Genomic DNA, 115343 nt, shown 5'->3' with positions numbered 1-115343 from the left:
ATGTTTTTCCTATTTACGCCCCTTTTTACTACAAAACGAATAAGAGCAAATTTTAGTTATTAATGGTTGATTCTAAACGAGTTTGATCAATGGCTTTTCGATTTAATAATAACCATGTTTGTATTAAATCAGGACCATGTAATTCTCCTGTTAAACCTACTCGAAGCGATCGCATTACTAAACCTTTTTTGACTTTTAAATCTTTAGTAATTTGTTTGATAATATCATTTGCTTCCGAGGAAGCCAAATCAGATTTAGTGGCAGTAATTACTGCTTTTAAAACTTCTTTTACTCCTTCTTGAGTTAAAAATTCTTCGGCTTCTTGAGTTAAACTAACGCCATCAGCAAAAAATAATTGTGCTTCTTTCACTCCATCTGTAAGACGAGTCAAACTAGGTGCAATTAAACCAGTAAGTTGTAATAACCAATCGTGATCATTTTCGAGGTTGAATTGATAACCAGCTTCTTGCCAATAAGGAATTAATAAGGGTAATAATTCTTCTGATGATAACTTGTGTAAATATTGACTATTTAACCAATCTAACTTATCCCAATCGAATTTTGCTCCTGCTTTATTAACTCTTTCTAAACTAAATTTAGTGGCAGCTTCAGATAGGCTAAATATTTCTTCTGTATCTGGAGAAGTCCACCCTAAAAGTGTCATATAATTAACCAAAGCTGGGGCAATAAATCCCATTTTTCGGAAATCGTCAATGGAAGTTACACCATCACGTTTTGATAATTTTTTGCCTTCAGAGTTTAAAATTAAGGGCGTATGAGCAAATTCAGGCACTTTTGCACCTAATGCTTGATATAATAAAATTTGTTTGGCTGTATTAGCAATATGATCTTCTCCTCGAATCACATGACTAATATTCATGTCAATATCATCCACTACTACCGCTAGATTATATAAGGGTTGTCCAAAGCGATCACCATCTTTTTCAGGAGTACGAGCAATTACCATATCACCACCTAAATCACTACCCTGCCATGACACTTTGCCTCTAATTAAATCATGCCAAATAATTTGTTCATGATCTTCGATTTTAAATCTAATTACGGGTTTACGTCCTTGTGCTTCAAATTTTGCAATATCTTCTGATGATAAATTTCTGTGACGATTATCATAGCGAGGTGCTTGATTATTAGCTTTTTGGATTTCTCGCATGGTTTCTAATTCCTCAGAAGTGCAATAACAAGGATAAGCGAAACCTTTATCAAGTAAAGTTTGAATGGCTTGACGATAAAAATCTAATCTCTCAGTTTGAAAAAATGGTCCTTCATCCCAATATAGTCCTAACCAACTTAAACCAGATTTAATGTTATCAGTGTATTCGGGTTTTGATCTTTCTAAATCAGTATCTTCAACTCTTAATATAAATGTACCTTCATGATGTCTTGCAAATAACCAGTTAAATACGGCTGTACGTGCTGTACCTATATGTAAATTACCTGTAGGTGATGGTGCAATTCTGACTCTAACGGACATGATTAATTTTGATAATAATTTTTTTGCAGTCTTACATTTTACCTTAACCAGAGTTTTACTATGAAGTTTTGAAAACTAAACTTTAAAGTTTATATTTATTGATAAGATCGGGAACTATATTATGATTGAAAAAATCTTTAAAAAAGTAAATATTAGGCTGTAAATTTAGATATGAGTATTAATGTTAATTCTTTGAATCCTATCGTTGTCAATATCAATAGTAATGATACAACGGTTAATTTATTTCAAAATTTTGATGATCCTTTTACGACAGGTAAGGTAGCTAATTTTGATTTACGGGAAAATTCTATCGGCGCAGGAGAAATTAATATTGTACTTTTTGATCAACCCGGACAAGGTGCACCTATTACCGTTAATAATTTCATTAAATACGCTAATGATGGTGATTATATAAATACGATTATTCATAGATCTATTGCTAATTTTATCATTCAAGGCGGTGGTTTTACCGTTAATAACTTGAGGGTTGGTAATGTTCCTGCCGATGCACCTATTGTCAATGAATTTAGCCCTAATCGCTCTAATACTAGAGGTACTATTGCCATGGCAAAGTTAGGGAATAATCCTAATAGTGCTACAAATCAATGGTTTTTTAATTTGGGTAATAATGCTAGTAATCTTGATAATCAAAATGGTGGTTTTACGGTTTTTGGTCAAGTTTTACCCGGTAATAATTTAACTACCATTGATGCTATTGCTAGTTTACCTGTAGTAAATGGTAGTAATATTAATGCTGCTTTTACTGATTTACCTGTCAATATTTTTAATGTTGATGTCAATAATATCCAAATTAATGAAGATGATGATTTTGTTAGATTTGAAGATATTTTTATTAATAATCTACCTGAATTAACTTTCACCGTCGAGAATAATACTAATCCTAATCTTGTCAGTGCAAGGATTGATGAAAATGGTCGTCTTAAGTTAAATTATTTTAACAATATTCAAGGTGTCGCTGATATTACTGTTAAAGCCACAAACTTACTCGGAGAATCTACCACTGATACTTTAAGAGTTTCTGTTGTTAATAATCCGTCTCTTCCTAGTGGTAATCTAAATACTTCTTTTAATCGTTTTCAGAATAAAAATCTTCCCGGCACATATTTATTTGCTAGTGAAATAGAAAGCAGAAATATTCGTGCAAGTTTTCCTAATTTTGTGGAAGAAGGGGTTGCTTTTCAAGTAAGCGAAACACCCGATGATGGTTTAATCGTTTTCAATCGCTTTCAAAATAAAAATCTTCCCGGTACATATTTATATGCTGGAGAAAAAGAAAGTCAAGGTATTCGCCAGAATTTTCCTAATTTTGTAGAAGAAGGAATCGCTTTTTATGCTTATGGTGGAGATGCGAATAAGGGAGTTGACTTTTATCGTTTTCAAAATACTCAACAACCAGGTACATATATATTTGTAGGAGAACAAGAAAGACAAAATATTCTCGCTAATTTCCCTAATTTTGTAGAAGAAGGGGTTGCTTTCGAGGTGAGAGTTTAACTTAGTTAGAGCTTGTAACCATACCATCAAAATCTTGAAAATACACAAAAACATAGGGTGGGCATTGCCCACTCTACACCATTAAAATCTAGGAAATACATCCTATTTGAGAAACTATTTATTGCCCATTGCCTAACTACACAACCAAATTGAGTAGAATCTACTTAAAATTTACGTTATAATTATGCCCATAGGGGGGATATTATAGTAAGTAAATAAAACAAAATTATTGTTGTCTTGCTGATTGATAAAATTTAAAATATCTAACTCAAAACTATTCTCTTGTCTCAACATTGAGATTTACCCTTAAAATATTTTAATATTAAGTAAAGATAAGTAAAGAAATTTTAAGCAATTTTGTTAAATAATACCCTATTATCACAATTAACTACTTTTTTTCCTACTTTCAGAGATAATTTTCTTGATTTTCTCTTCAGTTGGTGGTGGCAAAAAGAAAAACGTCAAAATCTCATTGTTTTCTCGGCTTCAGCTTTTTTAGTATCTATTCCTGTGTTTTTTCAAGCACCTTTGGTGAGAATTTTCCCTTGGCTTAGTCTTATTTTAACCCTTGTTTGGTTTCAACTTAGTTCTTATTGGAAACGTCAACCACAAACTTATCTTTGGGGTGATATTCTCTGGGGTTTTAGTTGGAGTTGGCTCTGTGGTTCAATTTATTGGGGATGGTTACGTTATAATCCAGCTATTCATATTCCCATTGAGGCTATCGGTTTACCTTTTGCTTTATGGTGTATCTGGAAAGGTTGGGGTTTAATTGGTAATTATTTTTATCTTGGCTCATTGATCGGTACTGCCATTACTGATTTATATTTTTATATAGCTGGTTTAATCCCCTATTGGCAAGAAATTATGATCAGTGATCCTACTTTAGTTAAACCTATTTTACAAGGTGCGATCGCTCAAGTTCAAACAGCATGGGGAATTAGTTGGGCAGTGTTATTAGCTAATCTACTTTTAGGCATTAGTTTATATGCCTTGGTAAAAAAAGAAACTCACTATATTGCCTTTGCTGGCGCAGTTTTAGCTACTATTTTTACTGATGCTCTATTCTTAGTTGCTGCGTATATTGGTATTGGTTAAGTGCAAAAGTCTTAAGCAAAACTATTTTTTATGGAGAAAAACTTATTTTTTTAAATAATAATTTTAGTTCTTTGTTCATACTTCATAGTTCAGAATTCTACTATAGCAATCCTCAATCATTTGTGAATAATTAAAGATTAAAAAATAAATTTGTAAACTTGACTATAATTTTATCGCTTATAAAAATCTCACAAATCAGAATAATAGGATTGCTATATATTGTATAATTTGTAAAAAACCTTAAATAAATATTAAATCTTAAATAAATATTAAATCTTAAATTTTCTCCACAAATTATACTGAATAAATACAGAAAAATCTTTACATAACTTAATAAGAAAATCAGTAATATCAACAATCTGATATGTTGTTAAAACAGTTAAATTTGTGATCACAATTATTAAATTATTGAATCATTATGAAATTTTGTTTTAAATGTAAAGGTACAGGAAAAATTCTCGAAAAGAGATTATCAGATTATGTAAACTCTTTTGATTACTATCCTGTTCCATGTCCTAATTGTCAAGAAGAAAGTCAGACAAAATCTGAAACTACTTTTAAGATTAGTAAGTAATTTAAAAACCATTTTTTCTGCTATGGGATTTGAATTATAGTTTATTAATATCTTTATTTGAACCGATGACAACCATTGATAATCCTTTCGTTAAAACATAATTTGGCGGGGGATTAATAATAAATTTATCATCATTTCCCACAGCTAATACATTTAAGCCATAATGACTGCGTAGTTTTACTTCCGCTAGAGTTTTGCTGTCAAATTCTGGAGGAATAGATACCTCAACAATACTATTATCCGGATCTAATTCAAAACGATCAAGTATTCCTGGTTTAGTTAGAGTATAAGCTAATTCACAACCAGCTTGATGTTCAGGATAAACCACTAAATCAGCACCGACTTTTTTCAATAATTTACCGTGAGTTGTAGAAGATGCTTTGGCAACAATATATTTTACTCCTGCTTCTTTGACGTTAAGAGTGGTAATAATACTTTCTTCTAAATAATTGCCGATGGCGACAATAACAGTATCTAATTCTAAAATACCGGCTTCTTTTAAGGCACTAACTTCGGTACAATCAAGACGAATGGCACTACTAGCAATTTTATCAGTCAAAGCTTGGGCGACTAATTTTTCATCGACATCTACACCCAAAACGTCATAGCCCATATTGTAAAGGGTTTCACATACAGCCCTCCCAAATCTACCTAAACCGATTACCCCAAATTGACGACTTTCTTTGCGGAGATTATTTAAAAATTTCAGAGAACTAAGATCTAAACTAAAGATATTTTTAAATCTTTGATTGCTATTATTCGAGGGTTGTTGATTATTGATTGCCATAGAATTTTAACCTACTAACAGATTTTCTTCGGGATATTGGATTCGACTAGGTCGGGGATCACCTATAATGGCTGCCATAAATAATAATACTCCTACTCGTCCTAAATACATTGTTAAGACTAATGCCAATTTTGCAAAAGTAGATAAACTAGCGGTAATACCTGTAGATAAACCAACAGTCGCAAAGGCAGATACCACTTCAAACAAAATATCAATAAATTGAAAGTCAGGGTGAATTAAAGAAATGGTAAATGTCATTATCACTACAGTTATCGCAGAACCAAAAACTACGGCTGTCGCTTTTAAGATGAGAGATACTGGTACTTCTCGTTCGTACATTACCACATTTTCCTGTCCTCGCAATACAGATCTAGTACTATTGATCAAAATACTTAAAGTCGTAGTTTTTATGCCGCCACCGGTGCCACTAGGACTTGCTCCCACAAACATTAAGCCGATAGAAATAAATAAACCTGCCGTCGTCATTTTGCCAATATCAATTGTATTAAAACCCGCTGTTCTTGTCGTGACAGACTGAAACCATGCGGTAATCATTTTTTCTTGTACTGGAAAAGTGGCAAAAGTATTGTCATTATGATATTCGGTGATATAAAATGCGATCGTACCAAATAATAATAATAAAATAGTGGTGGTTGTTACAACTTTAAAGTTAAGGGAAAATTCGTATTTATGATGTTTTTTGAGGTTAAATTTATCAATAATCCAAAAATAAAATTCAATGATTACTTGATAACCAATACCACCAAAAATAATTAAGCTAGTAATAACTAAGTTAACAGGAATAGAGCTGTGATAACCCATAAGATTATCAAAAAATATACTAAATCCTGCATTATTCCATGCACTAACTGTATGAAAAATGGCGAACCACAACCCCTGTCTTATGCCATAATCATTAGCAAAGACAGGAAACAAGCAAATAATAGCGACTAATTCTAAAATAAATGTAGTAGCAAAGACTGATATGATTAAATTACGACTTCCTTGTAAAAAAGGTCGATCAAATGAGTCATTTATAGCTATTTTTTGCCTAAAATCAAATTTTTTGCCGATTAATAGGATTAAGAAGGTAGTAGTAATCATATAACCTAACCCTCCTATCTGAATCAAAATAATAATAAATAATTGACCCCAAAAGGAAAAATAAGTACCTGTGTCAACAACAATTAAGCCTGTGACACACACAGCAGATGTGGAAGTAAATAATGCTGTGATAAAACTACCCCATTCCCCTGTGGTTGTCGAAAAAGGCATCATTAACAAGCAACTGCCACTAAGTATTACAAAAATAAACCCTAAACAAATTGTTCTGGCGATAGTCATTTATTTAATTAATAATTAATAATTAACAATTAAAGAAGGCAAAGGGTAAAAGGTAAAGATAAATTAAATCTTTTTTCCTTCTTTCCTCTTCTTCTCTTCTTTTTTATTCTTAATTGTTTAAGGCTTTAATGACTAAATCATGAATTAAGCCATTACTTACTACGACTCCTCTATTATCATTCATTTTATTGGCAGTGGCAAATTCTAAGGGTTTACCTGTCATATCTGTAACTTTTCCACCTGCTTCTTCCACTACAATCGAACCAGCGGCATGATCCCATATATTTTCTCTATAATCAGGATATTTAGGGGAAGGTAATCTAAGATATAAAGCCGCTTCTCCAGCTGCGACAATACCATATTTAGCCTGAGAATCTACTCTGATAGAATCGGAGGTGATACCCACAGCTTTGGCAATAGCATTTTGTTTTTCTTGATTGCCATGATTGGCTTCAACTCCTTCTACAAAACGTAAACGACTAATGTCATCATTAGAAACTACCTGTAATTTAGTTGCATTCTTTCCTGTTAAAGTCATTTTATAACTACCTTCTCCTTTCACCGCAACGAAAATTAATCCTTTTTCACCATCATTTAAACTTAAAGCAGGACATCCTAAAATTCCTAATTTTACCTCTCCATCTTCAATTAAGGCTAAAGCGATCGCATATTGATCTTGACGTAAAAACCCTTTTGTGCCATCAATAGGATCTAAAGTCCAAAAACGATTAGTAATAGTCCCATTTCCATAATCTATCCAATCTAAAATGTCATTAGAAGTAGCATTAGGAATAATATTTTGTACATAGTGAGTAATTTTTGCTACAGTATCTTGGTTAATATCTTGTCTCAATTCTTGGGCATCTTCCTCACCAACAATGGAAGTATCAGGAAAAACTTCTTTTAATGCTTTACAAATTATAGCCTGAGAACCGAAATCTGCCACCGTAACTGGACTTTTATCTTGTTTTGCCAACGCTGGGGGAATCTCTTGACAAACTTGTTGACATAATTTAGCCGCTTGAATTACAGCAAAAATAGCAGTTTCTTTTTCTGTTTTATAGCCCATACATTTTTATAATTAACCATTATTTCATTGTTTATTATCATTCATTATCTTTATTTTGACCATAGAGCCAGAAATTTTATCTTGAATTATAATAGATTTAAAACACAGAACAGTTGTAAATTTAACAATCAATTCTTGATTAATCTCTGTGTAAACCATTACCATGAAAAAGGACTGTTCAATTGTGTCAGGCTAATATCAAAAAAAATTGATATTTAGCTCATAACAGATATAAGAATTCCATCAATTTTAAAATATATCTACTCATTATTTCCTTAAAATGGGCAATTTTTTATTTTTCTTAATTATTATACTTGTAATTATTTTAATCAATTATTTATCTATTTATTATATAAATAAATTGAAAAAAATGAATGTATCACTTATTCTCGAAAAAGACACTTATAAACATTATTTATTAGAACTACAACAAAAAGAAGCTCAAAGAATTATTAAACAAAAATATTACTATATACTATTAAAGATTAAAGATCTTATTTTAAACTATCATAATTTATCAGATATTTATGAGCAAACCATGAATATTATCAATGATAACTTAAATATACAATTTAGTTATTTATTAGAATTTTCTTCTGTAGAGAATAAGTTTATTTTAAGACATGGAAAAGGATGGAATAATGAGGATATAAATAATTATCAAATTACTGATTTAAAAAATGAATTAGTTAATATTTATCCTCCAGATGAAAAATTAATCGTTGAACAAAAAGAAGATTTAAAAAATAAACAAAGTGATATATTTATTGATAAAAAAGATTTTTTAAATTCAGGAATTATTTTTAATATTACTAACCCTATTACTAATAAAATACAGGCAATTATTGGTTTATATAGTCAAGAAAATAATAATTTTAATGAACCAGAAAGATATTTTATAACGGAAATTAAAACAACTATAGAAAAAGCACTAGAACATATTTTCAAACTAGAAACCTTATATTATAAAAATACTCTTAAAGAAAATAATCTTGAACAAGAATTAATTATAAAAACGAAAGAATTGGAATCTATTAAAAATCAATTATATTTAATTAATCAACTCAATAATATTAGTTATGAAAATGTAGATGATCGTCTAAACTTTTATTTGAAAAAAGTTAGTAAAACTTTAGATATAGATATAATAATTGTTTCAGAATGTTTTATCAATAGATATAGTATTATTGGTGCATTTAATTCCCTCCTAGAAAACAATATTTTCGATAAAGAAAATTCTTTTATTAATACTTTATCTCATGAAGTTTTAAAAGAAGGAAAAACTATTTATTACGAGCAAGTTTCTGATAATAGTTTATTGTTAAAACAGTTAATATCTAAAGAATTAAATATTAATTTTTATTTAGGTACACCGATTTTTATTAATCAAAATAATTATGGGGTTCTTCATTTATTTAACTTAAAGAATAGCCAATATAAATTAAGTTACCAAGATACTTTAATTGAATCTATTTGTCAAGAAATAGTTAGAATAATATTAGAGCAAGAAAAAGAATTAGAAAAACAACAAATAAATATTGCTTTAGAAGAAAGTCAGGAAAGACTTAAAAATATGCTTTTTTCTTTAGAAGACGTCATTTGGTCAATTCATCCTCAAACTTTACAATTAATCTATATAAATCAGGCCGCTGAAGTTTTATTTAAGTCTCCATTATCATATTTTTTTCAAAAAAGAGCTTATTGGTTAGAATTAATTCATCCTCAACAAAAACAACAAATAAAAGAAATTTATTCCAATTTATTTAATATTTCATTATTAGGAGATAATCTTCAATCTCATGATATAGAATATAGAATTTTATTACCTAATAAAGAAGAAAAATATGTTAGAGATCGAGCTTATGTTGTTTATGATGAAAATAATAATGTTATTAGTATTGATGGAATTATCACTGATATTACTAATAGAACAAAAATTCAAAAAGCATTAGAAAAAAGTGAAGAAGAATTTAGATTAATATTTGAACTTGCACCGATTGGGATGATGATTAGTGATTTACAAGGAAAAATAATTCAAGTCAACCAATCTTTTTCTGAGCTTTTAAAATATCCTCTTTCAGATATTATTAATCAAGAAGAAATCAATTTATGTCATCCTGATGATCGAGAAAAATGTGCATTATTTAAACAGAAAATTATTGCAGAATATTTAGATCAAGACAGTCAAGAAAGAAGATTTTTAGCCTATAATGGTTTAGTAGTTTATACTATTGTTAATGTCACTGCGTTAAGAAATAATCAAGGAGAAATTATCCAATTTATTCAACAAATTATAGATATTTCTGAGTTAAAAATTATGGAAGAGCAAATATTTTATGATGCATTTCATGACAAATTAACAGGATTACCTAACCGCTTTCTTTTAATGGATAGATTAAAACAATTTCTTAATAGATCTAAAAGTTCTCATAGTTTATGTGCAATTTTATTAATTGATGTAGATGATTTTAAAAAAATTAATGATAGTTTAGGTCATAAAATAGGAGATGAATTATTAACTTTAATCACAGATCAAATCGTAAATTGTGTTGAAGAAAATGATACTGTTGCCCGTATTAGTGGTGATGAATTTGTAGTATTTTTACCTGATATAAAATCAGAACAAGAAAGCTATAATATTGCAACAAACATTCTGAATAGCTGTAAGATTAGTACTGTATTACATGGACAAAATGTTTTTTCTTCTGTAAGTATTGGCATCACATTAAGTTCTTTTGGTTATCATAAAGCAGAGGAAATGATTAGAGATGCCGATTTAGCGATGTATCAAGCAAAAGAAAATGGGCGTAATTGTTATATCGTTTTCACTCCTACCATGCACACAGATTTAGTAAAAAGATTAACTTTAGAATCAGCATTAAGAAAAGCATTAGAAAATCAAGAATTAGAACTTTATTATCAACCAATTATTAACTTAAAAACAGGAATTATTGCGGGATTTGAAGCCCTAATTCGTTGGATAAGCCCTATTCATGGATTTATTTCCCCTGTAGAATTTATACCCATTGCTGAAGAAACAGGATTAATTATTGCTCTGGGAAAATGGATTTTATACACGGGGGCAACACAAATTAAAGAATGGCAAAATAAATATCCTCAATTAAATTTATTTACGGCGGTAAATGTCTCTAGTAAACAATTACTTTACTCTGATTTTTTGAAAGAAATTGATGAAATTTTGGCGACAACGAAAGTAAATCCTCATCTTTTAAAAATAGAAATTACGGAAACAATTTTAATGAATAATTATGATCATGCTAAACAAATTTTAGATCAAATTCAATCTCGTAATTTAAAAATTTCTCTTGATGATTTTGGTACAGGATATTCTTCCCTGAGTTATCTTCATCGTTTGCCTTTTAATACCCTAAAAATTGATCGAGCATTTATTCAACCCTTAATTCATCTTAATCAAAAACATCCTATTGTCGAAGCCATTGTCACTTTAGCTCATAACTTATCTTTAGATGTGGTTGCTGAAGGTATAGAGACTAAAGTTCAAGAGGAAATATTACAAAAAGTAAACTGTAACTACGGACAGGGATATTTATACTCTAAACCCATGAATGCCCAAGATGCCACAAGATTTATTGATGAACAGTTACAAAAATATAGTTGACAATTGATAATTCCTGATTATTAATCAACGGTTTCATAATCACCTGTGATGGTCTCATCTTTATCATAGTCAAAATCAAAATCATTAGGATCTTCAGAAATTTGACTTAAACCGCTCAAAATTTCATCTTCAATGCTCTTAAATTCATCATCACCATCATCATTATCTAAAGACTCATAAAGAGTATTTCCTTCTCCTTCAAAACTACTAATAATAGTCGGATTTTGAACTGATTGATAAGCTTGAGCGCCTATATTAACTACTAAGTTACGAAAATCACTCATTAATTCTTCTACCTGTCTAACAGGAATTAATGGAGATTCAATGGCTTCATCAACCTTGCGTTTACCAATTTCGATTTGATTTTTTAAGTCCGCACTGATTAGATGAGGGTTTTTGTCTAAAGTTAACTCATAACTATACATCAAGCTATCTAATTGTTTCTTGATTTCCACCAAATCTACTCTACGGCGATCTTCTACCGCAAATCTTTCGGCTTCATTTTTCATCGTATCAATTTCCGAAGAACTTAAAGCCCCAGTATTAGTAATCAAAATACTTTGTTCTTGCCCTGTACCTTTATCCTTAGCTGATACTTTTAAAATACCATCCACATCAATATCAAAAGATACCTCAATTTGTGGAACTCCCCTAGGGGCAGGAGGAATACCTGTCAATAAAAATTTCCCTAAACTTTTATTATCCTTAACCATCGACCTCTCACCCTGTAATACGTGTACTTCTACTGAACTTTGTCCATCAATAGCAGTAGAAAATACCTGAGAACGACTCGTGGGAATGGTGGTATTTCTTTCTATAACTTTTGTGAAAACTTCCCCAAGGGTTTCTAATCCCAAAGATAAAGGAGTTACATCTAACAATAATAAGTTTCTCACTTCTCCCCCCAATACGCCTCCTTGAACAGCCGCTCCTAAAGCTACAGCTTCGTCAGGATTAATAGATCTATCAATAGGGATATTTTTTCCAAAATACTTTTCAATTTGCTCAGAAATGGCAGGGGTACGAGTTGAGCCACCCACTAACACGATACGAGCAATTTGATCTCGACTTAAACCAGAATCTTTTAATGCTTGTTCCATCGGATGAGTTATATCTGCGACCAACTCCGCTATCAATTCTTCTAACTGAGGACGAGATAACTCTAACTCTAAATGTTTTGGACCACTTTCATCAGCCGTAATAAAAGGTAAGTTGATGGAAGTTTCTGCCATATTAGATAGCTCTATTTTTGCTTTTTCTGCGGCTTCTCGCAGACGTTGCAAAGCCATTTTATCTGAACGTAAATCAATACCTTCTTGTTGTTTAAATTTAATAATTAACCAATCTACAATCACTGCATCAAAGTCATCTCCTCCCAGTTGATTATTCCCAGAAGTAGAGACAACTTCAAAAATACCATTACCTAACTGTAAAATGGAAACGTCAAAAGTTCCACCACCTAAATCAAAAACTAAAACGTGTTGATCTTCGTCTTGTTTATCTAAACCATAAGCTAAAGCGGCTGCTGTGGGTTCATTAATAATACGCATCACTTCTAAACCAGCTATCACCCCAGCGTCCTTTGTAGCTTGTCTTTGGGCATCAGTAAAGTAAGCAGGAACAGTAATCACCGCCTGAGTCACTGCTTCTCCTAAGAAAGTTTCGGCATCGGTTTTCAACTTTTGCAAAATCATCGCGGAAATTTCTTGCGTGGTATAACTTTTGCCTTGAATATCCACACAAACAGTATGATCTTTTCCCATAACGCAATTATAGGTAACTCTTTTACGATCATCTTCTGTTTCTTCCCATCGTTGACCAATAAAACGCTTAATACTGTACACTGTATTTTCAGCATTAGTTACAGCTTGTCTTTTTGCCAGTTGACCAACCAATCGTTGATTTCCCTTTCCAAAACCGACAATACTCGGTGTGGTTCGAGACCCTTCTTGATTGGTTATGACAATGGGTTTGCCCCCTTCTAAAACGGCTACACAACTATTGGTTGTTCCTAAATCTATTCCGATGACCTTTCCCATAGCTAACAGTGATGGCGGTTTACTTTGTGATTGAACTATTGTTATATCATTATAGTCAGATCCTAAAATTTAAGACCAATTTTCTTAGTTACTTTCTGACACATCATTGGTTGTTTCTGCTTCTTCAGAATTATTTTCTGGAGGTGCAGCTACTTTTACCATGGCATGACGTAGTACTAAATCATTTAACATATAGCCTCTGACTAATTGTTCCATGACAATCCCTTCTTCATGTTCGTCAGTCGGTTCTCTTAACATGGCTTCATGATAATTAGGATCAAACGACTCTCCTTCAGGACGCATTGCAGATACACCAATTTTTTTCAAGCTATCTACAAAAGTTTTATAAACTCCTTGATAGCTTTTATGAATATTCATTTCCCCGTCATTAGCTGGTTTAATTTGAGTTCTAGCTCGTTCAAAATTATCCACTACGGGTAATAATTCATTGATCGTTTTTTTCTTGATGATTAACTCTAGTTCTTCTTTTTCCTTAGTTGTGCGGCGGCGGAAATTATCAAAATCTGCGGTTAAGCGCATAAATTGACCTTGAATATTCTTATTTTGTTCAGTTTGGACTTCTAATTGTGCTTTTAACGAGGCAATTTCTGCTTCTAAAGAAGTAATATGAGTTTGTGTGGCTTCATCTATTGGAGATTCATTCACCACAGAATCCTCTGAATCCGTTTGTGATTCAATGTTTGTATCTTCTGAAGTGTTTGCTTCTTGGGTAGAATTATCATTTGCCTCTTCATTCACTGACTCATTATCGGCTCGATCTGATTCAAAATCAGTTTCGGATACTGTGGAGGCATTTTCTGATTCAGACACCAACTCTTGGTTATTTGTAATATCCATTTCTTTTTCTAAATCAGGGTAGTTGTCCGTTTCACTCATCATAACTGCAATTTTTCTACTTATAAAAAGTAAACTATTTTCTTTATGTCCATATAACATTGTACTAGAATAAGTAAGAATTTTTACATCAGTTTCTTTTTGTTTCGTTTATGAGTAATTATTTAATCACGGTTGAGAAAACCTAAATTTTATTTTCTATGGTTGCAATGTACTTTCTTAACGATTCCCAAACCTTTTTGTATTTTAAAATAAAACATTAAAAAAATACAAAAATCGAGTATTATAGAATAATATCAGTTACCAAAAATTTTTCAACCCATTTAAGTTTTTATAGTTTCATTTCTAAAAATATAACCTTATCATTTCTTGAGGATCATGCTTAAGTTATAGTCTGTGCTGAAAATCACATTAATTTTATACTACAGTTATTTTTCATTATCGTTGATCGAATCCTTAGCTTAATTGAATATCATGACTCAAACTCCTATTTCCTCACAAACCCAAAAACAAGAAAAACTCAAAACTGCTTTAGTTAGTCCAGATTATTTTAATCCCTTTGGCAATAAGTTAATTCAATCAGGTTATATCGATAAAGATCAATTGAAACAAGCTCTAGTAGAAGTTAGAAATCAGAAAAAACCTCTTGTTAAAATATTGGAAGAAATGACTCAGAGAGCCTTATCTCCTGAGTTAGTGAGGCAATATAAAAAACATCATCTCTTTGAGTTAAAAATACTCTACGGAGTTGATTGTGTAGATCCTGAATCGGAAGAAATTGCTTCCGAACAAATGACGGATTTAATTGAATCAGTAGTAGGGATTCAAATTTGTCGTCGTCATAAATTATTACCTTTAAAACGCATTGAAGAAGATCCTCCTGTATTACTCATTGCCATGGTTAATCCTGATAATTTACAGGCTTTGGACGATATGAAAAAATTATTGCGTTCGAAAAACTTAGGTTTACAGCGTATCGTAATTACGGAGGAAGATTACGATAAATTATTAACTAAGTATTTTGAACAGCAACAAGAAAGACAAAAATTAAAAGAAGCGAAGGAGAAAATACAAGAGTTAGAAAGATTAGGAGATGTTAGTGGACTTGTCGATGATTTAGGTAGTAATAGTTTAGATGAAGCAGAAGGAGAAGGCGGAGATGATTTAGCCTCCGATAGTGAAGCAAACCAAGCACCCATAATTGAATTAGTTAATAAAATTTTAATTAAAGCCATACAAGAAGGTGCATCAGATATTCATGTTGAACCTCAAGAAGAAAACTTCCGAGTACGTTTACGTAAAGATGGGGTTTTGCGACAGTATTTTACTTTGCCCAAACATATCATTCCCGCAGTAACTGCTCGTTTCAAAATTATGGGGGAATTGGATATTTCTGAACGTCGTTTACCCCAAGATGGTAAAATTCGTCGCAAATTTCAGGGACGCACTGTCGATTTTCGGATGAATACTTTACCTAGTCGTTATGGTGAAAAAGTATGTTTACGTATTCTAGACAACTCTGCTACTCAATTAGGTTTAAACTTCCTCATCAGTGACGAAGAAACTTTAGCAAAAGTAAGAGATATTGCTAGTCGTCCTTTTGGTTTAATTTTAGTTACAGGACCGACAGGCTCAGGTAAGTCCACCAGTTTATATTCAGTTTTAGCGGAAAGAAATGAACCTGGAGTTAATATTAGCACGGCGGAAGATCCTATTGAGTATGCTTTACCCGGTATTACTCAAGTACAAGTAATTCGAGAAAAAGGCATGAACTTTGCTTCGATTCTACGGGCATTTATGCGTCAAGATCCTGATATTATTCTTGTGGGTGAAACTAGAGACGCAGAAACCGCCAAAACAGCTATTGAAGCAGCTTTAACTGGTCACTTAGTCTTAACAACTTTACATACTAACGATGCCGCAGGTGCGATCGCTCGTTTAGATGAAATGGGAGTTGAACCCTTTATGATTTCAGGAGCTTTACTGGGGGTTTTGGCTCAACGTTTAATGCGTCGAGTGTGTAGTGAGTGTAAGGAAGCCTATAATCCTACAAGGGAAGAATTAGCCCGTTATGGACTATTAGCATCTAATGAGGAATCAGTGACTTTTTATCGTGCCAAAAGTTTAAAAGGAGAAGAGCTACAAACAGCAAGTGCTAATGGCACAGTTTGTATGAAGTGCGGTGGCACTGGTTATAAAGGAAGGGTTGGGGTATATGAATTTATGGTTATGAGTGAAAGATTAGAAAAGCTGATCAATCAAGGGGCAACCACTGATATGATTAAAGAAGCTGCGGTAGAAGAGGGCATGACAACGATTTTGGCTTATAGTCTTAACTTAGTACGTCAAGGACATACAACTTTAGAAGAAGTGGAAAGGGTTACATTTACAGACTCGGGTTTAGAAGCTGAATTAAAAGCAAAACGTAAAACATCTTTAGTCTGCAGTAATTGTGATGCCGAACTAGAACAACAATGGTTGGATTGCCCTTACTGTATGACTCCTCGTTTTGGTGAAGCAAAGTAAAGGTAGTTTGCTGAATAAATGAGAAGTATTTTTAAGCTCAAATATTTTGTATCAATGGAGAATAGGGGAATCGAACCCCTCACCTCTGCGGTGCGATCGCAGCACTCTACCAACTGAGCTAATTCCCCAGAACAGTAAATTATTATAGCAACAAACGGGATAGTTAGAATAAATTGTTGTAAAAGAGAATAAACGCACTTACAATGTAAGAATATCTTGTTTAACTGGATTATTGGGTACATAACTGAAGGCTAATACTTTATAACTACTACAATACTGTTTTTATACAATAAGCATTAAGTTTTGACTAGAATTTCATCAATCCAATTCAAATCTAATTGCATAAGATGATCAACACACCAGTTAGCTTGTCTTTGCAACAGATGAAAAGGATAAGTGTTAGCTACCCCTACCACGGAAATTCCCGCATTTTTTGCGGATTCAATGCCAATAGGAGTATCTTCAATAACTAAACATTCCGAAGTTTTAATAGATAAATCTGGATTTTGTTGATTTAATTGTTTGACTGCCCGTAAGTAATAACTGGGAGAAGGTTTACCTAATTTGATGTCTTCTCCAGCGATAATCACGTTAAAATATTCTCTGATATTCATTCTCTTAAGAATATACTCTACTTCTCGATATAATAATCCTGTTACAATTGCAAGAGATAAATGACGGGGTTGAAGGCTAAGAATAAACTCGACAACTTTATCATAAATTGGTAATTCTGACATTTCATTAACTATTTTATGATATGCCTCAGCTTTTTTATTCATTAATATACTCAGATAGTCATCGTCAATAATTCTGCCTCTTTTTGCAAGTATATCTCTGACACAAGATTGATCATTTTTTCCTAAACAAATTTTTTGATATTCTTTGCCTGAAGGAAGTAAATTTTCTCCCAATAATAAATCATCAATTAATTGTTGATGAATTGGTTCATCATTAATAATTACGCCATTAAGATCAAATATAATTGCTTTTAAACTCATTGTAAATTTATTTTGTAAAGACTAATTTTTTGTTTATTATTGATGATTCATTATCAATTATTAATTAATGAACCTCCACAGCTAGAACCATTGCCAGCAGTACAACCATAACAATGATTAGCTGTTTGAATCTGGTTAATTAAATCAAGATTATTTTCTTCAATTATTTGTTGTAAAGTTACCTTTTTATGTTGATTATCTAAAGAACAAATATTTTCCATCTGGTTAAAATCACAATCATAGATATTCCCTAAATAATCCACTGATAATTGATTTTTACACATTAAATTACTTAATATTTTACTATTGAAATTGACTTCTAAAAATTTTAAATAATTATCTTTTAATTGATATTTCTCAAGATGAAAATTAGTTCTACCTATCGGTAAATTAGTAATGGTTAAAAGTTGATTAAATTTAATATTAAAATTATCTAATAAATATTCTTTATAATCTTTTTCCAAGTTGGTTTGATTAGGGGTTAATTGAAAATTAGTATCTTTTGGTAAAGGTGGATTATAAACTAAATCAATGACTAAATCAGGATTAATTCCATAGCCTAATTGATTAAGTTTTTGTAAAGCAAGAATGGATTTATTATAAACTCCGTTACCTCTTTGTTTATCAACATTATCTTCCAAGTAACAAGGTAAAGAAGCTACAACTCGGATTTGATTTTTAGCAAAATATTCAGGTAAATATTCATAGCTAAACTCAAAAAAAATAGTTAAATTAGATCTAACTATCACCTCTTTATTATTATTTCTTGCCGTTTTGACTAATTCTTTAAAACCATAGTGCATTTCTGGCGCACCCCCTGTTAAATCAACGGTTTGTATTTGCGGAAAATTATTAATAATTGTGACTAATTGTTGACGAGTTTCAGGAGTTAATTCTTCTTTTCTTTTTGGTGATGATTCTACATGACAATGATGACAAGAAAGGTTACATTTTTTCCCTAAATTTACCTGCAAAACTGTTATTTTGTCTTTAGGTAAATGATAATTAATTTTATCTGTAAAGTTAGTTATTTTTTCTCTAATTAGCATTATTTATTAATAGCAATATCAATGTAAAGTTTTTGATAATAATAGTTTTAATAGATTAATCTTGATAATTTTTGTGGTTATTCCCTACTTTATTTTTAGCAACAAGATGTTGAAGGACAACAAGAGTTATTATTAATTTGCTCAGATTTTTCTTTATAGGCTTTGATAGTTAATGAGCGAAATTCAATACCATTTACTACCTGCCAAGGTTCGTTTTGTTTTGCTAAAATTTCTATCTGTTTAAAACCCGCCTTTTCAAACATTTTGATAAATTTATCTTCACGCAAAGCACCTGAGATACAACCACTCCATAATTCAGGATCTTTTACCATTTCTAATGGTACATCTTCATTGCATATTATATCAGAAATTACTGCTTTTCCATTAGTTTTTAAGACTCGATAAATTTCATCAAATAATTGCTTTTTATCGTTAGGTTTAACTAAGTTTAAAACACAATTTGACACGACAATATCAATAGAATTATCTTTGATTAAGGTTTCTTCTTGACGAAGATAATCACATTCTGTTTCAAAAATGCGTAATTGTTCTAAATTATTAATAGGATTATTTTTTAACCATGATTCAACTTTATCTAAAGGCAATTTTAAATCTTGAATTTTACCCTTAACAAAATGAGTATTTTTATAGCCTAATTTATCACTAATTTTTGATTGATATTTTTGAGCTAATTTGAGCATTTCATCGTTAAAATCAACGCCAATAACTTGTCCATTTTTACCAACTTTTTGTGCAATGATATAACAATTTTTTCCGGCTCCTGAGCCTAAATCTAAAACAATTTCACCCTGATTTACATATTTAGTGGGATCGCCACAACCATAATCTTTTGCTATAATTTCGTCAGGAATAATCCTCAAAAATTGACTATCATATTCTGTAGGGCAACATAAACTGGGTTGATAATTTTTTGCCCCTTCTTCATATCTTTCTAAAACTGATTTTTCTATATCGTAACTCATAGTTAGTTTATCTCGAAATAATGGTGAATTATTCTTTTCAATCTATTGGTTTATATTCCATTAAAGCTAGTTTACCTGAAATTCAGCTGAAGATAAACTGAAAGTAATGATTATTGAGCCACAAAAAGTTAGAATGATTTAAGGTCAAATAAAGAAATGTAACATCTATGGATGAAATCCCAGTTGCTTTAAGGGAAACCAATAAAACTGTCAAATCAAGTTATATCCCCACAAATAAGGTTAATATTGCAATTATAGGGGGTACTATTGTGTTTGTAGCACTGGTTTCCTTCTTTTTTAACCGAAATTCTCAGCCAAAGTCTTTAAATATTAACCAAACTCAACCAGTAAAAACTGCCGAAAATACTAATCCTACGGTGACACAAAACCAGCCGTCACCAGAATTGAATCAAGAGGAGAAGATTCCTGATAATATTTTAGGACATTTAAAGTATCAACAAGCATCCGAAAACGAGTTAAAAGCTATCACCAGTGACGGTGGAATCAAGTTAAGACAAAAAGCGGCAGACAAATTTTTACAAATGCAACAAGATGCAAGAATACAAGGTATTGTCTTAACACCGATTTCAGGATTTCGCTCTATTAAAGATCAAGAATATCTATTTTTTCAGGTAAAAGAACAACGAAAACAAGATGCTTCAAAAAGAGCCGAAGTAAGTGCACCGCCGGGGTATAGTGAACATCATACTGGCTATGCTGTGGATATTGGTGACGGTAATGCTCCTGCAACTAATTTGAATACTAATTTTGAGCAAACTTCCGCTTATAACTGGTTAAAAAATAATGCGGCTAAGTATAGTTTTGAGTTGTCTTTTACCCCTGATAACTTACAAGGTGTTAATTATGAGCCTTGGCATTGGCGTTTTGTGGGGGATACCCATAGTTTAGAGACTTTTTATAAAGCACGTCAACTTACTACTAAATTGAAATAATAAATATAGCAATCCTAAACGAGTTGTGTAAAAAAGTCATACTCAAAAAAAATCTTATAATTCAAAATTTCCTCATGTATAAACAACTTAAATAAATATTTAACATCCACAAATGATTGACAGTATTCATAACATTTTGATGAAGTTGTTCTAATGTTTCTTTTGTTAACCAATATCGGTTGATAACACCATCGTTAAAAATTGCCAATTTATCCCTGATTATTGAAAGGATTCAACAAGGGGTTTAAATCTCTTACTTATTATTCATGGCTTATATCCATAGATATTGTCTCACCAAATAGTTTTTCTTCTTTCTTAATAGTTAATTTAGAATTTGACAAAAGAAAGTTATTAATTAAAAATTAAATCAACTTAATTTTAATGATGTACAAAGCATTTGTGGAGAATAGCAGTCAAAAAGAAAAGTACAATTAAACAGTAAAATCACTAAAATTAATAGTCAAACGACAAAAATATTATCTTATAACTTCTGCATAGCTAATGATTTTAAGGTGGGCATTGCCCACCCTAGACTATCGAATAGATAGCATTTATCTTACTTAGGTAAGATCTACTCTATATTAATCGTGCAATTTAAGATCTCTTAAAGCGTTAATATCCACTTCAATGGAAGGACCCATAGAAGAAGAAACATATACACTACGCCAATAACGACCTTTAGCACCAGAAGGACGTTGACGATCAACAGTTTCTTGTATTGCTTTTAAGTTAGATAACAAATCTTCAGAGGGGAAAGAAGACTTACCAAAAAGTACGTGAACAATACCAGTACGATCGGCACGAAATTCTAATTTACCCGCTTTAAATTCATTAATTGCACCAGCTAAATCAGTAGTAACAGTACCACCTTTAGGAGAAGGCATTAAACCCTTAGGACCTAAAGCACGTCCTAATTTAGCTATTTTAGGCATCATATCAGGGGTAGCGATTAAAACGTCAAAATCCATCATTCCTTTTTGAATTTCGTCGATTAAATCTTCTTCACCCACAACATCAGCACCAGCTAACTTAGCTTCTTTAACTTGTTCACCCCTAGTAATTACTGCTACTCTGACGGTTTGACCTGTACCTTTAGGTAAACTAACAGTAGTTCTTAATTGTTGATCGGTGTATTTTGGATCAATCCCTAAGCGGATATGAACTTCCGCCGTTTCATCAAATTTAGCAGTAGCAGTCTCTTTTAATAACTCTAATGCTTCCAAAGGTGCATAGGCTTTGGCTTCCACCTTAGCTAATGCCTCTTTATATCTCCGACTGAATTTTTTACTCATTTACGTTATGTATCTCCTTGGGTAAATTAACGAAGTAAATACCTCTCCCCAGAATAAAATTACTTTTATATTTAACTAACTCTAGTTTAGTTTGGTTCGTGGGTACAGATTTGTTGATTTTTTAGTCAACTACGGTAACACCCATATTACGGGCAGTTCCTGCAATAATTTTCATTCCAGCTTCAATGTCATTCGCATTCAAATCAGGCATTTTTGTTTGAGCAATTTCTCGTAATTGAGCTTTAGTGATTTTAGCTACTTTATTACGGTTAGGCTCTTTTGAGCCACTTTTAATGCCTACAGCGATTTTAATTAATTCGGAAGCAGGAGGAGTTTTGAGAATAAAAGTAAAACTACGATCCTCAAAAACTGAAATTTCAACGGGAATAATCATCCCAGTTTGACTGGCGGTTTTGGCGTTATATTCTTTACAGAATGCCATGATATTCACACCATGTTGACCTAAAGCAGGACCTACAGGTGGTGCTGGGTTTGCCTTACCTGCTGGTAAAGCTAATTTGATTAATGCAACGACTTTTTTTGCCATTGTTAAAGTATCCTTTTATCCTTGTTTTTCTACTTGATTAAATTCCAATTCCACAGGAGTGTCACGCCCGAAAATTGATAATAGTGCTTTGAGTTTACTTCTTTCAGTACTAACCTCAATTACCTCACCCGCAAAGTCTTTAAATGGACCAGATAACACAACAATCTTATCTCCCACCTGCATATCAATTTTAACTACAGGTTCGGCATCTTCCATTTGTTTGAAAATGCGATCGACTTCTGAGTGTGATAATGGCATCGGTTTTACATGACCTCTACCTCTACCTACAGCTCTTCTCTGCTCCGCTCCCACGAAGTTGATTACGTTAGAAGTGTTTTTAACCATCTGCCAAGCATCATCATCTAAGATCATTTGCACTAGCACATAACCGGGTAAAACTTTTTCTTCTCCTTGATAGCGACTGCCATCTTTACGTACTCTTACAGTGGGACTTTGAGGGATTCGTATATCTAAGACACGATCATTAAGATTAAAACTATTAACTCGTTGTTCGATGTCAGTTTTAACTTTTTTTTCGCAACCTGCGGCTACTTGCACTACATACCAACGGGGTTTGCCTACTGCTACTTTTGGTTGAGTTGATTCCGATTCATTTTCAGGAGTAAAACTCATTAAAACACCTTCCCTGCACCCCAGCCGAATATTTTATCTACAAGATAAATTAAACTTGCTACTAGAGCAACCATTAAAATTACAGCCACAGATTCACTTAGTAGTTGTTGACGGGAAGGCCATACCACTTTTGCCAACTCTTGTTTGGTTTCCTCAACAAAATTAGCATTGGTGATGCTGTTATCTTGAGGCTCTGGTGGCGTAACATCTTTTTGCTGGACAGTTTCTTTATTTGTCACAATAATTTTCCTCATTAATAGACGTTTCTTCTGTGGCTATGCTAAGCAAATACCACTATCCAATCTCTATTATAGAGTCAGTTAACTATATATTTCTTTAATGATTAGACCAACACGCCCTAGAGGACTTGAACCCCTGACATTCGGTTTTGGAGACCGACGTTCTACCAACTGAACTAAGGACGTATATCTAAATACTATAACTTTTTTTGTTAAATTTTGTCAAGTATTAGGATTTTTTAACCAAATTTACAGTTAGTTGGAGCTAAACTTCCAGAAAGTAGTTAAGTGGTTGACACTCTCTCGCTAACCTATAGAGGTATAACGGAATTCTTCAGGTGAAGACAATAGAGAAACTATTTTGCTTTTGCAGTATTCCCTTCTACGGGACGATCAAAACGTTGTTTAATGCGGGTTGCTTTACCTACTCTATCTCTGAGATAGTAAAGTTTCGCTCTTTTGACTTTACCACGACGGATAATCTGAATGTTAGCGACAACGGGAGAATGAATCATAAAGACTCTTTCTACGCCAACACCCTGAAAAACTCGTCTCACGGTAATGGTTTCATTAATACCGCCATTACGCATAGCGATAATTGTACCCTCAAAGGGTTGTACTCTTTCTTTTCCGCCTTCTTGAATGCGCACACCGATTTTCACCGTGTCACCTACATTAAGAGAAGGTAATGTACCTTTGTCTTTCAGATAATTAGCCTCAATAGACTGAATTATCGCAGTTGCATTTATAGACATGGAGATTTATTACTTGAAAACTCACAATTCATCATCATAGCTTTTTTGATAAGATCTTGTCAATAGCGATTTTTCGTTGATTTTTTTGACAAGATAACTTGCTGATTCTGTCTAATATCATTATTGTTGAACTTTTGACACTCAATCGGGCTAAAGCCACGAGGATTCTTTAGAGGAGATAACCGAAAATGTCAGTTATTGCTCGTAACAACCACATTGCCGTACCGTACCGTAGTACTAACACAACAGCAGTCCACAAGGCAGAGTCAATCGCCACTACACTGTTAGCTTTTGCTTTCAGTTTACTTTCAGGGTTGTGCTTTTCACTCGCTTAACGTCTTTGCTTGTAGGGGCTGAGTCTGTAGTGCATTGCACCGAGTACCATTTCGGTAACTCATCTTTTCAACAGGTGTCCCACCACTAGGAGTTTCACCTACCGTTTTAAGGTCTTTGTGGCACAATATTTATTTATATTATCAAATTAATGCCCTAAAGGGCAGGGTTTCAGACCCACGATTTTTTGACGATATTGCATAAATCTCAACCAACTTTAACGACATGGCTAACAAACAAAAATTTCCTCATTTATTAGGCTCAAAATGGACTGCTCAACAAAAAACATGGGGTTGGAGACATTTTCAAGTGATTAACCGTAAAAATGAAGATAAATGGGTATTTGCAGAAATGATTGCTTCTTGTGATGATAGTGTCCGTTTTTGGATTAATGCAAAACAATTGAAAGACAGGGATTTATGGACTCCCGGATGGATTACTCTTGAACTTTTAAGTAAATCTTGATTGTTAGTAATTTTAAAATAATAGATAATGTAGGGGCGAATATCATTCGCCCAAGTAATAAGTAAGTTCAATTTTGTAGAAGAGTTGAAAACTTGACTTTTAAACCATCTTTAGGGTGTGGTGTCGGAATTATTGCCATAGTTAAATCTTGATTGGGTAACAATTCCCATTGATAATTATGACTTAATAAGGAAGCGAAAACTCGCATTTCTAATCGTGCAAATTCTTTTCCTAAACACTCTCTTAAACCACCGCCAAAAGGCACAAAACTGAATTTTTTTTGTTTCTCTAAGGAATTTTCAGGAGAAAAGCGATCGGGGTCAAATTTATCTTTATCATGATAGATAGTCTCGTCTTGGTGAGTTTGCAAAATTTGATATTGCACTGTCCAACCTTTGGGGATATGATAACCTTGAAAACTAAAATCTTCAATAGCTTTGCGAAAACCACCGCCTACAGGTGGAATTAACCGCAACACCTCTTTTAAAACTTGTTCTAAATAAGTCATTTCCTTTAACTGTTCTATATTAAAGGGTACTTGATAATTTAATTTTTGTTGTTCTTGTCGAATTTTGGCTAAAACTTGAGGATGTTGTGCCGTTAATAAACAAAAAGATGCTATCGCTGATGTCAAGGTTTCATGACCTGCGAATAATAATAATAATACTTGATCTTTTAATTCTTCTAAAGTTAATCGATCACCATTTTCATCCTCGGCTTTCAATAATAAACTTAGAGCATCAGAATGAGTATTATCCCCTGCTTGTCTTTGTTTAACAATAGCCTCAATTTCTTGCAACATATTTTCACGACATTTTAAGGCTTTCCCGAATTTTGTCCAAGGTAGATTAACAGGAATGCTGAATAAACCCTGACACCATTCCTCAAATAAATTACATAATCGAGTTTGTGAGCCATTATCAACCCCTACAAATAATTTAGCGGCAATATCAAAGGTATAATTTCTTAATTCGGGATACCAAGTTAATTCTCCCAATTTTGCCCATTTTTGCAGATAATTTGCGGTAATGGCTTCAATAGTAGGCAAATAACTAGCTAATACACGTGGTTGGAAGGCTTGAGCTAATATTTTCCGCCTAGAGGTATGAAAATCACCATTTTTTACGGCTAAAGATGTTTGTCCTAATAAAACTTTAGTGGTTTTAGGCCAAGTTGAAACCACATATTCATTTTCGTGACGGAATAAAAATTCGTTGGCTTGTGCACCTATCATGATAACGGTAGGATTGCCAAAAATACTGGTTTTATAAATATTACCGTGTTGAGCAATTTTTTTTGAACTAAAATTACGATCAAATAAAAAATTAATAGTTTCTCCTATTAAAGGTAGTCCAAAACTTCCCGGAGGTAAAGGTGATTTTTGTAAATTTGAGTTTATAGTCATATAGTAAAATAACAATTAATAATGGATGATTAGTCATTCTAAATTCTATATTCTACATTCTAATAATTATGTCTAGTTTATCGACTTATAAAAATTGGGAAGAATCTTTTAATGAAGTTACCCAAAAATTATTTAATCAATTGACAAAGGAAGAATATTTAATTATTCAATTAAAAGCAGAAAATAGTCATTTTATTCGCTTCAATAACGCAAAAGTTAGGCAAACAGGAATAGTTATAGATGCCGATGTTTCTTTAAAATTAATTGCGAATCAACGAAATATTTTTGCTAATTTTCCTCTGACAGGAGATGCGGAAATTGATATAAAAATAGCCTTAGAAAATCTAAGTTATTTAAGAACTGAAATTAATATTTTACCAGAAGATCCTTTTGTTGTTTTACCAGAAAATAAAGGCTCATCTCATGAAGTTTATTTGGGAAGTTTATTATCTCCTGATTTTGCCACTGAAGCAATTTTACCTCCCGTACAGGGTTTAGATTTTACAGGTTATTATACTGGAGGTTCAATTATTAGAGCAAATTATAATTCTTTAGGACAAAAACACTGGTTTGCAACGGATTCTTTTTTTATTGATTATTCTTTAATTAATGGTAATAATAAGGCTATTAAAGGAACTTTTTCCGCTCGTGATTGGGATTTGGAAAAGTATGAACATCAAATTAATTACCATAAACAAGAGTTAAAACAGTTAGATTTACCTATTCATGAGGTTAAACCCGGTAGTTATCGCACTTATTTAGCACCTGCGGCGATGGCAGATTTATTGGGGATGTTTTCTTGGGGAGGTATCAGTGAGTCTTCTTTACGGCAAGGGGGAAGTGCTTTGTCGAAGATGCGTCTGGGAGAAAATCTGTCACCGTTATTTAATCTTAAAGAGAATTTCCATAGTGGTAATGTTCCTCGTTTCAATGATTTTGGGGAAATGTCTCCCGATGAGTTACCATTGATTGTTGAGGGTCAATTGATTAATACTTTAATCAGTGGTCGTACGGCAGTTGAATATGAACTTAAATCTAATGGTGCTAGTAGTTTTGAGAGTTTGCGATCGCCAGAAGTAGCTTCAGGTAATTTATCAGAAAATAATATTTTGAAAGCCATCGACACGGGATTATATTTATCTAATTTACACTATCTTAATTGGAGCGATCGCATTTTAGGAAAAATTACTGGAATGACTCGCTATGGTTGTTTTTGGGTAGAAAACGGGCAAATTGTCGCAACTATTAAAGATTTACGCTTTGATGATTCTTTATATTCTTTCTTCGGCAAAAATTTATTAGCTTTAACAGATTTTCGAGAATTTATTCCTGAAATTAGTACATACGATTCAAGATCTTTGGGAGGTATTCTATTACCGGGAGCATTAGTAGATAATTTTACCTTTACTCTTTGAATAGTTTTAATTAAATTATTTGATGTATTTCACTAACAACTTGATTTTTTTTCAATACGTTAATTAATCTTACTCCTTGATGATGATATACCTTTACAGGTAAGGTTTGAGGGAGGTTTTCCATAGTTTCCCTCGCCAATTTTAATGAACAGCCTATAATTCTTGCGATCGCATTTGTCCCTTCAAAAATCCCTATATCCGACTTCACTGACAGAATTTCTATCTCCCACTGTTTGGGTTTAATTTTTCCCTGTTCAATACTTTTTAAACTTTCAACGGTGGCTAAAACAATTAAGCGATCGCCAACAGCTAAAAGTATATCATCAGAAGGCATTAAAATGTGATTATAACTGCCACTACTACAATAGAAAATGGGAATAACTCCATATCCATAGGCGATGTCAGACAATAATAAATTATGTAACGTATCATCGGAAGTAATTTCATATTCTGTCACTAAAATAGTTTGTTGCTCAAAACGATATAATTCTAGTATATTTTCCCCAAAAGCCGCCCCAGTAAAAGCCTCTGCGGCTACTTCATAAGCACTAATAATAGAAGCATGGGGTAATAATTTAGTTAAGTTATCGCTAAAATTATCACTATTTGTACGGATAATAAGATTAAGATAAGGGTTAAAATTTTGTGCCATTAAAGCAACTTCAAGATTGAGAATATCATCATCGGTAACAATCACAATACTTTTGGCTTGATCTAAATTTGCTAAAATCAGACTATCTTGTAATTTACCTACAATTAAAGGAAAATTTAACCAATTAGAAACCTCAATATTAGAATTAAAACTGATAGCTAAAACAGATTGTTTTAAAGTTTGAAGTTGTTCTATAATTTCTCTCCCTATTCTACCAAAACCAACAACAACGATATGATTTTCTGTAGGAATAGGAGGGCTTTTCTTTGCAAATTGAAATTGTGAAGATAATAAAGCTTGTGTTAATAAAGCATATAAAACTCCAACAAAGGCTGTTCCTGTTAGAATTAAAATAAGACTAAAAAATTGTAACCATTGAGGAATATTTTCTATAGGTTCAAAAGTATCAAATAAATCAGAATATCCTCCTAATAGTAAAATAGCAGTTACATAAAAAGATGATAAAAAACTAGCATCTTTATAAAAATACTTAAATAATAAAGTACCTGTGATTAATAAAATTAATGTTATTAAAGAAGAAAAAATTACTACTCCTCTAATTTGTTGTTTACGATTTAATAACCAGAAATCTCGAAAATATTTAATACCTTTAATCTTAATTTTTTTTATACGATTAAGAAAGTTTATAGGAAAAGATTGATTAACAACTCTATTGTTAATATTTTGATGAAAAAGACGAAAATGATCTTCTGTTTCCACACAAATAATTGTATCTTGAGGCAATATTTTGGCGTAGGGATTCCATTGATTAAAAGTAGATGAAAGATTTTGTAAAGGTTGATAATGGCTAAGAATACGACGACTACGACTATTTAATTCATAAAGTGAATTATAATTACACCAACTATGAAATTGATTAATTTTAATTTTTGTAATTCTTATTTTCTGTTCATTTAAAGTAAAAAAACCCAATATTTCTTCTCCTAATGCTGATAAGGCATAAGCATTCGCAGGTAATTGTGTTGGTTCGTAAGCAATAAAATTACCTAATTGTTTACTTAACAAATTATTCAAGTTTTTTTGAGCTGATCTCATAACCAGTCGTGTTTTCTGATTTAATTCTCTAATGGTGATAGCTGTCGCAACATTAACTTTTTCAGAAGTTGTCACAATTAAAGCGGCTCGACATTCTTCTATTTTACTTTCTAATAATATATTGCGATCGCTACAGTCCCCGATGATGAATAAATCAATCAAGGGTAATAAATCTTTAATAGTGTCATTAGGAGGAGGATTTTTTTCGATAACTACAACTTTTACCCCAAATTTTTTCAAGGCGATAACACAATTTTCTCCTAGACTTCCTAATCCGCAAACTAAAAAAGTGTCTGACACAATTGATTAATAATTAAAAACTCATAATTGATAATTACCATACCAATTAAAAATTAAGATTGGATTAACAATTTAGAACAAAACTCGCTTCATTTAATAAATAATTTAAACTTAGTTTTGTCAAACTCCGAATTAATTATTACTAATTGTATTTTAATAAAATCTATATATACTTAATAATACATTTTAATTTTGTATTAGTCTATTTATTTTATTTTTTCTGCTATTCCATGTCAAAAAATGACAAGAGAGGGTTATTATCCTCTTTTCTTCAAAATACCTTCAGATCATGATAAGATTAAACTCATAGCTAGGGGTGTTTAGATTACTAGACTGAGAAAAAACCCTTAGAACCTGAGACTGGATAATACCAGCGTAGGAAAGCTGTTTATTGAGGAAAAAATATGCGCGCAGAATGGATAGCGAAACGTAGTGGACAAGCTAATGTATCTCAAATGCACTATGCTCGTCAAGGTGTTATTACTGAAGAAATGCAGTATGTCGCTAAAAGAGAGAATTTACCCGTTGATTTAATTCGGGATGAAGTGGCAAGAGGAAGAATGATTATTCCCGCTAATATTAATCATCCTAATCTTGAACCTATGGCGATCGGAATTGCTTCAAAATGTAAAGTAAATGCTAATATTGGTGCTTCTCCTAACTCTTCTAACATTGATGAAGAAGTCGCTAAACTACATTTAGCAGTAAAATATGGTGCTGATACCTTAATGGATTTATCCACTGGTGGCGGTAACTTGGATGAAATTCGCACTGCAATTATCAAGGCTTCTCCTATTCCCATTGGTACTGTACCTATTTATCAAGCCTTAGAAAGTGTTCATGGCAACATTGAAAAACTCACTGCTGATGACTTTTTACACATCATCGAAAAACACGCTCAACAGGGTGTTGATTACATGACCATTCACGCAGGAATTTTAATTGAACATTTACCCTTAGTGCGTAGTCGTATTACTGGTATTGTCTCTCGTGGCGGTGGAATTATTGCTCGTTGGATGTTACATCATCATAAACAAAATCCTCTTTACACCCATTTCGACGATATTATTGAAATCTTCAAAAAATATGATGTTTCTTTCAGTTTAGGAGATTCTTTACGTCCGGGTTGTACCCATGATGCTTCTGATAATGCACAATTAGCAGAGTTAAAAACCTTAGGGCAATTGACTCGTAGAGCATGGGAACATGATGTACAAGTAATGGTAGAAGGTCCTGGTCATGTACCAATGGATCAGATTGAGTTTAACGTAAGAAAACAAATGGAAGAGTGTTCTGAAGCACCTTTCTACGTTTTAGGACCTCTAGTTACTGATATTGCCCCCGGTTATGATCATATTACCAGTGCCATCGGTGCGGCTATGGCTGGTTGGTACGGTACAGCGATGTTATGCTATGTTACTCCTAAAGAACACTTAGGCTTACCCAATGCTGAAGATGTCCGTAACGGCTTAATTGCTTATAAAATTGCAGCTCATGCGGCAGATATTGCCCGTCATCGCCCCGGTGCAAGAGACAGGGATGATGAATTATCTCACGCTCGTTATAACTTCGATTGGAATCGTCAATTTGAGTTATCTTTAGATCCTGAAAGAGCAAGAGAATACCATGATGAGACATTACCTGCGGATATTTATAAAGAAGCTGAATTTTGCTCTATGTGTGGACCTAAATTCTGTCCAATGCAAACTAAAGTTGATGCGGATGCGTTAACGGAATTAGAAAAATTCTTAGCACAAGAAGCCCAAGAAAAACAACCAGTAGCTTAATTAACTAACAAGTTAGATAATAGGTAATAAGTAATAATTCTTTAATATTTGGCAATATACATCGTCAAACCAATAAATAAAAATCAACTACGAATAATTAAACTTATTCCTATACTAAATTAAGTTTTTTTAGATCATTTTCTATATCATTTAGAATAATAGACATATCATTTTCTTCTTGTTTTTTATTGTTCAATCTTGATTTAAAGGATTATTGAGTAATAATATTACTATTAGTTTTTATTAAAAAATATGAAATCAATAACACCATTTAATAAAAATGAATACATTATTACGATTATGAAAATTAGCATTAAGAAAAAGGTCATTAATTAAAATAGTAAATGACCCATTGCACAACATATAATAAATAATCTATTCTCGTCATAAAATCCTAATTGATTTTTTAGCAAATGCAATTAACCAAACTCAAGTATTTGTAGGAGTTCTTTTTACTTTTCTAATAGGTAAATTAGCACTTAAAGAAGTGGTACGATCATTACTTTGAATCGAAAATTCCATCTCATCCACATCAATGTCAAGATAACGACTCACTACCTCTATAATTTCTTGACGCATTTTATCGATCATTTCTGGATTTACTCCAGCACGATCATGAGCAATCACTAACTGCAAACGATTTTTGGCAGGATAACGACTTTTTTTTGGAGCAGTCCAAGAATTTAATGTACTAATTATATCTTTGAACATATTTTATTCCCTTGTGATATTTTTATTTTTAATTAATAATAAATGGTTTATTTTTCTTTGTTGCCAAAACCGAAAAAACGACGTATTCTTGTGAAAAGAGTATCTTGAGAAGCCATTAAATCTAAATAGGGAACGTCCATACCGTCTATTCGTCTTGCAATATTTTTAATAGCCATACCCGGGAGAGAATCTTCTTCACTTAAAACTAAAGGTTCACCACGATTAGAAGAAGTAATAATTCTCTTATCATCAGGTACAATGCCAATTAAAGGCACAACTAATAAATCAAGAATATCCTCAACACTAAGCATTTCATCCATTTGCACCATTTCTGGACGTAAACGATTGACAATTAACCTAATACTTTGCATATTTTCACTCTCTAACAATCCCACTACTCGATCAGCATCTCTCACGGCGGCTACTTCAGGAGTGGTAACAATTAATGCTTCTTGAGCGGCAACAATGGCATTACGAAAACCCATTTCAATTCCAGCAGGGCAATCCACGAAGATAAAGTCAAAACTGGGGCTTAATTGCTCAATAACTTCTTTCATTTGATCAGGAGTCATAGCATCTTTAGTACGGTTTTGAGCAGCTGGTAATAAATGTAATCCGGGAGTTCTTTTATCTTTAACAATCGCTTTTTCTAAAGTACATTCTCCTGATAAAGCATCAATAATGGTATAAACAACCCGTTGTTCTAATCCTAACAATAAATCTAAATTTCTTAAGCCAAAATCTGCATCTATTAAACAAACTTTTTTGCCTAATTGTGCCACTGCTGTACCTAAATTGGCCGTCATGGTGGTTTTACCCACTCCCCCTTTTCCGGATGTAATAACAATAACTCTAGCCATAAAAATTAATACTAATAAGGTAAATATAATTAAATAAACTAAGCAAAACTCATTGTACTGTACATTACTTAACAATGAACGGTTAACAACCAACAATGCAGAAATTTCTTCCAGTCTCTCAGTCTTTTAGTCTCCTAGTCTTTTAATTCCCCATTATTTAACTCTTTCCCAGTAATTTTTGGAATTAATAAAGCTATGGAGACGATGAAAATTAACGGCTGAGTGAATTTTAATACCTTCTTCCCCAACATAAGCAACTTCTGCTGTACTTTGAACTGGGGGATTATCTGGAATTCTAGCTACTAAATTTGCAATTCTTAACTGAGTAGCTTCTAATCTTAACGCCATAATCAACCCTTGACGATTACCTAAATAACCCGCGTGAGCAATACCTCTTAATGTACCCCAAATAAACACATCACCACTGGCTAAAATTGTCGCTCCCGGATTCACATCTCCTAATACGATAACAGAACTAGGATGACAAATTTCTACACCTGATCTAATAGTATTTTTAAGGTATAAAGGTTCAGCTAAATCTTGAATAGTTGACAAATTATCAATATCTATCAATGTGTCCGTTAATGTTTCTTGTTGCACAGAATAACCAGCACTAGAAGCCGCTACTGCCGTTTGTCTTCTTCTTGTTATAATTAAGTCGAGAGTTAAACCAATTTGTTCTAAAATAGTTTTTAATTCACTGATTTGTCTAGTATCTAGTAGTCTGTCTTGACTTTGTAAATGAGCTTTTGTACCTAATTGCCAAGATTTATCGATTTTTTGTAATCTAATTTTAAAATCATCAACAATTCTTTGCCATTGATTAGCTTCAGTTTTATTTACTGAAGGTAAACTCATCACCACGATTTTTCCTTTTTTCGTTAAGTTAATTTGTTCTTTACTACTCAAAGGTTTTGCTTTTACCACAGAAGTTAATTCTGAAGTCACATCAGCAATTTTTTCTTCCCCCATGACAGTTTGATTATTATGGACGTTATCAGTATTCATAAACAATTAAAAATAAAAAAATTCACAAACTCTTATCTATTATTATTGCTCATTGCCCATCTGCACCTTTAGTTTAGCTAAGTTCAATCTGAGAATAAGTAATGACTTACTCTTGTTGACAGCCTAACAAGGAAATTATATTTTTTGTTAATTAATCAAATTATTGTAAAAATGCACAAACATTGGCAATTTTTCTACCTGTACAGTTGTTCGTCTGTCTCGTTTTCATCTTTTTTCTGTCGATCTAAATTTTTCCTGTAAACTTTTAGATGCGTTTGAATTTATCACTTATACAAAATTGGCTGTGCTAAATAAACTTAATTTCTCCACTTCCTTCAATTACTTTACCGATAATATTGGTTTCAATACCATAATTATTAAAATGTTTTATTACTGATTCATTATCATGTTCAGAAACTATCACCACAAAACCGACACCCAAATTAAATGTATTTAACATTGCTTCTTGATTCACATTACCGGTTTTCGCTAACCATTGAAAAATGGGTGGAATAGTCCAACTGTTCAATTTTACTTCAATGGCTTTATCTTTAGGTAAACAACGAGGTAAATTTTCAGGAATACCTCCTCCAGTGATGTGTGCCATAGCTTTTATGTCTATACCTGATTTTAAAGCCTCTAAAACAGATTTAACATAAAGACGAGTAGGGGTTAAGCAACTTTCTCCTAATGTTTTTCCTTCCAACTCTACTGGCTGATAATCCCAACTTAATCTTGCCGTGTCAATGATTTTTCTTACCAGTGAGAAACCGTTACTATGAATACCACTACTACTTAAAGCGATCGCAATATTACCTGACTGAATTTTATTCCCATCTAAAATTTTACTTTTTTCAACAATGCCTACACAAAAACCAGCAATATCATATTCTCCCTGTTGATAAAATCCTGGCATCTCTGCTGTTTCTCCCCCCAGTAAAGCACAACCACTTTCTTGACAACCTACAACAATACCATTAATAACTTCTGCTAATTGATTACTATCTAATTTGCCTGTGGCTAGATAATCTAAAAAGAATAAAGGTTCAGCACCACAAGTAAGAATATCATTAACGCACATTGCCACTAAATCAATACCTACAGTATCATGACGATTTAATTCATGGGCAATTTTTAACTTTGTACCTACTCCATCCGTGCCAGAAACCAAGACAGGCTGTTGATAGCCAGAAGGTAACTCAAAACAACCACCAAATCCACCTAAACCACCTAAAACTCCTGAACGGTATGTACTAGAAACATTATCACTAATTTTTTTAACAAATGCTCTACCAGCTTCGACGTCAACTCCTGCTTCTTTATAATCCATATTTTATGATGATTTTAGATAATTTTTTTAAATATAAATAATTTTACTCTTTAAACTGATCAAATTTTCTTATAGTATTAAACTACTAATAATTAATCGTTTTGTTAGGAAAATCATATCACTATTGTTTAATTTATTAGAGTCAAATATGATGAAGTTAAAGTGCTATTTTCAGAACTTAAAAATTGTTAGATAATTAAAATTTAACCTATCAAAAAGGGAATTAGCTCTGAATCTATTTAAAAATGATAGGCTTACAACTTTTCAAGTATTAAGATTGTGCTTTTTTTTCTTCACAGTAGATAATCAGCTATCAACTTAAAAACTTTTATAAATTATATCAATTTTATTTGATTTATTTTGCTCTTATTCATTAGTTTTTCAAAAGAGAAATGACTTTATTAAAAAACAATAAACTTATAATTATGTCAGTAAATTATGATTTTGTCAATAATAATAATCAATGATAATACTACACTATGGTATTAATAAGAAATGATGAACCCTTAAACAGGATCAGTATGTTAATTTAGTTTAAGTTCACAAGCAAAAATACTTAAATTTACGAGGAGTAAAATACCGAAACACTTATACTATAAGGTTTTCCGTTTAAAATTACTAGAAAAATTATGCGTAAAAACACTTGGAAAAAAGCTGTAATCTCTGCTTTAACAACTATTGTAGGATTAACCTTCACCGGATTTTTATTTAGTCCTACCGTAAAAGCTGATAATTACCCAACACAAGGTGACAAAGCATTATCATCAGTAAATAATGTCATTGCAAAAAGCTATACCTCTCCCATACAAGAATTTCTTACTGTTAAACTTTATCCACATCAATTTAAAAATCGTAACGCCGTCACCCTTCATTTTCAAAATATACCTCTATTAACATTTTTAGATACACCTGAACATAGTGCCTTAGAAAGTGCTACACAACTTGCTTTTCGTTTAGATAAATTATCTCAACAATCCATTGATGCTAACCAAATAAATATCGGTTGGAATGCAAAAACTAAAGACTATTCTCTGAAATTTCAACAAGAAGAGTTAGTTAGAATCAACAAAAATATTATTTTACCCGACAGTACTAGAAATATAACGAATGACGCTTTACAGGCAACTAATCGTCTTCGCAGACTAATGGGTAATGCTGCACCTTTAACTACCGTCGAAGGTAAACAAGTTGTTAAAACCGACAGTAAAATAACTGCTATGATAGGGGTTAAAAATCTCCGAAAAGCTGCTCAAGGAATAGCATCTTGGTATGGACCTGGGTTTCATGGTCGTAGAACAGCCAGTGGAGAAAGATTCAATCAACATGACTTTACTGCCGCCCATCGTAGTCTTCCATTTGGAACTAGAGTAATGGTAACAAATATGCGTAATGGACGCTCTGTAGTGGTTAGAATCAATGATAGAGGTCCTCATATTCGTGGACGTATTCTTGATTTATCGGCTGGTGCAGCAAGAGCTATTGGCGTAAAAAGTAGTGGTATTGCACCTATTAGCTTCCAAATTTTAGGAAATTAAATTTTTTCCCGTCGGGGTGAATACTATTCACCCAATTTATTCGTTCATTTATATGTTCATAAAACTTTGAGTGACCCTTCCACAACTCCAAAATTGTTGATAATAGTTACGACTAACTTGATCTGTGTCATCCCGAAGTTGATTAATTGCAATACCATTGTTACCAATTTCTGTTCCTGAACTGTGAATATAATAGTTATCTCCTAAAGATAAAGCCACATGAGTTACCCGATTAGTGCCAAAAAAGATTAAATCTCCTGCTATCAATTCTTGACGACTAATTCTGTGAGTAAAAGCTTCTTGTTGATAAGAATCTCTGGGAAGCCAAACCCCAACACTAGCAAAAGCTGATTGTATTAAACCAGAACAATCATAATTAGGTGCAACAGTACCACCCCAAAGATAATAATTAGGAGTATTCATAGCTTGATGAGTAAATTCAATTACTTGAGGTATTAAGTTATGGATTTTCTCTTGAGTAATAACTTTAAAAGAATAAGGTTTAGGAGCAGATTGTAAATATTTTAAATCCTTAACAGATAACCAACATTTATAATTATCTTCACACAAACAGACTTCGAGCCTATCATTAACGGGTTGTGAAGAAATAATTTTTAACTGTCTGCCTTGTTTTGCTTGGGTAGCCAATTCTGAAGAATCCAATTTTGCATATAAATTTAAGTTTGTTAAGCAAAAATATTCTCCTGAATCAGACTTAGGTAATAAATCAGAGATCGTCATTAATGTTGGATATAATAGGAAGTTGACGGTTATTTTTTGATTCTAAATCATTAATTTCAAATAGAGTCATTGTCAAACTATCAATGGTCAATTTTTAACATTATGACTTTTTTTTCCTCGAATGAAACTTTAACTAATCAAGCTCAGAATATTCTCAACGCTACATGGCAAGAATTTCCAAAATTAGCAAAAAATCAAATAGCTTTAACATGGATTGTTTATGATCAACCCGTTATCGTTAATACTGGTGGGGCTTTATCTCCTGAAGAATTTTGGCAATATCCAATACAAGGTTTTAGTTATCGTGGAGAAGAAAAAATTTATCCTGCCAGTATCGTTAAACTTTTTTATCTTGTAGCAATTCATGAATGGTTAAATAGTTCAATGATTACTGAATCTAGTGAATTAAATCGAGCAATTCGAGATATGATTGTTGACTCTAGTAATGACGCTACCAGTTTGATTGTCGATGTCTTAAGTGGTACAACTTCAGGGGCGGAATTAGGAATAGGTCCTTTTGAGACATGGAAATATCAACGAAACATAGTTAATCGTTATTATCAATCTTTGGGCTGGGAAGAATTAAATACTATCAATGTTAATCAAAAAACATGGTGTGATGGTCCTTATGGTAGAGAAAGAATGTTTGTAGGCGAAATTTATGATAATCGTAATATGTTAACCACCAATGCCGTGGCGAGATTATTTCATAGCATTATTGGCGGCGTGGCAGTCTCTTCTTCAGCTTCTCAAAAAATGATGGATTTGCTCAAAAGAGATGTGAGTCAAAAAACCTTGGCTGAAAATGAGGAAGAAAATCAAATCAATGGCTTTTTAGGGCAAAGTTTACCAAATAACGCTAATTTATGGTCAAAAGCAGGTTGGACATCAAAAGTACGTCATGATTGTGCGTATATCGAAATTCCTGAACATAAACCTTATTTATTAATAGTATTTACCGAAGGTCAAGAAAATATAAAGAATCGTCATCTCATACCTTTTATTTCTGAAAAATTCGCAAATTTATAGTAGAGCAACAACGGATATGGTTAAAAGATTGAAAAATTCAACAAACTTTTACATCTTAATGTTTTTCTCTTCTGCTTTCTTCTTCCTGCTCGGATGCTATAATCATCAACTTTTTTAGCAAACTAAAATGGTGAATTGTGAAAAGATAGGTTATGATGGAGAGTGTTGTGTTTATATGTAACTTAATATTTAAGTATAGTTTAAATGGCTAAAAAATCAATGATTGCACGGGAAACAAAACGTGCCAAGTTAGTAGCTAAATACGCAAAAAAAAGAGCAGAATTAAAAGAACAGATTCACCAAGCTAGTGATCCTTTAGAAAAATTTGAATTACAACGCAAATTTCAGAGATTACCTTTAAATAGTTCCCCCTATCGTCAGCGTAATCGTTGTTGGGTAACGGGAAGACCTAGAGGTTTTTATCGTGACTTTGGATTATCTCGCAATGTTCTCAGAGAATGGGCACATGAAGGTTTATTGCCCGGTGTTGTTAAATCAAGTTGGTAATTTGAAAGTTACTTTGTCTGTTTTCAAGGGGTTTAAGCCCCCTTTTTCGTTAACTTACTTTCTTTTTTTGTTCTCTAATTGTTTACTTGTCAGCTTTCTTTTTTCTTCATCATCAACCAAATTATAATCAGATTTTCCCCCAGTTTTACTAACTAATTGAATATCAGTAATGGTTAAAGATTTATCAATAGCCTTTGTCATATCATATAAGGTTAAAGCCGCAACAGATACTGCCATTAAAGCCTCCATTTCCACCCCTGTTTCTGCATTAGTTTTTACCATCGCTTCGATGTCATAACCGGGTAAATTTTCATTGGCAGTGATCATCACGTCTATTTTTTGTAAAGGCAAAGGATGACATAAGGGAATTAACTGTGCTGTTTGTTTTGCCGCCATGATACCAGCTATTTTTGAAGTGTTAATAATATCTCCTTTAGGTGTATTACCTGCCTTAATTTCTGTTAATGTATCTAAAGACATGATTACTTTCCCTGATGCGATCGCTTTACGAGAAGAAATAGATTTTAAGGATACATCCACCATTTGAACATCACCTTCATCATTAATATGGGATAATTTTTTAGACATCACTATTGCATTTTTATGGTTCATTTGTTATTATGGATAAGTGTTCAAAAAAAGGGTGTGTAGCTTAGTGGATTAGAGCGGCTGACTACGGATCAGCAGGTCGGGGGTTCGAGTCCCTCCACGCCCGTATAATAAAAGAAAAATTTCAGAGTGAGTGTAACCCACTTGTGTACAGTGACAAATTATTTGTCATCAGTAACAGATTAGTGTCGTCTTAACAAATTAAATGACGTGATAACAAATTAGTGTCATCTAATTGGGCGTGGAGAGACTCGCTTTCAATTCTCCAAGAGAATTCTTCCTTGATCGGAAGTGATTTACTAACCGCTATAGCAGTACATCTGCACCCTTATTGCTGGGAGTGCACCTAGTTTCTCTATCCGCAGATAGACAGCATCAGGGCAAGTAGTTAGCAGGAGCAGAAAGCAAACTTTTAGTAAAAAGTAAACTACTCCTCATTTTTCATGGAACAGAGGTTACAAAAACTTGATCTACGGCACTGTTAATATTATAAACCCGACAGAAGGTATTTTCTTATTTCAACATTTAATTCCAAAATCATCTAAGAGAAGATCTCCTACTTTCAATCCCTATAGAAGGTATTTTCTTATTTCAACGCTAACTTAGCGGCTACTGCACTTTTAAATGATTTATTTCTTTCAATCCCTATAGAAGGTATTTTCTTATTTCAACATCTTACTATTACTACACCGTCATCTACTATTTTTCTTTCAATCCCTATAGAAGGTATTTTCTTATTTCAACTCCCGTATATCTCCGCTGTAGCGTGAGTAAAAAACTTTCAATCCCTATAGAAGGTATTTTCTTATTTCAACAATGAGTGAGGATGATTTGATTGCACACTTAGAATTTTATCTTTCAATCCCTATAGAAGGTATTTTCTTATTTCAACAAAATGGCACTTGTTAGTTTCCAGCTTCGAGATACTTTCAATCCCTATAGAAGGTATTTTCTTATTTCAACTTTTTATCTGGTCACATCTGGTCAGTTTTTTTTTTTATCTTTCAATCCCTATAGAAGGTATTTTCTTATTTCAACTTTCCTTTTTTCCAGTTATATGGTGTACTACCGCCTTTCAATCCCTATAGAAGGTATTTTCTTATTTCAACTGTCCCTAGCCAGACCCCTTATAGAATAAAGCTTATAAAAGCAGTTTGCGTAAGCCTCCCTTAAAAATACGAAAATTCTGATTTTTGATCGAATTTTGCATTTTCTTTAAACGCTATCTCTGTTAATATATAAGAGTTTTAGCGATTGCGTAAGGCTAAGACTTGAGTTTGTGTAACTCGTACATTTTAACTAACGCTTAAACTGGGATTCCTCCTTGCTCAGAGGTAATTTGATAGCCACTACATTAGTACACCTAAACTCTTATTGCTGGGAGTGCCCCTTGTTTCCGCACTTTTCAGTACGCAGCATCAGAGAGAGCAGTTATCAGGGACAGAAAGCAAACCGATTTCTCGGCAAACTACCCCTTACTTTTCACAGAACAGTGGTTGATTCAACTTGATCTGCGGCACGATTACTTTTAGTCTATCTCAAGAAATTAATTTTGTGTTATTTTTTCTTGAGATTTTTTTCTGTGTTACTCAAAACAAGTTGTAAGGCTTTTTCGGTAAATGTGCCTTGTTTTGGTTGTTTAGCTTCTACCACTACAATGCCGACTTTTAAGGCGATCGCCCTCACATGCTCAATCAATCTGCCATAACTCCATTGGTGAACTTGCACTCGATAATCTTGAGCATATTTCTTTTGCCCTTCCTTATATTCAGGGATTCTCTTTTCTGCCCTAAGTTGAATTTTTGCTTCAGTAATTGATCGCATATCCTTTAATCGAGGAATAATAATCTTTGAAACTTGATATTCTTGAGCTACGGTGAGGATGGCTTTAGCAATAAGTAGATCAATGTATTCTCCCAGATTAGACTCCCCTTTTTGCTGAAAGTTAAATCTTTTTCTGGCTTTATGGCTTTGATGACTCAACTTCTGTTTTTCTGTCCTCTGTCTTCTCAGTAGCCGATAATCTACTCCTAGCAGTTGTTTCGGATTTTGATAAGTGATTACTTTATCTGTCTCTATATCAACAATAGCAATCGTAACAGGTTGTTCTAATCCCATCGCTATTCCTAAATAAATATTGGATTTGCCCTGATAAAGAGGTTTACTAGGTCGAAGAAAGGTATTATTGAGTTTGCCTAGGGTGGAATTTTTACGGCGAATAAAACCCTTTTGTGTATCGGTTAATTCTTCTTTTGCCTTCATTATATTAATGATCTTGGTAACTTCTTCCTGCTTTTCTTGAGCGATCGCACTCGTACCTTCTGCCGTCAAACAATAAGTCTCAAAAGTACAGTGTAAATACAACTTATGTTTATCCCACAACTCCCCTTTTCCATCATCTTCTTTCCAAATGATCATAGCTGAACGGAGGGTAAATAAAGCACTAGACAGTTGATCTTTACTAGCTCTTTTTAATTCCTGATCCTCATAAAACCTTTGAAAATAAGGTAGTTGACGACTATCACAGTATATCTGAAAATAATGCTCTCCTAAGCCACTAAAACGAATCGCAAGACGATTTTTCTCATTCAGACTCCATTTTAAATCTTCATTGGTTTCATAAAGAATCGGATAGGGAATTGATGTATGATTTTGCTTGAGAATTGAAAACCAAGTATTTGCTTCAGTTTAATCAATGGGTACAGTAGTGGAAGCAGTAATGAGACTATCAAGCCATTTTTTGCCTTTTAAATCCCTTCCCAAAGGTATTCTACTTTCAATTTGTCTTTATAGTCGTGTAATTTTAATCTCAACTTTACGCTTCAAATCTTGATACTTTTCTGTTGTTTCTGGTTTCTTGGGTATAGCACAAGCATTCTTGAGTAGATATATGATCGCACTTCTAATGTCAGGCTTTTTTGTCTTGTCATGCTTCTCAAAAAGAATAGTCGAGATTTGATCTTTATTCACTGTTGAATCTATAGAGTCAAGAATCAGGGTTGCTTGTTGTTGTAAAGATTCGAGAGAATTATCAAAATGCTTAATTAATTCAGTGTCAGGCAATAGCATTTCTAGCCAACGAACATTACCTTGTAACTTCCAATCCAATGTTTTTTGAACTTCAAACCATGACTTGTAAATGTAGCTGATAATTTTGTTAACGGAGGCGTAAAAACGGGATGGTTGTCCTTCAAAGGGGTAATTATTCTTGAGTTCTGCTATTTGTCGGGCTAAAAAATATTTAGGTAATTTTTTCTTTATCCTCCAGTCAGGGAAGTCAGGATGTTGCTTTATCCTTAACAAAATTTCGTTGATAAGGGGGGTATTCTTTTCAGTCATCAACTGCCAGAGAAATTGACGGGTATCACCAGAAGCGATCAAACGACATTGAATAGTAACGTGAGCCATAACTAACAAAAATGTTTTATTAAACGTATTTGTATGATAGCAAATCATTTTATAATTGTGTTTATGAAAGAAAGGTTTTTTAGTAGTAAAGAAGCATCATTAATTACAGGTTGTTCCCTTCGACAATTGCAGTATTGGAGGGATAAGGAGATTATTGTTCCGTTTATTCATGGTTCGGGTACGGGCAAAACTATCTATTATTCCCCTGCTGAGTTGGTGGAAGTATCGATCATGGTGTATTTGCTCTCGATGGGGTTGAGCTTTGAAATAGGACAAATTATCTTACATGACTTGAGAGAAAAAGAGCCAGATTTTCGCAATCCTGACTATAAACGTCGTTTTATGATTATTCCTAGAGACGGAAAAATGCACCTCTTACCCTATGAAAGGGAAAAGGCGATCGCACTTCTGGAGGAGGGGAAGGTAATCATGCCTTTATGGTTAGATAAAATTCATAGAAAATTAGGAGAGAAGGTGGGTTGAAGTGGGAAAAAATGAAGCTCAAACTTGTTATGAATATGTAGAACCAAAATTAAGAGAAGCCTCATGGGAATCTGAGCCTTATTGTTTCTACAAAGAATATTACTTTACGGATGGTAGAATTAGACCGAAAAATAATAGGAATCAACGGGGAAAACGGAAATTTGTCGATTATCTTTTACTCTACAGAAAAGATTTTCCCATCGCTGTTGTGGAAGCAAAGCGGAAAAATAAAAGTGCTGATGAAGGATTAGAACAGGCGATCGAATATGCTGAGTTACTGGGAGTTAAATTTGCTTATTCGACTAATGGCAAGGGGATTGTAGAATTTGATTTTTTGACGGGGAAGCAATCAAGTTTAGACAGTTTTCCCACTCCGCAGGAATTATGGCAAAGGTTGCAAGGGGAAGGAGAAGGACAAATTCTCCCTAACATTGCCGACAAACTCTTAGTACCATTTTTTCAATTTCCTGATAAACAACCTCGTTATTATCAACGTAATGCTATTTATGGGGCGGTTTCTGCTATTTTGAAGGGACAAAGACGGTTACTGCTAACAATGGCAACAGGCACGGGTAAAACTACTGTAGCTTTTCAAATCTGTTGGAAATTAACTTCTATTCAGTGGAGTAGTAAAGGGGAAGTGCGATCACCCCGTATTCTCTTTTTAGCCGATCGCAATGTGTTGGTAGATGATCCGATGAATAAAGATTTTGCGGTGTTTGGAGAGAATAAAATTCACAAGATACAAGGGGAGGCAAAGAAAGGTAGAGATATTTATTTTGCTATTTATCAAGCGATCGCCTCTGATAGTAATAAAGATGGTTTATATCAAGAATATGATCCTGATTATTTTGACTTGATTATAGTAGATGAGTGTCACCGAGGCAGTGCGAGGGATGATAGTAACTGGCGACAAATTCTCGAATATTTTGAACCTGCTTACCAATTGGGATTAACCGCAACTCCCCTTAGAAATGATAATCAGGCGACTTATCAATATTTTGGCAACCCTCTTTATATTTATTCCCTTAAACAAGGTATCGACGATGGATTTTTAGCACCCTATAGAGTATATCGGATAAGAACTAGAAGCGATCAAGAAGGTTGGCAGCCGACATGGGGAGAATTAGATCGCTATGGGCGCACTATTCCCGATGAAGTATTTTTAACACCAGATTTTGAAAAGAATTTAGTTAGGCAAGTAAGAACAAGAGCGATCGCCCAACACATTACCGATTTTCTCAAAGCTACGGATAGATATGCTAAAACTATCATTTTCTGTGTGGATGAAGAACACGTTAAAAGCATGATTAAAGAATTGAGAAACCTTAACAGCGATATTCTGCAACAAAATCCCTACTATATCTCTCGTATTACTTCCGATGCAGGGGCAATAGGTAAAGGACATTTATATCAATTTAAGGATATAGAAAATCAAGATCATGTCATTGCTATAACATCAAAATTGTTAACCACAGGAGTCGATATACCCACCTGTAAAAATGTCATCCTAGCCCGTGTTATTCGCTCTATGACAGACTTTAAACAGATTATTGGACGGGGGACTCGTGTGAAGGAAGAATACGGCAAAATCTCGTTTAATATTGTGGATTATACTAATAGCACCGTATTGTTTAATGATCCTGATTTTGATGGTGAACCTGCTTTGATTATAACTTCGGAAATAGACGATCGAGGGGAGGTAATTGAAACTCAGGAAGATGATTTTACAGAAGATGAAGCGGAGGAAAGAGAAGATGAACAAGAAAATAACACCGATGGCTTTTGGGGATTACCTGATGATGAAGATAGCTTACCTCGCAAATTTTATGTTGACGGCGGTAGAGAAGAAATTAATTGTCGAGGAACAAATTTACGACTTAGGCGGTGAGATGGAGTTACGGCTTTCTCAGTTAATTGACTATACCAGAGAGCAAGTGAGAGTTTTATATCGTTCTCAGGTTGAAATTCAAGAAAAATGGGGCAATCCTGAAGAAAGAAGCCAAGTGATTGAGCTTTTGGAGGATAAAGGCATTGATTTTGACCAATTAAGAGAAATAACAGGTAAGACAGATGCTGATCCCTTTGATTTACTTTGTCATCTTGCTTTTGATGCCCCTGTTTTAACCTATAAACAAAGGGCGGAATTGATGAAGAAAAAACATAAAAGTTTCTTTGAACAATACGGAGAATCAGCAAGAGTAATTTTAGAAATCTTGTTAGACAAATATGCTGATAAAGGGTTGGATGAGTTTACCATTCCCACCACTTTTAAGGCTAATCAAGAGTTCCGTCAGTATGGTAATATTATCGAGATTGCTCAAAGATTTGGCGGTGTGGAACAATTAAAATTAGCCGTCAAACAGTTGCAAATATTGTTGTATTCTGCTTAATAATCACTAATGCCGAGAAAAACCACCACTAAATCTACTGCTAAATCCACAACTCCCGTCACCACTGCTCAAAAATTGGGAAGTGTGATTAAATCCGCTAGGGATATTATGCGGAAAGATAAAGGGTTGAGTGGAGAATTGGATAGACTCCCGCAGTTAACTTGGATTATGTTTCTCAAGTTATTAGACGATGTGGAGAAGGTTAGGGAAGTAGAGGCAAAATTAGAGGAGACGGAATATAAAGAGTCCATCAAACTGCCTTATCGTTAACGTGATTGGGCAGGTAATGATCATTTTTCGGGGGATACTCTTTTAAAGTTCATCAATGAAGATAAGTTACCTTTAGCTTCTTTACCCCAAGCCTTAGCTAGTGAAGTTTCTGAAGAATTAGTGAATGAGACAGGAGAAATAAGCGGTTTACTTGCCTATTTGAGAAGTTTGCAAAGTGATACGGGTAAGGATAGAAAAGATGTAATTGCAAGGGTTTTTCGTGATGTCACTAACCGCATGACTAGCGGTGCATTATTATTTGATGTGTTGGCGAAGGTGAATGAAATCCATTTTGATAACTCGGAAGAGGTTAATATTTTAAGTCTTCTCTATGAGTCGATGGTGAAAGAAATGCGAGATGCGGCAGGAGATTCAGGAGAATTTTACACTCCTCGCCCAGTGATTAAGTTTATGGTGGATGTGATGAAACCTCAGTTGGGAGAGGTAATTTTTGATCCTGCTTGTGGCACGGGCGGTTTTTTGGTGGAGGTTTATGAGTATCTGCAAAAGCAATGTAGTGCTAGTGATTGGGAGATTTTGCAGAATAGCATTATTGGTGCGGAAGCAAAGCCTTTACCGTATTTGTTAGTACAAATGAATTTGCTGTTACATGGTTTCGAGTATCCCGATATTGATTACGGTAATAGTTTACGGTTTCCTCTCTCGGAGTTGGGGATTCGAGATCAAGTTGATGTAATTCTTACTAATCCGCCCTTTGGTGGTGAGGAGGAGGATAGAATCCAAAATAATTTTCCTCCTGATAGAAAGACTAAAGAAACAGCTTTGTTATTTTTGCAGTTGATTATGAAACGGTTGAGAAAGATTCCCTCACCCCCTATTAATAAGGGAAAGATCCCCCCAAACCCCCTTAATAAGGGGGACTTTAATGTTGCTGGTAGGGCTGGGGTGGTGTTTCCTAATGGGGTGTTATTTGGGGATGGAATGTGCACCAAGATTAAGGAAGATTTGTTGAGTAATTTTAATCTACATACTATTATTCGGCTTCCTAACGGGGTTTTTACTCCTTATACTTCGATTCCGACTAATATTCTCTTTTTTGATACTTCTAAACCTACAGAAAAAATTTGGTTTTATGAGTTGCCTTTACCTGAAGGGCGTAAAAATTACACGAAAACTAAGCCCCTTGAGTATGAGGAGTTTGGTGACTGTTTGCAATGGTGGGATAATCGAGTAGAAAATGATTTTGCTTGGTGTTACGATTTTAAAGGGGAAAAGGATAAGGCTTTTAAACTTAGTCAAAGTCATTTGGATAAGGCAAGAGAAGCAGAAGAAAGGATTAATCAATATAGTCAGGAAATTAAGGAATTAGAGGCTAAAATTAAGGGTTTGGAAGCCAGTATTTTAGATTTTACTACTCAAGATGAGCAGAAAAAAATTAAGGTAACAGTTAAAGAAATTAAGGCAAGAATTAAGGATTTATCAACGCAAGTAGATGAGCAGAAAAATGTTATTAAGGATGAGCAGGAAAAGGCGAATAATATTTTAAATGCTATCTATAACCTCGATCGCAAAAATCCTAATAGCGGTGATGATTTTGAACATTTACCTCCTGAAAAGTTAATTAAGGATATTCTGAAGAAGGATCAAAAAATTGCTTCTTTAATGAGTGAAATTAACGCTATTTTAGAGGAGGGGGAAAAAGCGTGAATTTTGATTGGGATCAAGCTAATATTGAACATATTGCTAGACACAATATTATACCTGAAGAAGTTGAGGAGGCTTTGAGCGATCGTCAAAAAATCGGTATTTCTACTTATCAAGGAGAAAATGAACAACGATGGGCGGCGATCGCCAAGTCTGGTAATGGTAGAATATTATTTATTGTTTTTACTCGTAGAAATGGCTTAATCAGAATTGTAACGGCTCGTGATACTACAGATAAAGAAAAAAGACGTTATCGGAGGTAATTTTTATGAATAATAAGGAAGAAAAAATGATGAAAGAAATTAATAAGTTATCAGAAATTCCTAACTTCAAAAATGAAGAAGAAGAAGCAATATTTTGGGATAATCATGGTTTAGGAGATGATTTATTAGAGTCGATGACATCTTTTGATATTGAGGAAAATATTGAGGCTGAAATTTTAACTAAATTACGTCTTTTATCTATGGATAAAAAAAGACAAGTTTTAGATTTTACTGAATCTTTATGTCAAAAAATGTCCTAATTTTTAAATAATGTTATTTTATTAATTGAGAGTTTTTATTAATGTCTAAAAATTGGGATTTAGTCCTTTTAGGAAATATATTAACTGAGCGTCAAGAAAAACCAGATATGGATGATTTATTGACGGGGAAAATACCTATTGTTGAAAAAATCGCTTTTAATGAAGGAAAGATATATCTTAGAAATGATGGTAAAACAAAAACTGGAATGATTTTAATTAGATCAGGTGATCTTGTTTTATCTGGTATTAATGCGACTAAAGGAGCGATCGCAATTTATCCAGAAACTGAAAAAATACCGATGGCAGCTACTATTCATTATAGTTCTTATATTGTTGATAAAAATAAAGTCGATATTTCTTTTTTATGGTGGCTACTGAGAAGTAAAAAATTTAAAGAGATTCTAAATGAATATTTACCCGGCGGTATAAAAACCGAATTAAAAGCAAAACGATTTTTACCTATTCCGATTCCTTTACCACCATTAGAAGAACAAAAGCGAATTGTAGAGAAAATAGAGGAGGTGCGATCGCTCCGTTTACAAAATATTGAAGAGACTGAAGCCCTAATTATATCAAGTCGTATTGAAATATTTGATCAAGCACTAAAAAGAAATGCTAAACGTTTTGATGAAGTTGCTTATTTAGAAAGAGGTAAATTTTCTCATCGCCCTCGTAATGAGCCTCGTTTTTTTGGCGGACAACATCCTTGGATACAAATAGCTGAAATTGAATCATCGGGGAAATATATTAAAAATTGGCAAGAAACACTTAACGATGAAGGTTTAACTATTAGTAGAAAATTTCCTAAAGGCACACTTTTAATTAGTATTGCGGCGACTATTGGTGCAGTCGGAATATTAACATTTGATTGTTGTATCCCTGATAGTATCGTTGCTATAACTCCTAAAGAAAATATGAGCAGTGAATATCTTTACTATTATCTTTGTTATTTGCGTACAAGTTTGGAAAAAATAGCACCCCAGAGCGCACAGAAAAACATCAATTTAAGAATTTTGCAACCTTTACCAGTTCCAGTTATGCCATTATCAGAACAAAAAAGAATAGTAGAGTATCTCGATCGCCTTCAATCAAAAATAGAGATAATGAAGAAAGAGAGAGAGAAAGCCTTAGAAGAAACAGACGCTTTGCTACCTTCGATCTTAGATAAAGCCTTTAAGAGGGAGTTGTAACTTAATAAAATTGTAGATAAAACAATCAAGCCCACTAACTCCAATGCCATAGAATAGTTGCGATCGTAAAACACCAGATTATCCAATTTAATCTTAGTCCTTTGTTTTTGATCACTTCCTCATATTTTTCTGTGAGCTTAATTCTGTCATTGATGATTAAGCATTTTTGATATACTTCTGTTTCATAAAAATATTTATCCTCCATTAAAGCAGAAGGAGCTAATACACTACCTCTTTGTTTCGCCACTAAACCCAAAGCACCAATAATTATAACTATTACACTAAATAAACAAACCAAAAATCTGATAACTGAATGATTCTTTAAATCTAAAGCAATACGAATTAAAACCCCTGAAAAACCAATAAATGTACTAAAACGAGCATCTATTCTAGTAATACTTTCTTCTAATGATTTGATATGAGATTCAGTATAATTATAGATGGTGTCCACACTTATATTTTGAGGTTCTTGATCCATGAGTGATTCTAGCAACAAAAATAATAGTAATTCTAACTCTAAACCAGAATCTAAAGTAAAACTAAATGAAGTTAAACCAAGTGCTTCAGATAAAAGAAGTTTTAGGAGAAATGACTCTGCTGATTTCAGCAAAATGATACAAAGTTAATTTAACTAGAAAATTAGGATGGATAGAGATACCCTACTAGAAAAACTGGATATTGGTGAGGATTGCGAATTTGAGTGTAAAGCATCCCAAGACAAATTACCAAAGGATATTTGGGAAATAGTTTCAGCTTTTGCTAATACTAACGGGGGGTATATCGTCTTAGGTATTTCTGAGAAAAGAGAACATTTTGAAATCACAGGAATTAATAACCCTACCCAACAAAAAAAAGACTTTTGGAACAGTCATAATAACTCCCAAAAACTCAGTTATCCTATCTGTCAAGAATCTGATGTTGATGTTATTGAAGTACAAGAAAAACAACTAATTATTATCAAAGTACCTCAAGCAGATAGAACTCAACGCCCTATTTATCTCAATCATAATCCCCTCACAGGTACATTTAAACGCAACAACGATGGCGACTATCGCTGTCAAGAATATGAAGTTAAACAGATGTTGAGGGATGCTGATAGTGAACCTCAAGACTATCAAATTGTTGAAAATTTCACCCTCGATGACCTTGATAAAGATACGATAAAAGCCTTTCGTAATCGCTTTAGTGCCAGAGAACCTGATCACCCTTTTTTAGCGATGGAAACCTTAGAGTTAATGATTAACTTGGGAGGGTGGAAAAGCGATCGAACCACAGGAAAAGAAGGACTAACTTATGCAGGTTTATTAATGTTTGGAAAAGAACTAAGTATAACCCAAGCATTGCCCCATTATCACTTAGACTATCAAGAAAGGCTCTCTATTGATCCTGAAAAACGCTGGACATATCGTATTACCTTAGATGGTAGATGGCAGGGCAACTTATTTAATTTTTACTACCGTGTTTATGACAGATTAGTAAGAGATTTAGATTTACCCTTCAAATTAGGTGAGTATTCTGTTAGAGAAGGTGAAACCCATGTACATCAAGCATTAAGAGAAGCATTATCTAATTGTCTCATTCATGCTGATCATTATTCAACAAAACCATTAAAGATTGTCAAACTCAAGGATATATTCTTTTTTTCTAATCCAGGGCGTTTAAGAATACCCATTACTAAATTTTATCAGGGGGGTATTACTGATCCTCGAAATCCCCACCTACAAAGAATGTTTCAAATGGTTGGTTTAGGAGACAAAGCTGGATTGGGTGTTCCCAAAATTTTGAGAGCATAGAAAGAACAACAATGGGTAACACCTTTAATCTCTGAAGATTTAGAGGTAGATATGACAACTCTAGCATTACCGATGATCAGCTTAATTCCCGAAGAAGTAGAAAAAGAATTACGAGATATTGTCAGAGATGACTACTGCAATTTAAAAGAATTAGAGCGAATAGTTTTGGTTTTAGCCCATCGTTTAGGAAAAATAAATAATACTGATATTCAACACTACAGTGAAACTCACCCTAGAGATATTGGTGACTGCCCAAAAAATTTAGTTGATAAGGGTTGGTTAGAAAAATCAGGAAATACAAGAGGTACAAATTATAGTCTGCCTAATTTTCAGCCCACTGTAACTCACGAAGATGACCAACAAAACTCTGATCATTTGGAATCAAGCTCTGATCATTTGGAATCAAGCTCTGATCATTTAGGTTTAAGCTCTGATCATTTCGATAGATTAGTGGATATTGCGAAAATCAGTAGGGAGAAAAAGAAATTACCATCATCTCAAACAAAAGCTATCATATTAGAACTTTGTCAGGAAGATTATCTGACACTGGAACAATTAGCAAGAATCATCGATCGTTCTATACCTACCATGAGAAGATTGTTAAAAGAACTTGTTGAGGAAGAATCATTAATTTTGAAATATTCAAACAAGTTGACTCACCCTCATCAAGCCTATAAGAAAAAATAACTCTAGGGTTTTTGTTGAATTATCTCGGCAAAAGGAGTAAAACATCTGTGGCACCAACCATCAACCCATAAAGCAGGAAACTTGAATCTTGCCCCACAGTTAGGACATTCTGATAATAGTTTAAGGTTATGTCGATGGCACTTATAAACCTCCTTATACTGCCATTCTATCCGATGATAGGGCTTTTCACCATAACAAGCCGAACATAACCGAATCGGGGACATTTTCATCGGTGCGGAAGGAAACATCGTTTGTAAGGTTGCCATTTCTACTTGTACGATCGCGCTTAACTTCTGTAACTGTTCAGAGGAAGGAAAAGGATTAAAACGGAACTTTTCCCAACGAGCGATCGCTGAATATAACCCCGTTGCTTGTCCTAAACCACCACAACTTAAGCCATTTGCCCTTCTAAATCTACCGAGAAAATGACTAATGCTTTCACCTTCATAAGGAACAAGAATAAATAACCAGTTTTGAATTTGCAAATCCATTATTTGAACTCCTGTGTAACTTCTTTCAGCATCTCAAAAGTAATCTTATTAAATCCTCTTTTTAAAGAGCGAATGGCGGATTCCCTCAAGATTGTATCCATTAAGCCGATATATCCTCCCGTTGCCTCTGCGATTAGTTTTAGCATTTTCGTCTGAGTCAAATTAGAAGCTACAAGCAGTTTCAAAACTTGCTTTTCCCATATATTGACGGTATTTTGAAAATCAGCACCTGATAACTTTCCAAAACGATAACAACTACGGAAACGGTTATAAACCTGTTCATCTCTCTTAATTACAGTATCAAGGCGATCTGTACCAACTAAAACGATAGGAATATTGAGACGATCAAATATATCCTTTACTTCCGCAAAAGTTTTCGGCTTAAAGCGATCGGCTTCATCGATAATGATCATTTCGACTCCACATCCTTGTAAAACCTTGATTGCCCGTTGTCGAATTTCTGCTATCGTTCCTTTTGTCATTTGATACTTAAGGTATTCAATAATGCTTTGAAATAGCTCTTTTGTGCCACAATCTTGAGGGATTTGGATATAAACAACAGGCACTTGAGGAGGATGTCCTACTTTTTGGATTGGTTTATGTCTTAATCGGTAAGAATCACAAGCCATTGTTTTTCCCGTGCGAGACTCTCCCACAACTCGACAAGACTGTTTTGATTGACGTTTGCCCTCAAAATATTCATGAAGTTTTGCCACCTGTTCTAAACTTACTAACGTTTTACCATTCAATCGGGTAATTTCCATTTGTAACTTTTCTTCAGGTATTTCAATGTTACCTAACTGTTGTGCGATCGCCTTTGCTTCCATAATTATCTCCTAAAATCCATAATCATCTTGTAACTGTGAATAATCAAATACTTCTACCATTGGTTCTTCTGACGTATCAGTATCGGTAGCCTTGTCAACTTCTTCTTTGACTTCCTTGAGCACAGGGGAAGGAATATAAGGCTTTACCTGTACTTGTTCTTGCCGTTGACGTTCTTTTTTTGTTTTCTTGTCAGAGAAAGTATGTCTTTCTTTCACCTCCGCCAAGATCGATCTATTGCTGAGATTTTTTCCTGACTCTCTTACCTTTTTGGCACTTGCCTTAGCATCTTCCCAAGACATTGATTCAGTTTCCAAATCTACCCCATAGGCACGAGTTAAAAAGACTTCCTTATTACCCTCATTACGGTAAACCAGAATAGCAGTAATATCTCTGGGGTCATAACGTAGAATAACGGTTTCTCCTTCATAACCTGCCAGATATTCCCCTTGATACATCAAGTTTTCAAACTGAAGATAACCACCTTTTTGCACACGTCGGCGAGACTGTTTCATAAGGCATATATCTAAGTCTCTTTCCGAGAGAAGATCAGGAATAGAAAGTAGTCCCGAATCCCAACGCTGAAAACGAGTTTGTTCACCCATACGAGCATCCATACGCTGATTGTAGTTATCAACGATATAGCGGACAATAATTCGCTCCAATTCTCTGAGAGTAAGACTGGCATCCTTTTCAGCATCTTCAGGTCTTTCCTGTACATTTCCTCCTGTATATCCGGGTAAAGTAGAAAATACCTCCGTATTCAAAGTTTTGAAAGGACGCTCTACCACTCCGCCTTCACTGGGGCGACTTCGCAAATGACAAGTAAAACCGAGTTGTAATCCAATTTGTTGAAGGTGATTAGAACGAAAATCCTTGCCACCATCGGTATAAAAACTGAGGGGGCGACAGAACATTCAGAATGCAGATTGGATAAGGGAAATAGCCCTCATACCTTGACGATAATAGGACTGTTTCTGAGGAAATAAAGAGGTTAACTTATCTAATTGTTCTTGAAAAAAGCAGATTTCACTTAGCCATTTTATCCCATTTAAACCAATAGAAAAATCACTATATCTTTTATATCTTCTTCTTTTTTCTGTGGGTCTAACTAGATATTCACTTATTCCTTTTCTTTTAATTTCTTCTCCTATAAATGTTGAATAACTATAGGATAATGTTATCAGTATAATTAAAGAAATTAGTCGTTCATTTTCAAGTTTTGTACTTTCTAAGTTATAACCTCCTAATTTAAAATCTCTAAACATTTCTTCAATACCCATTCTTTTGGAATAAGCAGAGATTGTTTCCGACATACTTTCTAAATTTGTGAGAATAAACCATGGCTGTTTACTCGATTTATGTCTATAGTTTTTCTTCCATTTTGCTGCTAAATTAATTCCTGAGAATCCCTTGGTTTTTGTAACTTTTATTCCTCGATAATATACGGAGAATCCTGGAGATAAACCTAATTCACTCAATCGAAACCATATATCAGTTTCTAACTCCACATATTCACTCTTTTTTAAACGTAGAGATAAATAAACCTGTTTCTCTACTGATAACCATTTTGCTAAATCCACAGAGCAAAATTCTCTATCTCCTAAAACGATTATTTTATATTCAATTAATAAATTAATACTTGCTTCTAATACTTGTTTTTGTTCTGATAAATTACTACTTCCTTTTTTATTTAATCAGATAAAATATACAGGGATAGCTCGTTGATGATGAACTAAACTTACCATCAATATATTAATGTTTTGCCACTGTGTTCTATCCATGACTAAATAAATTACTTTGTTTGATTCCCATTGGTTCATAATCCATGATTTTAAAATCGGAAACCATATGGTTTCAACTTTCCAATTTTTCAGACTTAAAAATCTTTGTAACTTTTTAATTCTACTTCTTAATTTAATCGGATAAGGAAAAAGTTTTGCCATTTCTTCTAACCTAACAGTTTTAAGATTTTGAAGTAAATTAACTAAAAGACAAAGAGTTAAATATTGAGGTAAATTAAACTGTTTTTTTAAATACTCCTGATAAAATTGGGGAAGTTGAAACATCTTTTTCTATAGTAATTAATATAAAAACTAAAAACATCTTATTTTTATCCAGATTACCAGCTTCAATCTCTTATGCCATCGTCTGTTTACCTTCATTGTCGCCCCCTCAGGTATAAAAATACTCTGGTTTGCCATAAGTACCCCATTCTTCATGCAAATGATAATTATTTTCATACTTCTTTGGTAGAATTGCATGACGTAAAGCTAAGGCTACAATCTGAGAGCTAGGAGCATCAAAACCAAGATTGATACCCATAATACAACGAGAGTAAGTATCAATAACCGTTGATAACCAAGGTCTGCCCAATAACTGACCAAATTGATCTACCAAAAGAATATCAGCACGAGTGTGGTCACATTGCCAGACATGGTTACTATATTCCACATTAATTTCATTACCTGATCTGGTGGATACAGCTAATTTTGTACCTCTCCATCCTGGATTTCTCACTCTTTTTTTATTCTCTTTCTCCTCAATAATAGGATTCAAGATTCGATAAACAGTCATGTGAGAAGGTGGCTTGATATTCCAATTTTCGGCTTGGACAATTGCCCGTAAATAAACCTGTTTAGGAGTAATTCGTTTACTACCTTTGTTACCCTCCCGATAAGTTTTAAGAATAAAATCCTGTAAACGTTTTTCTATACGATAAGTACCTTGATCTGATCTATTTTCTTTTGTTATTGCTAATAATCCTTTTTCCTCCCATTCTTTGACATATCGTTGAACTGTTCTAACGGATTTATTTAATGTTTCGGCTGCTTTTTTCAATTTTGCTCCATAAGTTTTTCGGTCACATGGCTGAACCAAATCTTCAATGACATCAGCGATTGCTTGTTCTTCGGGAGAAAGTTGAGAAATCAGTTCCTGAGATTCAGAAATTTGATTTTCATTAGTCATAGCTGCATATTTTTATGTTTAATAAAAACAAGGTTGATGTGTACTTATTTTATTGTATGACATTTAATCTGTGAATTGCCACTCTAAAACAAAAAAAATCGCCCTTTCCGAAGGCGACATCTAATTTGTTATTTTTCGGGAAAATGACACTTAATCTGTTAATTTTATTCTTAATGCACTCGCACTAAATCTTGAAGTTATATCTCCTAAAATGTTTGATATGTAAAGACTTAAAGGCTTTTGATTTTAGACGACATTAATTTGTTATCACGTCATTTAATTAGTTACTGTACATGTAAAGTGGCAAGTTAGACGAGTTACTTATAATTGGGAACAGATTAGTATATTCTTAAAGAATAATAAATCTTCATAGTAAGAACAATATTGATATATTGATAGTATCGTTGCTTCTAGAGTTCTAGGCAAATGTTTATAAACTTGTTTTGCTAAATCCATTATTGTTTATGCCTTTCAAGTTTTTTTCAGATTATCTTATCTCAGAAAATGACAAAAAAAAGATAATCTGTTTTAAATCAATAATTATGTAACAATTTTTACCGAAAATTAACCTTAAATCAAATTATGTTAGTTAGACTAAGAAAAATATTAAAATTTTAGAAAATAAAAATAATTTCTAAAGATAACTAATGAATGAAAGTATATTAGAAATTGATGATTTAACGGTAAGTTTTGATGGTTTTAAAGCTCTAAATCATCTTAACTTTAAAATGAATAAAGGTGAATTGAGAGTAATTATTGGTCCTAATGGTGCAGGAAAAACAACATTTTTAGATGTAATTACTGGTAAAGTTCAACCTACGGAAGGAAATGTATTTTTTAAAGGTAAAAATTTAAGAAAAATTAGTGAACATCAAATAGCTAGAATGGGTATTGGAAGAAAATTTCAAACCCCCAGAGTTTATTTGAATTTAACTGTTAAAGAAAATTTAGATTTAGTAGCCAATAAAACCAAAAATGTCTTTTCAACTCTGTTTAATAAGGCTACTGAACAAGATAAACGAACTGTTGCTAGTTTACTCGAAACTATTGGTTTAACATCTAAAGCTGAATTAAAAGCAGCATTATTATCTCATGGTGAAAAACAAAGGTTAGAAATTGGGATGTTAGTAGCACAATCTCCTGATTTGTTATTAGTAGATGAGCCTGTGGCTGGTTTAACGGATGAAGAAACGGAAAATGTAGGTAATCTGTTGTTAGCCTTAGCAGAAAGTCATTCTATCATAGTGATTGAGCACGATATGGAATTTGTTAGACAAATAGCAAAACAAGTTACTGTTTTACATCAAGGGACTGTATTATGTGAAGGGACGATGAACGAAATACAAAACGATCCCCGTGTAATTGAAGTATATTTAGGACAAGAAACATCTTTAGAAAGAGATGAAATTATTATTATACGTATCGCAGCCACAATTGCATGGGCTGATTTTAATTTAACTCCAGAAGAACAAGATATAATTATTACTAATTTAAGTAAAGAATTTGCAACTTCTGTTGAGGATGAATTGCAGTTAAAAGAGGAATTAATTAATTTTTTAGGGGAAAACATACCCTTAAATGATTTAGTTCCATTGTTAGAAACTGAAGAAGAAAAGCTAAAAGTTTTAGATTTAATTAATCAAATTATTAATAATCACGGTATAAATGAGTTAGAAAATCAGGTTTATCAAGATTTATTAGCATTACTCAATTTACCTTCAGAAATTGTTAATGATGAGTAATTATACTCATATATGCAGATATTTTTTCAATATAAACTATCAATTATCAAATATTAACTATTATGTTTAATTTATCTGGTTTAAATGTTTATTATGGTGAAAGTCATATTTTAAGAGATGTTGATTTAAGTATCAATAGTGGTGAAATGGTATGCTTAATAGGTAGAAATGGTGTCGGCAAAACTACTTTATTGAAAACTATTATGGGTTTATTAAAATCTCCTACAGGGGAAATAAATTTTCACGATAAAGTTATTGATAAAGTTACCACAGATCAACGTGCTAAATTAGGTATTGGTTATGTTCCTCAAGGTAGAGATATTATACCTCGTTTAACCGTAAAAGAAAACTTAATTTTAGGTTTAGAAGCGATACCAAGAAAGGTCAAAAAAGAAATTCCTGACGAAATTTTTGAGTTATTTCCTGTGTTAAAAACTATGTTAAACCGTATGGGAGGAGACTTAAGCGGTGGACAACAACAACAATTGGCAATCGCAAGGGCATTAATGGGAAAACCAAAATTATTGCTATTGGATGAACCGACAGAAGGTATTCAACCATCTATTATTTTAGAGATTGAAGCAGCAGTAAAAAAGATTATTAAAGAAACTGGTATTTCTGTTCTTTTAGTTGAACAACATTTACATTTTGTGCGTCAAGCAGATCGATATTATGCGATGCAAAAAGGAGGAATTGTTGCCTCTGGTTTAACCAGTCAATTAAGCCAAAGAGTTATTCAAGAATTTTTAGCTGTGTAAATTCTTATTAAAGGTTTGTATGTAGTGCAAATGTAAAAGGACTAAAAAATAATCCGTGAAAAAAGTAATTTCTAATTTATAATAATAGGATTACTTCCAATGCGATAAAGCTAAAATGAGATTTATAAAACTTTTATCTCGACTAATTAAAAAAAATTTTATCCGTTATAATTTCAGACAATTTGGTGTTTTTTTAGGACTAATAATTTTATCATTGACCATTATTTTAAGCTCATCTTTTGTTAATGCACAATTAATTCCTGCAAATAAACAAGAAGCTATTTTAAATAGCAAAATGTTACAAATGGAGGAAAAATTACAGAAAGAATATGAAACTTTTTTTAAGCGAAATATGATCGATAATAAGCAAAGTTCTTCAGAAATTGCTTCTATCTTAACAGATATAGATAAAAAAACAGGTACTAATTCCGCTGTTATTTGGGTTATGCCTGAAGAAAAATATTTACATTTAGTCTATTTAACAAAAAAAGGTAAAATTACTGTTAGAGATATTAATGATGTTTCATTGACAAAAATAAGCAAAGTTGTTGAAGATTTTTATGGAGAAATTGATCAAATCAACACTCCTATTAATTTAACTCAATCTCAACAATTATATGACTGGATTGTTAAGCCTTTTCAAGAAGAATTTTTAGATGCAGAAAATATCAACAATATTTTATTTTGTATAGGGAATGGAGTGAGATTATTACCTTTATCAGCTTTACATGATGGTAAAAATTTTTTAGTAGAAAAATATAGTATTGCCCGTATTCCAGCTTTTAATCTAATTAATGTTGAATATAAACCGATGATTAACACTAAGATTTTAGCGATGGGTGCATCATATTTTCCTGACGAAGAACCTTTACCTGCGGTAACATTAGAGTTAGAAAATATTGTCCAAAGATCAGAAAAAAAGCCTAGTATTTCTCCTTTAAAATCTAGTCAACTTTTAATTAATGAAGAATTTACTTTAGATAATATGCAAAATCAATTAAAAAATAATTCTTTTCAAATTATACATTTGGCTACTCATGCCAATTTTAATCCGGGCGATGCTAGTAATTCTTATATTCAATTTTGGGATAATAAATTAACTTTAGATAAAATGTCAAATCTTCCTTGGCAAACTCCTCCTGATTTATTAGTTTTAAGTGCTTGTAACACTGCATTAGATGATCACAATGCAAGATTAGGCTTTACAGGAATTGCTTTACAATCAGGGGTAAATTCTGCTTTAGGCACTTTGTGGAATATCAGTGATTTAGGTACTTTTGCACTAATTACTGAATTTTATGAGCAATTACTAAATCAACCAAATAATACTAAAACCGAGGCTTTACGTAAAGCACAAAGTTTATTATTAGAAGAAAAAATCTATTTTGAGAATAATCGTTTAATCACGCCCCATGGAAATATTGATTTACCGGAAAATATTGAAATTAAAGAAAAAATTACTTTATCTCATCCTTTTTACTGGGCAGGATTTATCTTAATTAGTAGTCCTTGGTAAATTATATAATAATCCTATTAGTAAAATTTACAGATTTATTTTTCAATCTTTAATTATTCGCAAATATCTTAGGATTATTACGGTAAAATCTTACATTTTAAATAAAAATACTTAAATTATTAGTACAAAATCCAAATCATACTTTAAATAGTTTCAAATTTATTAAATAGTTCGGTTAATATCATATTAGAATATAAAAATCCTTGAGGATCACTTAAACTTAATTGTTGAGTATTTTGATCAAATATAACTAAATTATCTTTTAAAAAAGATTCAAGACAATATAAGATTTGAGTATCTATTTTTTGACCAAAGTGAATTTTAAGTTGGTCTAAATTGACTCCATTTTTTAGTCGTAAACCCAACATTAAAGTTTCAAGTAATTTATCATTTTCGGAGGTAGTAGAAATATCAATAACCCCTTTATTTTCAATATATTTTTCTACCCAATTAAAGTATTCTTTTCTGGTACGAGGACGAGTAAAACGTTTATTCTCAGTATAACTAGCTGCACCCATACCAAAACCATGATAAAACTCATTACGCCAGTAAACCTGATTATGACGACATTCATACCCTTTTTGTCCATAGTTAGAAATTTCGTAATGAGTATATCCTGCTTGTGTTAATTTTTCTGAAGCTAAACAATACATCTTGGCTGCGGTTTCATCTGGTGGTAAAGGATTATCTCCTTCAGCATACTTTTTACCAAACACAGTAACAGGTTCTAATACTAAATCATAACAAGAAAGATGTTTTGGTTGTAAAGTGATGGCTTTTTCTAAAGATTCTTGCCAATCATCGAGAGATTGATAGGGTAAGCCAGAAATTAAGTCTAAACTCCAATTATCAAAACCAGCTTGATGAATCCAGTCGATAGATTGATTTATATCTGTTAATCTATGTGTTCTTCCACAAATTTCTAACAATTTATCTTGAAAGGCTTGTAACCCCAAACTAATTCGATTGATACCTAGTTTTTGATATTGTTGAAGTTTAGTTAAATCAAAAGTAGCAGGATCGATTTCTAAAGAAATTTCTGCATTTTTATCAATTCCAAAATGTTGGTTTAAAGTACATAATATTTTTTCTAATCCTTCTATAGCAAGTAAAGAAGGAGTACCACCACCAAAAAAAATAGTTTCTAAATTGATTATATTTTCACAAGAAGTAGCGAGAATTTCTTGACATAAAAAACTAACATATTCTTTTTGCCAATGGGAATAATTATCACCACTATTATCTCCTAAAACTGTAATCGGAAAATCACAATAAAAACATCTTCTTTTACAAAAAGGAATGTGAATATAAGCAGATTTTATTAACATGTAATAACACAATAAAAAATAATCATCTCAGAATCTATACTCAAAAAACTAATCTACTTATTTTTCTAGAGCTTTTTGATAGTATGTCCTACCTTGAAAATAAGTACTAAAAAATTAACTTATTCTATGATAGTCCAAGGCTTGATCTAAATGATTTTACAAATCAATTGATGGTCAAGAATTATTCATTGTCAATTGTCCATTGTTAACTATTGCTATCTCTCCTAAACAATGAGAAGATATAGGCTAACTAATCAAATTTATGTATATCTAGTTAAATTTAAAATTAATTATGGTGGTTGCAACCCAATCTATTCAAGAACTCTGCGTTAACGCTATTCGTTTTCTCTCCATCGATGGCGTTGAAAAAGCTAAATCTGGACACCCCGGTTTACCTATGGGCGCAGCTCCTATGTCTTTTGTCTTATGGGATCAATTCATGCGTTTTAATCCCAAAAATCCTCAGTGGATTAACCGTGATCGCTTCGTGCTTTCTGCTGGTCATGGTTCTATGCTTCAATATTCTTTATTACATTTATTCGGATATGATAGTGTTACTATTGATGATATTAAACAATTTCGTCAGTGGAAATCTAAAACACCCGGACACCCTGAAAACTTCGTAACTGCTGGTATTGAAGTTACAACTGGACCTCTTGGACAAGGTATTGCTAACGGTGTGGGTTTAGCTTTAGCAGAAGCTCATTTAGCCGCTAAATATAACAAACCTGATGTTACTTTAATTGATCATTACACCTATGTTATACTCGGTGATGGTTGTAATATGGAAGGGATCTCTGGTGAAGCCGCTTCTTTAGCTGGACATTGGGGTTTAGGTAAACTCATTGCTTTATATGATGATAACCATATCTCTATAGATGGTTCAACTGACATAGCTTTTACCGAAGATGTTTCTAAACGTTTTGAGGCTTATGGTTGGCACGTTCTTCATGTAGAAAATGGTAATACTGATTTAGATGCCATCGCTGCGGCTATTGCTGAAGCTAAATCTGTGACTGATAAACCTACCATGATCAAAGTTACTACTACTATCGGCTATGGTTCTCCTAAAAAACAAAATACCGCAGGAGTACATGGTGCAGCTTTAGGTGGTGACGAAGTAGAGGCTACCCGTAAAAACTTAGGTTGGAATTATGAGCCTTTTGTTGTACCTCAAGAAGTTTATAATTATTTTAATAAAGCCATCGAACGTGGTGCAAGTTTAGAAGCACAATGGAATCAAACCCTCGCTACTTACAAAACTAAGTATCCTACCGAAGCTAAAGAATTTGAAACCATTACTTCCGGTGTACTTCCTGAAAATTGGTCGGATTGTTTACCATCTTATACTTCTGAAGATAAACCTTTAGCTAGTCGTAAACACTCTGAAAATTGCTTAAATGCTATTTCTACAGTTTTACCTCAATTAATCGGTGGTTCTGCGGATTTAACCCACTCTAACCTCACTCAGTTAAAGGTTTCTGGAGATTTCCAAAAAGGAGCTTACGAAAATCGTAACGTCCATTTTGGGGTACGTGAACATGCTATGGGTGCAATTTGTAACGCAATTTCTTTACATAATACTGGTTTAATTCCTTACGGTGCAACCTTCTTAGTCTTCACTGACTACATGAGAAATTCTATCCGTTTATCTGCGTTATCTGAAGCACAAGTTATCTGGGTTATGACTCACGATTCCATCGCATTGGGAGAAGACGGCCCTACACACCAACCTGTCGAGCACGTTGCTTCTTTACGTTTAATCCCTGATTTACTCGTTTTCCGTCCAGCTGATGGTAATGAAACTTCTGGAGCTTATAAAGTAGCTATCGAAAGTAAGAAAAAATCTTCTTTAATGGCATTAACTCGTCAAAACTTACCTAACTTAGCTGGTTCGTCCATTGACGCAGTAGCCAAGGGTGGTTATGTCGCAGCTTGTGGATTTGCTCCTAACGAATTAGACTTAATCTTAATCGGTACTGGTAGCGAAGTCGGACTTTGTATTGATGCCGCAGAAAAATTAAAAGCAGAAGGCTTAAAAGTTCGTGTAGTATCCATGCCTTGTGTAGAATTATTTGACGCACAAAGTGATGAATATAAAGAATCAGTATTACCTAAAGCCATTAAAAAACGTGTTTCTGTTGAAGCTGGTGTAACCTTTGGTTGGGAACGTTTTGTCGGGGATGAAGGTGCAAGTATTGGTATTAATACTTATGGTGCATCTGCTCCTGGTGACGTGGTTATGGAAAAATTTGGTTTTACTGTTGATAATGTCGTAGCCACTGCCAAGAGAATTTTAGGCTAGTGTTTGCCTAAATATATCTCGAACTTGCTTAATTATTGTAGGTTAAGTTAAGTTATCAAAACCCAACAAAAGCTCATTAGCGTTGGAAGTATAATCAATAAAAATTTTGTTAACCTCCTATCTTTTTAGGAGGTTTTTTAAATTTATTCTAGTTTAATTTGAAAAACTAAAACGCTAAAAACTATGAAAAAAATAGCTAAAATAATTGATAAAATAAAACAAAAATTGAGTTTTGTATATAAATCAAGAATTAGTCAGCTTAAGCCTAATCTAATTTGGGTTTCAAGCTATAAGAAATACAAAATTTTTGATTCAGATCTCGGATATTTTAGTTGTTTTAAATACAGTTGTAAATCCAGTTATTGAGATTAAGAGAAATAGCGACTATGGTGAAATTAACCTTATTGACTTCGAAGAAGCTAAACTACAAATAAAAAGAGCTGATGAATTTTTAAATTTTACTAAGACTCAACTAAATCATTGATTTTAATATTAAATAAGATTTGTTGACGAAGATAAATGATAGTAGAAAATAATAATTCTATTGGGTTTAAAAATTATATTATCACGACTTAAATTTTCTAAACTTTTATTATGGAATTGGTAACAATAATTGGTTTAATGGCAGGTTTTTTAACCACTATTTCTTTTTTACCTCAAGTAATTAAAACTTGGAAATCGCAGTCAGCTAAAGATTTATCATTATCAATGTTTTTAAGTTTTTGTATAGGTGTTTTTTTATGGTTAATTTATGGAATTTTACAGACAGATATACCTATTATTATTAGTAATTTAATTACGTTAATCTTAGCTGGAACAATCTTATTTTTTAAATTAACTTATAAGTGAATAAAATATATTATTAGTAATGTTCAGGTTAAAAATTAATGTCCTTAAAATTTATTATTCTTTTTAACTTAATGATCGTCTTTTTAAATTGTTATTTATTATGGAAACTCGTCCAATTTAATAATTATTTATCTCGACTGAATCATGTATTGTTAAAAATTAATCAAAATTCCACTTTAATTTTAAAAGAAATACCTTTAACTATTTTACTGACTGGTTTAGAAATTCAAAAATTTAGAACTAATTATATAAACTTAAAAATAAGAATAAAGAATATTAAAAAAATTATAATTATTACCCAATTTATCTATAAAATTATACGTCTGAAAACAATTTAGTACTTAACTTAAAAAAAATAATGCAACCAAAATTTAAAAACATCATCGAATATGAAAAAGCTCAATTATTATTGCAACCAATTTATATCAGATTAATAGATAATATTCGACAAGAATCAGAATTATTAGAATGGAATATTAGTTATGAAGAAGTCAGTGAGCCTTTTCCTGGTTATATTGTTTCTTTACAAAAAGATAATTATTCAAAGAAATATAATATTTGGGAATTATGTTTTCAAATATGTTTTTATAACTATAAAATAGGGCAAATTACACCAGTAGAAACAGATAAAATTTTTATTGATGATAATGGGGAATTGAATTGGCAAGAAATAGAAATAAAAACAAAAATGTTAGTCAAAAGTCTATTAATTATTGATTAGGTGTGATCAAAAAGTAGAAGTAATTTATTAATTATTCTTACAAGAGATAGGAGAAATACTTTTTAAAAATAAACTTTTTGACTGCATAATTCCTTGTAAAGTTGTTCTAATTTAGTAACATTATCTCTTAAAGTATATTTTTCTAAAACTCGATTTCTAGCTTTTTTACCTAGTAAACCAGCCATTTCTGGATGATGTGCCAAAAGAGGTAATATCGTTTTTAATTGAGTAGTAACCTCCTGAGTGCTAAGAACAATTCCTGCATGGGCTAAAACTTCACCATCTGCACCAGCATCTGTCGCAACACAGCCTAAACCACAAGCCATTGCTTCTAATAGAGATAAAGATAAGCCTTCTACTAAAGAAGGCAATACAAATACATCACAACTTCTTAAAATATCAATTCTTTTTTCATCATCGACGATCGCACCTAACCAAATAACACCATCTTCTTGATTATATAATGGCTTAAGAGTAGGAGTTAAATGACCATCACCAATGATAAATAATTTGGCATTTGTACCCATTTCTGCGTATTTCCATGCTTTTAATAAAGATTCAACGTTTTTTTCTACGGCGATTCTTCCTTGATAAACATATAATTGATGTTGGGGATATTTCTTTTTGAAATAAGATTGATTAGGAGAATATTTTTCTGTATCAACACCATTGGGAATAATAGCTAATTTTGACGCAGGTACACCTAATTTGATCAATAAATCTTTTTGAAGTTCAGAAAAGACTATGGTTTGATTATATTTTGCTAAAGAAGGTGCATAAAGTTGATAAGTTAAATACTGAGTACTAGATTTAATATTACGCCACATACTATCAAAAGGGGGATGAAAAGTCGCAACAAGGGGAATTTTTAGCTGTTGACAAATTTCTGGAAGGCGAAAATCAAGGGGAGATAAAGTTAAAGAAGCATGAACTATATCAGGCTGTAACTTTTGTAATGATCGCAATAAAATTTTAGTAGATTTAGGAGCGGGGATCGTATAAATTTGAGATTTGTAGAGAAAAGGAAGATTAACTTCAGCGACATAGTTTTCAGGGCTAGATTCGTCACTTTCTTCGCTAAAATGAAGAAAACTAACTTTATAACCTCTATCTAACAGAGCGTTGGTAATTTCTCTGCTATATGTCACGTTTCCGCAAAAAGGGGATTTTTTTCCTAGCCAAGCGATGTGCATTCAATTCCGTTTTTAATAAAATATGAACTTAAACTAAATTTTATGTAAGTTTGTTAACAATTATCACCCTTCTTGGTTAATTTGAGTAAATTTCTTGCACAAGTTACAGGAGAAATTGACAATTGACCATTGACAATGAACAATTAATTTTATGGAAGAAGCATTTTGTCTGTAATTCCTCATTCCTAAATACAAAGGTGAATACCACTCGCCCCAAAAATTTCTAATTCTTCATCCTCCGAAATGACACAAACCATCGTTATCAAAATCGGTACATCTAGTTTAACACGACCTCAAACGGGAAATTTAGCTCTTTCTACCATTGCGTCTTTAGTAGAAACCTTAACTAATCTACGTCAAAAAGGTTATCAAGTAATCTTAGTCTCCTCTGGTGCAGTAGGAGTTGGTTGTGCTAGATTGAATTTGACACAACGACCTAAAAATATTAATTTAAAACAGGCAATAGCCGCCGTGGGGCAAGGAAGATTGATTAGAGTCTATGATGATTTGTTTAACAATTTAGGGCAACCTATAGCTCAAATTTTGCTCACTCGACGAGATTTAATGGAGAGAAGTTGTTATGTTAATGCTAGTAATACTTTTAATGCGTTATTAGAATTAGGTGTAATTCCTATCGTTAATGAAAATGATACCGTTGCCACAGAAGAATTAAAATTTGGTGATAACGACACATTATCAGCCTTAGTTGCGAGTTTGGTAGAAGCAGATTGGTTATTTTTGTTAACAGATGTCGATAAACTTTATTCGGCTGATCCTCGTGTCGTACCTTCGGCAACACCAATAGATTTAGTAGATAGTGAAGAATTTGCCAATTTACAAGTGGATGTAACGAATAGTGGCAGTGGTTGGGGTACAGGTGGTATGATAACTAAATTACGAGCGGCTAAAATTGCCTCTAGTGCTGGGGTGACAACAGTGATAACTAACGGTAAAAATCCCGAAAATATTTCTAAAATTTTGTCAGGAGAAGCCATTGGCACAAAATTTGAAGCACAACCAAAAACAGAAAATGCCCGTAAAAGATGGATTGCTAATGGTTTAGTTGCAATGGGAAAAATATATTTAGATGATGGTGCAGTTAAGGCTTTATCTACTCAGGGAAAATCTTTATTAGCCGCAGGAATCACAAAAATTGAGGGGGAATTTAGTAATTCTGAAGCGGTAGATTTAGTTGATTTTCAAGGGCAAGAAATCGGTAAAGGTATCGTTAATTATAGCTATGATGAATTGCTAAAAATTAAAGGACAGAAGTCTTCAGATATTATAAATATCTTAGGTTATTATGGTGCAGAAACCGTTATTCATCGAGATAATTTAGTTATTTTTGATTAACTAAGATTTTTAGACGTGTTAGTTATCAGCTATCAGCTAAAACTCATTTGACTTATGTTTTTTCGATGTAAAATCTTTGAGAAATAAAGGTTTAATACTGATTTAATAATTTTTAAATCGATTCTCTCCTAGTCTCCTATTCTCATCTTTGCCAACAAATTTATATCCAACTCAGGTGATGATGGTTACTTTATGTAAAGCCTCTTTTAATTCGTTAATAATAATAGGTTTACAAATATAATTATTCATTCCAGCAAATAAACAGATTTGACGATCATTTTCTAAAATATTAGCAGTTAATGCAATAATGTGAGGTTGTCGTGTTGAGGATTGACGAATCATTTTTGTAGCGGTGACACCATCCATTTCAGGCATTTGCATATCCATTAAAATTACGTCATAAAATTTTTTTTCTAACATCTGTAAAACTTCTAAACCATTGTTAGCAACATCAGCTGTATATCCTAATTTTTTAAGAGCTAATAATGCTACTTTTTGATTAATCTGGTTATCTTCAGCCAAAAGAATTGTCAAGTTTGATTTTGATTTTGTGGTAATAATTTCGATAACAGGTTTTTCGGGTATTTTTTTTAATCCTTTTTGACTGATAAAAACTTTTTTAATCGGGAGGGTAAAATAAAAAGTTGAACTTCGAGTTATTGATTCTAAAATCCAATTTTGAGGAGGATTACCACCTATATTTCCATTACTTTCTACCCATATTTTTCCCCCCATTAATTCAATTAAGTTTTTACTAATAGCTAATCCTAAACCGGTACCCCCGTATTTACGATTAATAGAAGCATCTGCTTGAGTAAAAGGTTTAAATAATTTATTAATGCGATCGCCACTAATGCCAATACCATCATCTTTAATACTAATGATCAACTCTGAAGTATCATGATTATATTGATTATGTTGCACGGAAATGATAATATTGCCTTGTTGAGTAAATTTAAGGGCATTACCGATAATATTAAGTAAAACTTGCTGTAAACGGGAACTATCTCCTAAAATTTCATGAGGAACATCATTATTGATACTATACGTAAGATTAATTCCCTTATCAAGAGCTTGTTTATAAAAAAGATGACCAACAGATTTGAGAATATCCTCTAAGATTAAAGGATTTTCTTCTATTTCCATCATCCCCGATTCAATTTTAGAAAAATCAAGAATATCATTAATAATAGTTAAAAGAGTATCCGCACTATATTTAATGGTTTTGACAAAATCTCCTTGTTCATGAGTTAATTGAGTCATAGAGAGAAGTTGTGCCATACCAACAACTCCATTCATGGGTGTACGAATTTCATGACTCATATTTGCTAAAAATTGGCTTTTTGCTTTTGTGGCGGCTTCCGCTTCTTCTTTAGCTTGAGCGAGTTCTATTTCTATTTGCTTACGTTCAGTAATATTCATGATGTAACCATGCCAAATAATGCTACCATCAATTTCTTTTTGTGGTGTAGAATTTCCTAAAACCCAGATAATTTGCCCATCTTGACGACAAACTCGATACTCACAATACCAAGGAGTTAAATTACTTGCTGATTCAAGAATTGTGTGTAAAATATTATCTTTATCCTCAGGATGAAGTACATCAAAAACTTTATCAGCACTTTCTTTAACTTCTTCTGGGGTGACTCCATAAATATCTTCAATTCCTTTACTAGCATAAGGAAAAGATGTTTTACCATCAGGCGATAAACGATATTGATAAATTACTCCCGGAATGTGTTTTGCTAGTTTCTCTAAACGATATTTCGATTCAATGGTGTCAGTTATATCTAACATAACTCCTGACCATGCTACATTACCATCTTTTCTTAATTCTGGGCGATCATTCGCTTGTAACCATTTTAGTTTTCCACTAGGAGTAATCATACGCCATTCATGATGAAAAGGTGACAATGTTTGAATACTTTCTAATACTGCCCGTTCAAAATTTGATATATCATCAGGATAAAATTGATTGAAAAAACTATCAGGATTGGTTAATACTTCTTCAGGGCTAACTTCTAAAATTTCTTCCACTGCCGAACTAATGTACTCAAAATATTGTGAACCATCAGGACGTTGCACTACAATATAAATAATTTCTGGTGATGAAATGGCAATTTTTTGAAATCTAGCTTCACTTTCTGTTAAGGCGATTTGGATTTCTTTGAGTTTAGTAATATCTCTTCCTGAAGATTGAAGTTCTATTAGTTGACCTTTTTCATTAAAAATACCTTGATTAATCCATTGTGTCCAACCTATCTCTCCATTACTCCTTTTATCTCTATTTTCTGAAAAAAAACTGTTATTTTCTGGGGTAAGTAACGATATTTTTTGAAGTATAGTTTCTAAATCTTCAGAATTAGCAAACTTAATCCATTTTTGTCCAATTATTTGTTCTAATGTACAACCTAAAGCATCACATAAAGAATCATTAGCAAAAGTAATAGTTGTATCGGGTTGCGATCGCAAAATAAAATCTGTTTGTTGTTGTACGAGTTGATAGTAACGGTTTTCACTTTGACTCATGGCTTGTTGAATTTGATTCGCCATATCAAAGAAAGAAATAGATAATATTTGCAGTTCTTTAATGTTAGTATTTTCTGGTACAAACTCATGTAATTTACCTTCTCTAAAAGATTCATGGGCTTTTAAAAGTCGTAAAATAGGTTTAGTAATGTGTTGTGCTGTCAAAACACCTATGATCATAGTACCTAATAAAGTTAAAAAAGAGAGTAAAATAGTTTGCTTAATACTCCTTTGAATTTCTGCGGTAAAATCTGACTTCGGTATAGCAATAATAATTAACCAATCGATGCCATAATTATCTTGGTAGGGGACAACTTGAACAAAAGTATTGTTATTACTTATAAAAATATTGTCATCTTGATTATTAATGTTTTGCCAATTATCAAAATGGTGATTAATAGTTTGAATTGCCGACTGAATTAAAGAGTCTTCAATATCTTTTATTTGAATCTGTTTAGCGATACCATTAGATAATTGATAGGGTGTTATATTATTAGAATTAGCTACTAATAAACCTGATCTTTCCACTATCAAAACTTGTCCTGATTTTCCTATCTTTAATTTTTTTAAAAAGTCACTAATTTTCGAGAGACTTAAATCTATGCCCACAACTCCCAACAGTTTATTAGATGAATCATAAACAGGAGCACTAGCGGAGATAGCTATTTCTTCAGGTACATCTGCCCAATTATAAATTGGACTCCAAATCGATTTATCTGTTTCTTTTGCTTTTAAATACCATGGTGCTTTGTTAGGATTTTGTCCTTTATAGACAACTGGAGGATAAATACGATTTCCTAAATTATCAGGTTTATAACTATAAAGAATGTTATTTTTGGGAAGTTTTAACTCTGCTATTTCTAAATTTTTTTTTACATAACCTGTGCCAATAAATTCTCCTTTTTCATTACCATAATTAATATAGGTAAAATCGTAACTTTGTAATTGTTGCCAAAAATATTTACCTAATTTTTCAAAGTCATTAGGATTAATTATTCCCGATTGAATTACTTTTTTATTAACCTGATTAACTTGTTGGGCAACTTCTAAATAAGTATCGAGATGATGAGTTATATTATGACCTACTTCCGACATCAATTGATCGCTGAGGTTTTCTATCGCTTTTTGTCCGTTACGATAAGATAAATAACCAACTATTCCCACTGCCCCTACAGTTTGCAATACAAATGGAACAATCAAAATCCATTTTAAAGGAATTTGCCGTAATTGTTGTTTTGTCTCAATAGTTCTTAATGGCGATCGCATCTTTTAATACCTTTCTTAATTAGGTAATAGGTAATAAGCTATATTCTTAGGAATAATTCATGAATTACTCTTAGATGCTAATTCAGTTAAATTCAATATACCAAAATTCTTCTTTTAATTCCCTTGCCATTAAATTTTTAACAGCCTCTTGGGCGCTAATTTTACCTTTAAGTAATAAATAAACCTGATAAGCAATAGGTATAGAAATTTGTTTTTTATGGGCTAACTTTATTAAAACATTTGTGGTGTTAATTCCTTCGGCTGTGCCTTCTAAATTTTCTAAAATAGCGGACAAAATTTTACCTTCTCCTAATCCAAATCCTACCTGATAATTGCGAGACAATGGACTATCACAGGTTGCCAATAAATCACCCAATCCTGATAAACCAAAAAATGTTTCTTTTGATGCACCTAAATGTATTCCTACTCTAATCATTTCAGGTAATGCCCTTGTTAATAATGCCGCCTTGGCATTTGTGCCTAATTTTAACCCATCACATACTCCTGATGCGATCGCCATTACATTTTTTAATGTACCACCTAATTCTGTACCAATAGGATCATTATTAACATATACTCGAAAAATATCGGAAGAAAAAATAGTTTGCACTAACTCCGCCGCCGAAATATCATTACTAGCAACCACCGTCGCCGCAGGTAAACCTTTTTGAATCTCTTTTGATAGATTAGGTCCTGATAAAACTATGATAGAGTTATGAGGAAAAGCCTCTTGCCAAATTTGCGAAGGAGTTTTCGTTGTTTCTAAATCTAAGCCTTTGGTTGCCGTAACGATAACAGTATTTTGCTTTAGGTTAAACTGTTGCAGTTGACTGATAACATTTCTAACCCCCTTCATCGACACCGCCGAGATGAGAATATCAGCTTCTGCTGTCACCGATTCTAATGATTGTAACGAGCTACGATTCCAGATCTTGTAACTATGTTGTGATCGTTCTAGTAAATATCCTAATGTATTACCCCATGCACCTGAACCAAGAATAGTCATTTGAGGAGAAGTCATGAATAATTAATAATGAATAATTTTTAATTGCTAAGATTTTTTGAGATTTTAAGGATAAAAGTTAGAATTTTAATAATTTCCTGACCTCAATATCTAAAATGTAGCAAATATAGCTATGTTACTTGTGATTATTAACTAGCTTCGATATAATCAGTCAAAGATAATGGCAAAGGTATCGGTAAATCTTCTTCTCGCAATCCTTCCAGGTGAAAAGCGATAGCCTGTGTCATTTCATTTTTAACTTCCTCAATGGTATAACCAGTGGCTACACATCCGGGCAAATCAGAACAATAAGCCGAATAATTAGATGGTGCTTTTTCAATTACGATCGCATAACGCATAAAATCAACTCCTAGTATTTTATTTGTGCTTGTTTCAAAATGCTATTAGCTGTGCCAAGTGCTAAATCATCAGAAACTTACCCAGTATTGTAACCAATCCCCTTTTAAAATCGTGTTTATATTGTTAATGACTACCTTTTGTTCTAATTAAATAACAACCATCTTTTTCGATGATTTTGATAATTTCTTTTACTTTCATAAAGGATATTTACCTAATAATTATCAATCGTTTTCGCCTGTTGAAATATTTTAGCGGCAAATTCAGGATTCTCTCTCATACGCCGAAATAATAAAGGCATATCTTGATAATGTTGCTTAATTAAATCCTCATCTTGTGAAGGAATACGCCCCGCTAAAAATATTAACTCCTCTTCATCTAAATTGAGATAATCCGCTAATTTCCTAATTAACTCTTCTTTTGGTGCATAATCAGGGCGACTATTTTCTAACTTAGAAAGGTATGTAAAATCAATACCCAATTTTTTCGCTAACTGCCTCTGAGTATAACCTTTTTGTTTTCTTGCGTCCTTAATTAATATCCCAAAATCTATTATTTCTATCATTTTTTTCTCCTTGAACAAAAAATCAACATTTAGTTGACGAAAAAATCAACATTAGTTATTATAATATTATCATGTTGAATAAAAAGTCAAGTTTAAGATTATGAGTCAAACAGAAGTTAAAGATAGTAAAGATCAAATTATGTTAGCTTTTGGGCAATTATTCGCTGAATATCAACTAAAACAGTCGAAAGTTGAAACTAAAGAAGAAACAGTTGAAAAGGAAAAAAATAAGGCTTTATTAGCGAAAGTTGCTGATTATACTGTTAATAACATTGTTAATAGTATGGCTAATTTGCAGTTAGATTTTAGTAATTTAACTAAAGAAATAGCTAACCGATTAGAGACAGAATCTGGTATTTTAACAGAACTAAAAAAAGCTATTACCGTTGAAACAGAAAAGTTAGCAGAATTACAAAAAATTCGCTTAGTTGCTGATGCTTTATATATATTAAGACAAGAACATCAAGAAAGATTAACTTCTCTTGAAACTCAAATTGAAACAGCACAAAATAATATAACTTTACAGAAAGAAAAATTACGGAAAAATTGGGAAAAAGAAGATACAGAATTTACGATAAAAATAGCTGAAGAATTAGAGCTTTTAACCCAACAAAGACAACAATTAGAGGCTGATTTTAATTATCAATTAGAAGTAGAAAGAAAAATTCAAAATGATGAATATGAAGAAGCGAAAAGAATTCAGGAAAGAGAATTGAGATTAGCTGATTTAGACAAAAATAAACTTTGGCAAGAAAGAGAAAATATTTTAACCAGTCAAGAAAAAGAATTTAACAGTAATAAGAAAAAAATTGAAGGTTTTGAAGAGCAAATTAAAACAGAAGTAAATAAAGCTCGTGCTGAAGCTATAAAAGAAGCTGACAGAGAAGCCCAAGTTAAAGTTAATTTACTAGAAAAAGAATGGGAATCAACAAAACAAGGTTATGAATTTAAACTTCAATCTTTAGAAGCAAAAATTCAGCAACAAACTGAACAAATAGAAGCCATTATTGCACAACTTCAAAATGCAACTAATCAGGCTCAAAATTTAGCTTTAAGAGCTTTTCAACCCAATAATTAATTTTTCTAAATCTTCTTAAAAAAAAGATAACTTTTATTCTACATTATCTTATTTGTAAAATAATAAATAGGGCATAAAGTGTTTATAAAATAAGAAAAATAGAACATATTCACAGAATAAAAGACTCAATTCCTCACAACGAAATTTATTAACAATAAAAAGGTTAAAAATATGGCAATTAACTCTAAAAGTACCAAGGCAGAAATTTTAGCGGCTTATCAAGAATTAGAACAAGAGAAAACTAATTTAAAAAAACAAGTAGAATTAGCTCAAAAACAAACTCAAGTGCAACAAAAAGCCTTAGACAATGCTCAAAAAATAGTTAATAATCCTCCCGTAAAATCTGTGCCTAAACCTCCTGAAAATACTTCTTTAAATTCCATGAATAAAATTAATAATATTGAACAAGTAATTGCTAATTTAGAACAGCTACAAATTGGTTTTGGTAGTGCTGTTAGTCAACTTTCTGAACAATTAATTACTGAAGCATCAAGTTTAGAAAAGTTAGAAAATAACATTCAATCAGAATTAAATCAACTACAAGAATTGCACAATTTAGAAACCATTGAAGATGATACTTTAAACACCTTATTAGCTACCTATGATGAAAGTACAAAAACTTTATTTAACGAATATAATCAAAGACAAGAAATTTTAGGACAAGAATTAGAAACAGCAAAAAAAGAATGGCTTAAAGAACAAGAAAATAAACAACGAGAAATCAAAATTCGTAATGATAATTATACTAAAAATAAACAACGAGAAAATGAAGAGTATCACTATAATTTGACATTAACAAGAGAGTTAGATCAAGACAATTATCAACAAGAATTAAATCAACTTTATAAAGCCTTAGATGAAGCTCGTCAGCAACAAGAAAAAATTTGGCAAAATCGAGAAAAAGATATTAGTGATCGAGAAAAAGAGTATGAGATCGTCAAGCAAAAAGTAGAAGAATTTGAAGCAAAATTAGAAACAGAAATTAAAAAAGCGAAAGAAGAAGGTAAAGGAATTGGACATTATCAAGCCAAAATAAAAACAGATTTAAGACAAAAAGAAATTGAAGGAGAAACCCAAAATTATCAACTCAGAATACAAGCCTTAGAATCGACTATTTTGAGTAATGAAAATCGCTTAAATAATTTGACACAACAACTAGATTCTGCCTTAAAACAAGTTCAAGATTTAGCTGTAAAAGCTATTGAAGGAGCATCTAATCGTAACTCATTTGAAGCTATGAAAGAAGTTGCGCTTGAACAGGCTAAAAATCAAGCGAAAAGCAAATAATTAGGGTTTGCTGAAAAAGTATTTTGATGAGGGTAGGCAATGGGCAATGGTTTTAATTCTTATAATTAAAGTATGTAACTGTATAATACTTGCCTATTTTGCCAGTAAACAATTGGTTTAAACTCCTTCCTAAAACTGTGCATTTTTTTGTTGATGTAGTGTGTTTTAATCGCTTATTTTTATAACTTCCTGATTAATTTAGCAGCCCCTAATTAAGGTACCGAAAAAGTTGCAAAAACCACACTATCTTAACATTATATATATGAGTTAAAGATAAAAGACATTTCCTACCATTAAGAAAAAAGCGGTTGAAATGCTTATTTTACAGTACCAAAATGAGATTTTATGAAGAAGTCTATTTTTAGATTCTCTCTGCCTATTATTTGCCGATAGTTTTCTTAACGGCAGCCATCTCTGCATCTTTACCCGTCAGGATTTCTTCTGTCAAGTCTCCCATCACTTGAAGAATACGAGCAATACAACCTGTCCAACCTGTCTGATGACTAGCCCCAATACCAGCACCGTTATCGCCATGAAAGTATTCATAGAACAAAATATAATCTTTCCAGTGAGGATCAGTTTGAAACTTTTCTGAAGCATTATATACTGGGCGATGACCGTTACTATCAGGTAAAAAGATACGAGTTAGGCGATCGCCAAGCTCTTGAGCTACTTCAAAGAGAGTCATGTATTTACCTGAACCTGTAGGACATTCAACTTTAAAGTCATCGCCGTAGAAAGCATAAAGACGCATAAGAGCGGCAAAGAGTAACAAATTAACGGGCATCCACACAGGACCACGCCAATTAGAATTACCGCCAAACATCCCTGAATTAGAGTCTCCGGGGAGATAATCCACTTTAAATTCTTGACCGTTGTGGTGAAAAATAAAGGGATGTTCTTGGTGATAGCGAGAAAGGGAGCGAATACCGTAAGGGCTGAAAAACTCATTTTCATCTAGCATCCGAGATAAAACACGGCGTAATTTATCCTCGTTAAATACGGAGAGCATACGACGACCTGAGACACCTTGTTTACTGGGGATGTGCATATTGATTAAAAGTTCAGGATGACGGCGGTAAAATGCTTGTGCCCGTTGAACAAAATTAGGTAAATGTTTGAGGTCGTCATCTTCAAAAATTGCCACTGCGGCTAAAGGTAATAGCCCCACCATTGATCGAACTTTTAAACGCATAGCTGTACCATCAGGCAACCGTAGGACATCGTAAAAAAATCCGTCCTCTTCATCCCACATTTCATCTTGGTGTTCTCCCAAGCGATCCATTGCCCCACCAATCCACATGGTATGCTCGAAAAACTTACTCACAAATTCTTCATACAGGGGATCATGTAATGCTAGTTCCACGGCAATTCTGAGCATCTGTTGACTGAAAAACACCATCCAAGCTGTACCGTCTGCTTGTTCTAAAAATCCTCCTGTGGGTAAGGGTGAACTGCGATCGAATACCCCAATATTATCTAATCCTAAAAAACCTCCCTCAAACACATTATTACCAGCACGATCCTTACGATTAATCCACCAAGTAAAGTTAATCAACAATTTAGAAAAGGCATACTTGAGGAAATTAATATCTCCTTTGCCATCATTCCGTGCTTTATCGATCAAATAAATTTGAATGGTAGCAAAAGCATGAACAGGAGGATTGACATCCCCAAAGTTCCACTCATAGGCAGGAATTTGACCGTTGGGGTGCAGGTAATCGTTACGCAACATCAGATCTAATTGTTCTTTGGCAAAATCGGAATCAACAATAGAGAGGGGCAACATATGAAAAGCTAAATCCCAAGCGGCAAACCAAGGATATTCCCATTTATCGGGCATAGAGATAATGTCATCACAATAGGCATGAAACCATTCTCCGTTGCGAGTGCGTTGACGTTGTCCGGGCTCTGACCAAGGGGTAACATTATGTTCCTCCAGCCATTTATCCACGTCATAGTAGAAATATTGCTTTGTCCAGAGCATTCCTGCTAGTGCCTGACGCATAATATTAACTCGCTGTTGATCAGGCTTCACTCTTGCTGGGATAATGACATCATAAAAAGCATCGGCTTCCTGTTTACGGGTAAGAAAAACTTGCTCAAAATTATCAAAGGGATTTGTTAACTGATTAGGTGCTTGACGACTCAGACGCAGACAAACAATTTGGGTTTCCCCTCCGTTGACTGTTAGTTGGTAGTGAGGAGAGGCTTTTGTTCCCATTTGACTAGGATTAACCACATCTTTTTGTCCATTGACAATGTAATTATTGATGCCGTCTTTAACATAAGGACTAGCATTTTCATCGCCAAAGAGTCGAGCATTGTTGGTTTCATTCTCGGTAAATAAAAGGGGAACATTTTTATCACAGTATAAATAATAATCTCCTAGAAATTGCTGAAATAAAGAATCAGTATGATAAGCATGAATGATACTGTGTTCATTACTCTCGATTTTTTCTAAAACAGGTTTTTCGCCACTATCTGCCCAAGACCAAGTATTGCGAAACCAAAGGGTTGGTAATAAGTGTAGGGTAGCGGTTTCGTCTCCACGATTACAAACACTAATCTTAATCAATATATCCTCAGTATCAGCTTTAGCGTATTCAACAAAAACATCAAAATAGCGATCGCCTTCAAAAATACCTGTATCTATTAGTTCGTATTCTAATTCGTCTTTACTACGGTGGCGATTAGTAACAATTAAATCTTCGTAGGGATAAGTTTGTTGGGGATACTTATAAAGATATTTCATGTAGGAATGGGTGGGAGTACTATCTAAATAAAAGTAATACTCCTTCACATCCTCACCATGATTCCCCTCGCTGTTGTTAAGTCCAAATAACCGCTCTTTAACAATGGGATCTTTACCATTCCATAAAGCAAGGGCAAAACAAAGGACTTGGTGATCATCGGAAATACCCCCTAAACCATCTTCTCCCCAGCGATAAGCTCTCGAACGTGCCTGATCATGGGTAAAATAATTCCAAGCATCGCCATTTTGACTATAGTCTTCTCTTACTGTACCCCATTGGCGTTCACTGAGATAAGGACCCCATTTTTTCCAAGGAGTTTTAGAGTCACGGGCTTGTTGTAGTCTGATTTGTTCAGGAGTCATAGTTTTTGTTTCCTTTTATCATTTTTTAAGCCTCCCTCCCTCCAAATGGGGGAGGAAATTTATTAAGTATCTAGGCAAAATTAATGATATTAGGCAATAGGTTTAAACCCATTGTTTTCATAGATTTGAAAAAAATAAAGTTAATCATTAATTCGGCTTACCTAGTGATGAAGTATCTGAAAGTCCAATTTTTTTTCTACTATAGCTAATAGCTTGATACTTTTAGATAATCAATGATTATTCAATTATATTATATGATTTTTTGACTTTTATTTGAAATTGCTGTAATTACTATATATAAAATTGGCACAATAAATAAACTTAAAAAAGTAGCAATCAACATTCCTCCAAAAACAGCTGTCCCTAAAGATTGACGACTTCCAGCCCCTGCACCAGTAGCAATTACTAAAGGAAAAATCCCAATTAAAGTTGAAATTGCAGTCATTAAAATTGGTCTCAATCTTTGTTTTGAGGCTTCAATAACTGCTTTAACAATAGGCAATCCTTCTTCCCTTAATTGGTTGGCAAATTCCACAATTAAAATCGAGTTTTTACTAGCCAATCCAATTAACATTACTAAGCCAATCTGACAATAAACATCATTAGGAAATCCTCTTAACATTTGGGCTAATAATGCTCCTAATATGGCTAAAGGTACAGCTAACATAATGATTAGAGGATCTATATAATTTTCATATTGTGCCGCTAAAACTAGGAATACAAATAATAATCCTAAACTAAAAATAACGATCGCCAATCCTCCAGCACTTATTTCCTCTAAAGAAATACCTGTCCATTCATAGGCAAATCCTGATGGAAAAATCTGTTGAGCTAAATTTCCTACTTTTGTGATTGCTTCTCCTGAACTAAATCCCGGAGCGGCTGAACCATTAATTTCAATGGCACGGAATAAGTTATAGTGATTAATACTTTGTGCTCCAGTTGTAGGAGTAATTTTTACTAAATTAGACAAAGGTATCATTTCATTATTAGCTGATCGCACATATAGTTTATTAACATCTTCGGGGTTAGAACGAAACTGTTGATCAGCCTGTAAATAAACCCGATAGGTGCGTTGTTGTAAAGTGAAATCATTAACATATTCTCCCCCTAAAGCTGTTTGTAAGGTGCTAAAAATGTTATCTAAATCAACTCCTAAAAGTTTTGCCCGTTCTCGATTTACCTCAATTAGTAATTGAGGACTGTTAGCGGCAAATTGGGTGAACACCCTCTGTAAACCTTCAGTTTCATTGGCTGCACCTAAAAATTGTCCCATAGTTTCAACCATGGAATTAAGATCTGGATTAATTCTACGATCTTGTAACTGGAAGGTAAAACCGCCAAAACTACCTAAACCTTGAATTGCAGGAGGATTAATCGGTATAATTCTTGCTTCAGGAATCATCACAAATTTGCCAAAAAGTTTACCAATGAGAGCCTGTACTCCTTGTTCTGGTGAGCTACGTTCGTGCCAAGGTTTAAGAGGAGTAAAGATAATACCCTGATTTGGTGTGCTACCACCAAAACTAAAACCACCGATAGCAAAAGTAGCAAGAACTTCAGGCATTTGGAGCATTTCTGCTTCTACTTTCTTCATTACCTCGCTGGTATATTGTAGGGAAACACCTTCGGGTGCTTGAACAATAGTAATAAAATAGCCTTGATCCTCTTCGGGCAAAAACGCAGTTGGAGTTTTTGTGTATAACAACCCGGTGAAAGCAATTAAAACTATAAAGATACCAATAATAAACAGTTTAAAATGAGTTAAAAACATCAAAGATCGCTCATATCTTTCTGTCACCCAATCGAGAAAAAGATTAAAACGATCAAATATGACTTGTAACCAATCAGGAGCGTGTTGTCCTTTTCGCAGTAATAATCCACACAGAGAAGGAGTAAGAGTAAGAGCTAAAAAAGTTGAAATTAAAATAGAAAAGGCGATGGTAAGAGCAAATTGACGATATAAAGCCCCTGTTGTACCAGGAAAAAATGCCACAGGCACAAATACTGCCATTAACACTAAAGAAGTGGCAATAACTGCACCAAATAACTGTTTCATGGAGACACTAGCTGCTTCATGCGCTTCCATGTCTTTATCTTGGATATAACGGTGAATCTGCTCTACAACCACGATAGCATCATCAACGACCATACCTGTTGCGAGGGTTAAACCAAATAAGGTTAACGTATTAATAGAGAAACCAAAAATCTTTACAAAAGCAAAAGTACCGATTAAAGATAAAGGAATCGTTAGAGAAGGAATTAAAGTTGTACGCCAATCTTGTAAAAAAGCGAGGATAATTAAAACTACTAAGACAATGGAAATTAAAAGGGTAATTAACACCTCTGTCATAGATTCTTGAATAAAAGCAGTGGTATCAAAAGCCAATTTTACGTCAAGCCCTTTGGGAAATTCTGTTGCCAATCTTGCTATTTCTGCTTTAACATTTTTCGCTACTTGTAAAGCATTAGAGCCTGGTAGCTGATAAATACCGATTCCTACTGCATCTATTCCCCTAAAACGTAAAAAAGAACTATAGTCTTGAGAGCCTAATTCCACCCTACCTACATCTTTAAAACGAATTATACCACCATTTTCATCAGTTTTGAGGATTAAATTTTCAAATTCTTCAGGATAGGTTAATTGACTAATTGCTCTTAAATCTATTTGATACTCTTGTCCTTCCTGTGCAGGTTCAGCCCCTATTTTACCAGCTCCTACTTGAATATTTTGCTCTGATAATGCCTGAGATATATCTGCCATAGTTAAACCACGACTAGCTAGACGGCTAGGATTTACCCATAAACGCATAGCATAACGTCGCTCTCCGAATATCCCAACATTACCGACTCCATTGATTCTTTTTAAGGCATCTACTAGATAACGATCGGCATAATTACTTAGAAATAGATTATCATAATCTTCATTTTCAGCAAATAAACCGAATCCCATCAGAAGATTATTAGATTGTTTACTTACGGTTACTCCTGCTCTTTGTACTACTTCAGGTAATTGAGATTCGACAGTAGAGACTTGATTTTGCACATCAACGGCAGCTAAATCTTTATCCCTTGAAGAATCAAAGGTGGCGATAATACTGCTAGTGCCATCATTACTGCTACTAGATGATAAATATTTTAAGCCTTCAATTCCGTTAATTTGTCTTTCTAAAATATTAGTTACGGCATTTTCTACGACTTCTGCATTTGCACCATTATAATTGGCGGTAACTTGAATTTGAGTAGGGCTAATATCAGGAAAGCGATCAACAGGTAGAGTAAAAATACTAATTGTACCTAATAAAAGAATGATCAGGGCGCAAACAGTAGAAAAAACTGGACGTTTAATAAAAAAATCGACAAACATATTTTTTGGTGAAATATTAGTGTTTAACTCTCTAGTCTTAAGAGTCTCCTAAGCTACAACGCATCCAAGTTGACTGAAAATGAAGGTAGGCAATAGTTAAAAATTTCATAGTTTTTTGATTACTAGAAAAAATTTAAGTTAAATGGGTTTTCGCTTAGTCTCCCAGTCTCCTATCTCCTAACTTCTATCCTTAAGGTAAAGGCATAATGGGCGTTTCATCCCTGAGATTCATGATTCCTGCGGTTACGATTTGATCTCCAACTTTTAAACCATCCAAAACTTGATAATCATTACCTTGAAGATTACCGAGGGTGACTAATTTTTGTTTAGCAATCAATTGTGGTTTATCTGAAGAAGAATTTTCCATGGCTTCAGCAACAAAGACAAAAGTTTTACCCCCAAGACGAGATACCGCCGCCGAAGGAACTAAAACCCCCGGACGTTGATCCCAGATTACTTTTACTGGCACTGAACCTTGATTAAACAGTTTTTCTGTAGCGTTTTCAAGGGTTGCAGTAGCTAAAACTAATTGAGTATTCGCCGTCACATTCGGAGAAATAAAACTAATTTTTCCCGAAGTTATTTCTTTCCCTTGACTATCTAAAATTACGACAGGTAAACCTAAACGCAAATCTTTCGCTTGTTCTAAAGGTATAGAAAGATTTATCTCTAAATCATTATTTTCCGTAAGAGTTGTTAATTCCTGTCCAGATTCTAGGTAATCTCCTAATTTAACAGGTATATCTCCAATAATTCCCATAAAAGGAGCGATAATTTCCGTTTTTTTCATTCTTACTTCTATAGAGTTTATTCTTGCCCTTGCCTCTGATACATCTGCTTGAGCTTGGGCTATTTCTTCAATTCTTGCTCCATTTTCTAAGCGTTTTAAGTTTGCTTTTGCCCGTTCTACTTCTGCTTGTAGTTCGTTTACATCTGATTTTCTTCCTTTCTTTAAACCAGATAAACGACGTTGTGCTTCTGTAAAAGATGACACGGCTTGACGTTGAGTTTTCAGCCTTTCGTCAAATTGATCCTTAGAAATAGCTCCTTCTTCTTGTAAATTACGGTATCTTTTCAATCTTTCATTGGCTAAGTCTAACTCTGCTTGAGCTGATTCTAACTGTGCTTTTGCTTGAGCAATTTCCTCGGGGCGTGCTCCTTCTTGAGCATTATTTAATCTTGCCATCGCTTGATTCAATTCAGCTTGAGCTTGATCAATATCTTCAATACGACTTCCTGTTTTTAATTGTGCTAAACGAGCCTCCGCATTTTCCAATTGAGCTTGAGCTTGACTTAGTTCTGCTTGTAATTCATCACTTTCAACAATTAAAAGTACTTGTCCAGCTTGAACTGTTGTACCCTCTTTTACTAAAATTTGGTTAATCCTACCATCCACTTCCGACTTAATTGTCACTGCTTTAGGAGCATCTAAAATTCCCACGACAGTACTACTATTTTCTAAAGATTGACTGATTAGAGTTTCTAACTTGACAGGAATAGCTTGAGGTTGTCCATCCATAGCAGCCGCAGGAGCTTTATTTTCCTGATCATTACCTGCTAACCACAATTTACCACCACCCACTATTAAGGCGATAAAAATGACACTTAAACCTATCCACCAACGAGAAAAAGACTTTTTTTGGGCTTCTTGGTTAGAGGATAAAATCTGTAATTCTTCTTCAATATTTGATTCTTCACAAGGGGGAGGAGAGTTAGGATTAACCATATTATTTACAAAAATATTGAGTATTATGGCAAAATTTTAATAATTTATTTACATTTTATCATATCATTAAATTATATCAAATTGATATAAAAGTTGAAATTTCATGTTAGAATTGGCAACCTTAGGATTATTACAAAAAGAACCACTCCACGGCTACCGTCTTAAACAGCAAATGGAGTTATTTATGAGTGGATGTATTAGCGTCAATTATGGTGCAATTTATCCTCTTTTAAAACGTTTAGAAGAGAAAAAATTCATTCAAGTATTTACTGAAGAAGATAATAATAATCCTCGTAAAATTTACAGTATAACCTCAGAAGGTAGAGAAAAATGGCACGAAAAAATGTTAGAACATCCTCACGAAAGTTGGATTAATTCTCGTTCTCGTTTTATGATTAAATATTTCTTTTTCAGTTATTTAGAAATCCAAGAAAGATTAAAATTACTAGAACATCGGTTTATGACTTGTAAATTATATTTAGAAAAAAAAGAATTAGATTTTGAATTTGTTTGTAATGATCCTTATCAGTTAGAAGCTTGGCAAAGATGTAAATGGGCGATTATTGATGAAATTGAGTGGTTAGAAATTCAAATTACCTCAGTTCAACACTAGGAAAATGATGAACACAAGACAGGTGAACAAGTGGACAGATAGAAAAAGTTACCCTCATTTTTTGATCAGTGAATTTTGATTTTTAAATAGTTTTAAACTATAATTGTCAAATATTTAGACAAAATCGAGAAGATTTCTTGTCTTTTATTCACATAACCACTTAAAACTATGACTGGAAAAGTAATAGATAGTGGTGCTAACAGTATCCTTTTGGTGTTACTGCCTCTAGCGTTAATCACCATGGTAGTATTTGTATTTTGGCCTTTAATTGTGGGAATTTTTTTCTTCGCACTAGGCTATAAAATATGGCAAAGATACCGTTTGAAACAACTATCTGAACAAATCGATCCTTTCTTTAATCAATTAATCCAAGCCCATCAAGGTTGTTTAACGGTAGTTGATCTTACCGCAAAAACAGATCTTAGTGCTAAAACTGCCCGTTGGTATTTAGAACAAAAAACGGAAGAATATGGTGCAGTTAAGCGATTATACGAAGATAAAGGAATTGTTTATTATTTCTTGACTGCTAACGCATTAGGTAGTATTTTTGACGATAGTGAACCAGATGATGATACTGACTTAGCACCTGAACCTAATTTAAACGCTTCATTTTCTAATGATCTCGCTGAAATTGACTCAATAAAAGATGTCTCTGATATTAGTCCATCTCCCACAACGACAGTAATTCCTCCTCAACCTAATCCCACTGTTTTTTCCGATATTCTCCCCCCTACACCTGAAACAATAGTGGCGAGTGCATCTACAGTAGAAACGAATACTGATACTGTAACCCAGAGTGAATTAGCTAAACGTTTAGATGTTACCTCTCAGACGATAGGAAGACGAAAATTAGAAGCAGATTTTTCTTTGTGGAGTCAGAGTAAAGATCCTGAAGGAGTGCCATGGAAATATATAGAAGAAACGAAACTATTTATCCCAGATTCTTAAACAATATCTTATTAATAATTATTTCTTCTGCTTAACGATTACTACAAAATCCTAATAGTCCTTCCTTTCAAGGGGGACTTTTTTGTTTTTTTAATACATATAAGAAAATATTATAATACTTATAAGTTAATTAATCCTTAAAAACCTTTACAATTCTTAATAAATTTGTCATTATATAAATGTGAGCAATCACGAATTTGTACCTCGAAAAATTTATAACGCAATCATAAGAAAATGACTACTACATTACAGCAACAACAGTCTTCCGCATGGGAGCAGTTTTGTCAGTGGATCACTTCTACCAACAACCGCTTATATGTAGGTTGGTTCGGTACTTTAATGATCCCTACCCTCTTAACTGCAACTACCTGTTTTATCATCGCATTTATCGCAGCTCCTCCCGTTGACATTGACGGTATTCGTGAGCCTGTAGCTGGATCTTTACTCTATGGAAACAACATCATCTCTGGTGCAGTTGTTCCTTCTAGTAATGCCATCGGTCTTCACTTCTACCCTATTTGGGAAGCAGCATCCTTAGATGAATGGTTATACAACGGTGGTCCTTACCAATTAGTAGTATTCCACTTCTTGATCGGTATCTTTTGTTATATGGGTCGTCAGTGGGAACTATCTTTCCGTTTAGGAATGCGTCCTTGGATCTGTGTTGCTTATTCTGCACCTGTATCTGCTGCTACTGCTGTATTCTTAATCTACCCCATCGGTCAAGGTTCTTTCTCTGATGGTATGCCTTTAGGAATCTCTGGAACATTTAACTTCATGTTTGTATTCCAAGCTGAGCACAACATTTTAATGCACCCCTTCCATATGTTAGGAGTGGCAGGTGTTTTCGGTGGATCTTTATTCTCCGCGATGCACGGTTCTTTAGTAACTTCTTCCTTAGTGCGTGAAACCACTGAAACTGAATCTCAAAACTACGGTTACAAATTCGGTCAAGAAGAAGAAACCTACAATATCGTAGCGGCACATGGATACTTTGGTCGTTTAATCTTCCAATACGCATCCTTCAACAACAGTCGTGCGTTACACTTCTTCTTAGGTGCATGGCCTGTAATTGGTATTTGGTTCACCGCAATGGGTGTAAGTACCATGGCATTTAACCTCAACGGTTTCAATTTCAACCAGTCTATCTTAGATAGTCAAGGTCATGTAATTGGAACTTGGGCAGATGTGTTAAACCGTGCAAACATCGGTATCGAAGTAATGCATGAACGTAACGCTCACAACTTCCCCTTAGATTTAGCAAGTGCAGAACCTGTGTCTGCTCCTGTAATCAATGGTTAAGTTATAGTTTAAAAAACTAAATAATAATCAAAAAGCACTCTCTATTAACTTAGGGGGTGTCTTTTGTTGTTTGTGTTAAGATAAGAACAGTGGCATAAAAAGGGAAATACTATAATGACAGCTTATACTATTAACTTGGATGTAATTTCTAAAATTGATGATGAAAAATTTTATCAACTTTGTCGTCATAATCCTGAAGTGAATTTAGAGCGAAATCAAAAAGGAGAGATTATTATTATGTCACCAACTGGTTGTGAAACAGGTATGTATAATGCAGAATTAAATGCGGAATTCGTGATTTGGAATCGTAAATATAAATTAGGATTTGTCTTTGATTCTTCTACTTGTTTTAAACTACCAAAAGGTAGTAATCGCTCTCCTGATGTTGCTTATATAAAAAAGGAAAGATGGGATAAATTAACAAAAGAAGAAAAAACTAAATTTTCGCCGATCGCACCTGATTTTGTGTTAGAGTTAATGTCAAAAACGGATTCTTTAAAAGATATTCAAGAAAAAATGGAAGAATATATGGATAATGGCGTAAAGTTAGGATGGTTAATAAATCCTGAAAAAAAAGAAGTAGAAATCTATCGTCAAGGGCAAAAAAAAGAAGTTTTAGGTTATCCAAAAACTATATCGGGGGAGAATGTGTTACCTGATTTTATTTTAGATTTAAGTCTAATTTGGTAAAATTTATTTATTCGGTTTTAAATATTCTTTAAATATATTGTTTAGTTCATAATAAAATTTATCTTCAATTACTACTTTTTCTACTAAACAACGGCGTAATAATGATTGAATTAGTATTCCCGATTCTGATTTTGATAATTCTAAATTAGCTGAAATTTGAGTAATATTTACAGGTTGATTTTGAGTAGTTAACCAATTAATAACTTTTTTTTCTAATTCTGATAAACGTTCTAAAAGAGGTTGTAAATAAAGTTTTATATCTCCGATAAATAAATTATTTTCTTGGTTTAAAAATTCAGTAAGATCACCATTATACAGTTGCTTAATTGTCCCTGAAATAATCTTTAAGTATGTTGGATGTTCTTTATAAAGTGTTACTAATTTGTCCCAGTTTTCCTTATTTTTTAGGCATTTTTCTCTCAATATTTCCTTAGCTGATTCCCCTAATCCTTCCACTTTTAAAGTTCTAATATGATGATTATTTTCTAATATCTCCATATCGGGGGATTTTTCTTGACTAATTAAGATAACGCTACTTTTGTGATTTTTAGTTGCTATTTGAGCAAAAAATTTATCATAATCTTGATATTCACTAAAATATTGTCCTGCTAATTCCTCCGTTTTAAACAGATTTTCTATATCATCAAGAATTACTAAACAACGAAATGATTTAAAATATTCTATTACATTGCCTAATGGGGTTATTTGAGATTGAAAAAAAATATTTTTTAAGTTATTTTTAAGCTCACCAAGTTTAGGAATGTCATCAAGACTTTTGTAGATAACATAGTCAAATTCTATGTTAATTTCAGAAATTAATTTTAGGATTAAGGCTGTTTTTCCAATGCCCTTTAATCCATAAATTATGATTAATTTAGTTTTATTTTCTAGCCATTTTTTTAGGTGATTAATTTCTAAATTACGCCCATAATTGTAATTGATTTCGGGTGCTTCTATTAAGTCAATTAAAGGTAATTTATTTTTAGTTTCTGACAAAAATTTTTTTGACAAAATGTTTGTACATTGTAGAGGTTTATCACAAATATTTATATTTCCTTTATCAACTTGTAAACAATGACCAAATTTAGAAACTTGAGAAACACGATATTTTTTTGTTAACTGAGAACGAACATTATGTTTATTAATATTTTCATCTAATTCTTGTCCTAATTTTTGCCATAATTTAGCAGCCTCTTTTTTGATATGAGATTCACTACAATTAAACTCTTGAGCTATTTGAAAATTTTTTTTACCTTGAAAAGTTTCTCTTAAGATACTTTCTTGTATTGAACTAAGCTCAATTAAGTTCTCAACATACTCCAACACTTCATCAAAGTTATTCATGAAAAACTTTAAGAATTAAATATTTAATGAACTGAAATATACCAAATTTTACTAACTTTCATTCAAGTTAGGTACAAAGTAGGTACTAAGAGTGTACTTTATCATATTCTTTAATAAAATACAATGTTATTCAAGGAATAAATAAAATCCAAATGAGGTTACTTGAATTATGTATCAAGAATTGTTGAGTAGTGCTAACCCCGGACTGATTATTATTATGATTGATCAATCGGGATCGATGTCAGATTCTTATGCTAACTCAACTAAAGCAAAATTTGCATCCGTAGCAGTTAATAAAGTTATTGAAGAAATTATTTTATCTTGTTCATCTGGGGATGGTATTAAAGATCTGAGGGGGCGACAGAACATTCAGAATGCAGATTGGATAAGGGAAATAGCCCTCATACCTTGACGATAATAGGACTGTTTCTGAGGAAATAAAGAGGTTAACTTATCTAATTGTTCTTGAAAAAAGCAGATTTCACTTAGCCATTTTATCCCATTTAAACCAATAGAAAAATCACTATATCTTTTATATCTTCTTCTTTTTTCTGTGGGTCTAACTAGATATTCACTTATTCCTTTTCTTTTAATTTCTTCTCCTATAAATGTTGAATAACTATAGGATAATGTTATCAGTATAATTAAAGAAATTAGTCGTTCATTTTCAAGTTTTGTACTTTCTAAGTTATAACCTCCTAATTTAAAATCTCTAAACATTTCTTCAATACCCATTTTTTTGGAATAAGCAGAGATTGTTTCCGACATACTTTCTAAATTTGTGAGAATAAACCATGGCTCTTTACTCGATTTATGTCTATAGTTTTTCTTCCATTTTGGGCGTTGCTGAATTAAGGTATGATTAATGAAAGAGGCGATGCCGAAGGCACGCTACGCACACCCATAATGTGCCATTGGCATCACGAAGTGGCGCTGCGGGTGCAGGGAAAAGGCAATCGCCAAGGAAGGGGGACATCTCGAAATTGAAGATAATGAATCAATAATGAAATAGAAGACTTTAACATTCGAACAGATTTGGAGTAACACAAAGTTTTTCGATGTAATCGTGCAAGATAATGTCTCAATCTGGTATTTTCCCCTTCTACTCTTGTCATATAAGTTTTAGAGATAATTTGCTCCCCATCAGAAATAAAATGAGGATACACCTTCCAACCATCAGTTACATAAAAGTAACAATTCCATTGTTTTACTTCCATAATGGTTGAAATGTTTGTGCATTTCTATCTCCGATAACCCATTCTAAAATACCCGGTTTAAAGTGATCTACCGCAGTCCATAACCACATTTTGTTTTTTTTGAACCCACAAATGTTTGTAACTCATCTAGTTCTCCTACTTGTGGCGTACTTTCAGGATTATAACTATCGGGTAAAAGTTCTCCCACGGCTTTGACCGAGTTAATTATAGTTGTGTGATGAATACCTTTTATTCTTTCAATTGCCCGAAAACCCAACCCATTAACATACATTTTTAAGCATTCACGTCTGAGTGCATCATCGTAACCTTTTGAACCTCTTTGTGAGTAATCAATAAATTGTCTTCCACAATCAACACAAAGATGATTTTGCTTACCTTTTTTAATCCCATTTTTATGGATATGGTTAGAACCACATTCTGGACATTTCATTTTATCTTTCTTTTGTTAATAGCGATTGTGCAGCGCCACTTGGTGATCTCTTTATTAGAAAATCATACCTTAAATCAGCAACGCCCCATTTTGCTGCTAAATTAATTCCTGAGAATCCCTTGGTTTTTGTAACTTTTATTCCTCGATAATATACGGAGAATCCTGGAGATAAACCTAATTCACTCAATCGAAACCATATATCAGTTTCTAACTCCACATATTCACTCTTTTTTAAACGTAGAGATAAATAAACCTGTTTCTCTACTGATAACCATTTTGCTAAATCCACAGAGCAAAATTCTCTATCTCCTAAAACGATTATTTTATATTCAATTAATAAATTAATACTTGCTTCTAATACTTGTTTTTGTTCTGATAAATTACTACTTCCTTTTTTATTTAATCAGATAAAATATACAGGGATAGCTCGTTGATGATGAACTAAACTTACCATCAATATATTAATGTTTTGCCACTGTGTTCTATCCATGACTAAATAAATTACTTTGTTTGATTCCCATTGGTTCATAATCCATGATTTTAAAATCGGAAACCATATGGTTTCAACTTTCCAATTTTTCAGACTTAAAAATCTTTGTAACTTTTTAATTCTACTTCTTAATTTAATCGGATAAGGAAAAAGTTTTGCCATTTCTTCTAACCTAACAGTTTTAAGATTTTGAAGTAAATTAACTAAAAGACAAAGAGTTAAATATTGAGGTAAATTAAACTGTTTTTTTAAATACTCCTGATAAAATTGGGGAAGTTGAAACATCTTTTTCTATAGTAATTAATATAAAAACTAAAAACATCTTATTTTTATCCAGATTACCAGCTTCAATCTCTTATGCCATCGTCTGTTTACCTTCATTGTCGCCCCCTCAGATTAAAGATAGATGTTATGTGGCAGTGATCGGATATGGTTCAAATGTAGATATACTCTTTTTGGAAACGGCATCGGAATTAGCTAAAAATCCTAACACCACTACAGTTAAGAGAAAAATTTCTGATGGTGCTGGGGGATTAATTGAAGTTGATGAAGTACAAAGACTGTTTGTTAATCCAATAGCTAATGGCGGTACTCCTATGGCGGAGGCTTTTCAACAGGCTTCTAATGGTATAGAAAAATTTATTGCTAATCATCCCAATGGTTTTCCTCCCATTGTCATTAATATTACCGATGGTGAACCGAATAACATGGCTTTAGCCACTAATGAAGCAAAAAAATTAGCACAACTAAAAACCAGTGATGGTAATGTAATTATCCTCAATGCTCACATTTCTAACGCTTCAGCAGGAAAAATAGAGTTACCTAGCAATGATTCTGGGTTTAGCAGTAATCAATTTGCCAAATTTTTATTTGATATTTCTAGTATATTACCAGAGCCTTTAGTAGAAAGTGCTAAAAATGCAGGTTTTAATGTCCAAACGGGAGCGAAGGGTTTTGTTTTCAATGCTGATGCAGAAACATTAATTAAACTGCTTAATTTTGGCTCTCAAGGGGCTTTACGTTAAGGTTTTCTGTCACTGAAATATCTCTAACTATTCAGGTAAATTATGTCAATTCATATTATTTTTAGTGGTAGAACTCACAAAGAAAATGAAACTATTGCTGATTGTCAGGATTTTTTTCACCTAAATTCAGAACTAAATTGCTTTGCGATTGCAGATGGTGCAAGTCAATCATTTTATCCTAGTTTATGGGCAGAACTTCTTGTCAATCATTTTTGTCAAAATCCTGATATTAAAGAAGAAAATTGGGAATTATGGCTTAAACCTATTCAAGAAGAATGGTTAAAAAAAGTAAAAAAGAAAGTTGAAAAAGCAAAAAGTGAGCTTAATCCTGTTTGGGTGACAAATACCAATCGGTTAAATTATCGGGAATCAGCAACGTCAACATTGATTGGATTAGAATTTCTTGAAAATTATTTAAAAGTTTCTTTAGTTGGTGATAGTTGCTTATTTATCGTCAAAAATTATCAGTCTATAAATACTTTAATTGCTAGTTATCCCTTAAAAAATTCTCAGGATTTTGGCAATCGTCCTGAATATTTTGCTAGTTATGAAAAAAATAATGATTTTCAGCCTACATTTTTGGATATACCTTTTGAGAAACCAAGCAACTCGGAGGAAAAATATTACTTTATTTTAGCAACAGATGCTCTCTCAGAATTTATTTTTAAATGCTTAGAAAATGATAAACCAATTTTCACCAAAATAAACGATATTCATAATCAACAAGATTTTGAAAAGTTTGTGTCACTTGCAAGAAAAGATAAAGACACTATTTCCATGAAAAATGATGATGTTACCTTGATAATTTTAGAAGTGAATAATCTAAAAATTCTTCAGCCTTTAGCTTCGATAAATTCACAAAAACAAAATAATAGCTTATTACCGCCTGTAGGTATTTCGCCAAAACAAGAAGTTAATCAACGAGAAAATGAGGAGAAACTAATTTCACTTTCCGCCGAACTTAATAATAATTCAGAAAATATAACACCTAATGAACAAAATCAGCTAAGAGATTAAAAAAAAGCAAACATAAATTTAACATTCCAAAGAAATTTTTTATTCGTTGTGGTTTTATTGCTATTTCCATTCTCACTAATTACTTATTTTCTAGGGAAAAATTCTGTTAATCCAAATGTAGTTAATCCAAATGATCAAAATTCAATTACTGAAAATTCATCAAATAATTTAAATTCTTCTTCCTTTACTACTGAAAGTAATCAAAATCTATCAGATAATCAAAATATTTCTAATTCACTTACTCCGAATAAATCTGAAATTAATGAACCAAAATTTATAGAAATTGAGGTAAATACTATGATTTATAAAGACAAAGAATTATCACAAGTTTTAATAGAATCTACTCAAACAAAAGTCAAAGCACAAATTATAGAAGAAGGGGATAATTGGCTTAAAATAATGCGGACTGTTTATGCTCATAAATCTACTTCAACTACTCAAAATTGTACAGATAAAGAAATCATACTTACTCAAAATATTAGAATAGAACCAGATAAAAATGCTCAATTATTCGGGACATTAAAACAACCTTCACAATTTAAAAATCTTGATAGTAATAGTCAATTAGAGTGGTGTAAATTTCAATTTGAGGTGTATATTAAAAAATGAAATATCCATTAAGAGGGGATTATGAAATAGCTGTTAAGTATCTTGATAAACTTGTACTTGATCCCATATTAAAAACAGGTAAAGCGGTTACGCAAGTTCAAAATCCTAATTTTTTATTTTCTTTGAGTGGTGGAAAAGCTATCGTTTATCAGATTCAAACCAATCCTAAAAAATATGCTCTCAAATGTTGGGTAGAGGATTTAGGTAACTTAAAAAACCGTTATCAAGCCATTGACAATTATTTAACCACCGTAAAACTTCCTTATTTTGTTGATTTTGCCTATCAAGAAAAAGGTATTATTGTTAATGGGCAAAAATATCCTATTGTTAGGATGGAATGGGTTGAAGGTGTTAGTTTTAAGGAATTTATCGCCAATAATATTAACAATCCCGTTTATATTCGTAATTTTGCTGATAAATTTTTAGAAATGATGACAATTCTTCATCAAAAAAATATTTCCCATGGAGATTTACAACATGGCAATATTAAAGTGCGTAGTAATGGAGATATATGTTTAATCGATTATGATAGTTTATATGTGCCTCAATTAAGTAATGAAAAAGATGTTATTAAGGGATTAACCGGTTATCAACATCCCAAGAGAAAATATTTGGATAAACTGAGTTCAAAATCCGATTATTTTTCTGAACTCATCATTTATTTGTCCCTTTTAGTGATTGCTGAAAATCCTCATTATTGGCAGAAAATTGAGCAAGAAGAAAGGTTAATTTTTTCTGAAAAAGACTTAATAAATCCTAGTTCATCTTCTACATTTAAAGAACTTAAAAAACTCTCACCAGAAATTATTTATTTTACCGAACAATTAGAAAAATGTTGTCAAACATCGGATATTGAATATTTACAACCTTTAGAAATTGTAGTCAGTGGCTATAAGGGCAATAAAAAAACTTGGGAGTTTCTACCACCTCCTACTTCCATAAACATTAATACTAATTCATCAGCTTTTGGTATTTTTGATCCTAGTACATCTCAAACAGCTACGACAAATAAAAATCAACCAGTTTCAGATCCATGGTGTACGATAGAGAAAAATAATTTAAAACAAAAAAAAGATGATCCTTGGAGTAAATTAAAACAAAAAACCTCCAATCCTTTTGATGATAAATTTACTCCAAAAACACCTATATCAACATCGAAAAAAGATCCTTTTGATGAGATTGAAACTGATAAAATTAAACCTATTGAAACTGATAAACCACAGCTCATTAATACAAATAAAGATGTATGGGATAAATTTGAAAATATTTGGAAAAAATTATCAAAATCTGTATCTTCTATTTGGCATAAAATTGTTAATTGGCTTAATTAGTAATTAATTTCCAGCAAAATAAATTTATTACTTATTCTTTTATATTTGCTCTTCATAAATTTATCAAAAACGATTATGGCAATTTATACCCTTATGAGGCACACTTTTTAGATTTTAATTGAAAATTGAAACTCGAATAAACAAAAAGGGTTACTCTTTTGATTCACTAACACCATATTTATTTAGATAGAATTTGATTATTTTTTTGAAATAATTTGATGATTGAAAATGATGACATTGACTGTTCATATTTTCCCATTTTAAATCTACCTATTTCACAAATTGGTGATATACATGATCATTACTGATAATTTCTTCAACCATTAATTGAATTGTAAGGCGTGAAGAGGTTTTTCTTGATGAGAACTTATTTTTTTGTCTTCTCCTTCAACTTTATCATTTAAAACGGCTTGTAATGCAATGAATAAGATAAATCTTTTAAATTATTACTAACAAAAAGTTTTATTTCTATTTTTAATTTAACTATTTTTGGTACTGGAGATTCTCCTTTAAGAAAACTACCTCCTTCTTTGCCTGTTAATTCTGCTAGAGAAAATTTTCTACCTTTGAGAATGACTTTTTCCAATTCAATATTTTTTTCAGGCTTCGTCATTGTTAATTATTTTGATGATATTTATTAACTAACTTTTTATCATGATAACGATGATTTATTGAATAGAAAATTAATTGTTAATTGTTAATTATTAATTATTTACTCCAATCTGCCCAATTTTGGGGTTTTAAAAATACGTCATAAAGTTGAGCCTCTGGGGTATTTGGCTCTGGTTGATAGCCGTATTCCCAACGCACAAGAGGAGGTAATGACATTAAAATAGACTCAGTTCTACCGTTAGTTTGTAATCCAAAAATAGTACCTCTGTCATAAACTAAGTTAAATTCTACATAACGTCCTCTTCTATATAATTGAAAGTTCCGTTGGCGATCGCCATATTCAGTATTTTGACGTTTTTGTGCAATAGGAACGTAAGCTGGTAAAAAAGTCCGACCACAGTCTTGAATAAAAGCAAATAAGTCCTCCCATGTTCGATGATTTTGAGGGGGTAAAGAACGGCTATAAATAGCTGCATCTTTATCTTTATGAGGACCACGATAAAGGGGATCAGTACCATCTTGATAATCAAAAAACAATCCGCCAATTCCTCTAGTTTCGTTACGATGTTTCAAATAAAAATATTCATCACACCAACGCTTAAATACAGGATAATATTCAGGATGATGTTGATCACAAGTTTTTTTGAAAGTAGAGTGAAAATGATGGGCGTCTTCAGCAAAAGGATAATAAGGCGTTAAATCTGCACCACCACCAAACCACCATACTGGACCTGCTTCAAAATAGCGATAATTAAGATGTACAGTAGGTATATAAGGATTTTTTGGATGCAATACCATCGAAGTACCAGTAGCATAAAAAGAATGTCCTTCAGCTTCGGGACGTTGCTGTAAAATGCTAGGAGGTAAATGATTGCCCCAAACTTCCGAAAAGTTTACGCCACCCTGTTCAAATATATTACCATCAGTGAGGACTCTGGATCGTCCACCGCCTCCTTCTTCTCTTTGCCAACTATCTTCTTTAAATTTACCTTTACCGTCTAATGTTTCCAAACCCGTACAAATTTCATCTTGAAGAGTCTGCATAAATTGACTAACTCTAGCTTTAGCATCTTCGGGAGGAAGAGAAGTTTTAGGAGTTGCTTCTGTGGTAGCCATGTTTTTATAAATATTTATTAAAATAACTTACAATTTACCAATCTAAACTGTGAGAGCATCATTAGACTATGATTATTATTAGATCTTAATATTTTGCAACAGTCAAAAATTAAGAATAAGAAATGAAGAATTAGAAATTAATAATTAATAATTAATAATTATCGCAATCCTAAATCAGTTGTCAAATATTTAAAAGTAACAATAAATTATATAATCACTATAGAATAAAGGGTTTAAACCACTTGTCTCCAGATTTTCGAGATTTATTTTGACACAAATCATTTAGGACTGCTATATATCAACAAAATATATAAATAGAATAGTAGTTTAAAATTGTTGTAAGTAAAGAAAATCCAAAGTTTTTATTCTCAATTTTACATTTTCTTAAATTATCGTTAGTCAGCAACAGCAAGTAGTTAGTAAATATCATGATATTGAATTTCTCTTTTAAATTATTGGCGGAAGGTGGCAAATTATTATGTCAATTTTCCCTTTATAAAACTTATCGGGTAGTTACAACTGTACCTGTTGATATTGTCTGGCGAAAATTAATCAACTTAGCAGATATGTCATGGCATCCTCTTTTCTCTCAAACAGATTTACCTAAAGGTTTAATTCCAAAACCAGGGTTAATTTTTCAAGTAGTGACTCGTCTAACTCCTATTCCCATTCGAGTATTTGTGGAAAATGTTAAACCTAGAGAATTATTAAGTATTCGTCTATTGGCAATTCCGGGTATTGAACAACGTATCACGTATCAAATAGAATCTACTTTATGCGGTAGTTATATTTCTTATTCCATCACTCTGCGAGGTTGGCTATCTCCTTTTATTTGGTGGTTAATTAAACCTTATTCAATTAAAGTAGCTGATGAATTAGTTAATGCGGCAGCAAAATTTATTTATTAGGTATTATTTCAGAGTTTATATTATGTTGAGAATCATTAAAATCAGTAAAAATATAAACGTTTAGCCATTTTTCATTAATTTTATTTTTTGTCAAAAAATATAGGACACTTTCAATGCCTTTAAATTGAGGTTGATAGTGAAATATTATTTTTGATTTTTGTTGATATTTATTTATTATATTAATAGGAATAGATTGATCAAAATCAGCAGAAAATAACATAACAGTTTCTGGTAAAAAAGTGATGAAGTCATTTTTATTTACTTGTTTGGATTCAAAGCATTTAAAAGGACGAAAAGACATACATAAATTGTCAGTAAAATTATTCGAGGCTTTCATTATTAAGTAATTAGCCTGTTGTTCAAAATGATTTTTATCTTCTTCATTATTCTTGGACAAAATAGGAAAATTTTTATAATTTAGAAATGACGCAAATTCCATAATATAATAAGATTCATTCGCTGGAAAAAATAAATTAGTATTCATATTATTTTTTATATTATTTCTTAGAAAATTAGTAGTTTGTACTCTTGATTCTATTTCTTTTTTTCTAGCTAAAATTGCGTAAGAAGAATAGTGTAAATTGGTTATAAAAATTAAAAATAATAGACTGATACAAATAGGTAATTTGTATTTATTTTTTTCTGTTTTGATAAAAACTTCAGAAATTATATTAACTAAGTATAAAAGGGCAACAAAATCAAAAGGTGCTGTATAATACCATCTAAACATATTTAGTTTTAAATATGCTAAAAAATATAATAAATTTCCTATTGCTAAAGAATCCCATATTAAGTTAATTTTATATTTTCCTAAACATACTCCTACTATTCGTAAAGGTAAAAATAAAACAAAAATTAATAATATAGGGTTAACTTTAATATAACTAGTAAAAGTAGATAATATATTAACTTCTTGTCTTTCTTCTGTATAAGAAATCTCCACTTTTCCGTAAATATAGAATATATATAAAAAGAAAAAAACTAAAGATAATAATATTAAGCCAAAATCAATCCAGTTTTCTGAAATATAACTTGAGATTTTATTTATTTTTTTACCTAAAAGCTTATTTTGAAGTGTTTTTAAGAATAAATGAGCAAGACAAAATCCCATGATAAATAAAAAACTAGGCTCTTTATAATAAAGTAAAAATTGAGCGGAAATAAAAATTCCAGATATGTAAATAAATGAATTATTAATTTGATTTTTAAGTAAACAAAAAATAAAAATAGCCAACCAAAAAATAAGATTTCTTTCTGGAAAAATTAAACCAAAAAAAGAAATAACAAAGGTTGAAGAAGTAATAATAATAGTAGTAATAAAAAGTTTATTTAATAAATTGAAATTAGATAAAATTGATAAACAAAGATAAATGATAATAAGTAATTGTAAAACGGAAAAAGATTGATAAGCAATGGGAGTTTTACTGATAAGACTAATTAAATTATATTCTTGAAGCCCTAAAGGCCAAAATCTTCCAGCATTAGGCCAAATTGGCATATCAAAAAAGCGATTTTGAAGGGTGAAAAAGGTAAATTGATTATTGTCATGATAACCAAAATCTTCGCCATAAAGCATTAAATAAATATAAGCGATAATAAATATATAAAAACTTACAATTAGTAAAAAATCTAAAGTCTTTTTTTTAGAATTTTTTTTAATAGATAATATTTGATTAATAGTTGTATGATTATTAATTTTAAAAATGAAAGCAATTCCAATTGTAATTAATAAAGAAGTTACCCAAATAATTAAAAATAAACTATGATTTTGAAAGTACGTTAATATTATTGAAAATTTTGAATTATCCATCTTTTCAATTTATTATTGTTATTCTAATTTTTTAATTTCCCACCATTAAAGATAAATGTAATCCTTTAGGAGTTAAGAATATAATACTAGGATCATAACCTGTTTCACAAGATTTAAAACCACCAACATAAATTAAAGTTTTATTATTACTTATAACACAAAGACTTATGCCTCGATTTGCCTTTGCATAAGATACTGTAATTTCTAATTTTTCATCATTAGGTAAAATAATAATCTGAGAATTTAAAACTAATATTTCTTCTTTTACTATAGAAATAAAATTTTGATTAGATAATGATTGAAGGTTAAATTCTGTGAGTATTTCCCATTGATTAGAATCTTGATTACCATAACTAATATATAATTTCATTGTTAAAAGCTTTTCTTAATCAAATCATTAAATATTCATTATATATGATAGTATTTAGGGAAAGTAAATCTGATTAGGATTGTAAGATAAACTATTCCCTGGGCACACCCCAAAAATTATATAGTAGAGAAAGATTTCATTAGGACATTATGAAACCCTAACGGTATAGTCAATATTATAGTTTTGCTATATTTTAATTTTCTAATAAAAAAATATTGATTTTCTTTTTAAATGAAAGTTTTTTGTTTCAATCTTAATTCATATTGTCATTAAAATTAATTATAAAAAATTATTTCCTTTTATCCATACATATTAGATAAAAAATTTTCTGTTTGGTCTTATTTATTTAATTTTCCTAACTACAAATACTTATATAGTATCCCTTCAACTAATTAACTAACGAATTATTGAGCCGAAAATAAGATCGGAATTATCTTGTATAAATTGGTCAAATTTTTGTCGCAGAGCAGGAACAGACTTATGAGTGATAATATGAGTTTTAAATTCTTCTCCTTCACTTAAATGTTTCCCGTAAGATGATTGCAAATATACTCGGTAATTTTCATCGCTGTTTAAATGTACTTTGAAAAAAGCCAACGCCATAGAATTAGTATATTGTTCTAAAAGGTAAGGTGAAGGTAAAGTTAAATTACCAACTGTTTCTACTAAATCTGTAATACCTGCATCTAGTTGAGAAAAATCAACATGGGCTTGTCCTTCTTGTAGTTGAAAATAAGTATTTTCGCTATTAAGAAAAGGAAAAGTTCGGGCTTGTTCAAAAACAAAGGGTGTAGCTGGATCGTAGCTTCCAGCCCCAAAAAATGTAGGTATTTTTACTTCATTTAATCCATTTATTCCAAAAATAGAAGCATTTACGGGATTCATCGTAAAAACGGCCTTAATTCTAGGATCTCGAAAATTATAATCTTTTCTGGGTAATTTTAAAGCACGACATTGTAATAATAATGCTGTATTAAGATTTCCAAAAGTAAGGTTACAGCTATTTTCGAGATTTTCAAAGTCAATTTTGGCTCCTGCTACGGCTAAAGCACCATAACCCCCAAAGGAATGTCCTCCAACACCGACACTTTCGAGGTTTAAATTACCACCAAATTGACTAGAGTTTAAACGGGTTAGTTCATCTAATAAGAATGTAATATCTAAAGGTCGATCAGTAAATTCATTCAACAGGAAAATTTGCCGAGATAACCCAGCTATAAAATCTTCTGTTTGACGAATATCACTGCCCGGATGTTGAGGCATTGCGACTACATAACCGTAAGAAGCTAAATGTGTGGCGATACTCTTAAAATCTTCGGGGCGAGAACTTAAGCCATGGGAGAAAATAATAACAGGATTATTCGGAGTTAACTGTTGTGGTTGATATAATTCCACATAAAACCGACGATTTCTACTAGAGTCAAATAAATTTAAAGTAGTATTACTCACTCTCATTGGTCCAAGCTGTCGAATATCGGTTAATTTATTAAAATCAACGGAAGGATTAGAATCAGTTTCTGCCATAGCTAGATTAACTATTTCATTCGCAAAAAATTCGCTACCTCGAACCACTAAGTTAATTTGGTCAGTATATTTCAACGCTTGAGGTATATCAATTTGAATATCAACGGCTAAATTACGCAATACATTAATTAAACTTAAACCATCTTTTTCTAAAGCCGCCTTAATTAATGCTCCTCTAAGAACATATTTACCATTTCTTCCTCCTCTAATATTAATAACTGAACCAAAATAGTTAAGTAATCTTTCTCCTTCGTTAGTGTTTAAAATACGAGAAATTAACACAGGATCAACGATAACAGGAGTCGTTAATGCTTTGCGAAACTCGGCGGTTTGTTGTTCATTAACTCGTGCTAAATTAAGATAAAAACCTAAATTTTTATTAACAGTGCCATCTTTAGCAAATTGTTCTAAGGAATTTACCCGTAAAGAAGCAATAAAAGGAGTATAAACTGCAAAAATATTCTCAGCAGAATAAACTTTTTTAATGTACAAGGCATTTAAACTCAGAAGACTTAAACTTAAAGCAGTAAATTTACGAGCAAAACAACGATCATTGAAGTTCATAAAAACCTAGAAAATATTTATTTTTAGTAATTTAGTTAATATTAGTTCAGAGTCGAAAACTCTATCACAATTATTTAATAACTATTAAAATTTGTTTTTCTAAGTTAATAATCTTAATTATTTTTCAAAAATATTATATTGAGAGTTTGAAGTCTTGACAAAATCTATGATTGATCATTTTCAGTTTGAGGCGGTAATTCTAAAATAGATTCTAATTCTGCTTTTTGTTGTACTTTTTCTCTAGTTTCAAAAGTTAAAGGTACTTTTTCTAACTCAGGTAAAGCAACTAATTTACGACGTTTTTGAGTACGTTGTTGAGTCGTAAATGTAGGTAATGGTTGTTGTTGCGATTTTTCATCTAACCAATAATTAGCCACAGGTAAGGTATGTTCCAAATCTTCCAATAAACGAGGAATAATCATCACGGCATTTAATTCTCCAATTCTTTCGGCTTCCGCCATTCCCGCTTCGATAGCTACGGCAACATTAGCAACCGAGCCTCTTATAATAGCAGTACATAAACCTGCACCAATGGTTTCATAGGAAGCTAATTGTACATCGGCTGATTTGAGCATTGCATCTGCCGCACCCACCATGGCAGGAAATCCTTTAGTTTCAATTAAACCAATTGATCTATTACTTAATTTACTATAGCCTCTTTTTTGTTGTGCTTCTACTACTAAACGACTACCAATAGGAAATATTGCTTCTAAGTTGGGCATCGGACGGGCAATTACCAATTTCGTATGTAATTGTCCTATTTGTTCTGCCATTTTTGCTCCTTCTTCTACAGCCAAACGGACATCAGCTATATTTCCCCTCACAATGGCTGTACAATGACCAGCACCAATTTTTTCATAACCCACTAACAACACTTCTGCTGACTTAAGCATCATGTCAGCCGTACCAACAATGGCAGGAAAACTGAATGTGGAAACTAAACCAAGTGCGCTATCTGGACTTATGTGCCTATGTATCATGGATAATGTTGAGAATAATTATATATTCTCTTTATATTTAGAATGAAACTCAAAAACTGCGTCTATGATCTAATCATACATTATAATTGGTGATTCAGAAAAAGTAATCAAGGAAGACTGGGGAGCTAGAAGAGAAAACTAGAAGAACCCGAGTTCGATATAAAATTATTGGTGAGAACGGACTCTTGTTGACAGGCTGACAGGTAGATTGTTTCCCGTAAATGAATAAAATTATCCCAAAAATGTACAAATATTAAGAATTTTTCTCCTTGTCCACCTGTCTTGTCTTCACCATTTTTCTTCTGTTGAACCGAGATAAGAGAGGAGAAGACTAGAAGTTAATTTTTTATTCCTAATCCCTCATTCCTCATTATTTATTTTAGGCGATCGCTAAATTTTTATTAATAGAATCCAAAAGTAAAGCCGCTTTATCAGTTCTTTCCCAAGGTAAATCTAAGTCAGTACGTCCAAAATGACCATAGGCGGCAACATCTTGATAAAAACGACCATTTCGTTGAGATGGTAGAGAACGTAAGTTAAACATTTGAATAATACCTGCTGGGCGTAAGTCAAAATGGGCTTTAACTAAAGGTAATAGTTTCTCTTCAGGAACAGTAGATGTTCCGAAAGTTTCAATAAAAATACTTACAGGTTGAGCTACGCCAATAGCATAACTCACTTGTACTTCGCACTTACTAGCTAAACCAGCCGCAACAATATTTTTTGCAACATAACGAGCGGCATAAGATGCACTGCGATCAACTTTGGTTGGATCTTTGCCAGAAAAAGCTCCGCCCCCATGACGTGAGTAACCGCCGTAGGTATCAATAATAATTTTACGTCCTGTTAAGCCCGAATCTCCTTGAGGACCACCAATGACAAATTTACCAGTAGGATTGAGTAAGAAACGGGTTTGAGCATTTGGTTTAATCTGTAAATCATGAAATACAGGATCAACTACTACTTCTTGAATTGCTTCTCGTAAAGTTGCTTGAATAGCATTATTATCCGTAATATTTCCAATGGTAGCAGAATGTTGAGTAGAAATTAAAATAGTATCAATTCCTACGGGTTTATCATTTTCATAGGCGATCGTCACTTGAGTTTTACCATCAGGACCTAAATAAGGTAATTCTCCTGATTTTCTGACTACGGATAAACGTCTAGCAATGCGATGTGCCAAGCTAATGGGTAAAGGCATTAATTCGGGAGTTTCATTACAAGCAAAACCGAACATAATTCCTTGATCTCCTGCCCCAATTTGATCAAGTTCATCATCACTAAGATTTTCTCGTTGTTCTTGAGCTTGATTCACCCCTTGGGCAATATCTGCTGATTGTTCATCTAAAGCGATTAAAACCGAGCAACTCTCCGCAGAGAAGCCGTTATTTGCATCAGTATAACCAATATCAGCAATTTTTTTACGAGCTAAATCAATATAATTCACATTTGCATTAGATGAAATTTCTCCAGTAATCAAAACTAAACCAGTATTAACAACCACTTCTGCGGCTACTCGGCTAGATTGATCTTGAGTTAATAAAGCATCTAAAATAGTATCGGAGATTTGGTCACAAATTTTGTCCGGATGCCCCTCTGTAACGGACTCGGACGTAAACAAATAGTTACGACTCAATTCTTTTTTTCCTCAATGATTTTGGATCTAATCTTATATGATATAGGCTAATATTGCCATAGAGAAAATTATTAACATGAAATTTATATGAATCAAGAATTTGATTATGGTTGGAAAAGCGAGAATTCTTCTCATTCCCATAATTATTATCTTCCAGCAATCTTGTCAATGTTACCCTCTCCTATTTCACCCAGAGGGGAAAAATTAAAAGTCTTGGATTTAGGTTGTGGAAATGGCTCTCTCACTTCCAAGATTGCAGAAAAAGGATTCGATGTTACAGGTATTGAAGAATCAGAATCAGGAGTAAAAATAGCTAGTCAAAACTACCCGAATTGTAGTTTTTTTGTGGGTAGTGTATATGAATTAAAATATAAAGAACAGTCATTAGAAAATGCTTTTGATATTATCATTTCTTCAGATGTGATTGAGCATTTATTTTTTCCTCGAAAGTTAATTGAAGCAGCAAAAATATGTTTAAAACCTCAAGGAAAACTTTTAGTTACAACTCCATATCATGGATATTGGAAAAATTTAGCTTTAGCTATGTCAGGAAAATTAGATCAGCATTTTACAGTTTTGTGGGATGGAGGACATATAAAATTTTTCTCAGTCAAAACTTTAACAGAATTATTGAAAGAAGAAGGATTTACAGATATTCAATTTAATTTTGTCGGCAGATTACCCTATTTATGGAAAGGAATGTTAAGTATTGCTACTATTAATAAGTAAAAAGTCTTGGCAATAAATCTATTGTATTTTTTAAAATTACCAAAATTATTTTTTATAAATCTAAAAGTTGCATTTTCTTTGTTAATTTTATTGTTGATTTTTGGTTGTCAAAAACAAGTTAAAGAATCAAAAGAATTAACATCTATTTCCATCGAAAAAAAACAAGAAATTCTTGAAATTATTTATAAGCAACCAAATATAAATCTTTGTAATCAACAGCAGGATAAAGATTTATCGAAAGAATCAGCTAATATATTAATTTTGAACAATGAACAATATTTAGTTGAAATTTTATGTTTTTTAGGTGCATATCAAAGCAATTATCAATACCTTTTATTGGATAAAAATTTAAAAAAAATAGAAGTCATTAATTTTGATACTTTTGAAAATAGTACTGATAATTTAAAATTAATTAATATTAATACATTAACTGGTACAACAGAATTTGATCCTTTAACTCAAATTTTAGTCCTAGAAACAAAAACCAGAGGCTTAGGAGATTGTGGTAGTTTTGCCAAGTATCAATGGAAAAATAACCAATTTGAATTGCAAGAATATCGTTATAAAGCTAATTGTGATGAGGTTTATATCTCGCCAGAAAATTATCCTTTGATTTATCCGTAAAGTAAGCAAATAATTATCTAATATTAGATTAAAAAACAGGTAATCGGTAATCAAAATATTAAAAATTCTGGAATACAAATAAGATTAAGAAATGAAAAAAACTACACCAGTTATTAATAAAGCTAAACCTTTTTTAAAATGGGCTGGAGGCAAAAACCAGTTATTAAATACGATTAGAAATTTTTATCCTGAATCTTTGAAAAAAAACCAGTGTTCTTGTTATATTGAACCATTTATTGGAGGAGGAGCGGTTTTTTTTGATATAGTGCAAAACTATCAATTAAAATATAGTTATTTATCGGATATTAATCCTGAAATTGTTATAACTTATAAAGTGATTCAGAAGTCAGTGGATTTATTAATAGAAAAAATAGCTGAATTATCTGAACAATATCAGTCTTTAAATTTAGAAAAACAAAAGGAATTTTTTTATCAAATTAGAGAAATTTATAACCAAGATAGAAAAGATTTTAATTATACTGATTTTTCGGATGGGTGGATTAAACGTTCTGCAATGTTAATCTTTATGAATAAAACTTGTTTTAATGGTTTATTTAGAACTAATAAAAGTGGAGAGTTTAACGTGCCTCACGGAGAGTATAAAAACCCCACTATTCTTGATCAAGAAAACCTTATTAATGTTTCTACTTTATTGCAAAATAGTGATATTGAATTAGCTGATTTTTCTCAGAGTATTAATGCTATTAAAGATAATTCTTTTATGTATTTAGATCCACCTTATCGTCCTTTAAATAAAACATCTAATTTTACATCTTATTCTACTTCTGTATTTAATGATTTTGAACAACAACGATTAGCTGAATTTTACAAAAAATTAAATTGTAATTACAAGATATATTTAATGTTAAGTAATTCAGATCCTAAAAATGAAAATCCATTAGATAATTTCTTTGATGAACTTTATCAGCAATTTAATATACATAGAGTTTCCGCTACTAGAATGATTAATAGTAAGGGAAGTCAACGGGGTAATATTAATGAATTGCTAATTACAAATTATTAGTTAAATAATAAAATTATGCCCAGAGTGCTTACTTTTAGGTGGAATCTCAAGCCCAAGAAAAAGAATGAAAGCAAGACAAGTAAGTAGATGAGTATAATTATTTGTGGATTTTATTTTTCCTAAGCCTTTGGTAACAATGGGTAACAAAGAGTTTAAACCCCTTGTCTTCCATTGCCGATACAGAATAAGTACTTAAACAAGTAGAAAAATTCCTAATGTTTGTGCATTTTTTTAATAATTTGATTAACTGACAAAAAATAAAATCTCCCTGTCAGCCTATCAACCAGAGTTAGTCATCATCTATTTCTTGATCGAACTGAATTACTAAAGTGTTTTCAACGTCAAGGTTAATTTGTTTAGTCTTAATCTCAACCTTACAGCCACACTCAGCAAATTCTAATTTTCCCCTTGACATTATAACTGTCTCTATGCCATTATATATTTATTGGCTCAAAGCCTATATAAAAAATAGAAGCTAAAAAATGTCCATATTAGTTAATAATTCAGAAATTAAAACCTTTAATTTTCCTGCAGGAGAATGTCATGTTACTTTATTACCTGAAATAGTTACGCCAAAAACTATGATTAAAGGTGTTTTAAACAGTAGTAATGATATTATGGCTTTATTGCTTACCGTAGATGCTATTCGCCGTATTTTACCCGATGTCAGTCTTGAGTTAATTATTCCTTATTTTCCTTACGCTAGACAAGATCGAGTTTGTAATCAAGGAGAAGCTCTAAGTGTAAAAGTTATGGCGGACTTGATTAATAGTTTAAGATGCGATCGCATCATCATTATTGATCCTCATTCTGATGTAACTCCTGCTTTATTAAATAATTGTCAAATTATCACCCAAGCAGATATTTTAAATGAAAGTTATTTGAAAGAGAAACTTTTAAGAGATAACTGGATATTAATTGCCCCAGATGCAGGTGCAGAAAAGAAAACCTTTGCAGTGGCGAAACGTCTTGGTTTATCAGATGTTTTTTGTGGAAGTAAAATCCGTGATACCAAAACAGGTAAAATTCTGACGACTACTTTTCATGATGATGTCAAAAGACGAAAAGTTTTGATAGTGGACGATATTTGTGACGGTGGTAAAACTTTTATTGAATTAGCAAAAGTACTTCAAAAAAAAGAAGCTCAAGAAATCGCTCTTTATGTTACTCACGGTATTTTTTCTAAAGGTTTAAAACCATTACATCCTTATTTTAGTCAAATTTATTGTTATCACACTATGTTATCTCTTGAAGAACAAGATAGTAGTTTTCTGACTATATTCTCTAATTATTCTCAAATGGCGAAAGATTAGATATTGATTGTGATTTTTAATCAATTCTTACTCCCATTTTTTATATTACATCTATCTTCTATTGGTACTGTTACAAAAATATTATATTAGGAAAAAACCATGAAAATAAATCCCCTTAATGCCATTGATTTTTATAAAACAGATCACCGTCGTCAATATCCTGAAGGTACAACAGAAGTTTATGCTAATTTTACTCCTCGCAGTAGTCGTTTAGCAAAAGTTTTAGATTCAGATAATATTCAAGTCATCTTTTTCGGTTTACAGTATTTCATCAAAGATTATTTAATGGATTGTTGGCAGGAAAATTTCTTCAAAGTAGATAAAAATAAAGTTATTTCTGCTTATCAAAGACGCATGGATAAATCTTTAGGAAACGGTGCAATTTCCATGCAACATATTGAAGCTCTTCATGATTTAGGTTATTTACCCCTTAAAATTAAAGCATTACCAGAAGGAAGTTTAGTACCCATTGGCATACCAGTTTTAACGGTAGTAAATACTCATCCTGATTTTTTCTGGTTAACTAACTACATAGAATCGGTGATGTCTTGCTATTTATGGAAACCCATAACTTCGGCAACCACTGCTTTTCAATACAAAAAGTTAATGAGAGATTATGCTATAAAAACAGGAACACCTTTAGATTTTATTCCTTTTCAATGTCATGATTTTTCTTTTCGAGGTTTATCTGGTATTCAAGATGCCATAATTAGCGGTGCTGGTCATTTAACTTCTTTTTGTGGTACGGATACGGTATTAGCCATCGACTTACTAGAAGATTATTATGATGCCAATGCAGATCAAGAAATAATAGGTACTTCAGTACCAGCAACGGAACATTCTGTTATGGCAATGGGAATGCAAGAGGAAGAATTAGAGACATTTCGCCGACTCATTGAAGATTTATACCCTAAAGGTATTGTTTCTATTGTTTCTGATACTTGGGATTTTTGGAAAGTTATCACCGAATATACTGTTATGCTCAAAGAGAAAATCTTAGGGCGAGATGGAAAACTTGTTTTGCGCCCTGACAGTGGAGATCCTGTTAAAATAATTTGTGGAGATTCTAGTTATCCTCAAGATACTCCTGAATATAAAGGTGCAGTGCAATGTTTATGGGAGATTTTTGGGGGTAATATCACCCCTCAAGGCTATAAAATTTTGGATGCTCATATTGGCTTAATTTATGGTGATTCTATAACTCTTGATCGAGCTTATAATATCCTGAAACAGCTGGAAAGCAAAGGCTTTGCTTCGGGAAATGTAGTTTTTGGTATCGGTTCATATACTTATCAATATGTTACTCGTGATAATTTTGGTTTTGCCATGAAAGCTACTAGCGGTGTGGTAAATGATAAACGTCGAGATATTTTCAAAAATCCTAAAACTGATAGTGGTACAAAAAAATCAGCAAAAGGTTTACTCAGAGTTGAGCAAGAAAATAATACTTACGTTTTGTATGAACAACAAACTATTGAGGAAGAACAACAAGGTGCATTACAAACTATTTTCGAGAATGGTAAGCTAATTAAAAGCTATAGCCTTGCAGATATTCGTCAACGTATTAATCAAGAATGAATAATTCACCAATGACAAATCATCCATCATCAACAACAGAAACACACTATAATTCTGAAGCTGATTTTCTTGATCATTATAATCCTAAAATCTTTGATCGTCCTAGCACTTCTGTTGACACTGTAATTTTCACAGTTTTTGATCAACAATTGCAAGTTCTCCTTGTAAAACGGGCAAATTACCCTTTCAAAAATCAATGGGCGTTAGTGGGTGGTTTTATCGATTTAGAAAATGATGAAACTTTAGAAGATACTGCTAAACGTAAATTAGAGGAGAAAACAGGAGTAAAAACTCCCTATTTAGAGCAATGCTTCACTATTGGCAATAAACAACGAGATCCAAGAGGATGGTCTGTAACTACCGTTTATTTTGCTTTATTACCCCATCAGAATATTAAACTTGCCATCGGAAAAGGGGCTAATGAGATCAAATGGTCTTCTATTATTAATAATCAAGTAAAAGAATTATTAGCCTTCGATCATAGTAAAATTTTACGTCAAGCTATCGAACGTTTACGTAATAAAGTTTTATATACTTCTTTACCTTCCTATTTAATGGCTGAAAAGTTTACTTTAGGAGATTTACAAAAAGTTTATGAGATAATTCTCGATCATAGTTTAGAAACAAAATCTTTTCGGCGTCGTATAGCTAAAGCTGATATTTTAGAAGAAACCACAGAAATGCGTCAAGATGCAAAACGTCCTGCCAAATTATATCGTTTAAAAAATGACGTTAATACTTATTTCTTTTTAAGAACTATCGAAGGTGCTGTTAATACTTAATTGTTACTGAAAAAGTATTGTGATGAGGGTAAAAGTTATGGGTTATGATAGATATTGATGTCAGACTAATGACAGAGATAATCATCCTTAAAAATTCGTCATAAACACAAAATCAAGTTAAGATTGTTAAGTTATTATTAAATATTCATCATCTTTGTGTGTGGGGAGATTAAATGTCAGAGGGAAATTTTAGCCGTAAAGGTAAGTTTGTTAATCGTCAACAGTTTGCCAAAATTTCGACATCGACTTCTAAAAATGTTTCTAAGTCTAATCCTCACTGGTTATTAATTGGTTTTGGATTAAGTGCTATCGCTGTTTTATCCGCCACGGTAGGGGCAATATTAGCATTATCTTTATCCAATACCCCTTTACGACAAGCTAGATTGACTCCCGCCGAAGAAGCAGTTTTTAATCAAGAAGAAACCGTTAGTTTTGACAATTTACAAATTCCAAAATTAAGCAGACCAGTTAACATTCTTGTTATGGGTATTAAAGTTACTACTGATGATGTACCCGATCAAAGTACTCCAGATGTAGGTTATCATGCCTTAGTTAATTCTTTTGAAGGTTTGTCTGATAGTATGTTATTACTCAGATTCGATCCTGAAAAAGATTATGTTACAGTTTTATCAATTCCTCGTGATACTAAAACTCTAGTCGAAGGTAGGGGAATTACTAAAATTAATGATGCCAATTTTCACGGAGGGCCTGCTTTAGCGGCTGAGTCTGTTAGTAATTTATTAGATGATGTACAAATAGATCGATATATTCGCATTAATGTTCAAGGGGTAGAAAAATTTATTGATGCTTTAGGTGGTGTCAATCTCTATGTACCTCAAAATATGAAATATACTGATCATAGTCAACATTTATACATTGATTTAAAAGAAGGACAACAACATCTTGACGGTGCAAAAGCTCTTCAGTTTTTACGTTTTCGTTATGATGCTTATGGTGACATTGGTAGAGTTCAACGACAACAAGTTTTTATGCGTGCATTAATTGAACAAGCTTTAAATCCTAGAACCATTTTAAGAATGCCTGATATTCTTTCTGTCGTTCGAGCTCATTTAGATACAAATTTAACCACCAATGAATTAATTGCCATCGCTGGTTTTACAGGACAAAAAAATAGGTCTAATATTAATATGGTTATGTTACCGGGAGACTTTAATACCCCAGAAGAAGGAGAATTAAGTTATTGGTTGCCTAATCACGAAAAAATTTCTGAAATTATGGCTCAACATTTTCAAATAGAGCCTGATTATTATACTGCTTCCCATGAATCTGATCCCACAAAATTAAAAATTGCAGTACAAAGTAATAAAGATAATCAAGAAACTGCTCAAAAAGTAGTCGATTATTTACGAGAAACGGGTTATAACCGAGTATTTTTAAGCCAACAATTTGCTAATCAACCTTTATTAGAAACTAAAATCGTTGCACAACAAGGAGATAATTATTCCGCCGCTCAAATTAGAGCAGATTTAGGAGTTGGTGAAGTTATCGTAGAAAGCACGGGAGTATTAACTTCCGATATAACGATTCAAGTAGGACAAGATTGGACTATTCCAGAATTTAATCATCATCAGGATGGTAAGCTAAAACGCATCTAAGTTTACCTGAGTTCAACGGAAAAATGATGAAGACAAGGTGGACAGGTAGTAAAATTCTCAATATTTGCACAATCCTTAACACCAATTTTCTTCGGTAGGAGAAATGTGTAGTAATTCATTTATATTGGCTTCAATTACTCTATAACCTACATTACCGTTGAGTCTCTGTCGTCCTTCATTAAAAATTAGGGTGGGGCTAACTGTAACCGTATGCTCTTTTACCAAATTAAAATCTTTTGATAGTTGGGCATATGCTTCACCACTATCAATTTGAGCTTGGATAAACCCAATAGGTATTTTTAACTCCTCCGCTATTTGGAATTGCACTTTGCGATCGCTAATATTAGCCAGTTGGGTAAAAAATGCTTCTCGAAATGCCCAGATTGCTTTTTCAAATACATTCTCTATAATTCCTTTTATTTCTAGTAGCTGAATCCCATGAAGAAATAAATGACAAGATGTAGAAGATACTGGTTTAACCTTTGTCCAAATATCAGGATGAATAGTGATATGGTTGAATCTTTGAGCTATTTCTTGAACATGATGATTGTATGCTTCCAATCCACCTTTATCTCGCCATCTATTTTCGAGATTTTCAATAGCCACACCAAAAACAGGAACGAAATGATGCTCAATCTTTATATCATCTTTAAAGGTCATTTTCAACTCATTTAAACGAATCTGAGCAACATAAGCCCAAACACAAAGAACATCAGAGAAGTAAAGGATATTAATGGGTTTCATTTTTATTATAATTTATTCTAATATTTTATTTAGTTTGGATAGTTTATTGCCATTTCCTACTATTCGCTTAATTGCTAATTTCCTCTAGTTACTCCATCAACGACAGGGCGAATACCAGTACCTTCAAAAGGTGCGGCGTTACCATCCCAGTTAAAGTCACTAATACGTAAATTTACTGAACCAATTTCTAAAACAGGATTATAACGGACAATAATATTATAAGTACGACGACTATATTCCAAAAAGTAATCAGTACTTATTTCCTCATTGGTTTTAACGTTAATAAAGCTCTGTAATCCTGCCCTTAAAGGACCATATAATTGTTGAGTTAGTCCTAATGATAACACTTGATCATCGGCGGCACGGTCGAAGAAAAATGGCGATAGATTACCTCTAATACCCTGACTATAACTAACATTAAAGCCTGTATAATCAAAGAAAGGATTAGAAAAATGTCCGAATTGTCCTTCTAAACCAACGGTTGCGGTTAAGTTTGGTTGAGTTTCACCGTTACTGTAATAACTGGCAACACCTGTTAATCCTGTATTCAAACTTAAGTAAGGAGCAACAGGAGTGGCGGTGTATTTCAAGCCTTCTTCGGGGGTTGCGGGTAAAGATTTTCCTTTCCATAATAATATATTTCCGTTTAAGATACCTGCACCTTGAAAACGAGTTAGGTTGGCTAAATTATTTCGGGGATTGCTGCCCAATAATTCTTGTCTATCAGTATCTGCGGTGACATTTTGTATTGAACCTTGATAAACAAAACCAAATCCTGATTTACCAATTCTATTATAGGGTGATGTTACTACTAATCCGTAACTTTGTTGTACTGTCTGAAATCCTAATGAACCATTGAAGAGTCGATCTCTGTAGTTGTATTGTAAACTAAAATTATGAGGAGCATTTAGATCTCCTACTTTTTGATTTAATTGTACAGTGGCACGAAGTCTATTATCTATGTTATCTAAGTCTAAACCAGTAAAATTAATGATAGCATTAATATTTGTGCGATCGCTAAAATCATTGACCAATTTTGCCACTAAACCGAAACTAGAGGGATTTAATAAACCACCATTATCATCAGGATTAATAGCATTATCATCAACAAAGGAGTCAGGGAAAAATGCTCTTTGTAATAGAATTTGAGGAGTAAGAGTAAATATCGTTTTTTGATCACTATAAAGCTCAAAATCTCTCTCGATATATAAACCTCCTAAATCTTCTCCGTCAAAACCGATGGAAAATAATCCTGGACGACGATTTCGGCGATCAAAAATTAAACGATCTTGAAATAAAGGGATAGATAAACGTTGATCAAACACTAAACGTGACTTAGTAGTGGTTAATTCATCTTGAAAAGGCGAAATATTCTTTAATTTGGCAGTATCTGCTCTAATTTCAAATTCTGGAGGAGAAAAAGGATCATTTGTAATACGAATATTAGTCGCATTCCAACTATCACTATCAAAATCAACTCTTTCAGCTTGAAAGCGAAAACGATTCA

At 32.5% G+C, this 115343-nt stretch carries 97 protein-coding genes, 3 tRNA genes, 5 pseudogenes, 1 CRISPR repeat array and 1 riboswitch (1 of these 107 only partly in view); of the genes and pseudogenes, 49 read left to right on the top strand and 56 right to left on the bottom strand.

The window, feature by feature from the left end; all coding sequences use genetic code 11:
• Window positions 1-52: 52 nt before the first annotated feature.
• A complete protein-coding gene (gene gltX, locus GM3708_RS11450; RefSeq protein ID WP_066347007.1) occupies window positions 53-1492 on the bottom strand; it encodes a glutamate--tRNA ligase in 1440 nt (479 codons plus the stop codon).
• A 171-nt stretch (window positions 1493-1663) separates the two neighbouring features.
• On the opposite strand from gltX, the gene GM3708_RS11445 reads away from it, so the two are divergent.
• From GM3708_RS11445 to GM3708_RS18725, 3 genes are all read left to right on the top strand, one after another.
• Entirely contained in the window at window positions 1664-3007 is a 1344-nt protein-coding gene (locus GM3708_RS11445; protein ID WP_066347005.1) for a peptidylprolyl isomerase, read from the top strand.
• 357 nt (window positions 3008-3364) lie between these two features.
• The gene (locus tag GM3708_RS11440) at window positions 3365-4105 is read left to right on the top strand and encodes a DUF3120 domain-containing protein (RefSeq protein WP_066347004.1); all 741 of its coding nucleotides are present in this window, start codon (window positions 3365-3367) and stop codon (window positions 4103-4105) included.
• Between the two features lie 418 nt (window positions 4106-4523).
• Window positions 4524-4679, top strand: coding sequence for a hypothetical protein (locus GM3708_RS18725; RefSeq protein ID WP_158505873.1), 156 nt, complete (start codon window positions 4524-4526; stop codon window positions 4677-4679).
• A gap of 34 nt (window positions 4680-4713) precedes the next feature.
• Here GM3708_RS18725 and GM3708_RS11435 read toward each other — a convergent pair whose 3' ends face one another.
• The 3 genes from GM3708_RS11435 to GM3708_RS11425 all read right to left on the bottom strand — a co-directional run bounded on the left by GM3708_RS11435 (window position 4714) and on the right by GM3708_RS11425 (window position 7879).
• Window positions 4714-5466 (bottom strand): TrkA family potassium uptake protein, encoded by a 753-nt coding sequence (locus tag GM3708_RS11435; protein WP_082714085.1) that lies wholly within the window; start codon window positions 5464-5466, stop codon window positions 4714-4716.
• Between the two features lie 6 nt (window positions 5467-5472).
• Entirely contained in the window at window positions 5473-6810 is a 1338-nt protein-coding gene (locus tag GM3708_RS11430) for a TrkH family potassium uptake protein (RefSeq protein ID WP_066347001.1), read from the bottom strand.
• A gap of 109 nt (window positions 6811-6919) precedes the next feature.
• Window positions 6920-7879 (bottom strand): 3'(2'),5'-bisphosphate nucleotidase, encoded by a 960-nt coding sequence (locus GM3708_RS11425; RefSeq protein ID WP_066347000.1) that lies wholly within the window; start codon window positions 7877-7879, stop codon window positions 6920-6922.
• A gap of 370 nt (window positions 7880-8249) precedes the next feature.
• On the opposite strand from GM3708_RS11425, the gene GM3708_RS11420 reads away from it, so the two are divergent.
• Window positions 8250-11519, top strand: coding sequence for an EAL domain-containing protein (locus GM3708_RS11420; RefSeq protein WP_231932929.1), 3270 nt, complete (start codon window positions 8250-8252; stop codon window positions 11517-11519).
• Window positions 11520-11539: 20 nt separating this feature from the next.
• Here the strand turns inward: GM3708_RS11420 and dnaK are convergent, their stop codons facing one another.
• Window positions 11540-13558: a molecular chaperone DnaK gene (gene dnaK / locus GM3708_RS11415; protein ID WP_066346995.1), complete on the bottom strand. Its 2019-nt coding sequence runs from the start codon at window positions 13556-13558 to the stop codon at window positions 11540-11542.
• A gap of 84 nt (window positions 13559-13642) precedes the next feature.
• Entirely contained in the window at window positions 13643-14389 is a 747-nt protein-coding gene (grpE, locus tag GM3708_RS11410; RefSeq protein WP_396229671.1) for a nucleotide exchange factor GrpE, read from the bottom strand.
• A 498-nt stretch (window positions 14390-14887) separates the two neighbouring features.
• On the opposite strand from grpE, the gene GM3708_RS11405 reads away from it, so the two are divergent.
• On the top strand, window positions 14888-16939 hold the full coding sequence (locus GM3708_RS11405; RefSeq protein WP_066346987.1) for a GspE/PulE family protein: 2052 nt from the start codon (window positions 14888-14890) through the stop codon (window positions 16937-16939).
• A gap of 55 nt (window positions 16940-16994) precedes the next feature.
• Here the strand turns inward: GM3708_RS11405 and GM3708_RS11400 are convergent.
• The 4 genes and pseudogenes from GM3708_RS11400 to GM3708_RS11385 all read right to left on the bottom strand — a co-directional run.
• Window positions 16995-17067, bottom strand: a tRNA-Ala gene (locus GM3708_RS11400).
• Between the two features lie 168 nt (window positions 17068-17235).
• A complete protein-coding gene (locus GM3708_RS11395) occupies window positions 17236-17937 on the bottom strand; it encodes an HAD family phosphatase (protein WP_066346985.1) in 702 nt (233 codons plus the stop codon).
• A gap of 53 nt (window positions 17938-17990) precedes the next feature.
• On the bottom strand, window positions 17991-18986 hold the full coding sequence (arsS, locus tag GM3708_RS11390; RefSeq protein ID WP_066346984.1) for an arsenosugar biosynthesis radical SAM (seleno)protein ArsS: 996 nt from the start codon (window positions 18984-18986) through the stop codon (window positions 17991-17993).
• Between the two features lie 146 nt (window positions 18987-19132).
• Window positions 19133-19969, bottom strand: a pseudogene (locus GM3708_RS11385) (methyltransferase domain-containing protein); the annotation flags it as partial.
• 167 nt (window positions 19970-20136) lie between these two features.
• Between GM3708_RS11385 and GM3708_RS11380 the strand changes: the two are divergent.
• On the top strand, window positions 20137-20922 hold the full coding sequence (locus GM3708_RS11380) for a D-alanyl-D-alanine carboxypeptidase family protein (protein ID WP_066346974.1): 786 nt from the start codon (window positions 20137-20139) through the stop codon (window positions 20920-20922).
• A gap of 581 nt (window positions 20923-21503) precedes the next feature.
• Here the strand turns inward: GM3708_RS11380 and rplA are convergent.
• The 6 genes from rplA to rplS form a co-directional block, all read right to left on the bottom strand.
• A complete protein-coding gene (gene rplA / locus GM3708_RS11375) occupies window positions 21504-22214 on the bottom strand; it encodes a 50S ribosomal protein L1 (RefSeq protein WP_066346971.1) in 711 nt (236 codons plus the stop codon).
• Between the two features lie 121 nt (window positions 22215-22335).
• Entirely contained in the window at window positions 22336-22761 is a 426-nt protein-coding gene (gene rplK / locus GM3708_RS11370; protein WP_066346970.1) for a 50S ribosomal protein L11, read from the bottom strand.
• Between the two features lie 15 nt (window positions 22762-22776).
• The gene (gene nusG, locus GM3708_RS11365; protein ID WP_066346963.1) at window positions 22777-23394 is read right to left on the bottom strand and encodes a transcription termination/antitermination protein NusG; all 618 of its coding nucleotides are present in this window, start codon (window positions 23392-23394) and stop codon (window positions 22777-22779) included.
• The gene (gene secE / locus GM3708_RS11360) at window positions 23394-23633 is read right to left on the bottom strand and encodes a preprotein translocase subunit SecE (RefSeq protein WP_231932927.1); all 240 of its coding nucleotides are present in this window, start codon (window positions 23631-23633) and stop codon (window positions 23394-23396) included. The genes nusG and secE overlap by 1 nt, the downstream gene beginning before the upstream one ends.
• A 113-nt stretch (window positions 23634-23746) precedes the next feature.
• Window positions 23747-23819: transfer RNA gene (locus tag GM3708_RS11355), tRNA-Trp, on the bottom strand.
• A gap of 170 nt (window positions 23820-23989) precedes the next feature.
• Window positions 23990-24382: a 50S ribosomal protein L19 gene (gene rplS, locus GM3708_RS11350; RefSeq protein WP_066349433.1), complete on the bottom strand. Its 393-nt coding sequence runs from the start codon at window positions 24380-24382 to the stop codon at window positions 23990-23992.
• Between the two features lie 564 nt (window positions 24383-24946).
• On the opposite strand from rplS, the gene GM3708_RS11345 reads away from it, so the two are divergent.
• Entirely contained in the window at window positions 24947-25186 is a 240-nt protein-coding gene (locus GM3708_RS11345; RefSeq protein WP_066346959.1) for a TIGR02450 family Trp-rich protein, read from the top strand.
• Between the two features lie 67 nt (window positions 25187-25253).
• Here the strand turns inward: GM3708_RS11345 and GM3708_RS11340 are convergent, their stop codons facing one another.
• On the bottom strand, window positions 25254-26591 hold the full coding sequence (locus GM3708_RS11340; protein WP_066346957.1) for a cytochrome P450: 1338 nt from the start codon (window positions 26589-26591) through the stop codon (window positions 25254-25256).
• Between the two features lie 68 nt (window positions 26592-26659).
• Between GM3708_RS11340 and GM3708_RS11335 the strand changes: the two genes are divergently transcribed.
• A complete protein-coding gene (locus GM3708_RS11335) occupies window positions 26660-28006 on the top strand; it encodes a TldD/PmbA family protein (RefSeq protein WP_066346954.1) in 1347 nt (448 codons plus the stop codon).
• Between the two features lie 10 nt (window positions 28007-28016).
• Here the strand turns inward: GM3708_RS11335 and GM3708_RS11330 are convergent, their stop codons facing one another.
• Window positions 28017-30014, bottom strand: coding sequence for a TrkA family potassium uptake protein (locus tag GM3708_RS11330; protein ID WP_066346951.1), 1998 nt, complete (start codon window positions 30012-30014; stop codon window positions 28017-28019).
• Between the two features lie 302 nt (window positions 30015-30316).
• A riboswitch (TPP riboswitch) is annotated at window positions 30317-30413 on the top strand.
• Window positions 30414-30418: 5 nt separating this feature from the next.
• Between GM3708_RS11330 and thiC the strand changes: the two genes are divergently transcribed.
• Window positions 30419-31801, top strand: coding sequence for a phosphomethylpyrimidine synthase (gene thiC / locus GM3708_RS11325; protein ID WP_066346948.1), 1383 nt, complete (start codon window positions 30419-30421; stop codon window positions 31799-31801).
• Between the two features lie 429 nt (window positions 31802-32230).
• On the opposite strand, the gene minE is transcribed toward thiC, so the two are convergent.
• The 4 genes from minE to purM form a co-directional block, all read right to left on the bottom strand.
• A complete protein-coding gene (minE, locus tag GM3708_RS11320) occupies window positions 32231-32512 on the bottom strand; it encodes a cell division topological specificity factor MinE (protein ID WP_066346939.1) in 282 nt (93 codons plus the stop codon).
• A gap of 47 nt (window positions 32513-32559) precedes the next feature.
• Window positions 32560-33372, bottom strand: a complete 813-nt coding sequence (minD, locus tag GM3708_RS11315; protein WP_066346931.1) for a septum site-determining protein MinD — start codon at window positions 33370-33372, stop codon at window positions 32560-32562.
• A gap of 153 nt (window positions 33373-33525) precedes the next feature.
• Entirely contained in the window at window positions 33526-34380 is an 855-nt protein-coding gene (locus tag GM3708_RS11310; RefSeq protein WP_231932925.1) for a septum site-determining protein MinC, read from the bottom strand.
• 307 nt (window positions 34381-34687) lie between these two features.
• Window positions 34688-35710, bottom strand: coding sequence for a phosphoribosylformylglycinamidine cyclo-ligase (gene purM, locus GM3708_RS11305; RefSeq protein ID WP_066346930.1), 1023 nt, complete (start codon window positions 35708-35710; stop codon window positions 34688-34690).
• A gap of 629 nt (window positions 35711-36339) precedes the next feature.
• On the opposite strand from purM, the gene GM3708_RS11300 reads away from it, so the two are divergent.
• A complete protein-coding gene (locus GM3708_RS11300) occupies window positions 36340-37245 on the top strand; it encodes a septal ring lytic transglycosylase RlpA family protein (protein ID WP_066346924.1) in 906 nt (301 codons plus the stop codon).
• A 48-nt stretch (window positions 37246-37293) separates the two neighbouring features.
• On the opposite strand, the gene GM3708_RS11295 is transcribed toward GM3708_RS11300, so the two are convergent.
• Window positions 37294-37986: a C40 family peptidase gene (locus tag GM3708_RS11295; RefSeq protein ID WP_066346916.1), complete on the bottom strand. Its 693-nt coding sequence runs from the start codon at window positions 37984-37986 to the stop codon at window positions 37294-37296.
• A gap of 102 nt (window positions 37987-38088) precedes the next feature.
• Here GM3708_RS11295 and GM3708_RS11290 point away from each other — a divergent pair, with 102 nt between their 5' ends.
• Both GM3708_RS11290 and rpsN read left to right on the top strand, forming a co-directional pair.
• A complete protein-coding gene (locus tag GM3708_RS11290) occupies window positions 38089-39015 on the top strand; it encodes a serine hydrolase (protein ID WP_066346914.1) in 927 nt (308 codons plus the stop codon).
• Between the two features lie 204 nt (window positions 39016-39219).
• A complete protein-coding gene (rpsN, locus tag GM3708_RS11285; RefSeq protein WP_066346911.1) occupies window positions 39220-39522 on the top strand; it encodes a 30S ribosomal protein S14 in 303 nt (100 codons plus the stop codon).
• A 54-nt stretch (window positions 39523-39576) separates the two neighbouring features.
• Here rpsN and moaC read toward each other — a convergent pair whose 3' ends face one another.
• Complete coding sequence (gene moaC / locus GM3708_RS11280; protein WP_231932924.1) at window positions 39577-40110, bottom strand: cyclic pyranopterin monophosphate synthase MoaC; 534 nt, start codon at window positions 40108-40110, stop codon at window positions 39577-39579.
• 53 nt (window positions 40111-40163) lie between these two features.
• On the opposite strand from moaC, the gene GM3708_RS11275 reads away from it, so the two are divergent.
• Window positions 40164-40237 (top strand) — tRNA-Arg (locus GM3708_RS11275).
• A gap of 380 nt (window positions 40238-40617) precedes the next feature.
• Window positions 40618-41240: direct repeats of the CRISPR family, unit length 37 nt; unit sequence CTTTCAATCCCTATAGAAGGTATTTTCTTATTTCAAC.
• Window positions 41241-41688: 448 nt separating this feature from the next.
• Here the strand turns inward: GM3708_RS11275 and cas12k are convergent.
• Window positions 41689-43539: pseudogene (gene cas12k / locus GM3708_RS19405) on the bottom strand (type V CRISPR-associated protein Cas12k).
• A gap of 63 nt (window positions 43540-43602) precedes the next feature.
• Here cas12k and GM3708_RS11260 point away from each other — a divergent pair.
• From GM3708_RS11260 to GM3708_RS11235, 8 genes are all read left to right on the top strand, one after another.
• Window positions 43603-44022 (top strand): MerR family transcriptional regulator, encoded by a 420-nt coding sequence (locus GM3708_RS11260; RefSeq protein WP_066349431.1) that lies wholly within the window; start codon window positions 43603-43605, stop codon window positions 44020-44022.
• A 1-nt stretch (window position 44023) separates the two neighbouring features.
• Window positions 44024-45913, top strand: coding sequence for an EcoAI/FtnUII family type I restriction enzme subunit R (gene hsdR / locus GM3708_RS11255; RefSeq protein ID WP_197671662.1), 1890 nt, complete (start codon window positions 44024-44026; stop codon window positions 45911-45913).
• On the top strand, window positions 45852-46415 hold the full coding sequence (locus GM3708_RS19020; RefSeq protein ID WP_197671661.1) for a type I restriction-modification enzyme R subunit C-terminal domain-containing protein: 564 nt from the start codon (window positions 45852-45854) through the stop codon (window positions 46413-46415). The genes hsdR and GM3708_RS19020 overlap by 62 nt, the downstream gene beginning before the upstream one ends.
• A 9-nt stretch (window positions 46416-46424) precedes the next feature.
• Entirely contained in the window at window positions 46425-46685 is a 261-nt protein-coding gene (locus tag GM3708_RS19015; protein WP_197671660.1) for a type I restriction-modification system subunit M N-terminal domain-containing protein, read from the top strand.
• A gap of 120 nt (window positions 46686-46805) precedes the next feature.
• Window positions 46806-48353: an N-6 DNA methylase gene (locus GM3708_RS11250; RefSeq protein WP_197671659.1), complete on the top strand. Its 1548-nt coding sequence runs from the start codon at window positions 46806-46808 to the stop codon at window positions 48351-48353.
• Complete coding sequence (locus GM3708_RS11245; protein ID WP_066346901.1) at window positions 48350-48613, top strand: BrnT family toxin; 264 nt, start codon at window positions 48350-48352, stop codon at window positions 48611-48613. The genes GM3708_RS11250 and GM3708_RS11245 overlap by 4 nt, the downstream gene beginning before the upstream one ends.
• A gap of 5 nt (window positions 48614-48618) precedes the next feature.
• On the top strand, window positions 48619-48873 hold the full coding sequence (locus GM3708_RS11240; protein ID WP_066346894.1) for a hypothetical protein: 255 nt from the start codon (window positions 48619-48621) through the stop codon (window positions 48871-48873).
• 41 nt (window positions 48874-48914) lie between these two features.
• The gene (locus GM3708_RS11235) at window positions 48915-50063 is read left to right on the top strand and encodes a restriction endonuclease subunit S (protein WP_066346892.1); all 1149 of its coding nucleotides are present in this window, start codon (window positions 48915-48917) and stop codon (window positions 50061-50063) included.
• Between the two features lie 34 nt (window positions 50064-50097).
• On the opposite strand, the gene GM3708_RS11230 is transcribed toward GM3708_RS11235, so the two are convergent.
• Window positions 50098-50541 carry a hypothetical protein gene (locus GM3708_RS11230; protein WP_144439314.1) on the bottom strand — a complete coding sequence of 148 codons (444 nt, stop codon included), beginning with the start codon at window positions 50539-50541 and terminating at the stop codon, window positions 50098-50100.
• Here GM3708_RS11230 and GM3708_RS18720 point away from each other — a divergent pair.
• The 3 genes from GM3708_RS18720 to GM3708_RS19395 are packed head-to-tail and all read left to right on the top strand — an operon-like array spanning window position 50540 to window position 52543.
• The gene (locus tag GM3708_RS18720; protein ID WP_158505872.1) at window positions 50540-50689 is read left to right on the top strand and encodes a hypothetical protein; all 150 of its coding nucleotides are present in this window, start codon (window positions 50540-50542) and stop codon (window positions 50687-50689) included. The two genes, GM3708_RS11230 and GM3708_RS18720, sit on opposite strands and share 2 nt — an antisense overlap.
• Before the next feature lie 18 nt (window positions 50690-50707).
• On the top strand, window positions 50708-51856 hold the full coding sequence (locus GM3708_RS19400) for an RNA-binding domain-containing protein (protein ID WP_231932922.1): 1149 nt from the start codon (window positions 50708-50710) through the stop codon (window positions 51854-51856).
• Between the two features lie 51 nt (window positions 51857-51907).
• On the top strand, window positions 51908-52543 hold the full coding sequence (locus GM3708_RS19395) for a hypothetical protein (protein WP_231932920.1): 636 nt from the start codon (window positions 51908-51910) through the stop codon (window positions 52541-52543).
• Between the two features lie 2 nt (window positions 52544-52545).
• Here GM3708_RS19395 and GM3708_RS11220 read toward each other — a convergent pair whose 3' ends face one another.
• The 6 genes and pseudogenes from GM3708_RS11220 to GM3708_RS11200 form a co-directional block, all read right to left on the bottom strand.
• On the bottom strand, window positions 52546-53034 hold the full coding sequence (locus GM3708_RS11220) for a TniQ family protein (RefSeq protein WP_066346887.1): 489 nt from the start codon (window positions 53032-53034) through the stop codon (window positions 52546-52548).
• Window positions 53034-53861, bottom strand: coding sequence for a TniB family NTP-binding protein (locus tag GM3708_RS11215; RefSeq protein WP_066346885.1), 828 nt, complete (start codon window positions 53859-53861; stop codon window positions 53034-53036). Before GM3708_RS11215 ends, GM3708_RS11220 begins: the two co-directional genes overlap by 1 nt.
• A gap of 9 nt (window positions 53862-53870) precedes the next feature.
• The gene (locus tag GM3708_RS11210) at window positions 53871-54776 is read right to left on the bottom strand and encodes a Mu transposase C-terminal domain-containing protein (protein WP_315862617.1); all 906 of its coding nucleotides are present in this window, start codon (window positions 54774-54776) and stop codon (window positions 53871-53873) included.
• Window positions 54777-55541 (bottom strand): annotated as a pseudogene (locus GM3708_RS19390) (IS4 family transposase); the annotation flags it as partial.
• Window positions 55542-55556: 15 nt separating this feature from the next.
• Complete coding sequence (locus tag GM3708_RS19385) at window positions 55557-55928, bottom strand: hypothetical protein (protein WP_066346798.1); 372 nt, start codon at window positions 55926-55928, stop codon at window positions 55557-55559.
• 106 nt (window positions 55929-56034) lie between these two features.
• Entirely contained in the window at window positions 56035-56829 is a 795-nt protein-coding gene (locus tag GM3708_RS11200; RefSeq protein ID WP_231932918.1) for a helix-turn-helix domain-containing protein, read from the bottom strand.
• 647 nt (window positions 56830-57476) lie between these two features.
• On the opposite strand from GM3708_RS11200, the pseudogene urtD reads away from it, so the two are divergent.
• From urtD to GM3708_RS11185, 3 genes and pseudogenes are all read left to right on the top strand, one after another.
• Window positions 57477-58208: pseudogene (urtD, locus tag GM3708_RS11195) on the top strand (urea ABC transporter ATP-binding protein UrtD); the annotation flags it as partial.
• A 425-nt stretch (window positions 58209-58633) separates the two neighbouring features.
• Complete coding sequence (gene urtE / locus GM3708_RS11190) at window positions 58634-59329, top strand: urea ABC transporter ATP-binding subunit UrtE (protein WP_066346879.1); 696 nt, start codon at window positions 58634-58636, stop codon at window positions 59327-59329.
• 214 nt (window positions 59330-59543) lie between these two features.
• A complete protein-coding gene (locus tag GM3708_RS11185; RefSeq protein WP_231932916.1) occupies window positions 59544-60845 on the top strand; it encodes a CHAT domain-containing protein in 1302 nt (433 codons plus the stop codon).
• A gap of 143 nt (window positions 60846-60988) precedes the next feature.
• On the opposite strand, the gene hemW is transcribed toward GM3708_RS11185, so the two are convergent.
• Window positions 60989-62173: a radical SAM family heme chaperone HemW gene (gene hemW / locus GM3708_RS11180; protein ID WP_066346874.1), complete on the bottom strand. Its 1185-nt coding sequence runs from the start codon at window positions 62171-62173 to the stop codon at window positions 60989-60991.
• A gap of 292 nt (window positions 62174-62465) precedes the next feature.
• On the opposite strand from hemW, the gene tkt reads away from it, so the two are divergent.
• The 3 genes from tkt to GM3708_RS11160 all read left to right on the top strand — a co-directional run bounded on the left by tkt (window position 62466) and on the right by GM3708_RS11160 (window position 66048).
• A complete protein-coding gene (tkt, locus tag GM3708_RS11175; RefSeq protein WP_066346862.1) occupies window positions 62466-64478 on the top strand; it encodes a transketolase in 2013 nt (670 codons plus the stop codon).
• Between the two features lie 594 nt (window positions 64479-65072).
• Window positions 65073-65327, top strand: coding sequence for a SemiSWEET transporter (locus tag GM3708_RS11170; RefSeq protein WP_066346859.1), 255 nt, complete (start codon window positions 65073-65075; stop codon window positions 65325-65327).
• A 358-nt stretch (window positions 65328-65685) separates the two neighbouring features.
• Entirely contained in the window at window positions 65686-66048 is a 363-nt protein-coding gene (locus tag GM3708_RS11160) for a hypothetical protein (protein ID WP_066346853.1), read from the top strand.
• Window positions 66049-66110: 62 nt separating this feature from the next.
• Here the strand turns inward: GM3708_RS11160 and GM3708_RS11155 are convergent, their stop codons facing one another.
• The gene (locus GM3708_RS11155) at window positions 66111-67241 is read right to left on the bottom strand and encodes a glycosyltransferase family 4 protein (RefSeq protein WP_066346851.1); all 1131 of its coding nucleotides are present in this window, start codon (window positions 67239-67241) and stop codon (window positions 66111-66113) included.
• A gap of 243 nt (window positions 67242-67484) precedes the next feature.
• Here GM3708_RS11155 and proB point away from each other — a divergent pair, with 243 nt between their 5' ends.
• Entirely contained in the window at window positions 67485-68594 is a 1110-nt protein-coding gene (gene proB, locus GM3708_RS11150; RefSeq protein WP_066346850.1) for a glutamate 5-kinase, read from the top strand.
• 171 nt (window positions 68595-68765) lie between these two features.
• On the opposite strand, the gene GM3708_RS11145 is transcribed toward proB, so the two are convergent.
• The 5 genes from GM3708_RS11145 to GM3708_RS11130 all read right to left on the bottom strand — a co-directional run bounded on the left by GM3708_RS11145 (window position 68766) and on the right by GM3708_RS11130 (window position 74314).
• Window positions 68766-72389, bottom strand: coding sequence for a PAS domain-containing protein (locus GM3708_RS11145; RefSeq protein ID WP_066346842.1), 3624 nt, complete (start codon window positions 72387-72389; stop codon window positions 68766-68768).
• An 82-nt stretch (window positions 72390-72471) separates the two neighbouring features.
• A complete protein-coding gene (locus GM3708_RS11140) occupies window positions 72472-73410 on the bottom strand; it encodes an NAD(P)H-dependent glycerol-3-phosphate dehydrogenase (RefSeq protein ID WP_066346840.1) in 939 nt (312 codons plus the stop codon).
• A gap of 131 nt (window positions 73411-73541) precedes the next feature.
• Window positions 73542-73751: a type II toxin-antitoxin system HicB family antitoxin gene (locus tag GM3708_RS11135; protein ID WP_066346838.1), complete on the bottom strand. Its 210-nt coding sequence runs from the start codon at window positions 73749-73751 to the stop codon at window positions 73542-73544.
• A 124-nt stretch (window positions 73752-73875) separates the two neighbouring features.
• The gene (locus GM3708_RS19815) at window positions 73876-73950 is read right to left on the bottom strand and encodes a type II toxin-antitoxin system HicA family toxin (protein ID WP_396229670.1); all 75 of its coding nucleotides are present in this window, start codon (window positions 73948-73950) and stop codon (window positions 73876-73878) included.
• Window positions 73951-73963: 13 nt separating this feature from the next.
• A complete protein-coding gene (locus GM3708_RS11130) occupies window positions 73964-74314 on the bottom strand; it encodes a helix-turn-helix domain-containing protein (RefSeq protein WP_066346837.1) in 351 nt (116 codons plus the stop codon).
• Window positions 74315-74414: 100 nt separating this feature from the next.
• On the opposite strand from GM3708_RS11130, the gene GM3708_RS11125 reads away from it, so the two are divergent.
• Both GM3708_RS11125 and GM3708_RS11120 read left to right on the top strand, forming a co-directional pair.
• Window positions 74415-75392: a hypothetical protein gene (locus GM3708_RS11125; protein WP_066346832.1), complete on the top strand. Its 978-nt coding sequence runs from the start codon at window positions 74415-74417 to the stop codon at window positions 75390-75392.
• 171 nt (window positions 75393-75563) lie between these two features.
• The gene (locus tag GM3708_RS11120; RefSeq protein WP_066346830.1) at window positions 75564-76679 is read left to right on the top strand and encodes a hypothetical protein; all 1116 of its coding nucleotides are present in this window, start codon (window positions 75564-75566) and stop codon (window positions 76677-76679) included.
• 379 nt (window positions 76680-77058) lie between these two features.
• On the opposite strand, the gene GM3708_RS11115 is transcribed toward GM3708_RS11120, so the two are convergent.
• The 3 genes from GM3708_RS11115 to GM3708_RS11105 form a co-directional block, all read right to left on the bottom strand.
• Window positions 77059-79797: an MGH1-like glycoside hydrolase domain-containing protein gene (locus tag GM3708_RS11115; protein ID WP_066346826.1), complete on the bottom strand. Its 2739-nt coding sequence runs from the start codon at window positions 79795-79797 to the stop codon at window positions 77059-77061.
• Between the two features lie 250 nt (window positions 79798-80047).
• Window positions 80048-83164: an efflux RND transporter permease subunit gene (locus GM3708_RS11110; RefSeq protein WP_066346823.1), complete on the bottom strand. Its 3117-nt coding sequence runs from the start codon at window positions 83162-83164 to the stop codon at window positions 80048-80050.
• Between the two features lie 190 nt (window positions 83165-83354).
• A complete protein-coding gene (locus GM3708_RS11105) occupies window positions 83355-84890 on the bottom strand; it encodes an efflux RND transporter periplasmic adaptor subunit (RefSeq protein ID WP_082714083.1) in 1536 nt (511 codons plus the stop codon).
• A gap of 103 nt (window positions 84891-84993) precedes the next feature.
• Here GM3708_RS11105 and GM3708_RS11100 point away from each other — a divergent pair, with 103 nt between their 5' ends.
• The 4 genes from GM3708_RS11100 (at window position 84994) to GM3708_RS11085 (ending at window position 88443) form a co-directional block, all read left to right on the top strand.
• A complete protein-coding gene (locus GM3708_RS11100; RefSeq protein WP_066346820.1) occupies window positions 84994-85503 on the top strand; it encodes a PadR family transcriptional regulator in 510 nt (169 codons plus the stop codon).
• A gap of 168 nt (window positions 85504-85671) precedes the next feature.
• Window positions 85672-86451, top strand: coding sequence for a hypothetical protein (locus GM3708_RS11095; RefSeq protein ID WP_066346811.1), 780 nt, complete (start codon window positions 85672-85674; stop codon window positions 86449-86451).
• A 234-nt stretch (window positions 86452-86685) separates the two neighbouring features.
• Entirely contained in the window at window positions 86686-87753 is a 1068-nt protein-coding gene (gene psbA / locus GM3708_RS11090) for a photosystem II q(b) protein (protein WP_066346808.1), read from the top strand.
• Window positions 87754-87867: 114 nt separating this feature from the next.
• Window positions 87868-88443: a Uma2 family endonuclease gene (locus GM3708_RS11085; protein WP_066346805.1), complete on the top strand. Its 576-nt coding sequence runs from the start codon at window positions 87868-87870 to the stop codon at window positions 88441-88443.
• A 3-nt stretch (window positions 88444-88446) separates the two neighbouring features.
• On the opposite strand, the gene GM3708_RS11080 is transcribed toward GM3708_RS11085, so the two are convergent.
• From GM3708_RS11080 to GM3708_RS11055, 5 genes and pseudogenes are all read right to left on the bottom strand, one after another.
• The gene (locus GM3708_RS11080; RefSeq protein WP_066346803.1) at window positions 88447-89787 is read right to left on the bottom strand and encodes an AAA family ATPase; all 1341 of its coding nucleotides are present in this window, start codon (window positions 89785-89787) and stop codon (window positions 88447-88449) included.
• A gap of 369 nt (window positions 89788-90156) precedes the next feature.
• Window positions 90157-90555: a hypothetical protein gene (locus GM3708_RS11075; RefSeq protein ID WP_197671658.1), complete on the bottom strand. Its 399-nt coding sequence runs from the start codon at window positions 90553-90555 to the stop codon at window positions 90157-90159.
• Between the two features lie 152 nt (window positions 90556-90707).
• Window positions 90708-91434, bottom strand: a pseudogene (locus GM3708_RS18025) (IS1 family transposase).
• A gap of 1 nt (window position 91435) precedes the next feature.
• Window positions 91436-91723 (bottom strand): hypothetical protein, encoded by a 288-nt coding sequence (locus GM3708_RS11060; RefSeq protein WP_066346801.1) that lies wholly within the window; start codon window positions 91721-91723, stop codon window positions 91436-91438.
• 114 nt (window positions 91724-91837) lie between these two features.
• Entirely contained in the window at window positions 91838-92209 is a 372-nt protein-coding gene (locus GM3708_RS11055) for a hypothetical protein (protein ID WP_066346798.1), read from the bottom strand.
• 128 nt (window positions 92210-92337) lie between these two features.
• Here GM3708_RS11055 and GM3708_RS11050 point away from each other — a divergent pair, with 128 nt between their 5' ends.
• From GM3708_RS11050 to GM3708_RS11035, 4 genes are all read left to right on the top strand, one after another.
• The gene (locus tag GM3708_RS11050; protein WP_231932914.1) at window positions 92338-92949 is read left to right on the top strand and encodes a vWA domain-containing protein; all 612 of its coding nucleotides are present in this window, start codon (window positions 92338-92340) and stop codon (window positions 92947-92949) included.
• Window positions 92950-92991: 42 nt separating this feature from the next.
• A complete protein-coding gene (locus GM3708_RS11045; RefSeq protein WP_066346794.1) occupies window positions 92992-93966 on the top strand; it encodes a hypothetical protein in 975 nt (324 codons plus the stop codon).
• Window positions 93967-94263: 297 nt separating this feature from the next.
• A complete protein-coding gene (locus tag GM3708_RS18560; RefSeq protein ID WP_144439312.1) occupies window positions 94264-94575 on the top strand; it encodes a hypothetical protein in 312 nt (103 codons plus the stop codon).
• Window positions 94572-95906, top strand: a complete 1335-nt coding sequence (locus tag GM3708_RS11035; protein ID WP_066346785.1) for a protein kinase domain-containing protein — start codon at window positions 94572-94574, stop codon at window positions 95904-95906. Before GM3708_RS18560 ends, GM3708_RS11035 begins: the two co-directional genes overlap by 4 nt.
• A 400-nt stretch (window positions 95907-96306) precedes the next feature.
• Here GM3708_RS11035 and GM3708_RS11030 read toward each other — a convergent pair whose 3' ends face one another.
• Together GM3708_RS11030 and hemF are read right to left on the bottom strand one after the other, a co-directional pair.
• The gene (locus GM3708_RS11030) at window positions 96307-96519 is read right to left on the bottom strand and encodes a hypothetical protein (protein WP_066346782.1); all 213 of its coding nucleotides are present in this window, start codon (window positions 96517-96519) and stop codon (window positions 96307-96309) included.
• A 95-nt stretch (window positions 96520-96614) separates the two neighbouring features.
• Window positions 96615-97634: an oxygen-dependent coproporphyrinogen oxidase gene (gene hemF / locus GM3708_RS11025; protein ID WP_066346779.1), complete on the bottom strand. Its 1020-nt coding sequence runs from the start codon at window positions 97632-97634 to the stop codon at window positions 96615-96617.
• Window positions 97635-98062: 428 nt separating this feature from the next.
• On the opposite strand from hemF, the gene GM3708_RS11020 reads away from it, so the two are divergent.
• Window positions 98063-98542, top strand: coding sequence for a polyketide cyclase / dehydrase and lipid transport (locus GM3708_RS11020; protein WP_066346777.1), 480 nt, complete (start codon window positions 98063-98065; stop codon window positions 98540-98542).
• Here GM3708_RS11020 and GM3708_RS11015 read toward each other — a convergent pair.
• From GM3708_RS11015 to metK, 5 genes are all read right to left on the bottom strand, one after another.
• Entirely contained in the window at window positions 98532-100118 is a 1587-nt protein-coding gene (locus GM3708_RS11015) for a hypothetical protein (protein WP_144439311.1), read from the bottom strand. The two genes, GM3708_RS11020 and GM3708_RS11015, sit on opposite strands and share 11 nt — an antisense overlap.
• Before the next feature lie 265 nt (window positions 100119-100383).
• Window positions 100384-100722, bottom strand: coding sequence for a hypothetical protein (locus GM3708_RS11010; RefSeq protein WP_066346771.1), 339 nt, complete (start codon window positions 100720-100722; stop codon window positions 100384-100386).
• Between the two features lie 396 nt (window positions 100723-101118).
• Window positions 101119-102810: an alpha/beta hydrolase gene (locus tag GM3708_RS11005; protein WP_066346769.1), complete on the bottom strand. Its 1692-nt coding sequence runs from the start codon at window positions 102808-102810 to the stop codon at window positions 101119-101121.
• Window positions 102811-102974: 164 nt separating this feature from the next.
• A complete protein-coding gene (locus GM3708_RS11000) occupies window positions 102975-103790 on the bottom strand; it encodes a carbon dioxide-concentrating mechanism protein (RefSeq protein WP_066346766.1) in 816 nt (271 codons plus the stop codon).
• A 379-nt stretch (window positions 103791-104169) separates the two neighbouring features.
• Window positions 104170-105426 (bottom strand): methionine adenosyltransferase, encoded by a 1257-nt coding sequence (gene metK / locus GM3708_RS10995; protein ID WP_066346764.1) that lies wholly within the window; start codon window positions 105424-105426, stop codon window positions 104170-104172.
• Between the two features lie 87 nt (window positions 105427-105513).
• Here metK and GM3708_RS10990 point away from each other — a divergent pair, with 87 nt between their 5' ends.
• From GM3708_RS10990 to GM3708_RS10960, 7 genes are all read left to right on the top strand, one after another.
• Window positions 105514-106155, top strand: a complete 642-nt coding sequence (locus GM3708_RS10990) for a bifunctional 2-polyprenyl-6-hydroxyphenol methylase/3-demethylubiquinol 3-O-methyltransferase UbiG (protein ID WP_144439310.1) — start codon at window positions 105514-105516, stop codon at window positions 106153-106155.
• A gap of 78 nt (window positions 106156-106233) precedes the next feature.
• A complete protein-coding gene (locus GM3708_RS10985) occupies window positions 106234-106779 on the top strand; it encodes a DUF1176 domain-containing protein (protein ID WP_231932913.1) in 546 nt (181 codons plus the stop codon).
• A gap of 91 nt (window positions 106780-106870) precedes the next feature.
• Complete coding sequence (locus GM3708_RS10980) at window positions 106871-107803, top strand: DNA adenine methylase (protein WP_066346746.1); 933 nt, start codon at window positions 106871-106873, stop codon at window positions 107801-107803.
• A 482-nt stretch (window positions 107804-108285) separates the two neighbouring features.
• A complete protein-coding gene (gene prs, locus GM3708_RS10975) occupies window positions 108286-109116 on the top strand; it encodes a ribose-phosphate diphosphokinase (RefSeq protein WP_066346744.1) in 831 nt (276 codons plus the stop codon).
• Window positions 109117-109215: 99 nt separating this feature from the next.
• On the top strand, window positions 109216-110694 hold the full coding sequence (locus tag GM3708_RS10970; RefSeq protein WP_066346742.1) for a nicotinate phosphoribosyltransferase: 1479 nt from the start codon (window positions 109216-109218) through the stop codon (window positions 110692-110694).
• Window positions 110691-111476 carry an NrtR DNA-binding winged helix domain-containing protein gene (locus tag GM3708_RS10965; RefSeq protein WP_197671657.1) on the top strand — a complete coding sequence of 262 codons (786 nt, stop codon included), beginning with the start codon at window positions 110691-110693 and terminating at the stop codon, window positions 111474-111476. The genes GM3708_RS10970 and GM3708_RS10965 overlap by 4 nt, the downstream gene beginning before the upstream one ends.
• Before the next feature lie 173 nt (window positions 111477-111649).
• Window positions 111650-113092: an LCP family protein gene (locus GM3708_RS10960; protein ID WP_066346740.1), complete on the top strand. Its 1443-nt coding sequence runs from the start codon at window positions 111650-111652 to the stop codon at window positions 113090-113092.
• Between the two features lie 75 nt (window positions 113093-113167).
• On the opposite strand, the gene GM3708_RS10955 is transcribed toward GM3708_RS10960, so the two are convergent.
• On the bottom strand, window positions 113168-113836 hold the full coding sequence (locus GM3708_RS10955) for a DsbA family protein (protein ID WP_066346738.1): 669 nt from the start codon (window positions 113834-113836) through the stop codon (window positions 113168-113170).
• Between the two features lie 74 nt (window positions 113837-113910).
• On the bottom strand, window positions 113911-115343 hold the 3' portion of the coding sequence (locus GM3708_RS10950) for a DUF3769 domain-containing protein (RefSeq protein ID WP_066346736.1). 1234 nt of this gene lie beyond the right edge of the window; only the last 1433 of its 2667 coding nucleotides appear in the window; its start codon lies off the right edge, out of view; it ends in the stop codon at window positions 113911-113913.

Source organism: Geminocystis sp. NIES-3708, assembly GCF_001548095.1.
Classification (GTDB): domain Bacteria; phylum Cyanobacteriota; class Cyanobacteriia; order Cyanobacteriales; family Cyanobacteriaceae; genus Geminocystis.
This window is presented reverse-complemented; position numbering and strand designations above follow the sequence as displayed.

Coding starts and splice junctions, on each gene's coding strand:
- GM3708_RS10965 (WP_197671657.1), top strand. CDS start 110,691: ATGAATAATTCACCAATGACAAATCATCCATCATCAACAACAGAAACA.
- GM3708_RS11295 (WP_066346916.1), bottom strand. CDS start 37,986: ATGACGATCTCTGATTTATTACCTAAGTCTGATTCAGGAGAATATTTT.
- GM3708_RS11345 (WP_066346959.1), top strand. CDS start 24,947: ATGGCTAACAAACAAAAATTTCCTCATTTATTAGGCTCAAAATGGACT.
- GM3708_RS11445 (WP_066347005.1), top strand. CDS start 1,664: ATGAGTATTAATGTTAATTCTTTGAATCCTATCGTTGTCAATATCAAT.
- GM3708_RS18720 (WP_158505872.1), top strand. CDS start 50,540: ATGAGTGATTCTAGCAACAAAAATAATAGTAATTCTAACTCTAAACCA.
- GM3708_RS10970 (WP_066346742.1), top strand. CDS start 109,216: ATGAAAATAAATCCCCTTAATGCCATTGATTTTTATAAAACAGATCAC.
- GM3708_RS11430 (WP_066347001.1), bottom strand. CDS start 6,810: ATGACTATCGCCAGAACAATTTGTTTAGGGTTTATTTTTGTAATACTT.
- tkt (WP_066346862.1), top strand. CDS start 62,466: ATGGTGGTTGCAACCCAATCTATTCAAGAACTCTGCGTTAACGCTATT.
- GM3708_RS11145 (WP_066346842.1), bottom strand. CDS start 72,389: ATGCGATCGCCATTAAGAACTATTGAGACAAAACAACAATTACGGCAA.
- GM3708_RS11425 (WP_066347000.1), bottom strand. CDS start 7,879: ATGGGCTATAAAACAGAAAAAGAAACTGCTATTTTTGCTGTAATTCAA.
- hemF (WP_066346779.1), bottom strand. CDS start 97,634: ATGGCTACCACAGAAGCAACTCCTAAAACTTCTCTTCCTCCCGAAGAT.
- GM3708_RS11120 (WP_066346830.1), top strand. CDS start 75,564: ATGGCAATTAACTCTAAAAGTACCAAGGCAGAAATTTTAGCGGCTTAT.
- GM3708_RS19395 (WP_231932920.1), top strand. CDS start 51,908: ATGACAACTCTAGCATTACCGATGATCAGCTTAATTCCCGAAGAAGTA.
- GM3708_RS11085 (WP_066346805.1), top strand. CDS start 87,868: ATGACAGCTTATACTATTAACTTGGATGTAATTTCTAAAATTGATGAT.
- GM3708_RS19400 (WP_231932922.1), top strand. CDS start 50,708: ATGGATAGAGATACCCTACTAGAAAAACTGGATATTGGTGAGGATTGC.
- GM3708_RS11000 (WP_066346766.1), bottom strand. CDS start 103,790: ATGATACATAGGCACATAAGTCCAGATAGCGCACTTGGTTTAGTTTCC.
- GM3708_RS11035 (WP_066346785.1), top strand. CDS start 94,572: ATGAAATATCCATTAAGAGGGGATTATGAAATAGCTGTTAAGTATCTT.
- GM3708_RS11395 (WP_066346985.1), bottom strand. CDS start 17,937: ATGAGTTTAAAAGCAATTATATTTGATCTTAATGGCGTAATTATTAAT.
- GM3708_RS11300 (WP_066346924.1), top strand. CDS start 36,340: ATGCGTAAAAACACTTGGAAAAAAGCTGTAATCTCTGCTTTAACAACT.
- GM3708_RS11215 (WP_066346885.1), bottom strand. CDS start 53,861: ATGGAAGCAAAGGCGATCGCACAACAGTTAGGTAACATTGAAATACCT.
- GM3708_RS18560 (WP_144439312.1), top strand. CDS start 94,264: ATGATTTATAAAGACAAAGAATTATCACAAGTTTTAATAGAATCTACT.
- GM3708_RS11020 (WP_066346777.1), top strand. CDS start 98,063: ATGATATTGAATTTCTCTTTTAAATTATTGGCGGAAGGTGGCAAATTA.
- GM3708_RS11015 (WP_144439311.1), bottom strand. CDS start 100,118: ATGCTTTATGGCGAAGATTTTGGTTATCATGACAATAATCAATTTACC.
- GM3708_RS11405 (WP_066346987.1), top strand. CDS start 14,888: ATGACTCAAACTCCTATTTCCTCACAAACCCAAAAACAAGAAAAACTC.
- rplK (WP_066346970.1), bottom strand. CDS start 22,761: ATGGCAAAAAAAGTCGTTGCATTAATCAAATTAGCTTTACCAGCAGGT.
- GM3708_RS19020 (WP_197671661.1), top strand. CDS start 45,852: ATGTTGACGGCGGTAGAGAAGAAATTAATTGTCGAGGAACAAATTTAC.
- GM3708_RS11290 (WP_066346914.1), top strand. CDS start 38,089: ATGACTTTTTTTTCCTCGAATGAAACTTTAACTAATCAAGCTCAGAAT.
- GM3708_RS11160 (WP_066346853.1), top strand. CDS start 65,686: ATGCAACCAAAATTTAAAAACATCATCGAATATGAAAAAGCTCAATTA.
- GM3708_RS11340 (WP_066346957.1), bottom strand. CDS start 26,591: ATGACTATAAACTCAAATTTACAAAAATCACCTTTACCTCCGGGAAGT.
- nusG (WP_066346963.1), bottom strand. CDS start 23,394: ATGAGTTTTACTCCTGAAAATGAATCGGAATCAACTCAACCAAAAGTA.
- GM3708_RS11005 (WP_066346769.1), bottom strand. CDS start 102,810: ATGAACTTCAATGATCGTTGTTTTGCTCGTAAATTTACTGCTTTAAGT.
- thiC (WP_066346948.1), top strand. CDS start 30,419: ATGCGCGCAGAATGGATAGCGAAACGTAGTGGACAAGCTAATGTATCT.
- psbA (WP_066346808.1), top strand. CDS start 86,686: ATGACTACTACATTACAGCAACAACAGTCTTCCGCATGGGAGCAGTTT.
- rplA (WP_066346971.1), bottom strand. CDS start 22,214: ATGAGTAAAAAATTCAGTCGGAGATATAAAGAGGCATTAGCTAAGGTG.
- GM3708_RS11235 (WP_066346892.1), top strand. CDS start 48,915: ATGTCTAAAAATTGGGATTTAGTCCTTTTAGGAAATATATTAACTGAG.
- GM3708_RS11010 (WP_066346771.1), bottom strand. CDS start 100,722: ATGAAATTATATATTAGTTATGGTAATCAAGATTCTAATCAATGGGAA.
- GM3708_RS11055 (WP_066346798.1), bottom strand. CDS start 92,209: ATGTTTCAACTTCCCCAATTTTATCAGGAGTATTTAAAAAAACAGTTT.
- arsS (WP_066346984.1), bottom strand. CDS start 18,986: ATGCTAATTAGAGAAAAAATAACTAACTTTACAGATAAAATTAATTAT.
- GM3708_RS11075 (WP_197671658.1), bottom strand. CDS start 90,555: ATGTCGGAAACAATCTCTGCTTATTCCAAAAAAATGGGTATTGAAGAA.
- GM3708_RS11095 (WP_066346811.1), top strand. CDS start 85,672: ATGACTGGAAAAGTAATAGATAGTGGTGCTAACAGTATCCTTTTGGTG.
- GM3708_RS11115 (WP_066346826.1), bottom strand. CDS start 79,797: ATGACTCCTGAACAAATCAGACTACAACAAGCCCGTGACTCTAAAACT.
- GM3708_RS11240 (WP_066346894.1), top strand. CDS start 48,619: ATGAATAATAAGGAAGAAAAAATGATGAAAGAAATTAATAAGTTATCA.
- GM3708_RS11310 (WP_231932925.1), bottom strand. CDS start 34,380: ATGAATACTGATAACGTCCATAATAATCAAACTGTCATGGGGGAAGAA.
- GM3708_RS11125 (WP_066346832.1), top strand. CDS start 74,415: ATGAGTCAAACAGAAGTTAAAGATAGTAAAGATCAAATTATGTTAGCT.
- minE (WP_066346939.1), bottom strand. CDS start 32,512: ATGTTCAAAGATATAATTAGTACATTAAATTCTTGGACTGCTCCAAAA.
- GM3708_RS11105 (WP_082714083.1), bottom strand. CDS start 84,890: ATGGTTAATCCTAACTCTCCTCCCCCTTGTGAAGAATCAAATATTGAA.
- GM3708_RS11130 (WP_066346837.1), bottom strand. CDS start 74,314: ATGATAGAAATAATAGATTTTGGGATATTAATTAAGGACGCAAGAAAA.
- GM3708_RS11435 (WP_082714085.1), bottom strand. CDS start 5,466: ATGGCAATCAATAATCAACAACCCTCGAATAATAGCAATCAAAGATTT.
- GM3708_RS11155 (WP_066346851.1), bottom strand. CDS start 67,241: ATGCACATCGCTTGGCTAGGAAAAAAATCCCCTTTTTGCGGAAACGTG.
- prs (WP_066346744.1), top strand. CDS start 108,286: ATGTCCATATTAGTTAATAATTCAGAAATTAAAACCTTTAATTTTCCT.
- GM3708_RS11220 (WP_066346887.1), bottom strand. CDS start 53,034: ATGGATTTGCAAATTCAAAACTGGTTATTTATTCTTGTTCCTTATGAA.
- GM3708_RS19015 (WP_197671660.1), top strand. CDS start 46,425: ATGCCGAGAAAAACCACCACTAAATCTACTGCTAAATCCACAACTCCC.
- GM3708_RS10990 (WP_144439310.1), top strand. CDS start 105,514: ATGAATCAAGAATTTGATTATGGTTGGAAAAGCGAGAATTCTTCTCAT.
- GM3708_RS11140 (WP_066346840.1), bottom strand. CDS start 73,410: ATGACTTCTCCTCAAATGACTATTCTTGGTTCAGGTGCATGGGGTAAT.
- moaC (WP_231932924.1), bottom strand. CDS start 40,110: ATGTCTAAAAAATTATCCCATATTAATGATGAAGGTGATGTTCAAATG.
- GM3708_RS11420 (WP_231932929.1), top strand. CDS start 8,250: ATGAATGTATCACTTATTCTCGAAAAAGACACTTATAAACATTATTTA.
- GM3708_RS11100 (WP_066346820.1), top strand. CDS start 84,994: ATGTTAGAATTGGCAACCTTAGGATTATTACAAAAAGAACCACTCCAC.
- hemW (WP_066346874.1), bottom strand. CDS start 62,173: ATGTTAATAAAATCTGCTTATATTCACATTCCTTTTTGTAAAAGAAGA.
- minD (WP_066346931.1), bottom strand. CDS start 33,372: ATGGCTAGAGTTATTGTTATTACATCCGGAAAAGGGGGAGTGGGTAAA.
- GM3708_RS11210 (WP_315862617.1), bottom strand. CDS start 54,776: ATGTTCTGTCGCCCCCTCAGTTTTTATACCGATGGTGGCAAGGATTTT.
- GM3708_RS11380 (WP_066346974.1), top strand. CDS start 20,137: ATGGATGAAATCCCAGTTGCTTTAAGGGAAACCAATAAAACTGTCAAA.
- GM3708_RS11030 (WP_066346782.1), bottom strand. CDS start 96,519: ATGACGAAGCCTGAAAAAAATATTGAATTGGAAAAAGTCATTCTCAAA.
- GM3708_RS11335 (WP_066346954.1), top strand. CDS start 26,660: ATGTCTAGTTTATCGACTTATAAAAATTGGGAAGAATCTTTTAATGAA.
- GM3708_RS10955 (WP_066346738.1), bottom strand. CDS start 113,836: ATGAAACCCATTAATATCCTTTACTTCTCTGATGTTCTTTGTGTTTGG.
- gltX (WP_066347007.1), bottom strand. CDS start 1,492: ATGTCCGTTAGAGTCAGAATTGCACCATCACCTACAGGTAATTTACAT.
- GM3708_RS11260 (WP_066349431.1), top strand. CDS start 43,603: ATGAAAGAAAGGTTTTTTAGTAGTAAAGAAGCATCATTAATTACAGGT.
- GM3708_RS11135 (WP_066346838.1), bottom strand. CDS start 73,751: ATGCGTTATGCGATCGTAATTGAAAAAGCACCATCTAATTATTCGGCT.
- urtE (WP_066346879.1), top strand. CDS start 58,634: ATGTTTAATTTATCTGGTTTAAATGTTTATTATGGTGAAAGTCATATT.
- GM3708_RS11170 (WP_066346859.1), top strand. CDS start 65,073: ATGGAATTGGTAACAATAATTGGTTTAATGGCAGGTTTTTTAACCACT.
- GM3708_RS11110 (WP_066346823.1), bottom strand. CDS start 83,164: ATGTTTGTCGATTTTTTTATTAAACGTCCAGTTTTTTCTACTGTTTGC.
- rpsN (WP_066346911.1), top strand. CDS start 39,220: ATGGCTAAAAAATCAATGATTGCACGGGAAACAAAACGTGCCAAGTTA.
- GM3708_RS10960 (WP_066346740.1), top strand. CDS start 111,650: ATGTCAGAGGGAAATTTTAGCCGTAAAGGTAAGTTTGTTAATCGTCAA.
- GM3708_RS11230 (WP_144439314.1), bottom strand. CDS start 50,541: ATGGATCAAGAACCTCAAAATATAAGTGTGGACACCATCTATAATTAT.
- proB (WP_066346850.1), top strand. CDS start 67,485: ATGACACAAACCATCGTTATCAAAATCGGTACATCTAGTTTAACACGA.
- purM (WP_066346930.1), bottom strand. CDS start 35,710: ATGGATTATAAAGAAGCAGGAGTTGACGTCGAAGCTGGTAGAGCATTT.
- dnaK (WP_066346995.1), bottom strand. CDS start 13,558: ATGGGAAAGGTCATCGGAATAGATTTAGGAACAACCAATAGTTGTGTA.
- GM3708_RS11045 (WP_066346794.1), top strand. CDS start 92,992: ATGTCAATTCATATTATTTTTAGTGGTAGAACTCACAAAGAAAATGAA.
- GM3708_RS10980 (WP_066346746.1), top strand. CDS start 106,871: ATGAAAAAAACTACACCAGTTATTAATAAAGCTAAACCTTTTTTAAAA.
- GM3708_RS19385 (WP_066346798.1), bottom strand. CDS start 55,928: ATGTTTCAACTTCCCCAATTTTATCAGGAGTATTTAAAAAAACAGTTT.
- GM3708_RS11080 (WP_066346803.1), bottom strand. CDS start 89,787: ATGAATAACTTTGATGAAGTGTTGGAGTATGTTGAGAACTTAATTGAG.
- GM3708_RS11200 (WP_231932918.1), bottom strand. CDS start 56,829: ATGACTAATGAAAATCAAATTTCTGAATCTCAGGAACTGATTTCTCAA.
- GM3708_RS18725 (WP_158505873.1), top strand. CDS start 4,524: ATGAAATTTTGTTTTAAATGTAAAGGTACAGGAAAAATTCTCGAAAAG.